This window comes from Lentzea tibetensis (assembly GCF_007845675.1).
GTDB classification, from domain to species: domain Bacteria; phylum Actinomycetota; class Actinomycetes; order Mycobacteriales; family Pseudonocardiaceae; genus Lentzea; species Lentzea tibetensis.
Window position 1 is genome coordinate 1 of the sequence record NZ_VOBR01000028.1, and the last position, 113,990, is coordinate 113,990.

Consider the following 113,990-nt stretch of genomic DNA (forward strand, 5'->3'; position numbering starts at 1 on the left):
ACGATCGACGGGATGTCCGCGTACGCCTCGGTCGTCACCTCACCCGCGACGTGGACCTGGCCCGTCGTCACCAGCGTCTCGACCGCCACCCGCGAACGCGGATCCTTCGCCAGCAACGCGTCCAGGACGGAGTCGCTGATCGCGTCACAGATCTTGTCAGGGTGCCCCTCGGTCACCGACTCACTGGTGAACAGCCTCGAAGCAGTCACGATGTTCTCGCTTCCCTCGCAACGGAATTCTCCTGAGTGAAGCGAAAACTACTCGGCTATGTGAATAGCCCCCATCCCCTAAGGTTCCCCTACACACCCCTACGTGCGCCGACGTGTTCTGGATCTCATCTCCGCGGCACGTTAACTTCGATCCAGAATTCCCCCGGAAGAAACTCATTCGCATCTGGAGGACGTCGATGAACCCCATCAAGGTCGCACTCGCCGACGGAGTGAACGGACAGCCTTCCACCGAAACTCTCTACGAGGTGCACGACCTCGCCGACAAGGTCAAGCTGCAGTGCGGCAACGGCTACCGTCACTTCACCTATTCGGGGGACTCCGTCGCGGTCGGCGACATCCCGGTTCCGCTCTTCCACGAGTGCGGGCGCACGAAGATCGCCGAGTGACCGCAGCTCCGGAGCAGCGACGAGGAGTCGCGGCGAGCACCCCACGTGGCTGGTGAGCCCCCTGGCTCACCAGCCAGTTCGGTTTTCGCGAGGTCGGCGTCGCACCGGTCCGGACAATCCAGCGTCTCAATACGCAATTGGGTGACGCACCGGTCGGGAACCGCGTTGAAAGAGGCATGAAAACCGGGACAAGTAGCTTTGCATCAACACAACGACGAGTGATGGAGATGCATCGACATGGTTTACCGGGCGCTCACCTTCACCTTCCTCCCGCTGCTCATGCTGTTCGGCTCGACCGGTCTCGAGGAAATGACCGCTTCTGACACACCCTGGGACCCGAACTCGACGGTCACCGTCGTGTCGACAACGCTCTGAGCATCGAGCGAACCGCCGCCGGAGGAGGTACAGGCAGCCTTATCGGCCGCCTCCTCCCTGGCAGGCGCGCAACTGGCGTTCCGCGGCCAGCGCCCATTTCGGGATCTTGTACTCGACGAAGATCGTGTGCGCCTGCTCGGCCAGCATTCGCGCCTGTTTGGGCGCGCCTCTCGTCAACTCCACGTCTGCCAGCTCCAGCTGAGCACGGGCAACTCCGACGTGGTCGAGGTTGCGCGCACACAGGTCGATCGCCTTCTCCAGGAGCTCAGCCGCACGAGCGAGGCGGCCGCGTTTCCGCTCGATCACGCCGAGCATGTGGACGGCGTAGCTCTCGCCCTGCACGTCGTTCGCGTTCTTCACGAGGTCCAGCACTTCGGCCATCACCTGGCCGGCCGACTCGTACTCCCCCAGCGCCAGAAGCGCTTTCCCCAGCTTGTACCGCACCTGGGACTCGATCCGCGGGCTCCGCACCTCCCCGCATATCCCGGCCGCACGCTCGAGTTTGACCAACGCCGCCCCGTGGTCGCCTTCGTCGAGGTCGATCTGCGCCACCTGGCTCAACACCGACGCCTCACCGACGAGGTCCCCCAGCACCACGAACCCTTCCAGGGACTGGACGTAGTACGCACGGGCGCTGTCGGCGACTCCCCTCATCCGTTCGAGCAGCCCCAGGTTGCGTCGTGTCAGCGCCAGTCCGCGGGCGTCGTCCAACCCGGCGAACAACTCGAGCGCGGGCATCAAGGCCGACCGCGCGCGTTCCAGCCGGCTCTGGTTGAGGTACAACGATCCCAGCGAACACAGGAGCGCGGCGCTGCCCCGATCGTTGCCCGCGGCTCTGGTCGCGGCGAGAGAATGCTCGTGCGTGGCCAGCCAGTCGTCGAAGTAGCTCCGCACCTCGAACAGCGACACCATGCTCACCGACAGGTCCCAGCACAGCTCGTCGAGGCCGAAGTCGATTCCCTGCCTGATCGCCGAGCAGATGTTGGCTCGCTCCGACTCCAGCCAGCGCAACGGGTCGTCGACCACGTCGTCCGTGTACGCGGCAGGCACCGGCCAGCGCGCGCCGTCGCCGTGCAGGGTCACGAACTCCCCGCCGTACAGACGGCGATGGGCGAGTCCGGTGAGCTGCAGCCAGCCGCCCAGCACTCGGCCGATGCTCTCGGACTCGGCGGACGGCTCGTTCTGCCGCAGCCGCTCCCTGGCGAAGATCCGCACGAGGTCGTGGAACCGGTAGCGGGACGAGGTGATCGCCTCACCGGCCGTGGTGTCCACCAGGTGCGCGTCGACCAGCCGGTCGAGGCGGTTCAGCGAGTCACCCTCCGCGTCGTCCAGCACCGCCGCGGCGGTCCACGCGGGCAGGTCGTCGGCATCGAGACCTCCCAACCTGTTCATCAGGTCGGCCGCTCCGACGTCCAGCACCTCGCAGGTCATCTCGAGACTGCTGCGCACCACCATGTCGCCGTGTCGCAGCTCGTCCAGGCGCCTCGTCTCGTCGGCCAGTCTGTCCACCATGGACTGCAGCGTCCAATGTGGATGGGCCGCCAACCTGGCGCCCACGACGCGCAACGCCAGCGGCAGACCGCCGACCGCGGCCACGATGGCACCGGCCGCATCGCGCTCGCGCTCCACTCGCTCGCGCCCGATCGCTCCTTCCAGCATGGCCAGCGACGAGCGCGGCGAGAGCACGTCGATCGGCACGATGCGACTCCCGAACAGCCCGGTGAGGCGAGCGCGGCTGGTCACCAGCACGGCGCACGTCGGGGAACCCGGCACCACCGGTCGCACCTGCGCCTCGTTCGCGGCATCCTCGAGCACCACGAGCACCCGCCGGTCCGCGAGCAGTCCGCGGTACATCTCGCCGCGTTCGTCCTCGCTGTCGGGTATCGACGCGCCGTTGACCCCCATGGCGCGCAGGAACCTGCCGAGCGCTTCCCTGGCTGTCACCGGGTTTCCCGCGTTGGAGTGCAGGTTGATGTACAGCTGCCCGTCGGGAAAGTGTTCCGTCGCAACCTGATGAGCCACGTGCACGGCCAGTGCGCTCTTGCCCACCCCGGCCCGGCCGGTGAGGCTCACGATCGGCACGGCGTTGCGCGCGGGTCCCGGCTCGGGTTCGGACGCCAGCAGTCGCCCCACCATGTCGACGAGCTCGTCACGCCCGGCGAAGTCACCGATGGTCGTCGGCAGTTGCCTGGGGCGCCCCCAGCTCGTCCGGGAGTCCGCGGTCGAAGTCCGGGGCGCTTGCACCAGGAGCGTCTCGTCGTCGGCGAGAATGGCCTCCGAGAGGCGCTGCAGCTTGACGCCGGGATCAAGCCCGAGCTCCTCGACCATGAGAGCGCGACCGTCGCGGTAAACGCTCAACGCGTCGTTCTGGCGGCCCGAACGATAGAGCGCGAGCATCAGGAGATAGCGAAACTGCTCCTTCAGCGGGTGTTCGGCGACCAGCGTTTTGAGCTCGCCGACGAGCTCTCGATGCCGCCCCAGCTCGAGCTCATGCCCGAGACATTCCTCGATGACTTCGAGGTGCAGCTCATCCAACCAGGCGACATGATCTCGGACAACCCGAGAGTCACAATCCAGCGATGCCCCCCGCCACAGCCGGAGAGCACGACGCATCGACGACGAAGCCTCGTCAACCATTCCATTTCGAGCGAGGTCACGAGCCTCGTGCACCATGTTTTCGAACAGGAGGCTGTCGACGTCCTCGTCGGCAACGTCGAGCCGATAACCCGGCGATTGCGTCACAATCTTGGCCGGCAGGTCCATGCGATCGAACTCGGCGCGCAGGGCATGAATGCAGAACTGAATCTGCGCACGTGCCGTCGATGGCGGCGCTTCATTCCAGCTCGCATCGACCAATTGGTCCACGCTAACGACTTGTCGCGCCCTGACCAACAACAGCGAAAGCACAGCGAGCTGCCTCCCGGACACGGTGCGCACCTCGCCGTCAGCCGCGCTGAGCTGCACCGCGCCCAGAATTCGGAACGCGATGTCGCCATCCGCCGCCACCGACCGGTCCGAGCCCACCCAGCACCTCACAGCTTCGCAACATCCGACGAAACGCAAGCCGGCCATCTACGCTCGGACAGCTTGTCCACACCTCCGAACAGATCAGCGTCGAGGAGGCGGTAACCAAGCGCGACAACTCGGTCACAAGCCGATCTCAAAGTACCTTTTGTTACAACAATCGTCAATGGACATGACACGCGGTAGCTATACGGAAGGGCTCTTTACCTGGACAGACTTCCGACAGACTCTTGTCTCAATTGGCCACTCGTCACGCCATGAGACCGAAGTACAAGACATAGGAAGTCTATGCAAATACTGGGGCAATACCAGAACATCGACCGCACACAACCCGCCGCTTGCCTGATCTCGACAAAACAGCCACTCGTAGTCGGACATCCAGCCCATGATCACCGCCTGTTCAGTCGAAACGGCGTTGCATCCACCCCAGCGAGCAGGTGGCCGAGGCCGAGCAGTCCGCGACGGTCGGTCCGAGCCGATCAAAAGGCGGTTGAAATTCACCTGGAATGCAGACGATAGCTCCAACACTAAAATAGGTGTCGACACCTGTGCCAAGGTGACGACAGGAGGCATCCCGGTGGATTTGGTGGAACGGGACGCACATCTCACACACCTCATGCAGTGGCTCACCGACGAACACGGCCGGTCTTCCGGGTTCGTGTCCGTCGACGGCCCTGTCGGTGCGGGCAAAACCTCCCTGATCCGCACCTTCAGCCGCCGCGCCGCCGATGCCGGATCCCACGTGATGAGCACGGTGTGCACGTCACTGGACCGGGCACTCCCCTTCGGCACCCTGCACCAACTCTTCTGCGGCTCCACACTGCCCGCCTGGTTCGTCGACAGGTGCGCGACAGCACTGGAGCAGGCGATGCAGACGGGCGGTGACCTGGCGGTCGCACAGGTGTTGAGCCGGCTGTGCACCGCGGTCACGGATCTCGCGGAACAGCGACCCGTGCTCATCGCGATCGACGACGTGAAGCACGCGGACGAGTGCTCGACCCGGATCCTGGTGCAGCTGGTGCGGCGGCTCGGTGCGACGCGGGTGCTGCTCGTGACGACCGAGCGGACCGAGTTCCCCCAGGCCGCGTCGCCGACGTCCGACCTGACCAGTCCGTCCCACGTGCGGCAGCTGAGCCTCCCGCTCCTCTCCCGTGCCGGCGTGGCCGAGGTGCTCCGCCGCGGTGGAGGTGCCCGGCACGCCGACCACGTCGTGGAGGAGTTCCTCGCCGCCACCGGCGGAAGTCCGTTGCTGGTCCACGCGTACCTGGAAGGACCGCAGGCACTCGGACGCACCGCTGTCGCCTGCCTGCGCGACAGCGGCGCCCCGGTGCTCGAGGTGGCGCGGGCGCTCGCGGTGAACGAGGCCGAGTTCTCCGCACCGGTGCTCGCCGAGCTGCTGGACGTCGCCCCCGTGACGGTCGAACAGGCCCTGCGGACCATGACCGCGGCCGGGTTGCTGGCCGAGCACGGCTTTCGCCACCCCGCCGTCAGAGACTGCCTGCTCGACGACATGGCGCCGCACGAGCGCCAGTCGCTGCACCGGCGCAGCGCCCGGTTGCTCCACGAGCGCGGCGCTCCCGCCACCCTCGTCAGCGACCACCTCCTGCGTGCCGCACATGCCGACGAACCGTGGGCACCGGAGGTTCTGCTGGAGGCGGCGGAACAGGCGGTCATGGACCAGCACGCGGAACGCGCGGTCGACTTCCTCCTGCTCGCTCAGACCTGCGAGGTGAACGACGACCTCGGTGCGACGATCCGCGCGCGCCTCGCCCGCGCCGAGTGGCTGCTCAACCCGGCGGTCGCCGCCCGCCACCTCCCCGATCTCTCCACCATCGCGGCATCCGACGCGCTGCGGTCGACGGACGCGGTTCAGGTGATCCGTCAGCTCATGTGGCTCGGCAGGCAGACCGACGCACGCCGGTTGCTGGACAAGACCATGCGCAGGGACGGGTTCGGGCACCTGGCGTGCGACGTCCACCGCTGGCTCCAGGTCTGCTACCCGGCGCTCGCACTCGAGATGCCCGCGCCGAGGGCGGAGAAGTCACCCCCGCGCGCGGTGCCCATGTCGCAGATCGCAGCGGCTTTGATCCGGGGCGATGTCGACAGCGTGCCCGCTCGGGCGAGCACGTTGCTGGCGCAGCCCTTCAGCCAGTCCGACGCGACCTGGTCGGTCGAGCCGGTCCTGCTCGCGCTGCTGAGCCTCCTGTACGTCGACCAGGTCGCCGATGCGAGCGCGTGGTGCGATCACCTCGCGGCCGGGGTGGCCGCGGATCGCTCACCGACCTGGCGCGCGGTGGTGGACGCGGTCCGCGCGGAGATCAACTGCCGGCGTGGCGACTTCCCCTCCGCGATCCACTACGCGCACAGCTCGCTGACCACGTTGACGCCGCGTGCCTGGGGAGTCGCCGCCGCCCTGCCGATCAGCGCACTCGTGCAGGCGCACACGAGAACGGGCGACCACGACCAAGCCGCCAAGCTGTTGTCGCAGATCGTGCCGGAGGCCGTGTTCGACACCCGCTACGGACTGCACTACCTGCACGCTCGGGGGCACCACCAACTCGCGACCGGACGCACGCACGCCGGCCTGGCCGATTTCCTCTCCTGCGGCGAGCTCATGCGCAAGTGGGCGCTCGACCTCTCGGGAATCGTTCCCTGGCGCACGAGTGCGGCCGAGGCGTGGTTGCGGCACGACAATCCCGACCAGGCACGCCGCCTGATCTACGACGAGCTCGCCAAACCGGGTGGCGAACGATCGCGGAGCCGGGGCATCTCGTTGCGGCTGCTCGCGAGCATCACCGAGCCCCGCCAGCGACCGCATCTGCTCACCGAGGCGATGGAACTGCTGGAGGCGAACGGGGATCAGTACGAGCTGGCCATGGTGCTCGGCGAGCTCGGACGCGCCCACCAGGCGCTCGGAGATCGGAAACGCGCCAGGATGGTCATGCACCGCGCGTGGCACGTCGCCCGCGCGTGCTCCGCGACGCCTCTGTCCCACGAGCTGTTGCCCGAATCGGGAGACGCCGACGCGGTGACCGCGGTTCCGGCCGCTCCCACCGCGATCTCCGAGCTCACGAAGTCGGAGCTCCGGGTCGCCTCACTGGCCGCGATGGGGTACACGAACCGCGAGATCGCCGCGAAGCTCTTCATCACGCCCAGCACCGTCGAGCAGCACCTGACGAGGGTGTTCCGCAAGCTGAACGTCCGACAGCGCAGCGACCTCCCGCCCGATCTCTGCGCGGCGACCTCCAAGATCGCGTGAGACCCGCCGCCGGAACGGCGGCGGGTGTGCCCGTCAGTCGAGCCGGGCGAGGAGAACCGCTCCCTGCAACGAGGACAGTCCTCCGCAGGCGGCCGGCCTGATGTCGATCGTGCCCATGCCCGGCCTGGTCCAGGCCGCGGCGTGCTCGACCACCCGGTGCACGAAGTCGTCGACGGCCGCGGCGAACCCGCCACCGATCACCACGACGGCCGGGTGCAACAGCTCCATCAGGTTGACGGTGGCGACCGCGATCGCCGCGCAACTGTCGTCCACGGCGGACACGGCCCACGACTCCTCCCGCCGCAGGCCCGCGCGGAGCTCGGCCATGCCGACCTCACCGCCGCGGCGCCGGGCGGCCCGGTTCAACGTGGCCGGACCGGACGCGACGGCCTGCAGGCAGCCCCGGCGGCCGCACACGCACGGTTCGCCGTACCGATCGATGATCATGTGCCCGACCTCGCACGCCCCCGTCGCGGAACAGGCCGCGAGCCGGCCGCCGATGACGAGGCCGCCGCCGATTCCCGTCCCCACTCCCAGGTAGGCGAGATCGAGGCAGTCCGCGCTGGCGGCCTCGGCGAGCGCGGCCAGCTCGCCGTCGTCACCGTGCCGGACGAGCACGCCGGGGAAGAGCTGGTCCATCAGCGCACCGAAGTTCAGCGCGGTCCAATGGGATCGGCTCGGCCAGGTGACGACGTGCCCCGAGTCGTCGATCGTCGCGGGCATCGCGATGCCGACGCGGGTGATCGGCTCCGGCCACTCCGCCCGTGCGGTCGCGAGGTGATCTGCCAGTGCGCTCAGATCGTCGCTGACATCGCGGGTGTTCGGCCAGCGGAAGGAGCTCTCGTGCGTCACGCCGCCGCTGAACTCGCCCCGAAGCGCGACCTTGGTTCCTCCGACGTCGATCCCGACGTAGGCCATGCGTTCTCCTCCATGCGGTTCCGTCCAACGCGTCAGGGCGCTGTCAGCCGACCCCCTCGACCAGTTCCAGCAACCCTCGCATCCTGGCTCCGACGCTCGACCGCGCCACGTGATCGAGATCGGGCACCATCCGGTTCAGCTCGTGCATCAGCCGCTCGACCTCGCCCCGGACCGACTCCGCTGCCATCGCGCGTTCGCCGTGCTGCAGCGCCTTTCCGGTCGCGATCGCGTCGTCGACGGACATCGCGCCGTCGATCCGCACGAGCCTGGTGAACGCCAGGCTGTCCTCACGGGACCAAGCGTCCTCAACGGACTGATCGCCCGCCTGAACCACGATCGTGGACGGCACGGGCGCACCGGCTTCGGCGAACTCGGCGAGGCACCGCACGTCCTCCGCGGAGGCCGCCCGGATCCAGTCGTGCGGACAGGGCGGCTCCTGCGCGGCACCCGAGGACGAGTCGACGAGGTCGCGCAACAACGGCGGCACCTCACCGCTCCAGCACCCACCGTCGAGCCGCGTCGCCGCGAAGTGACCGCGGTCGAAGCTCAGCGCCGCGTCGAACGTCGCCAACGCCTCCCGCACCGGCAGGTCCGCCCACGCGATCAGCACCGCCCGGCCGGCGTCGACGAGGTCGTCGAACGGCGTCGTGCCCGCGGTCGCGTCGAACTCGGTGAAGATCACCAGACGGGCGTTCCCCGCGAGTGCGGCGAGGTCGCGCGCACCGTCCGCGCCTGCCTCGTCGCCGAGGCACTCGCCGTGCACCACCAGTGAGACGTCACGAGGCGGCGGCGCATCGCCTGCTGCCGTCGCGACCCTGGCCCCCTCCTCGCGAAGGTCGGCGACCAGGCGGGACCACGCTCGTCCGGCGTGTCGCGCGGACCCGATCAACAGGAGATCGCGCACCCCGTGTGCGGCCACGAGGTGACGGGTCACCGCGGCGACGAGCGGGTGTTCCGCACCGGTCACGACCACCGTTCCGCTCGCCGCGTCCAGCGCGGGCGCCGAGCCGAGGCGCGTGCGGCCGAGCCGGGGCACCAGCAACACCGATGAGCGCACTGAAACCCGAGGCTCACCGGCGGCCACCGCACGGGGCAGCACGACACCGGGATCCGAATCGTCGTCCAGGTCGACCACCGTTCGACGACCACCGGCGGTGATCTCGGCGAGCGGTCCTCGTTGCCGGACAACGACATCCGCGAGCGCGGGCGCCACCACGCGCACACCGGCGACCTTCAGGCTCGCGGCCCACCGCTCGTCCTCGACGCTCCACCGGCCGGTCACCGGGGCGTGCTCGGGCACCGAGGGAAGCGGCACCCAGTCCCTGCGGAACAACGTGTCGCAGCTCCCGGTCGACGCCGCGCGGAGTCGTGCGGGCACGTCCAGGAGCACGTGCCGCGTCGTCTTGCCGAGAGGTGTGCGCGGAATTGAGCCGATCTCGTACAACTCCACGGGCTGTTTGAAGTACGGCAGCCGATCGCGGCACGCGGCGTAGACCCGTTCCGGATCGAACCCGTCGGGGCCCGGTACGACGAACGCCACCGGCACCTCACCGAGCACGCTGTGGGGTTTGCCCACCACCGCGACACCGGCGACGCCCGGCACGTCCCGGACCACCGCTTCGATCTCCCCCGGATGGATCCTCTCTCCTGCCCTGATGATCTGCTCCTTCATCCTGCCGACGACCGTGATGCATCCGGTCGCGTCTTTGCGGGCGAGATCACCGGTGTGGTACCAGCCGTCGCGGAGCACCGCGGCGGTCGACTCCGGCTGGTTGTGGTAGCCGAGCATCACGCCGGGGCCGCTCACGAGCACCTCGCCCTCCTGGTCGGTTCCCGCTTCCAGCCCGGTCTCCTGGTCCACGAGACGCACGTTGAGCCCTGGCACCGGAAGCGCGCCCGCCCGGTCGCTGGTCGGCCAGTTCACCGTGATCGAGCCGCAGGTCTCGGTGCTGCCGTACACGTCGAGCAGCGGAACGCCGAACACGTCGGCGAAGTCGCGGCGCAGCGCGCCGGTGGTGATCGCACCGCCGACGAGGCCGATGCGGAGCTCCGGCAACCGGACCGTCCGCCGCCGGGCCGCCCGCACGAGTTGGTGGTAGGTGCTCGGCAGACCCGCGAGCACCGTCGCGCCGTCCTCGAACGCCAGTCTCAGCACCTCTTCCGGAGCGAACCGCTCGACGATCCGCGCGGTCCCGCCCGTTGAGGTCACCCCCAGCACGCAGGCGATGTGCGACAGGCTGTGCGAGAGCGGCAACGGCCACAGCACGCGGTCGGTGTCGCAGAGGCCGGCGATCGGGACGTAGCACGCCGCGACCGACCACAGGCAGTTGCGCTGACTCGACAGCACGCCCTTCGGCAGCCCGGTCGTGCCCGCGGTGTAGAGCATCCACGCGGGCAGGTCGAGGGACAGGTCGTCGCGCGCGCCCGCCGAGCTGTCGGTGCAGGCGCGTGCCTCGTAGGACAACGTCGACCCCGCGGACGTGCGCACGTGATCGTCACCGACGACCAGCACGACCAGGCGGCGGGTGCTCGCCCGAGCCACCCGCTCGGCGTTGCCCGCATCGGTGATCACCACCCTGGCCCCGCTGTCGTGCAGGACGTGAGCGAGCTCCTCGTCGGTCGACTCCACGGTCAGCGGAACCGCGATGCCGCTGGCCCTGGTGATCGCGAAGTAGCTCTCGACCATCTCGACGCGGTTGCGCATGAGGATGGCCGCGCGGTCTCCCGGCTGCAGCCGGAGCTCGGCGAGGTGTCCGGCCAACCGGCGCGTCCGCAGTTCGAGATCCGCGTAGCTGACGGCACGCGAGCCGTCGTGGAACGCGACTCTCTCGCCGTGACGCTCGGCCTTCTCCTCGAGCACCTCCGGCACCGGACGGATGAGTTCTGTCCGCAGCACGCCGTCACCCCTTCACTCGGAGACCAACCGGGTCGTCCACGTTCGTCGATCCAGTGTCCGCCGCCACACTGGAAACGGGCCCCCCAGCGAACCCCCCTACGGCCACCTAGTCCTCGGTTCAGCCCACCGGGGAGACGCGGCCCATCGCTAGCGTTCCCTGTGCAGTCAGGGTGAAACGACACCGAACCGAGGTGAGAAGGTATGGCTCGCAAGTGGTCGTGTGTCCGCCTGTCCGCCCCGAAACACGTCGACTCGCAACAACACGTCACCAATCTGCTGTCCACCGTCGTCCCGCGCCTGCGCGCCTGTCTGCGCAACGCGGACCGGACAGCGCGCTGGTCGTTCGAACGGCGTCACGACCGGGACGGCGAACACCTCCTGCTGTGCTTCCTGACCGGGCCCCGTGCGCACGACGCGCTCAGCTGGCTGCTGCCCGACCAGGACGTGTCGCAGGTGGCCGAACCGCACCAGGAGCACGAACACGGCTGCGAGCAGCTCGCGCACGCCTCCAGCGATCTGGCGGTCGACATCGGGGCGATGAACGACTGGCTGCCGTTCGCGTACTTCCACCTCTGCGAGCTCGTCGAACTGGTGCACCCGGCCGACCGCGGCCAGTTCCTCTTCCTGTGCTGGCAACGGTGGACGGCGGCGTTCCTGCCCGAACACCGGGTGAAGCTGCTCGGCGCCGCGGACGCGTGGGTACCTCCCGCCACCGACCAGCGGCACCTCACCGGTGCGGCCGGGGAGTCGTGGACCGCCTACCTCCACGCGGTTCGACGTGCGTGCGCGGACTCGGTTCACCCGCACTACCTGCTCTACGAGCACCTGCACAGCACCCACGCCCGGCTCGGCATCGACCTCGCGAGCCAGGCGCTCGCCGCCAGGTCCACCCGGACCTGGCTCGACTCCGAAGCCAGCCAGCGGCTGCGCTCCGCATGACGCGAGGAGAACGGGTGATCAGCGAGGTTCCCGTCGAGCTCGGCGACCGGTCCTACACCGTCCACATCGGATCCGGTGTGCGACACGACCTGCCCGGCATCGTCGCCGCTGCCGGTGCCGCCAGGGCCGTCGTGGTGACCGCGCGGCCACCGGAGTGGACACCGGACCCCGGTGTGCCGTCCGTGGTGATCCCCGCGCAGGACGGTGAGGCGGGCAAGACGCTCGCCGCGGTCGAGCGCCTGTGCGGTGAGTTCGCCCGGTTCGGGCTGCACCGCTCCGACGTCGTGATCTCCTGCGGCGGCGGGACGACGACCGACACCGTGGGGCTCGCCGCGGCCCTCTACCACCGCGGCACTCCGGTGGTGCACCTCCCGACCTCCCTGCTCGCCCAGGTCGACGCCAGTGTCGGCGGCAAGACCGCGGTCAACCTGCCCGCGGGCAAGAACCTGGCCGGGGCCTACTGGCAGCCCCGCGCCGTGCTGTGCGACACCGACTACCTCGGCACGCTCCCGGAGCGGGAGCGGATCAACGGACTCGGTGAGATCGCCCGCTGCCACTTCATCGGTGCGGGCGATCTGCGTCCGCTCTCCACGCACGAGCAGATCGTGGCGAGTGTCGCGCGCAAGGCCGAGATCGTGGCCGCGGACGAGTGCGACGGCGGCCTTCGGCACCTCCTCAACTACGGCCACACGCTGGGCCATGCTCTCGAGCGCGCAACGGACTTCTCGTTGCGCCACGGGGAGTGCGTCGCGATCGGCACCGTCTTCGCCGGTCGCCTGGCCCACGCACTCGGCCGGATCACTCCCCACCGCGCTGCCGAGCACCACGACGTGGTGCGCCACTACGGGCTTCCGGCAGCACTTCCTCCCGACGCCGACGTGGCATCACTGGTCCGGCTCATGCGCCTGGACAAGAAGGCGACCACCGGTCTGACCTTCGTGCTCGACGGCCCGCACGGTGCCGAGCTGGTCGGGGACGTCCCCGAGGCCGCTGTGGTCACCGCGCTCGCGGGCATGCCGCGGGAGCTCACTCACCGATCGGAGAACCGTTGTGTCCCAAGCAGTGCAGCTGATCACGCCTGAGCAGATGGTGCTCCGCTACCAGAAGGCGGTGGAGGAGAACTCTGCTGACGCGTTCGCCGGCCTCTTCGCGGACGACGCGGTCATGGAGTTCCCCTTCGTTCCTCCCGGCTGGCCGAACCGGTTCGTCGGGAGCGACGAGATCCGCGCGGTCATCAACGCCCACGCCGAGGGCAGTCCGCTCACGTCAGGGCGCTTCCACAACTTCGAGTGGCATCAGACGACGAACCCGGACCGGATCATCGTCGAGTTCCACCTGCCGCAGCGCGATCCCGATGCCGACCAGTGGCAGCAGACGGGGTTGCTCATCCTCGAGGTGCGGGACAACCAGATCGTCCTGTTCCGCCAGTACCTCAATCCCGCGGCCGAAGCGTGACGACATGGGGCTGCGCCCGCCGGTTCTCGGCGGGCGCAGCCCCATGTGCTCGAGCTCAGGCGACTGAGGTCTCGACGTCGACGGCGTGTTCCTCGACGGCTCGCAACGCCGCGTCGAGCGACTCCGCCGCGGCGCCGCGGAACGCGGCCATCTGGGGCATGACCGCGGCCATCGTCAGCTCCGCGTGGACGAACGACAGGTCGGCGTCCAGTCCGATCAGGCTCAGCACGGCACGCAGGTACGGCTCCTGGAAGTCGAACGGCGCGCGGGGCGTGCCGGGCGCGTAGCTGCCGCCACGCGCACAGGCGACCACCACTTTCTTACCGCTCAACACACCGCGGCCGGTCGAGGGGTCCACCATGTGCGCTGGGATGATGACGCGGTCGAGCCACGCCTTGAGGGTCGACGGGATCGAGAAGTTGTACATCGGCACGCCCAGCAGCAGCGTGCTCGCCGCCCTCAGCTCGTCGACCAGCGGGGCGCTGATCGTCCACTGCGCACGCTGCTCGGGAGTGCGCGCCTCGTCGGACACCGCCGCAGCCGCCTGGGTGGCGCCGGTGATGTGCGGTACCGGATCCACCGCGAGGTCGCGGTGGACGTATGCGCCACGCGGGTGCGCGGCCTGCCAGCGAGCGGCGAACGCGGCGGACAGCCGGCGGGACACCGACCCCGTTCCCGACACGCTGGCGTCGATGTGCAGCAGACTAGACATGTGCGTTTCTCCTGACCGGCCTCGATCTGGGAGGGTTCGGAGGCGAAGCTAGGCCGACCGGCTTTCGAATCCTTTCCGCTTCGTTTTCACGTCGCCACGACGGGCAGCGGCAGGACCTGGAGCAGCTCGACCGGACTGCGCAGCACGAACTCGGGCCGTGCGACCATCAGGTCGTCGGCGTCGAGTGCGCCCCACAGCGCCCCGATCGCGGTGACTCCGGCCTGCCTGGCGGCGATGACGTCGTTGGCCGCGTCACCGACCATCACGGCCGAGTCCGGTGCGGTGCCGAGCAGGGCGAGTGCGCGCTGGACGATGTCGGGGGCGGGCTTGGGACGCGCCACCTCGTCCGAACCGAGCACGTGGTCGAACGACGAGAGCAAGCCGAGACACCTCAGCAACGACCGCGCCCGCACCCCTGACTTCCCGGTGGCGATCGCGAGACCGAACCCCAGCGTCCGCAGCTCTGCCAGCAGCTCGCGAACGCCGTCGTGCACGGCGACCTCGCCTTCCAGCCGATAGCTCTCGCGGACGAACGGGCCCTCCATCTCCAGCGGTAGCCCCATGATCGTCATGATGTCCGTGAAGTACCGGCCCTGGTGGCGCTCGTACTCGGCGAACGGCGCCTCTCCCGCACCGACGACCTCGGCGTGCGCCGTGACGAATGCCCGGCGCATGACGTCGTGGCTGTCGACGATCACGCCGTCGAGGTCGAAGATCACTGCGCGCTCGTACATCGGTGGTCCCTTCGTCGATCAGGCGGCAACAGCCCGCGTTCGAGCGGACTCGTAGAGGCGTTCGATCACGGCGATCGTTCCGCGCACGTCGTCGATCGCGCGGCCGCGGCTGCCGGGATCGGCCAGCAGGGCGGGAATCTCGTCCAGCTGCCTGCGGTACTCGATGCCGATCGGCTCGCCGGCCAGCTCGATCTCCTCGGTCTCGCCGTCGCGCGTCACGGTCAGGGTCGGGCGCGCGATCCTGTTGGGACTGAACCCGAAGGTGCAGCGCAGCTCGGCCGTGCCTCCGCTGCTCTCCACGACGACGCTGGTGACGTCGTTGGCCTCGTGCGACGCCCAGCTCGCTCGCAGCGACACCGACACGCCCGTCGTCGACACGAGGAACCCCCGAGCGGTGTCCTCGACATCGCTCTCGGCCTCCTGCGGCTGGTCGTAGCGCCACGTGGCCCTGCTGGTGCGCTGCTTGACGAAGTCGTCCGACACGGCGCCGACGACCTGGGTGAAACCGACCGGCCCGACGAGATGCCCGAACGTGTCCAGCAGGTGCCAGCCGAGATCCACCAGCGCACCACCTCCGGACAACGAACGCCGGACGAACCAGCCGTCCCCGACGGGAACACCGCTGGCGCGCACCCACGCGAGGTCGACGTGACGCACGCTCCCCTGCGCCGAGATGAGCTCGCGCAGTGCTCGCACGTCGCCGCGGTACCGCGCCGCGCTTCCGGCGAGCAGCACGGCGCCGCCGGCCCGTTCGGCGTTCGCGAGGTCGTCGGCCTCCGCGGCGGTGAGACAGACCGGCTTCTCGACGAAGACGGGGATGCCCGCGTGCAGCAACCCGCAGGCGACCGAGCTGTGCATGTGGTTCGGCACCGCCACGATCGCCAGGTCGACCCCCGCGGGCGTGAGCTCCGCCGTGCTCGCGAGCACCGGTGTACCGGGCGCCTCGCGTTGCGCGGTCGCCCGTGCGATCGGCGCGGGGTCCACCGCCGCCACGACCTCGTACTCGGGGTGCTCTCGCAACGCGGACAACCAGATCGACCGGCCCGCCCAGCCGAGCCCGACCACCGCGACCCGGATCGTCATGACTTCGCGAGCGTGTCGGCGACGATCTCCGCGATCTCGTGCATCTGCTCCTCCGTGCCGAGCAGCGTGCGGTGGTGCAGCCAGATGCAGTCCCGCATGATCGCCTCCGTGTTCGGGCAGCGGCGCGCGATCTCCCCAACGGTCTCGTCGGGCGCGCCGACCTCCCAGAACCCGTTGCAGCGGTACACGGCCCGGAACGCCGCGAAGGCGGGCACGCCGCGTTCGACCAACCGGTCGACGAGCGCGTTGCGCCGGTTCTCGTCGAGACCGGGGACGCGGAACATCGCCATGTAGTGGGGATTCCGGTCGCAGCGCTCGTCGCGTCCCTGCGGCACGACACCGGGGATCTGGCGCAGCAGTTCGCTCAGCACGGGCCACCGCTGTTCGCGGGTGTCGATCTGACTGTCCAAACGCGACAGCTGGGCGCGGAGCACGCTCGCGGAGAACTCGTTGAGCCTGAAGTTCGACCCCGAGGTCTGGTGCAGGTAGTGGCGGTCCGTCGGCGGACGCCCGCAGCTGTGCCGCAGGAACGCGGCGTCGTAGAGCCCCTCGTCGGGGAACGTGACGGCGCCGCCTTCCCCGGCGGTCATGAGCTTTCCGTTCTGGAAGCTGAACGCGGCGACCGACCCGAGCTCGCCCGCCCTCTTGCCGTGCCACTGCGCGCCGTGAGCGTGTGCGGCGTCCTGGAGGAGGGGAACCCCTGCGTCCGCCGAGAGCTTCGCCAACGCGTCCATGTCCGCGAAGTGGCCGGCCATGTGCACGGGCATGATCGCGCGGGTCCTCGGCGTGATCGCGGCGGCCGCTGCCTCGACGTCGATGCAGTAGGTGACGTCGTCCACGTCGACGGGCACGGCGACGGCGCCGAGGCGCTGGGCAGCCTGCGACGACGAGATGAACGTGAAGGCGGGGACGATCACCTCCGCGCCGGGGCCGACTCCGAGCACCTGCAAAGCGAGTTCCAGGGCATGCGTGCCATTGGTGACGGCGAGCGTTTTCGAAGCGCCGTGATACTCGGAGAACTCGCGCTCGAACGACACCACCTCGTTGCCGCCCATGCGCCACCATTGTCCTTGCTCGAGCGCACGGACGAGATTGGCACGCTCCTCGTCGTCGAACTGCGGCCACGCTGGAAATTGCGACATAACCAACTCCTACGATGACGGGTACGGCCGTAGTGGGTGCCGAATTCACGCTACCGCCGCCCTGTCACGTCGACGTACCCCCTACGTCCACCCCAGCACACCCCTCACCCGTCTGACTCGGCGAACAACTGCTGATATAACGGATTTCGAACTGGGAGGTGGTCATGCACGACGTACTCCTCTTGAACGGCCCCAATCTGGGCATCCTCGGACGTCGAAAGCCCGAGATATACGGCAGCCAGACGCTCGCCGACATCACGGACGCGGTCGCCGACGAGTTGGCATCCGCGGGATTCAAAGTGGTCTCGATCCAGCACGAGTCCGAAGGCGACCTGATCAAGTCCATTCAGGAGAACTACGACACCGCGGGAGCCATCGTCAATCCCGGTGCGTTGATGGTCGCGGGCTGGAGTTTGCGCGACGCATTGGAGAACTACCCGCGCCCGTGGATCGAGGTGCACCTGTCGAACATCTGGGCGCGGGAGAACTTCCGACACCAGTCGGTGCTCGCACCGGTCGCCCACGGCGTGATCGTCGGCATGGGCGCTCTCGGTTATCGCTTGGCGGCGCGTGCTCTGCTCGACCTGATGGAAGGATTCCCATGTCCCGAGCCGGTGTGAGCACGTCCGCGCTCAGCAGCGTGGTCAGCGGTACGAGTGGGCCTCCGCTGCTGCTGGTGCACGGCGCAGGTGGCAGCATCCAGGCGAACTACGGCCCGGTGCTGGCCCCGCTGGCGAAGAGGTTCAGGGTGATCGCACCGGATCTCCCCGGATCCGGCGCGACCCCGGCCTCACCGGTTCCGCTCGACCTGGACGACCTGGCCGACCGCGTCGTCCAGACCGCGGCCGACGCGGGCTTCGAGACCTTCTCGATCGCCGGCTTCTCGATGGGGACCGCGATCGCCGTCCGCGCGGCGACCAGGCACCCGGACCGAGTCGCCCGGCTCGTGCTGACCGCACCGTTCGCGAGGCTCGACGAGGCGACGTTCAAGCGCACCCAGCGATGGCTCGAGCTGCTCGACATTTCCCGCGACGAGCTGGCGCACTACGTGCTGAAGCTGATGGTGAGCCCCGAGTTCCTGGGACGCCTGGCACCGCGCCAGATCGCCGGGCTCGTCGAGCTGACCGGCCTGAGCGTGCCGCGCGGCGCCCCCGATCAGATCAAGTTGCTCCAGCGGATCGACGTGCGGGACGACCTGCCGAAGATCGCGGCACCGACCCTGGTCGTTGGCCCGACGAAGGACCGGCTGCTGTCGCCCACCCTGCCGCGCGAGGTGGCGGAGGAGATCCCGGGAGCCGAGTTCGCAGACATCCCGTGCGGTCACGCGGTGGCGCTGGAGAAGCCGGCGCGGTGGACGGAGCTCATGGCTGATTTTCTGGAACGGCAGCTTTCGTCCGCGCCCTGAACATCCGGCTCACCTGCGTGGTGACGACGACGAGGAACAGCGCCCAGCACCCCCAGAAGACGGCGTTCCCCACCAGGGCCACCCAGTCGACGCGGTGGTTCACCACGTCCGGGTTGGCGGCCATGATCTCGTGCGCACGCTGCAGGGTTGGCATGTCGGCGTCGACGAACGAGGCCTCGAGCCCGGAGTACGGGTATCCCCGCGTCTCGTGGTAGCAGTACATGCACGCGATCTTCTCGGTCGAGACCAGCAGGCTTCCGAAGACGCCCGCGAGCACGAGGACGCCCCACGCGACCAAGCCGGCCCAGCCGACTCGGCGGTCCCTGACCCCGAGCCACACCAGCACGGAGCCCGCCGCCATCAGCGCCGCGGGCAACGCCCAGTCGGAGCTCAGCGGCCGGCCCATCACCAGCCCCATCACGCCGATGGTCCAGCCGAGCGAACCCACGACGGTGCTTGCAACACGACGCATCCCGACAGGATGCCACGAACGCCGGCCGTTGATCGCTGGTGAGCCAGTGGAGTCCTGCAGGGAGGACTCCACTGGCTGGAACTCTACGAGCAGTACTGCCCTTCCTTGCCGATCGCCTCGTACGGGCAGTCGGCGCGGTCGAGCAGCTGCAGCACGGCCTCCTTGTTGCGAGAGGTCTGCGCCGGGATCACCTCGTCGGGCGGGTAGAAACCACCCCCACCGCCGGAGGAGCCGGGATACATCTCGAACGTGTAGGAGAACACGCCCTGCGCGCCCCACAGCCAGTCGCGGATCGAGCCGTCCGTGATGTAGAGGTCGCTGGCCTGCTGGGGCGTGTACCCGTTGGTGCGGGCCATGGACTGCCCGATGGTGGCGAACGTGTCCCGCTGATCCTTCGTCAGGCCGGGCGCGATGTCGTCGTAGGTCCAGCCGAACGGCCACATCACGAGCTCGCTGAAGGTGTGGAAGTCGATCGACGCCTTGATCTGCTGCTTCCCGCCGACGACACGGGTCCGGACGAAGTCGGCGACGACCTTCACCTCCGGCGTCGACTCGGGCCGCGCGCCGCGGTAGGTGTCGCTGCTCGGGCTGCCGGAGGAACCGCCGCAGCAGCCCCACTTGTAGGCCCAGTTGCGGTTCAGGTCCGTGCCGACGGACGTGGATCCGGCGTTGGGCTGCCGGTTCTTGCGCCAGCTGCGGTAGTTGCCGGTCGCGATGTCGTACTCGCCGCCATCAGGGTTGACGTCGGGCACGATCCAGATCTCGCGCGAGTCGACCAACGCCTTGACCCGCGGCTCGGTCTGCTCGGTGAACAGCTTGACCAGGTACAGCGCCATCTCGACGGTCAGGTGCTCGCGCGCGTGCTGGTGCGCGGTGAACAGCACCTCGGGCTCGTTCTCGTCGGTCGCGACGTTGTCGCTGATCTTCAGCGCGATGATGTCGCGGTTCTCGTAGGACTTCCCGATGACCTTCTTGCTGATCAGGTTCGGGTACTTGGCGACCGCCTGGTTGATCTCGGCGGTCATCTCCGCGTGGTTGTGGTAGTTCGCGTCCTTCGGCGGGAAGTCGAACGGCCCGACCGCCGCGCCCTCCGCGGTCCGGCCGGGTACCTCCTGCACACCGAAGCCTTGCGCTTTCATGGCACGGACTTCGGCCGCGGTCGCGGTGACCACGACTGTTCCGTGCTCCTCGACGTTGTCGATGGCAGCACCGATCCGGGCGATCTGGCTGCGTTGCTCGACGGTCCGCACGCCGCTCACGGCGTACGCGGACGTCTCGGTCTCGGCGGGTGCCGCTACCGACGGGGTGGCGAGTGCCACCAGGGCGATGGTGAAGACCAGGACTCTTCCGTTACCCACGCTCAAGCACGTTCCCACGGTTGATCGGCGGCGGGCAGAGCCGATCGGTGGGCAACGTCCGCTCTGTCAGGGAGACCAGGTGTAGTAGAGCAAGCCGGCGCGTTCGTCGTCCTCGTCCAGCAGCTCGATGCTCGACACGCCGGCGTCGCGGACCGGGAACACCATCACGTTCACCCCGGAGCCGGGCTCGACGACCTCGTCGAGCCACGGGCCCCGCCGGGAGAGGCTCTCCGCCGACAGCACCGCTTCCTTGAACCGGCCGAGGTCCTCGGGCCCGACGTGCCGCTCCGCGGTCTCGCTCCACAGGCACGTGTAGTCCTCGATCTGCAGGAAACCGTCCTCATCCCCGTGCCAGGTCGCCGCGGCGAGCCTGTCGGACGTGGTGAACGCGATGAACACCATCCGCACGAAGTACCGGTCGGCGTAGCTGTCACTACCCACGAAGACCGGGTACGTCCCCGGCGGGACGTCGAAGCTGTCCACCCCGAGGTTCGCGCACTCCGGGGTGGACCAGTTGATCTCACCGTCCACCACCAGGTCGCCTGCTCGTTCGATCCACGTGGGCGCGGGGCCGCACAGCGAGTCGATCTCGAACTCGGGCCAGCTCGTCCTGATGAAGCCGGGCACGAACACGTCCACGTCCATCTCGGAGCCCCTCAGTCATCGCTCTCGCACGGCGAGGTACACCGCTCGCACCGCCAGAGTCCGTTCTACCCGTTCGATCATCGGGGCGAAGAACTGGCGCCGGTGGTCGGCGTCGCTCATCGAGATGACCGCGAAGTACATGCTGCCGAACGCGGCGAACAGGGTGGCGTTGCGCAGCAAGGCCGCGGGCACGGCGGGCACGAGCACCGAGGGGTTCGGCGGGGCGCCGATCCACTGTTCGGCCACCGCGGGCGTGACCACGATCAGACCCAGCACCACGAAGAACGCGAAGAGCGCGAGACCGACCACCGCCGCCTGCACCAGTTGGCGCAGCGCGAGCATCACCAACAGGTTGCGCATCTGGCGGCCGTTCAGCCGCGTCGCCTGGAGCGGTCCGTCCGGCGCCAGCTCGTCGACCGGCGCGCCTGCCAGGGGCGTGCCCTGGCACGCCGCCGCCAGCACGGGTGGGCTGAGGTCCTGCTCCACCCGGCCGATCTCGTCGCGCAGGCGGGCGGCCGCGGCGAGGACGGTGATCGCCGCGAACAGCGCGACGATCAGGCTGACCCGCAGCCACGAGAGCTGGTTCATGGCCTGCCACAGCTCACCGGTGAAGAACAGGAACAGGGTCACGAACAGCATCGGCGGCAACGCCCGGCCCAGCAGGTGCACGCTGTTGCCCAGGTCCTGCACCGTGTGCCGGATCGCGCCGCGCAGCAGCGCACCCAGACCGTAGGTGGTGGCCAGCTCCGTGGCCGCGAACGCGGCGGCGAAGAAGATGACGAACCCCAGCAACCCGACCGCGTCGCCTCCGGGCGCGGTGACCGTGTCGTCGACCGCCAGCTGCAGCAACGGCACCGCCACCGGCATCACCGCGTAGCCGGCCAGCACCGCGATGGTCGCGCGCCTCGAGAAGGCAGGCAGTCGCCGCACGAACAGCGACAGCGCCTTCCACACGACCAGGGTCACCACGACGACCACGCCGAGCAGCACCCAGCGCTTCGAGCCTGCCGTCTTCAGCGGGACGAGCCACGCCAGGCTGGCGAACGTCACCAACGCCAGTGCGGGCAGCATCCGCGGCAGCACGTGGGACACGAAGCCGTATCCCTCGATCATCGTCGGCGCGCCCTCCCGCACGAACCAGCGTTCGGTCCGGCGCACCAGGTCACGCGAAGCCGCAGTCGACATGGCGTGATCATCCCCCAGGCCGTGCTGTCCGGCGCGAACAGCTCGCCGGAACGCGCTGACGTTTGTATGCACCCCTCGGGTAACCTGCGCCCCTCGTCGACCCCATCCGTCCACACCGGACACCCAGCTGCCAGATGAGGACATGCATGATCAAGTCGTTCAACGAGGACGTCGTCACCATTCGCGTGCCCGCTCCTCCACTGGGCGTCGACCTGACGAACGACGGGACCCTGGCGGCGGTGGCGATGTTCGCGGCACCGGGTGTTCCGTCCGTGTGCGTCTACGACACGACCACGGGCGAGCTGGTGACGAAGGTCGCCGAGACGGCGGGCTTCGGCAGGAGCGCGGTGTTCGGCAAGGACGGACGATCCCTGTACGGCCTCGTCGAGGACGCCTCGTGTCTCACGGTCGAGCTGCGCGAGTACCCGCTCGGCGAGGACGACGGCGTCCTGCTCGCGACGTACGCGCGCAGCGAGGACTGCTACGCGCTCGTCCGCAACCGGGCCGCCGACGCACTCGCCGTGCTGGGGCGTGATGTGCGAGTCCTCCGCGCCAACGGCGCCGGGTCACCGCCCGAGGTCGTGCGGATCATCCCCGGCGGCGCCCCGTCGCGTCGCGCGCACGCCCGGCTTTCCGCCGACAGCGCCCACGTGTACTACTCCACCCACGCGGCGGACCACGTGGTCCGCTGGGATCTCGAGCGCGACCGCGAGGACCGTCGCTGGCCGACACCCGGCGTCAACGGCCGGATCGCGATCTCGCGCTCGGGCCGGCACCTCATCGTCCGGAATCACGGTGTGCAGGGAGTGGTCGTCCTGGACACCGAGACCGGCGAGCGGTTCATGCCCGACGACTTCAACGAGGAGTCCTACACGGGCGAGTACGCCTTCGCACCGGACGAGCGCGGATTCGCGTACCAGGCAGGCGGGCGCGCCGGTTTCCGCGAGTGGTCGCAGGAGCGGACCAGGGGCCCGAAGCTGCACGACGGGCGAATCCTGGGCCTCCACGGAGCCTGGGACGCGGATGTCTACGTGTACGAGTACGCCGAGTTCCGCCTGTGCGTGGCCAGGATGTCCTGACCGCAGGCCCGCTCAGAGGGTGATGAACGCCTGGACCGGCAGGTGGTCGGAGGGGAACTGGCCACCGGCGGAGTACGTGTTGATCCCCGCGGCGTCGACGGTCAGGTCGCCTCGGGTGAGGATCCAGTCGATGCGCGGACCGTTCGGAACCAACGGGCGGTAGCCGTGATAGGTGGCGTACAACGGGGTGCGCCGTTCGGCCGCGGCGGGCCAGGTGTCGGTCATGTGCGCGCCGGTCATCAGGACGTCGTAGGTGGGACCGGCCTGGGCCGCGACGTTGAAGTCGCCGGTGAGCACGACCGGGAGTCCGGCGGGGAGCGCGTTGATCCGGTCTCGCACCAGCTCCGCGCTGCGCAGGCGGGAGTTCTCCGACTCGTGGTCGAGGTGGGTGTTGACGACCACGAACTCGGTGCCGGCGAGCGCGTCGGCGAACCGGACCGACGTGACCATGCGGATCACGTTGTTGCCCCACGACCTCGACCCGATCACGTTCGGCGTCGCGGACAGCCAGTAGTGGTCGAACTCCAGCGGCGTGAGGCGCCGGGTGTCGTAGTAGATCGCCGTGAACTCGTCCCTGCTGCCGCCCGCCCGGCCGGCGCCGATCCAGTCGTAGTGGGCGGGCAGGTCGCGCCGGATGTCCTTCAGCTGCCCGTACAGCCCCTCCTGCGTGCCGAGCACGGTCGGTTGCTCCTGGCGCAGGAGCTGCGCCAGGACCGGGCGCCGCACCGCCCACGAGTTCGGCTCGGCGTCCGAGGCGTAGCGCAGGTTGAACGACATGACGTGCAGCGAGTCGCCGCGGGGCGGGGTTCCGAATGCGGACAGCACAGGGAGATCATCCACCCCCGGTGTCCCGATTCGTTGTCAGGGCGCGATCTGCGGCGCTACTGTCCTCTGCACATTCGACCTGGGGGAGGTTGCGGTGCGTGCTGGCAGATGGTTGACCGCGGTTGCGGCGGTCGCAGTGGTGATCTCGGGATCTGCGAGCCAGAGTTCCGCGGAGTCCGGTCCGTCGCCCGCGTGGCGCCTGGCGACGCTGCCCGACAACAAGCCGACGAGCAACCTGTGGGACGTGGCGGCCGCCGACGCCACCCACGCCTGGGCGGTGGGTTTCGACGGGTACCACCCGTCCGACCAGTACAACACCGGCGTGCCGATGATCCTGCGGTGGAACGGTGCCGAGTGGTCCCGCGCCGAAGTCCCGCCCGTGCCGTGGAAGGGATCGTGGCGGCACGTGGCGGCCGGATCGGCGACCGACGTCTGGGTGCTGGGCGGGCCGATGTCCCACGGCATCGACGACAGCGTCACCGTCGTGCTGCACCACGACGGGAACACCTGGAGCGAGGTGCCGTTCCCGGCAGGCTCCACACCGAGCGCGTTGTCGATCACCGACATGTCCGTTGTGGACGGTCACGTGTGGCTCGTCGGCCGCCGCGGCAGCACGCCGGTCACCATCGAGTGGACCGGCGCGGCCTGGGTGGAGCACCAGCCCCCGGCCGACTGCGTGCGGGGCAGCTGGCCGAGGTTCTGCACCATGGCCGGGATCAAGGCGTTCGCCGCCGACGACGTCTGGGCGGTGGGCAACGGCTTCTGGACCGGCTTCCAAGGACCGCTGCTGTACCACTGGAACGGCTCCGCGTGGCGAACCGTCGACATCGGCCTCAACGGGAAAATGCTCACCCTGCAGGCGATCGACGGCAGTTCGTCCAAGAACGTCTGGGCTGTCGGTGACACTCTCAACCAGGGCGGAGGCACCCTCGCCGTGCACGGCGACGGCACCACCTGGCAGGTGGTCAGCGGCATTCCTCGCAAGGCCACGCCCGGCGTCGCGGTCGGCGCGGCCGGAGCACCGTGGGTGATCGGGAACAACACGACGGGACGCACCACCCTCATCACCCACACCTCGGGTGCGTGGACCGAAACCCCGGCACCCACTCCCGCGGTCCCCGTCGGCCCGGCCTTCAACGCCATCACCGCGGTTCCGGGCACCGACCGCTTCATCGCGGTGGGATCGGCCGACCTGCCGGGCACCAGCCCGCTCCGGGTGCAGGCGGTCGTCATCGAGTACGCCCCGGCTTAGCGGTGCACCGCCTCCGCGACCCCCTGGATCGCGGAGGCGGTCCGCCGCTACTTGCCGACCTGGACGAGCACGGTGCACCAGATCTCGTTGCCGTCGCCGATCCCGCAGTCGGCGATCTCGCCGTCGCGGATCTTCGTCCAGATGCCGGCCGTCCGCCAGTGCCAGGTGCCCACGCGCGTGAACCGCTCGTGGTAGCCGGAGTTGGCGAACGTGAACGCGTCGACGTCCACGCCGGTACCGTTGCCGCCCACCACGCCGTTGCCCATCGTCCGCTGGACGCACGGAGCGTGCCAGAAGTTGCTCCCCGTGCCCCCGTCCCGGTTCCACACGTCGCAGAAGTGCGCTCCGCTGCCGAGGCTCGTCGTGAAGTGCTCCGTTCGGCCGGTCCGGTTCTTCACAGCACCGCAGAAGCGGCCGGTGCAGTTGCCCGCGTTGGCGGCGGGCGCCTCGACGACCGCGATGCCGGTCGCCACCAGTAGTGCGGTGCCGATCGTCGCGGCCGCACGGCCAAGGCGTTTCCTCATGCTGCGCATCCCCTCGATGGTGTCGACTCCGGACGCAGATCATGCGTCCGGATGCAGGCCGCGAAGCACCTCGTGATGCCCCCAGTCGGCGGCCTGCGCGGGCTAGCCTCAGCCGGTTCCCCAAGTGGGTCAAGGTAATCAGCCGTTTCTGGGACGATGGGACGCGGACCTGCCCCTGAGCTGGACGTTCACCGGCCGCTGGGACGAGTCCGTTCGTGTAGACGATGCCCGACCGGGAGGACGCATCGTGGCGCCCACAGGTGACCGCGCTCGGTTCAGCGACTGCCTCGACACCCTGAAGCGGCGAAGTGGCCTGAGCTACCAGGCGTTGGCGGCCAAGACGCACATCAGCCGATCGTCGGTTCATCGGTTCTGCAGCGGGTTGGCGGTGCCGCAGGAGTTCGGGACCGTCGAGGCGATCGCACTGGCGTGCGGCGCCACCCGCGCGGAGATCGACACCCTGTACCGCCTCTGGTGCCGGGCACTCGATCCCGAGGTGCCGTGCGAAACCCCGCCGCCGCCGACGACGGTGCCGCCCGCGCGCCGGCCGGTTCGGTGGGTGGCGATCAGCGCCGGGGTCGTGCTGGTCGCCGCGCTCCTGGTCGTCCTGCGCGGTGGCAGTCCGCCCGAACAGGCCGCCGCACGGGTCGCGGGCGCGTGGTCGCAGGCGCCGCTGGCCGTACCGCCGAGCTTCTTCGGGGTCACCGTCGGCAACTCGTCCGGCGCCATGCCGACGTTCCGGATCGGCGCGGCCCGGTTCTGGGACAGTCACACGAGGTGGGCCAACGTCGAACCCCGCCGCGGCGAGTTCGACTGGTCGGTGCTGGACCGCCTGGTCGCGGGCGCCGAGGCGCGCGGCATGCCCGTGCTCTACACCTTCGGCGGCACACCGGAGTGGGCGAGCCCCGCCGGTCCGCGCGCCGTGTACGACGACGGTTCCCGCACCACACCGCCGGACGACCTCGGCGACTGGGACGGGTACGTGCGCGCCGTCGCCGAGAGGTACCGCGGCCGCATCCAGGCCTACGAGCTCTGGGTCTTCGGCAACGACACCCGGTACTACAGCGGTGACGTGGAAACCCTCGCGGAGATGACCCGCCGCGCCAACCGGATCATCAAGGAGGTCTCGCGCGACGCGACCGTCGTGTGCCCCGGCATGGGGCGGCTGTGGCAGGAGGACGCGCGGGCCGTGCTCGAACGGTTCGCCGCGACGCGCGCGTACGACCACTGCGACGCGGCGGGAATCAAGCTGCACCAGAAGAAGGCGAGCGACCCGCCCGAGTCGATGCTCGAACTGACCGACTTCGTCGAAAGCACGTTCCACCGCGCGGGAGTCCACCCACCGCTGTGGAGCACCGGCACGACGTACGAGCTGCCGCTGAACGATCCGCTCGATCCCGACATCGGCGCGGACTACGCCGTGCGCTTCTACCTGGTGGGCCTCTACGCCCGCATCGCGCGGATGTACTTCTACAACTGGGGCGGCACGAAACTACCGGTCGTGCTGCAACCCGTCGGCGGTGATCCGACCCGCGCCGCACTCCAGGTCGAGGAGCTGCAACGCTGGCTGAACCGCGCGGCCATCGAGTCGTGCGCGCAGGGCACGCCCGCGGGCCTGCCGTCCGGCGTCTACCAGTGCCGGTTCCGTTCCGGTGACGGCAAACCGCTCGCGGTGCTGTGGACCGATCACGGCACGGCGAGCATGCCGACACCACCCGCCGCGGTGGACGTCCGCCGCCTCGACGGCTCGAGCACACCGGCCGACGCGGCGTCCGACCTGACCATCACGACCCGCCCGATCCTGGTCACGTTCCGCCAGACAGATTAGGCCAGCCTTACCTAATGTGTACGCTGCACCCGTGCCCCACTACTCAGCTCTGGAACGGTTGCAGGTCAAGGTCGTCACCAAGGCGGCGTCACTGGTGATGGCGGGCGCGAACACCCGCGCGGTGTACGACCAGTTCGAGATGACCGTCACCGCGGTCGCCGACCTGAGCGCCCACCTGCGCCGCGTGACGTTCCAGGCGCCCGAGTTCGCGGGCTTCGGGCTCACCGGCCCGGACGAGTGCTTCGGCATGCTCATGCCACCGCCCGGTGCCGCGCTGACCATGCCCGGTGAGGACCGCATCAACGTGCGTGCGGCGATCCGCGCCATGCCGTCCGAGCAACAGCCGGACGTGCGGTGGTACACGGTTCGCGCCCACCGGCCGGAAGCCGCGGAGATCGACGTCGACTTCGTGCTGCACGGCGACGCGGGCCCCGGCACGCGATGGGCGAGCAACGCGGCCGCCGGTGATCGCGTCGGCTTCCGGGCGGGCACCTCCGGCTACCGCGCACCCGACGGCGGCCGGGTCCTGCTCGCCGCCGACGAGACCGCGCTGCCCGCGCTGGGCGCGATCCTCGAGCAGCAGCCGGAACAGCGGCGGCACGTGTTCGCGGAAGTGCCGGACGAGTCGTACCGGGTCCCGCTCGACGCCGACGTGACCTGGACGTTCCGCGGCACGAACGTCCCCGGTGCCGCGCTGACAGCCGCGATCCAGGGCGCAAACCTGTCCACTGTGGACTACGCATGGGTGTGCGGTGAGTCGGGACTCGCCACCGGCGTCCGGCGGCACCTGGTGAAGGATCGCGGGATCGACCGCAGGGCAGTGATGTTCAGCGGCTACTGGAAGGTCGGCTCCGCGCGGGTCTAGTGGCGCGGCTCGAACGTTGCCGTGCGAATTCGCGGTCAGACGGGCGCATCGTGGTGCCGCCCCCGCGTCCTCGTACTGGTTGTCCGTGGGCCGGGGGGCGGTGCCGCGAGGCGCCCTGCTGAGCGTGAATTCACCGCCAACGTTTCGGGTCGCGCCACTAGCTCACGCGCCCGCCGCGTCCCGCTTGGCGATCGCGGCCAGGTCGGCGACCCGGACGATCCTGCCCGCCGCACCCCACGTTCCCTCGGGCTGCTCGCGGAAGAGCACCCACACGCGGGCCACGTCCTGCGCGGGCAGCCCGGCCGCCTCCAGCACGATGCCGGTCGCCTCCTGGACGAGGCCGGCCTTGCGCTCGTCGGACAACGCGCCCTCCGGCACGGTCACGTTCACCCGGAACCGCGGCGCGTCGTCCTCCAGGGTCGTCTGCGCACCCGCGGGCAGCTCGTGCAGGTAGGTCCACGCGTTGGCGCGGAAGAACTCGGAATCGGGCGCACCCTCCCAGCGCAGCAGCGCGGAGGCGAGGTCGCGCTGGATCGTCTTGCGACCGGCGGGCGTGAGTGCGTCGACGGGCGCGGTCAACTCGATCATCGGCATGGCTGGTGGCTCCCTGAGTTATGACGACTGTTATAACAGCCCGTACGCTACTCTATGACGAGCGTTATAGACAACCGAGGACATCCATGAACCCGAAGTCCCGCGAGCAGCTCGTCACCGGAGCGGCCGACATGATCCGCCGCAGGGGCCTCAACGCCACGAGCATCCGCGACGTCGCCAAGCACGCGCAGGCGCCGCTGGGCTCGACCTACCACTACTTCCCCGGCGGCAAGCAGCAGCTCGCCACCGAGGCGGTGCGCTGGGCGAGCGACACGGTCGCCGACATCCTGCGCGCGAAGCTCGTCGCGGGCCCGGTCGACGGCCTGCGGGCGTTCCTGACGCTCTGGCGCAGCATCATCACCGACAACGACTTCTCGGCGGGGTGCCCGGTGGTCGCGGTGTCGATCGAGTCGGACAGCACGGCGCTCGCCGCGGCGGCCGACGCGTTCAGCACCTGGGAGTCGATGCTCGCGGACTCGCTGCGCGACCACGGCGCCGATGCCCCGGAACAGCTCGCCACGTTGATCGTCGCGGCCGTCGAGGGTGCCGTCATCCTCTGCCGCGCCCAGCGCAGCGCGCTCCCCCTCGACCACGTCGCGGCCCAGCTCGAGCAACTGGTCGCCACGGCGATGCGGCAGCACGCCTGACCCACCGGCACCGGTGGCTGATCGGCTGTGTGAACGAAAGTCGCACAGTGGCCGATCGGCCACACTTCGCCGCGCACACCGTCCGTTCGCGGCGCTGCTCCCTATGGTCCGAATGGTGAGGTCGCCCCCGAGCCTCACGCGGAGGGGATCAATGGGCAGCGGCTGGGACCGGCGCGACGATCACGCCGTGGACGATCTGGTGACCCGTGTGGCGGGTGACCCGTTCGGTCAGGTGTCGCCTTCGGTGTACGAGACCGCGCGGCTGGTGGCGCTCGCACCGTGGCTCGAAGGACATGCCACACGGGTGCGGTTCCTGGTCTCCGCGCAGAACCCGGACGGCACCTGGGGCGCACCCGACGGCTACGGCCTCGTTCCCACGCTCAGCGCCACCGAGGCGCTGCTCGACCTCGAACCGCGGGTCGCCGAACGCGGTCTCGCCGCACTGCACAGGTCCACCCCGGTGCCCGACACCATCGCGCACGAGCTGATCATCCCGTGGCTCGTCGGCGAGCTGAACGCCCGGATCGGGTCGCGACTGCACTGCCCCGTCGACGATCGCGTGCACACGATCCTGCGCGACATGGTCCGAAGTGGACGGTCCATCCCGGAGAAGGTGTGGCACTCGCTGGAGGCGTTCGGGGCCGATGCCCGCCGGGCCGCCTCGGTCACGCCGAGCGGTGGTCTCGTGTGCGGCTCCCCCGCCGCCACCGCCGCCTGGCTGGGCGAACCCGGCGGCCACGAGGTGCTGCACCAGCTGCAGAAGCGCAACGGCGGGCCCGTTCCCGGCGTCGCGCCCATCACCGTCTTCGAACCCGCCTGGGTCGCCGTGATGCTGGCGGACGCGGGCATGGCGGACCGGGTGCCCGCGAGCCTGGTCGCGGCCGTGCGGCGCGGGTTCACCGCGCACGGCGCGCCCGCGGGTCCCGGCCTGCCCGCCGACTCCGACGACACAGCGGCCGCGCTGTCGGCGCTGGCCCGCCTCGGGCAGCCCGGTGATCCGTCGGCGCTGTGGAACTACGAGCAGGACGACTACTTCGTGTGCTTCCCGCAGGAACTGACGCCGTCGATCAGCACGAACGCGCACATCCTCGACGCGCTGGGCGAGTACGCGCACGGGCAGCCCCGGTTCCACGCCGCCATCGACAAGATCACCCGGTACCTGGTCGCGACGCAGGCGGCCGACGGCAGCTGGCTCGACAAGTGGCACGCCTCGCCGTACTACGCGACGACGTGCTGCGCGCAGGCGCTCGCGCGCGTCAGTGGTGCGGCCGCGCAGCCGATGGTGCGCCGCGCCGTCGACTGGGTGCTCGACACGCAACGCGACGACGGATCGTGGGGCCGGTGGACGGGCACGGTCGAGGAGACCGCGTACGCCGTGCAGCTGCTGCTCCTCTGCGGCGGGCCCGAGATGGCTGGCGCGGCGGAGCGGGCGGGCGAGTTCCTGCGCGAGACCGACGACGCGTTCCCGCCGCTGTGGCACGACAAGGACCTCTACACGCCGATCGACGTCGTGCGCGCGGCCCGGCTCGCCGCGCGGCGGCTCATCGCGACCAGTGCGCACCGCACGAGCATGGTCGGCTGATGGTCAGCGCGGCACTGCGGTTCAAGCTCGACACGCTGCCGTTCCTCGACGCGCAGGACGCCAACACCGACAAGCTGGTCGAGCTGCGGAGCAAGCCCAGCAGGCAGCTCCTGGTGTGGCAGCCGGACGCGGTCGCCGACATCTTCCGGTCGGAGCACGCGATGCGGCTCGACGGGTCCGAGACTCTCGGGCCGCTGGGCGGGCGTCACTCGCTGCTCTTCGCCAACGGGGAACGCCACACCAGCTACCGCCGGGTGATCGGCGCGCGGCTGCGCGGCAAGCAGCTCGCGACGCAGCACGAGACGATCCGGGAGGTCACGGCCGAGGCGGTCGACGCGCTGCGGCCCGGCTCGGTGATCGACCTGCCGAGCTGGACCAGGGCGCTCACGCTGCGGATCGTCTCGCGGATCCTGTTCGGGCACACCGACTCCGCGTTCCTGGGCGCGTTCACGGAGTGGCTCGACGCCGCTCTCGGCACGCGGCGCAGGACCATGGTCTACCGCTACCTGCGGCCGCCCGGCGCGGTGCCGTCGCCGTGGCGGACGTTCCAGCAGCGGCGGGAAGCGTTGTGCCAGGCCGTTCTGCGTGACGCCCGGCACCCAGAGGACGGCTCGTTGCTCGCCGAGCTGAGCCGGCCGGAGGCGCCGCTGGGACGGCTCACCGACGCCGAGCTGACCGACCAGGTGCTGTCGCTGCTGTTCGCGGGCCACGAGACCACGGCGTCCGCGATCACCTCGGCGCTGTACTGGCTCGGCCGCGACGACTGCCTCACCGCCAAGATCCGGGCGGAGGTGGGCGACGGCGACGCGTCCGACGCCGACGAGGTGCCGTTGCTGGAGGCCACCTGCCGCGAGGTGCTGCGCATCTCGCCACCCGCGATGGTCGCGGGCAACCGGGTGCTCACCGAGGACAGGGACCTGTTCGGCACGCGCCTCGCCGCAGGCACGCGGCTCACGCCGTGCATCTACTCGGCCCACCGCCAGCCCGACGTCTACCCCGACCCGCACCGGTTCGACCCCGGCAGGTTCCTCGGGCAACGCCACTCCGCGCAGAAGTACCTGCCGTTCGGCGGCGGCACCCGCCGGTGTCTCGGCGCCGACCTCGCGACGCTCGAGATGCGGATGATCGTGGCGGCCGTGCTGCGGGCCCGAGACGTGCGGGTGCTCGCGCCGGAGCAGGCCACGTTCGCCTTGCGGGGACAGGCGTTGTGCTTCGGCCCCAGTCTGCTCGCGTCCGTCGGAGGAGCACCATGCGGCTGACCGCGGACTGTCCTGTCGGTGCGATATGGGATGGTGACGAGTGACCGACGTCCTCGCCAGGCTGTTCGAGCCCGACGTCATGGCCGACCCCGGCCCGTTCTACCGCTGGGTGCGCGAGAACCACCCGATCCAGCTGCACCCCGCGGGTTTCTACCTCGTCAGCACGCACGCCCACGCGAGCTGGATGTTCCGCGGCAACGACCTGCGCGCGCCCGAGACCGACGAGCTGCCACTGTGGTACCCCCGTGCGGTGAAGTACCGCTCCGTGGCGCTGCTGCTCGGCTCGATCGCGATGACGAACCCGCCGACCCACACCCGGTTGCGGCGCCTGGTGATCAGGGACTTCACCGCGAAGCGGGTGGAGGCGTTGCGCCCCGGCATGACCGCGCTCTGCGACGAACTGCTCGACGCCGCCGAGGAGCGCCTGCGCGACGGTGACACCGCCGACCTGCACGGCGGGCTGGCGCGTGAGCTGAGCATGCAGGTGATCGCGGACCTGCTGGGCGTGCCCGCCGAGGACCGCCACCACCTGGCACCGCTGGTGTTGCGGGTGCTGCAGTCGACGAGTCCGATCTCGACGGACGACATGCTCGCCGACGCGGACGCGGCGACGCACGAAGTCGAGAGCTACTTCACCGACCTGATCGCCCGGTTGCGCGTCACCCCCGGCGACAACCTCTTCTCCGACCTGGTCTCGGCGCACTACAACGACCCCGACCAGCTGACCGACGACGAGCTGATGAGCATGGTGTGGGGCCTGTGGGCGGGCGGGTTCGAGACGTCCGCCGCGGGCATCGACAACGCGATCATCGCGCTGCTGCGCCATCCTGAGCAGTCGCACTGGCTGCGGCGAGGGCAGGCCGAGGTGCGGGCGTTCACCCGCGAGGCACTGCGGTTCGACCCGCCGAACCTGCTCACCGGCGTCGTGCGCGTCGCCGCCCACGACACCGAGGTCGGCGGGATGGCGATCCCCGAGGGAGCCACCGTCCGCGCGCTGCCCGCGTGCGCGAACCGCGACCCGGCCGCGTTCACCGACCCGGACAGCTTCCTGCCCGAACGCGACGGGTCCGCGTCGCTGACGTTCGGTCAAGGCATGCACTACTGCCTGGGTGCGAGCCTGGCCCGCGCGGAGGTCGAGGTCGTGCTCCCCCGGCTGCACGCGCGGTTCCCCGAGCTCCAGCTCGCGGGTGAGCCGGAGCGCCGCCGGTCGCTGCCGCTGCGGACCTGCGACCGCCTGCTCGTCACGTTGCAGGCGCGACCAGGGGAACCACGACCAGCAGCACGTCCGCCGCGATGACCATCGTCAGGCTGGTCCGGCGCATCCGGCGTTCGTGCGGCAGGTTCGTGTCGCTGATCCACCGCAACGTGCGCAGCTTGTCCACGAGGAACAGCGCGCACACCGCCACAGTCGGCAGCGCCCACCACGGCCCGTAGCGCGCCCACAGCCCCCAGCCGAGCGACAGGAGTCCCAGCACCGTCACACCGCAGGCGATCACCATCGCGCGGTGGGCGCCGTACCGCACCGCGAGCGGCCGGTCGCCCGCCTCCGCGTCGCCGCGCAGGTCCGGAATGGACCACCACAGCGTGCGGCCGATCAGCAGCAGCCCGACGCCGGCGAACACCGCCCAGACCCACGCCGGGAAGTCGTCGCGCAGCGCGGCGTACGTACCCACGCAGGGGATGAACGACATGTGCAGCCCGAGCGACAGCGGGTTGAGCACGCCCCTTCGCTTGAGCCGCACGGGTTCCAGGTTGTAGGCCAGCTCGATCAGCACGCCGGCCACCACCGCGACCGCCACCAGCGGACGGCCCAGCAGCACCGAGCAGATCACGCCCAGCACGATCGCGACCGTCATCTCGGCCAGCGCCCACCGGATCACCCGCACGCGGCCCAGCCGCGACGTGGCGACCGCGATGCCGCCCTTGCCGGGGTTGCGACTGTCCGCCTGGACGTCGAACGCGCCGTTGAGCAGGTTCTGCGCCACGATCGGGATCAGGTTCGCGACGATCACCAGCAGCACCAGCGGCTTCAGCAGATCGGACGGGGCGCTCGCGGCGTACGCGGCGCCCCACAGCACGTGGCAGAGGTAGGCGACCGGGAACGGGTACTCCAGCCGATGAACCCGCACCACGTCACGCACCACGACCATGTACCGCAACGTAACGCAGACGGCTCGTGCGCGGGCACACCGCGCGCACGGGGTAGCCGATCAGACACCCCTGCCCGGCCGTGAGGTTCGCCGTTGGGTGAGGAGCGCCCTCAGCCGACGGCCACCATCGGCGCTTCGCCGGTCGGCTCCACGTCCTCGGCGAGACGCATGGACTCTTCGACGAGGGTCTCCACGAAGCGGCACCTCCATGTCCTCCAGACCAGCGGTGACCTGCTCAGCCAACGTGTACACGTCCACCTGAGCCCGGCCGCACGACGGGCACGACACGATCTCCAGCTTCGCGCGGTGAGGGTGGTCGCCATGGACTGCACGGACACCGGGCAATCGCTGCCGACGCCCACCGAGCCCACCTTCAGCTGCCTCGTCCGGCGTCGCGGTGCCAGCACCGGGACCGATGCCGCGGGCATGCCAGCTCGACCGTCGTCACGCCACCACCTCCACGTCCTGCCACTCGGCGCGGGACACCAGTTCCGCGGCCACGCGTTCGGCCAGGCTCTCGCCGTCGATGCCCGCGGCCGACAGCAGATCGGCGCGTTTGCCCGCGCCCAGGAACTCCGGCAGCAGGCCCACCGAGCACACCGGCGTGGCGATCGCCCGGTCGTGCAGCAGCTGCGCCACACCCGCACCCACGCCACCCGCCCTGGTGTTGTCCTCGACCGTCACCACCAACTCGTGCGACGCCGCGAGGTCCGCCAGCACCGGGTTCACCGGCAGCACCCAGCGCGGGTCGACGACCGTGACGCCGATGCCTTGCGCGGCGAGGATTCCCGCCGCCTCCAGGCACGTCGACGCCAGCGCGCCCACCGATACCATCAGGACGTCCTCGCCGGCGCACTCGGACAGGACGTCCACACCGTCCACCTGGCGCACGGCCGGGAGCTCGCGGCCGACGGCGGACTTCGGGAACCGCAGCAGCGTCGGGCCGGTGTCGTCGCCCACCGCCTCGCGGAGCTCGGCGCGCAACGTGGTCGCGTCGCGAGGGGCAGCGATCCGCAGGCCGGGCACGAGGTTCAGCAGCGACAGGTCCCACATGCCGTGGTGGCTCGCGCCGTCCTCGCCGGTCACCCCCGCTCGGTCCAGCACGAACGTGACGGGCAGGCGGTGCAGCGCCACGTCCATCAGCGCCTGGTCGAACGCACGGTTGAAGAACGTCGCGTAGATCGCCACCACCGGGTGCATGCCACCCATCGCGAGGCCGGCCGCGGACGTCACCGCGTGCTGCTCGGCCATGCCGACGTCGAAGACGCGGCCGGGGAACTCGGTCGCGAACCGGTGCAGGCCCACCGGGCGCAGCATGGCGGCGGTGATCGCGACGACGTCCTCGCGCTCGGCCGCGATCCGGGCGATCTCGTCGCCGAAGGTGGCCGTCCACGTCGGTGCGCTCGGCCGCGACGTGCGGCCGGTCGCCGGGTCGACGACGCCGACGGCGTGCATGCGGTCCGCGTCGTCGGACTCGGCGGGCGGGTAGCCGCGGCCCTTGACCGTCACGGCGTGCACCAGCACGGGCCTGCCTCGTTCCAGCGCGAGGCCGCGCGCCTGCCGCAGCGCAGTCTCGAGCGCTTCCAGGTCGTGCCCGTCGACGGGCCGCGTGCAGACCAGGCCCAGCTCGCCGAAGACCGATGTCGCCGTCCCCGCGCGCAGGCGCGCCAGGTGGTCGGCGACGCCACCGACGGTCGGCGCGTAGGAGCGGGTGTTGTCGTTCAGCACGATCACCAGCGGGCGGTCGTGTGCCGCCGAGCCGATGTTGTTCAGCGCCTCCCAGGCCAGGCCGCCCGTCATGGCACCGTCACCGATGACCGCGACCGGGATCCGATCCCGCTCACCCCGCAAGGCGAACGCCTTCGCCAGACCATCCACATAGGACAGCGCTGTCGACGCGTGCGAGTTCTCGGCCACGTCGTGCACCGACTCGGCCCTGCTCGGATAGCCGCTGAGGCCACCCGGCCCGCGCAGGTCGCCGAACTCGGCACGCCGACCGGTGAAGAGCTTGTGCACGTAGGACTGATGGCCGGTGTCCCACACGATCGGGTCGCGCGGTGAGTCGAACACGCGGTGCAACGCGATCGTCAGCTCCACCACCCCCAGGTTCGGGCCGAGGTGCCCGCCCGAACGGCAGACCGCGTCCACCAGGAACTCCCGCACCTCGGCGGCCAGCGCGACCAGCTCGTCCGCGTCGAGCAGCCGAAGGTCGGCCGGGCAGCACACCTTCTCCAGCAGTGTCGTCACCGAGTCACCTCACGTTCCTGGGCAGTCCGAAGTGGATGGTCTCCACCGCCACCTGACGCTCCTCCACGGTGACCGCGCCGAGCCCGCGCAGCGCGTCGATCACCTCGGTCACGAGTCGCGGCGGCGCGGAGGCTCCGGCGGTCAGCCCCACGGTCCGCACGCCGACGAGCCAGGCGGGGTCGAGGTCGGTCACGTCATCGATCAGGTGCGCGGCGCAGCCCGACCGGCGAGCCAGTTCGACCAGGCGGAGGGAGTTCGACGAGTTGACCGAGCCGACCACCAGCACGAGTTCCGCGTCCGCCGCCACGGCGCGCAGCGAGTCCTGCCGGTTCGTGGTCGCGTAGCAGATGTCGTCCGAGTGCGGCCCGGTGAGCTGCGGGAACCGGGTGCGCAGCGCGTCGACGACACCGGCGGCCTCGTCGACCGCCAGCGTCGTCTGCATCAGGAAGGACACCGGGCCGTCGAGGTCCAGTTCGCGGACGTCGTCGGGCTTCTCGACGAGCAGCATGCCGGGCACCTCGCCCAGCGTGCCCTCGCTCTCCTCGTGGCCGGCGTGCCCGATCAGCACGATCGTGTCGCCGCGCTGGGCGAACCGCTTGGCCTCGCTGTGGACCTTGGTCACCAGTGGACAGGTCGCGTCGACGACGCGCAGATCCCGGCGCGCGGCCTCCTCGCGCACCGCCGGGGAGACGCCGTGCGCGGAGAAGATCACCGTCGCGGACGGCGGCACCTCGTCCAGCTCGTCGACGAACACCGCGCCGCGTTCTTCCAGCTCCCGCACGACGTGCACGTTGTGGACGATCTGCTTGCGCACGTAGACCGGAGCGCCGCACTGGCCGAGTACCCGCTCGACGATCTCGATCGCGCGTTCCACGCCAGCGCAGAACGACCTGGGGCCCGCCAGCAGCACGTGCCGGTCACCCGCCGCCGCGGCCCACGCGCGCAACGCGTCCAGCACCGCGGGCTGAGTCTCCGAGCACTCGAACACCACGCGGGGATCTGCGGTGAACCGCTCCAGCAGCTCCGCCGTCCGCTCGTCGACGTCGAGAGCGTCCACAACGGACGCCTCGACACCACGCCTGCGCAGCTCGCCGAGCAGGATCGGCGCGGACGGGCAGGCCGCCGCCACGCGCACTGCCGGGCTGTCGGTCCCGATCCGCACCGCGAGAACGTCGCCGTCCAGGGCAACAACAGAAGGAAACCCCACAGTTACCCCTTGATCGGCGAAAATGAGCGCGAAATGCGCGAGCGGCCAATGATTGCAGGGGGCCGGAAGGTGTCGCGAGCATCTTGTGGCCAGGACCGGTGTCCCATCACACGCGACTTTCGTCCAGCTCGCGGAAAACGCCCGACTCGTGAGCCTTGATCGCGGCCTGCACCCGGTTCGTGCAACGCAGTTTCGCCAGCAGGTGACTGACGTGAGCCTTCACCGCGCCCTCGCTGACGTACAACGCGCGGGCGATCTCCGCGTTGCCCACGCCCTTGACCACGTACGCCAGCACCTCGCGTTCGCGCGCGGTCAGGCTCTCGACCTGCTGTCTGGCCCTGCCGACGCGGTCGCGGTCGAACCGCAGGAACTGGTTGATCACGCCGCGGGTGATCGCGGGCGACAGGACCGACTCGCCGGACGCGACGGTGAGCACCGCGTCGACGAGCTCCTGCGGCCCGACGTCCTTCACCAGAAATCCCGACGCACCAGCGCGAAAAGACCGGTAGACGCACTCCTCTACGGCGATCGCGGTGAGGATGATGACCTTCGTCGCGGGCAGTTCGCGCTGCACGACCTGCGTCGCCCTGATGCCGTCCATCCCGCCGACGCGGACGTCCATCACCATGACGTCGGGACGATGCCTGCGCGCGAGCTCGACCGCACGGCGTCCGTCGTCGGTCTCCGACACCACGTCGATCCGCTCCGATGTGCGCAACATGCTGCAGATGCCCGCCCTGACGAGCCGCTCGCCGTCCACCACCGCAACTTTGATCATCTGGTGTTTCCTCGTTCCGCCGCCGCGTGCAGGACCTGTCGCCCCCACTTACGGCTGGAACGGCTCCATCATTCGAACTCTCCAAGAGTTTCACGCGACCGCAGGAACACAGCGGTGAAACAACCGTATCGAGACATCAGAAATGGCCACGGACAACGCCGAAACGTCTTGATTCGCGCCACCCCGAGCGACAGTCGCTCGAACGGCCCACCACAACGGCTACAACCAGTCAGCTACGCCACCGAAGCCGGCCTGATCCAGCGCGAATGCTCCCGCGCGACCTTCGTCTCCACGGCCCGCAGCGCGTAAACCCGCGGCATCGCAACCAACCGCGCCCGCGCAGGCGAGTCCGGCACCACCTCGAGCACCCGCTCGGCCAGCGCGACGTACTCGTCGATCAACTCCAGCACGAACGGGACACCGTCGCGGCGAGCGCACTCGTGCGCCCGCTCGACGTCGGCCGCCGACATCTCCGGCCGGAGCAGGGCGCTGAGCTCGGACGCCGGGTTGGCCAGCGACACGAGCACGGCCGCCGTGTAGACGCCGTTGGAGAGGTCGAGCCCGACGGGCTTGGTCCACAACTGTTCGGTGGACACCAGGTCCATCAGGTCGTCGACCAGCTGGAAGACCATGCCGAAGGCGTCGCCGAACGTTGCGAGCGCCGCCACCTGCACCTCGCTGAGACCCGCGCACAGCGCGCCCAGCCGGCAGGCGGTCCGCATCAGCGCGCCGGTCTTGCCGCTCACCGCCGCCAGGTACTCGTCCATCCTGGTGTCGAGGCGATACCGGTTCGCGGTCTCGTGGATCTGCCCGGCGCACAGATCCGAATACCCCTGGTGCCACGCCAGCGCGGCAGCCGCGGACACCCGCGCCGCCAGTTGCCCGCCCGCGGCCAGCAGGTGGTCACCGCCGAGGATCGCGGCATCCCGGCCGCGCGTGACGTGCAACGTCGCCAGCCCGCCGCGCGACGCCGCGTCGTCCATCAGGTCGTCGTGGACGAGCGAGCTCAGGTGCATGAGCTCGACCGACGCCGCGCAGGCGATCGCGTCGCACTCGCTGAACCGCGGCCCGCACGCCGCGGCCGCGAACACGAGAGCGGGACGCAGTCTCTTGCCCGGCCGGGTGAGCAGCGGGCGCATTCCGGTGTCGAGCCACGGCTGACCGCAACTGCCGTTGGCGAGAATCGTTTTTTCGACCCGCCGCCGCAGTTCGTCATCGACTGCGGCGAGGCCGAGTTCGACAGGAGTCAGCATGCGGCCAACGTAAGGCGGCTCGACTTCGCCCCCACATCATTGCGCGACCTATGGCGACCAAACCCGGCCGGGCACCTGGCCGATGGTCAACGGTCGAGCCGCAGGCTCTCCGGCCGCGCCGAGGCGGTCCGGACGAATGCCGGCACTACACCGGCGTCGCGTCCGCCCGGCCAAATGGCCACATCTCATCGGCCGCGGCTAATCCTTCGGCCATGATCGGCCGAGTGCCGGGCGGGGACCGGGCCTGCTCTGCCGGAGTGAAGCGCTGGGCCGTCGGCCATCCACTGTGGTTCTTCCAACGAGCTCTCGGGCTGAGGGCCGGCCAGTCATGTCCACTGTGGACTCGATGCTCGCCGGTGTGCCACGGCGCGGCTAGCGAGGCGGGCGGGACGCGGCCGCCAGACCGAGCCGCCCTCGCGCCTCGGCGGGCATCCCCAGCCCGTAGGCGATTCGTTCGATCGTGTCGAGCGTCGGGTGCCGCAACCCGCGCATGTACTCGCTGATCCGGCCCTGCGCGATCCCGGTGGCGCACGCCAGGTCGTTCTGGCTGTGCCCGGTGTACTGGCGGATCAGCACCAGCAACGCGGCCACGTCCCTGTTGTCCAGTGCCAGCACGACAGACGCGCGGCCCCACAGGTCATCCGGCACGTTCAGCACCCACGACGGTCGGTCCACGTCTCCCCCAACGACAACGCATCCCCGGCGATGAGGTCGCGCACAGCCGACGGGCGTTACACGCCGTTCCGCTATTCCACGGTGATATCTCACGCTGGGCTGTCGAGGCGTGCGCAGCGCGTGCGAGTTTCTCCCGGCTACACCAACGAGCAAGGGGGAGATTCATGCGAGTGATACTCGCGGTGCTGGCGGTGGTGCTGTCGAGCCTGTTCGTCACGACGACAGCTCAGGCAGAGCCCATCGGCACGCTCACCGCGCACAGCCCGTTCTACAGCAGGCACGACTGGCGGTGTCTGGACTCGGACGTGTCGTCGCCGACGCACAACGGCACCAAGGTGCAGATCTGGGACTGCAACGGCTGGAACAACCAGAAGTGGACGTACTACAGCGACCACACCATCCGCAGCACCCACGACGGCCGGTGCCTCGACTCCGACGTCTCGTCGCCGACCCACAACGGCACCAAGGTCCAGATGTGGGACTGCAACGGCTGGGCGAACCAGAAGTGGACCGTCTACACCAACGGCCAGGTCATCAGCCACCACGACGGCCGGTGCCTCGACCTCGACGTGGCGTCGCCGACCCGCAACGGCAGCAAGATCCAGGTCTGGGACTGCAACGGCTGGGCCAACCAGAGCTGGTACCACCCGTGAGATGAGCAGGGACCGCGGGGCGCTCAGGCCATGAGCGCCCCGCGGGGTGCCGAACCCGGGATCCGACTGCGGCATTGCTTCGGATAGGCCACCAATGATTCCATCTCATATGGACATGGGGATCATCACACCACTCGTCGCGTACTCGGTGTCGTGCGTCGGTTCCGCTCTCGGGCTGCTGTCCACGGAGCGCGCGAGGAACTCGACCGGTGCTCAAAGCCACTGGTGGCTGGTCGTCGCCGCGGTGGCGATCGGCGGCATGGGCATCTGGGTCATGCACTTCACCGCGATGCTGGGCACCTGGATGGGCACGAACGTCGCCTACGACGTCCCGCTCACGCTGCTCAGCATGGTCGTGGCCATCGTCGTCGTGGGCGTCGGGCTGTTCGTGGTCAGCAGGAGCGACCCCAACAGACTCGGCCCGCTGGCGGCGGGCGGCGTGTTCACCGGAGTCGGGGTCGCGGCGATGCACTACACCGGGATGTCCGCCGTGACGATCGGTGCCAGGGTTTCCTACGACATCCCGATCGTGCTGTTGTCCGTCCTGATCGCCGTGGTCGCCGCGACCGCCGCGCTGTGGGCGACCATGAACATCCGCGGTCCGCTGGCAGTCGTGGGTGCCGCGCTGGTCATGGGCTTGGCGGTCACCGGGATGCACTACACCGGCATGGCGGCCATGAAGGTCGTGGTCGACCAGCGCGCGCCGCTGATCGTCGGCAACTCCCAGGAGCTGATCACGTCGCTGATCATCGGCGTCATCGCGGTCTGCGTGATCATCATCTTCCTGCTGGTCCTCACCGCGTCCTCGAAGGAATTCGAGGACGACGCCGAGCTGCTCGACCGCGTGATCCGGCGCTCCGGGTGGCGCGAGAGCTGAGCAACGCACTGGGGCGTTAGACCGCTTGGGGGAACCGGAAGAACCGGTCCGGGGTCGTACCGCCGCTTCACCTCGGCCAGCCGCGCGAGGTTCGGCCCGTGGTAGGCGTGCCGCCGGCCGGCGAGGTCCGGGTCGGTGAAGTTCAGGTACGACGCGTCGTCGGCGTACTCCCCCAGCTCCTCGTGCAGCGCCGTCAGCCACGCCAGGTTGTCGTGCACTACCTGCGGGCTGTCGGCGCTGATCCACGAGGTGTCCAGCGACACCAGGAACAACGCGTCGCGGTGCGGGAACGCCGTCTCGGTCGCGCCGAGCCGGTTGATCGCGCCACCCCAGCCGAACAGCGCCGCTCCCCCGCCATCGGGGTTGCCGCTGCCCAGCCACTTCTCCACGGCGGCGACGAGCGTGCGCACGCCGGCTTCCGGCAGCGGAACCGGTGTGGTGCGCGTGCGTCCGGCGAACGCGCCGCCCGCCTTCTCGTGGTGCACGTACTCCTTCGCCTCCCAGAAGGTCCGGTCGGCGATGTCGGTCCGGAACGGACACGTCCTGGTCAGCACCGGTTCGAGGTGCGACCGCAGCTCGGCGGCGGGCCCGAGGTGCCACCCGACCACGGACACGAGCGGGCCGTCCGGGGTCTGGGCGAGTCCGATGCGCACGGACAGCTCGGCAGGGGCGTCGCGCTGGATCTCCTGCATCAGCAGCACGACGTCGAACGCCTGGTCCCAGTCCCACAGCAGCAGGCACGTCGAGCTCTCGACCACGGGACGGGCCTGGAACGCCATCCGCCGGGGTTCCATCGCGGGCACGCGTTCCCCGGACGGCACCCTCCACATGGGATACACGATGGTCCTCGAGACCGGCGAGGTCATCTGCGGCCACACGGTCAACACTCCCGAGTTCACCCCGGCGGGAACCCTGCGGCTGCGCGAGGAATGGGAGCGCTACGGCCCGCACGCGGCGACCGGCACGTCCTACATCGACGAGGTCGTCTGACGCGCTAGGCGCAGCCCGCGGCGTTCATGTCGTCCATGTTGTCCTCGACCCAGGTGCGCAGGAGGCGCAGCGGGACGGCGACGCCGCGCCCGAGGTCGGTGAGCGAGTACTCGACGTGCAACGGCACGGCCGGGTAGATGGTCCGGTCGACGATGCCGGCCTCCTCGAGTCGTCGCAGGGTCTGGGTGAGCACCTTGGGGCTGACCCCCTGCAGGAAGCGCTGGAGTTCGCCGAACCTGAGCGGACCGTCCTCGAGCGCTCCGATGGCCAGCGCGGACCACTTGTTGGCGAGCAGGTCCAGCATGGCGCGGCAGGGGCACTGGGCGGCGTACACGTCGTGGTCGCTGTGCTGGCCCGTCGAGCATTCCGTCGTCATCACACACTCCTCACCAGGTAACTTCCCGATGGGAAGTAGTCTCCCTTGCGGGTAACTATATCCCCGCGGATACGGTCGTCCTCGTCAGCCGGAAGATCGAACTCGAGGAGACGTGATGTCCGCATCCCTGATGCGCGCGGTGGTACAGGACGGTGTCGGCGGGCCGGAGGTCATGCGAGTGGCCGAGGTGCCACGACCCGCACCGCTGCCGACCGAGGTGCTCGTCCGGGTGCACGCCGCCGGGATCAACCCGGTGGACTGGAAGACCCGCTCCGGCGGAGGCGTGGCCGGGGTGCTGGGCGAGCCGCCGTTCACCCTGGGCTGGGACGTCTCGGGCGTGGTCGAGGAGACCGGCTTCGGGGTGACCAGGTTCAGCCCCGGTGACGAGGTGTACGGGATGCCGTGGTTCCCCCGCGCCGCCGGGGCCTACGCCGAGTACGTCACCGCACCGGCCCGCCAGTTCGCCCGCAAGCCGGCGAGCATCACCCACGAGCAGGCGGCCGCCGTGCCGCTGGCGGCTCTCACCGCCTGGCAGGCGCTGATCGACACCGCCGACGTCCAGCCGGGTCAGCGGGTGCTGGTGCACGCGGCGGCGGGCGGTGTCGGGCACTTCACCGTCCAGTTCGCGAAACTCCTCGGCGCACACGTCATCGGCACCGCCAGCAGCGCGCGTCACGACTGGCTCACGAGTCTCGGCGCCGACGAGGTCGTCGACTACACGACTGTCCGGTTCGAAGAGGCGGTCCACGACGTCGACGTCGTCATCGACCTCGTCGGGGACGACACCAGCACCCGGTCGCTGGAGGTGCTGCGCCCCGGCGGCCTGATCGTCGCGATCCCCGGCATCTCCCCCGCTCTGCCCGGTGCCGCGGCGGCGAAGGGCCTGCGCGCCACCGCTTTCCTGGTGGAGCCCGACGGCCCGGCACTCGCCCGCATCGCCGGACTCATCGACGCGGGCGAGGTGACCGTGGAGGTCGAGGAGATCTTCCCGCTGAAGGAGGCCGCACTGGCGCACACCCGCGGCGAGACCGGCCGCACCCGCGGCAAGCTCGTGCTGCAACTCGCCCCCTGACCCTGCCCCTCCCACCACCGGAGAAGACAACGATGAGCACCGAAACGCGAGCGAAGTCGGTGTCCACAGCGGACATCAGCCGCCACGCGGCCGCCGCACTGGTCGACGCGGTGCGCGCCCGCGCAGCGGAGATCGGCTTCACCGTCGCCACCGTCGTCACCGATGCCGGCGGGCACCTCAAGGCGTTCGAACGCGATGACGACGCCCCGTTCCTCGCCGCCGAGGTCGCGGTCGACAAGGCGTGGACAGCGGCCTCCTTCCGGATCGCCACCCACGTGTGGAACGACTACCTGGCCGATCCCCGCATCTCCCCGCTCGCGGGGCATCCGCGGCTGATGGCCGTCGGGGGCGGCTACCCGATCATCGAGGACGACAGGGTCATCGGCGGGCTCGGCATCTCGGGCGGCACCTTCGAACAGGACCAGCGTGCCGCGGAGGCCGCCCTGACCTCCCTCGGCTTCCAGACCCCCGCGTGAGAAGCCGCCTGAGGCCGTGCGTTCTCTTCGGAGTGCAACGGCCTCAGGCGGTTTCCGGGACCGGTCCGAGCAACTCGATGCCGTGCTGCTCGACGATGGCGAGCACGGCGCCGGACTCGTTGCGGATGGTGTGCGGCGCGTTCCCCGCGAGCGGGACGACCTCCAACGGATCCGCCGAGCTCTCAGCCAGGAGCAAGCGTCACCGAACGGCTGCTTGCCGCCGCGTCGCCCGCACCGGTAGGAAGACGCCGAGCACCCCGGCCGTACCGCCGCACCGCAGGGGCACCGAATGCGGAGGCGTGACGTGAGGAAACTGTTCGCACTGGTGCTGGCACTCGTACTGGCAGGCGCGCCACCGGCACAGGCCGCCGAAGCCACCATCACGCCGGGTGTCGCGTGGAAGGACACCAGCGGCAACCCGATCCAGGCCCACGGCGGCGGCATGATCAAGGTCGGGGCCACCTACTACTGGTTCGGCGAGGACAAGACCGGGGAGAACCAGAACAACGCGTTCTTCCGCAACGTGACCTGCTACTCGTCGACCGACCTGCAGCACTGGAAGTTCGAGTCCAACGCGCTCACCCGGCAGGCGAGCGGCGACCTCGGGCCCAAGCGCGTGATCGAACGCCCCAAGGTGATCTTCAACCAGGCCACCGGGCTGTACGTCATGTGGATGCACGTCGACGACAAGGAGCACACGGTCACGAAGGTCGGCGTGGCGACCAGCCCGACCGTCTGCGGCCCGTACACCTACCGCGGCAGCATCAAGCCGCAGGGCAACATCAGCCTCGACATCCAGCTGTTCGTGGACGACGACGGCAGCGGCTACCTGTTCGGCGAGGCCCGCGCGGCAGGCGGCCTGCGCCTCTACAAGCTCTCCGCCGACTACACCAAGATCGACAGCCTGGTCGCGGTGCTGGAGGACTTCGAGTCGCCCGCGATCTTCAAGCAGAACGGGCGCTACTACGTGCTCGGCTCGCACCGGACCGGGTGGCGGACCAACGACAACATGTACACCTCGTCCACGTCGCTCTCGAAGGGCTGGGCGACCTGGAAGTTGTTCGCCCCCAAGGGGAGCAAGACGTTCAACTCGCAGACGACGTTCGTGTTGCCGGTGGTCGGCACCAAGGGGACGACGTTCATGTTCATGGGCGACCGGTGGCAGCCGGACAGCCTCGGCACGTCGCCCTACGTGTGGCTGCCACTGGCGGTGAACGGCACGAGCGTGTCGCTCGCCTGGTACGACAAGTGGTTCATCGACACCACGACCGGCCTGTGGCACAAGTGACAGCCGGCTCTCAGCCCTCGAGCGGCTCGTGGAGCTCAGCCACCTTCGCTCGACCGTACTTGACGGTGAGCACCCGTAGGCGGCGATCCGCTGGGTGATCGGCGCGCCGGCGACCGCCGCGCCGTCCTTGCCGAGCGCCGCCTTCGTGTAGCCCGTGAAGGCGGCGCGGACTACTTCGGGACGGCGGCCCAGAACGCGTAGTCGGCGGTGTACGGGATCGACGCGGTCGTGCCGTCCTTGCAGGCACCTGTCGGTGAAAGGCCACCGGTGGTGTTCAGCCGCTGGACGAACGTGACCTCGCCGAGCAGTCCGGGACCCCGGTTGCCGGTGGACTTCAGCAGCAGCTGGGGAACGGCGAGCGGCACCGGTGAGCTGGCGACGGTCGCCGCGGTGACCGAGCTGCCGTCGTCGACCGACGTCCACACAGGACCCCTGCTGTGCAGCACCAGCGCCCTCCCGTAGCTCGACAGGATCGCGTCGGGCTGCAGGAAGCCCCACGCACCGCTGGTGCACTGGTAGGTCTGGACACCGCGCGCCTGCAACAAAGCGATCTGTCTGTTGCCGGCGGGCACCTTGATCACGTCCGGTACCCGCACCGCGGAGGCGACCTGCGCTGCTCCCGCGGGGACAGCGGCGGCTCCGAGGCCGACGGCCGCCAGCGCCGCGACCCCCAGCGTGGCCGCGATTCGGTTGATGCGCTTCATGTTCTCACTCATTTCGTCTCGATCCGTCCCTGCACCGTGACATCGAGTGCTGCAACGGCGCTGACGCGGCGAGGTCAGCGCCGTTGCAGCGCACACGGAGAGGATTCGGCCGTTCACAACTCCGGCAACGCATCGGGAGACGCGAGATGGACGCAAGACGCACATCGGCATGGTGATGGCGGGACTGACGGCCATGGCGATGGCGGTCGGGTTCGGTCCGTCCGCCCAGGCGGCGGACGGCTTCTACGAGATCGTCAACTTCGGCAGCGGCGTCTACCGGTTCATCAACAGGGCCACTGGCAAGTGCATGGATCTGAAGTACGGGCGCGACGCCGACGGCACCATCATCCACGTGCGCGGCGGCTCGACGTCAGCCGGCGCACAGATCCAGAGCGTCCATTGCACCGGGTTCGGCAACGCGGCCCAGGTCTGGTCGTTCAGGCCGTAGAGCGGAGTTTGGCGCGCAGCCGGTCGGCGTCGGGGTGGGCGAGGTCGTCGAGGATCGAGAGCGATTCTCGCCACGCCCCGAGCGCCCCGGCCACGTCACCGGCGGAGTGCTTGCTGTCGCCGAGGTTGCGCAGGGTCGCGGCGACCTCGTAGCGGTCGCCGAGATCCCGGTACAGGTCGAGCGCGTGCTGGTAGCCGTGGATGGCGCCGGCGTGGTCGCCCAGGTGGTGGTAGGCGTAGCCGACGCTGTCCCAGGCGCCTGCCTCGCCATCGCGGTTGCCGACTTCCTTGTGCAGGGCGAGCGACTCGCGGCAGCAGGCGAGTCCGCGCTCGTGGTCGCCGAGCTCGATGTGCGCCATGCCGACGTTGTTGAGCGCGAAGGCCAGCCCGCCCCGGTGGTCCACCGACTCGTACAGCTCGAGTGCCTGGCGGGCGTGGTGCCGCGCCTCGGCGAACCGGCCCTGGAGCGCCATTCCCCTACCCAGGTCCAGGTGCACGTCGGCCTGACCGAGCAGGTCGCCCACCTCGGCCCACAGCTCGAGTGCGTGCAGCAGCTGGACGGTCGCCTCATCGAAGCGGGTGAGCAGGACGTGCGCCCAGCTGAGTCCGCGATGAGCGATGGCCCGTGCACGCGGATCCGCCAGCCGCGTGGCCGCCTCCACCCCGACCTGCCAGACGGCGGCCCAGTCGTGCCAGTGCCCCCGGCGGTTGAAGTAGGTGTGCAACGTCCACGCCAGCGCCCAGGTGTGGCGGTCGAAACCGTGGCGGGCGGCCTGATGCAACGCGGCGATCAGGACGGCGTGCTCCTTGCTGAACCACACGACGGCCAGGTGGTGGTTGTCGAGGCTTTCGGGGGTCACGCGGGGGTCGAGCGGAGGCAGCTCGATCGGGTCCCGGTGCGGGTGCAGCACCACGGCGGCGCGGTGCGCGGTGTGCAGGTAGTGGTCGAGCGTGCGGCGCAGCGCGGCGGTGCGCTGCACGGTGGAGTCGGTGTGCTGGGCGAGTTCCGCGGCGTAGGCGCGGAGCAGGTCGTGGAACGCGTACCGGGCGGGCACGTGCTCGACGATCAGGTGTGCGCGGGCCAGCTCACCCAGCAGGTGCCGCGCCTCGCGCACCGGCAGGCCGGCGAGACTGGCCGCCGCGGCGAGCGAGACGTCCGGCCCCTGGTGCAGTCCGAGCAACCGGAAGACCCGCGCCGCCTCGGGAGTGAGCGTGCGGTAGGACCAGGAGAACACCGCGCGGACGTCCGCGGCCGGGTCACCGCCCGCGAGCGCGTCCAGCCGCTCCCGGCTGTCGCCCAGCTCGGCGGCCAGCTCCCGCAGGCTGAACAGCGGGTGGGTGGCGGCGCGGGCGGCCACGACGACGAGCGCGAGCGGAAGCCGTGCGCATCGGGTGCCGATCTCGTCGGCGGCGCGCGGTTCGGCCGCGATCCGGTCGGCACCGAGGCGGAACGCCAGCAGCTGCCGGGTCTCGTCGTCGGTGAGCACGCCGAGGGTCAGCGGGTACGCGCCCTCGACGCCGACCAGGCTGGACAGCTGGTCCCGGCTGGTGACGACGACCAGGCAACCGGGCGCGCCGGGCAGCAGGGGCCGGACCTGCCCGGCGTCACGGGCGTTGTCCACCACGATCAGCATCCGCCGTTCGGCCAGCAGGCTGCGGAACAGGGCGGCCTGCGCGTCCGCTCCGACCGGGATCCCCTGCGGTGGTACTCCGAGCGCGTCCAGGAACCCTCGCACGGCGTCGGCGGAGCTCGTCACCAGGCCGCTCGGGTCGTAGCCGCGCAGGTTCACGTACAACTGCCCGTCCGGGAACTCGCCGGCCACGCGACGCGCCCAGTGCACGGCGAGCGCGGTCTTGCCCACCCCCGCGGATCCGGACAGCACCGCGACGAGCGCGGTGGGAGACGGGCCGTTCACCTGTGCCAGCAACGCGTCGAGGTCTTTCAGCTGAGGCTCGCGCCCGGCGAAACCGCGCACCTCCAGCGGCAGCTGCGCCGGGGCCGACACCGGCGGCGGCTGGGGAGTCACCGTGAGCGGCGCGGTCCGCGGGGCCGGAGAGAGGCCGGGATCCTGCCGCAGCACGCGGGCTTCGAGCTCGCGCAGCGCCAGGGTCGGGTCGATGCCGAGGTTGTCGGCGAGCGTGCACCGCAGCCTGCGGTAGACGTCCAGTGCGTCGGCCTGCCTGCCGCTGCGGTACAGCGCGAGCATGAGCTGGGCGTGGACCTGTTCGTCGAGCGGGTGTTCCGCGGCGAGCCGTTCCAGGTCCCGCACGAGCGCCGCGTGCTCTCCGAGTTCCAGCCGGACCCCGAGCAGAGCCCGGACCGCCTGCGACCGCAACTGGTTCAGCCGCTCGGCCTGCCCGTCCAGCCAGGCCAGTCCGGCGACGTCCTCCAGTGGCGAGCCGCGCCACAGCTCCAGCGCGCTCCGCAGCTGCCGCGCCGCCGCGGCGCTGTCGTCCGACCGCATCCCTTGCCGGATCAGGCGTTCGGCGTCCTCGACGTCGGTGTCACCGGAACCGAGGTCGAGGACGTAGCCCGGCGGCCGCGCCACGATCGACGTCTTGTGCCCCAGCACCTGACGCAGGTGCGACACGTGGCTCTGCAGCGTGTTCACCGCCGCCGCCTGCCCGTTGTCGCTCCACACGCAGTCAGCGAGTCGTGGGACGCTGACGATGTGTCCGTGTTGCAGCGCCAGCACGGCCAGCACCGCCTTGCGCCGCAACCCCCGCACCGGACGGGGCGCGCCGTCCACCACGACGTCGATCGGTCCGAGCAGCCGAATTCGCATGTGGTGCTCTCCCCTCACCACTGAGAACAACCAGGCTGTTTCGGTGTGTAGCCAACACCTTCGCGGCCCGTGGCGCGAGCGTAGCCCGTCGGCCTGGTGGCGCAGACGGATTTTCCGGAAGGAGGGCGCACGCCGTGGCACACGCCCTCCTCCCCGTCCATCAGGGACGGCTGGAGACGAAGACGTCCCAGACGCCGTTGGTGTCGGTGTCCACCAGGTCGGTGGCGCCCGAGTCGTACGCGAAGTACTGCCCGTCAGCGCTCATCGCCACCCTGGACGACCACGAGAAGTACCGGGACCAGTTGGCAGCCTGTGCTCCGGTGGCGGTGCGCGACACCCGCTTCGTGACTCCGGTCGCCACGTCGTGCACGAAGACGTCGACCGACCTGTTGGTGTCATCCGGAACGATGTCGAGCGCGTCCGACGAGTAGGCGACGTGCCGGCCGTCGCGGCTGATCGCCGAGAGCTTCGCGCCGTCCGGCAGGTCGTGCTCGAAGGTGGCCGCGGCCGGCGAGATGCGGATCGTGGTGCCGGTGAGCCGGTCGTAGCGGAAGATGTCGGCCGCGTGGTTGCCGTCACCGGGGACCAGGTTGGACGCGCCCGATCCGTAGGCGACGTAACGGCCGTCCGCGCTGATCGACGGTTCGTAGGAGAGCTCGTTCGCCTCCGTGCCGTCGCTCGCGACCGAGATCCTGGTGGTGGTCCCCTGCTGGGTGTCGCGCAGGAACACGTCCGAGACCTGGTTGGTGTCACCGGGAACGAGGTTGGTGGCCCACGAGCGGAACGCGACGAAGCGTCCGTCGGCGCTCATCACCGGCTCCGAGTAGTCGGAGGAACCGTTGGACTGCCCGCCCGCGGTCGAGACCGAGATCCTGGTGGTGAGGCCGGTCTCCCGGTCGTGCCGGAAGACGTCGCGCCGCTGGTTGGTGTCACCGGGAACCAGGTCCGCGGCATCCGAAACGAACGTCACGTACCGGCCGTCCGCGCTGATCGACGCGTAGAAACCGCCGCCCCGGACCTGACCGCCGCCGGTCGCGACCGAGACCCTGCTCGTGGTGCCGGTCTGCCGGTCGTGCACGAAGACGTCGGCCGCGGTGTTCGTGTCGCCGGGCACCAGGTTCGTCGCGTTGGACGTGAACGCCACGTACCGGCCGTCCGCGCTGATCGACGGGCTCGACGAGTACGGGTGGGGAAACTCCTCGCCGACAGCCGTGCCCTGGGAACCGTCGCTGGCGACCGAGACACGAGTCGTCGTCCCGGTCAGCCGGTCCCGCACGAACACGTCGTAGTCGTCATTGGTGTCACCGGGAACGAGGGTGGCCTCCGAGTCGAAGGCGACGTACCGGCCGTCCGCGCTGAGCGCGGGGTTCTGGCTCTTCTTGTCGCCCTGACCGCCGTCCGTGGCGACCGAGACCCGACTGGTCACCGCGGCATCCGGCTCGGCGTGCGCGGGCCCCGCCGTGCTCAGCACCACGATCGGCGCCAAGCCGACTGCTAACAACCGTCTCATCTTCGTCCCTCTGTCCGGCCGCCTCACTGGCGGCGCTGCGGCGCAAAGTAACCAGAACACGAGGAATGTTCACGTCAGGACGGCGATCTGTTCCACTTTCGGCACGACCAATTGTGCGGAGGGCGCCCGTCTTGACGTGCTCGAGCGCCCTCCGGTCCGTCAACGACGGCTGGAGACGAAGATGTCCCCGACGCCGTTGGTGTCACCGGACACCAGGTCGGTGGCGGACGAGTTGTAGCTGACGTACTGCGCGTCGGCGCTCATCGCCACCGTGACGCTGGACAGGAAGTCGAAGGGCCAGCTGCCCGTCTGCGCTCCGGTGGCCGTGAGCGACACCCGCTGGGTGGCTCCCGTCGTCACGTCGTGCACGAAGACGTCGATCGACTTGTTCGTGTCATCCGGGACGATGCCCTCCCCGTCCGACCAGTAGGCGACGTACCGGCCGTCGCCGCTGATCGCCGGGTACTGCGCGCCGTTCGGCAGGAAGTGCGCGTAGACGGCCGTGGCCGACGAGATCCGGATCGTGGTGCCGGTGAGCCGGTCGTAGCGGAACACGTCGTGGGCGTTGTTGACGTCGCCGGGGATCAGGTTGGACCCGGCGGAGACGTAGGCGACGTACCGGCCGTCCGCGCTGATCGACGGCTCGTAGGAGAGCTCGTTCGCCTCGGTGCCGTCGCTCGCGACCGAGATCCTGGTGGTGGTCTCCCGCTCGGTGTCGCGCAGGAACACGTCGGAGGCGTTGTTCGTGTCACCGGAAACGAGGTTGGTGGCCCACGAGCGGAACGCGACGAAGCGTCCGTCGGCGCTCATCACCGGCTCCGAGTAGTCGGAGGATCCGTTGGACTGCCCGCCGGTGGACGAGACCGAGACTCGGGTGGTGAGCCCGGTCTCCCGGTCGTGCCGGAAGATGTCGCGCTGCTGGTTGGTGTCACCGGGAACCAGGTCCGCACCGCTGGACACGAACGTCACGTACCGGCCGTTCCCGCTGATCGCCGCGTAGAAGCCGCCTGCCCAGCTCTCCCGGCCGCCGCTCGCCACGGAGGCCCTGGTCGTGGCACCCGTCTGGATGTCGTGCACGAAGACGTCGGTCGTGCGGTTGGTGTCGCCCTCCACCAGGTTCGTCGCGTTGGACGAGAACGCGACGAACCTGCCGTCCGCGCTGATCGACGGGTTCGACGAGTACGGGTAGGGATACCGGCTGTCGTCCGCGGCCTGGGAACCGTCGCTGGCGACCGAGACGCGAGTCGTCGTCCCGGTCAGCCGGTCCCGCACGAACACGTCGCTGACCTCGTTGGTGTCACCGGGAACGAGGGTGGTGGCCTCCGAGTCGAACGCCACGTACCTGCCGTCCGCGCTGAGCTCGGAGTTCTCGCTCTTCTTGTCGCCCTGACCGCCGTCGGTGGCGACCGAGACCCGACTGGTCACCGCGGCATCCGGTTCGGCGTGCGCGAGCCCCGCCAACACCCCCGCCGTGCTCAGCACCACGACCGGTGCCAAGCCGACTGCTAACAACCGTCTCATCTTCGTCCCTCTGTCCGGCCGCCTCGATGGCGGCATCGCGGGGCGGACCGTAGCTGGGATGCGAGACATGTTCACGTCAGAACGTCGATCTGTTCCACTTTCGGCACGATCAATCTCGGAGCCGGGGAGTGCAACAGGGCACCTGGGCTCTGCGACTTCGCACGAGCTCCGGGTCTGTGTCAGGGAAAAACCCTGATGGACGCGATGATCACGATGGATAGCGTGCTGGTGTGCGCAGACCTCTGGTGCTCGCGGTGCTAGCCGGTGCCGCGGTGATCCTCGTGCCCTGGACGATCCACCTGGCGGGCACGCTGCCCGATCGCCACGGCAGCAGCCAGTGGCGACTCGCGTGGGTTGGTTTCGACGTCGCGCTGCTGTGCTGTTTCGCGGCTGCGGCGTGGCTGGGCCTGCGGCGCCGGCGCAATGCCGTCCCGGTGCTGGCGGCCACCGCCGCGCTGCTGTGCTGCGATGCGTGGTTCGACGTGCTGCTCGGGTGGGGCGGCCCGGATCAGTGGATCAGCCTCGCACTGGCCGCGGTGGTGGAGCTGCCCCTGGCGATGTTCCTGCTGGCGCAGGCCAAGACGTTGCTGATCAGCAACCAGCCCCGCCGACCGTGGTCGGTGCAGGACGTCGAGCTGCACACCGACGAGGAGTACCAACAGCTGCTCAACAGGCTGGGCGAGCGGGCATGGACCACGTCGGCCCTCGCCACCGCACTCGCCCTGCCCGAGGACCGGGTGACCACGATGCTCAGCCGGCTCGCCGATGCCGACTACGCACGGCGGCGGTGGGACGGCCGCTGGCAATCCGTCGGCATGACCCTGCTCAAACCCGACCTCGACATCCTGCCCGACGCCGACCGGCATCGACTCCAGGCACATCTCGACGGGAAGATCGACGCCGACGTACAGCTGCTGAACTGGGCCGCTCGGCACCACGAGCAGTTCGGCCCCTGGGCCAAAGGCATGCGTTCCCGCATCCACCTCACCGAGGCCGAACTCGCCGACTTCAACGACGAGTACCTCGAACTGACCGACCGGTACGGGGCGAGACACCCGCGACCGACCGACGACACCCGCCTCGTCGCGATCCGCTGGTACGCCTTCCCCCAGCCGGACGACTCGGCACCCGACCAGGCCGACCGGCACGGGGACAGCGTCCGCGCCGCGATCACTCGGGCGGCCACGGGACCTCGATGAACCTCGGCCGGTAGATCCGCGCGTCGGCCAGCGCGTCGCGCGGGTCGAGGCTGTTGACGTTGTAGGACACGGTGAGCTCGCCGGGTCTGCTCAGCTGCGGGTGCGCGGACGCGTCGTACACGATGATCGAGCTGCCCGCCTCGGGCGCGTGGTAGAGCACCCGAGGGTCGCCGAACGGGCCGGCGGGCGAGGACGCCGTGTAGGCGACCACGTTGCGGTTGAAGGGAACGTTGCTGTCCACGGTGACGAGCACGTGCTCGTCGCCGACCTTCGTGACCGAGAACGCCGTGCCGACACCGGTGAGCACGCGCACCGAGTCCTCCTCGAACCGCGACCACCCCTGTCCGGTCCAGAACTCCCACGGACCGGTCAGGTCGCCGCCCGGCACGCGGGCGAGCCGGAGGTGCTTGCCGAACGGGCCGTCGTGCTCGGCGCCGTAGACGTAGGTGTGGTCGCCGTCCTGAAGGATCTCCGAACCCCACGCGATGTTCCGGCCGACCGGGATCGTGATCAGGGACGTCAGTGCCAGCGCGGGCAGGGCGAACGTGGCCAGCGAGGTACCCGCGCCCCGCACGTCCAGCGGGCCGTTTCCCGTTGTCTGGTAACGGTTGTACAGCACGCGCAGCACGCCGTTCTGCACGATGCCGTCGCCGACCCAGAGGTGCTCGTCGGCCCCCGGCAGGTCGACCAGCGCCCTCGGCCGGTCCGGCGTGCCGCCGTGCAACGTCGCGCCGAGGCTGCCGTCCGCCTCCTGCACCACAAGCGTGTTGCGCGGCATCGGCGTGCCGGCGGGCCTGCTGTGGTCGGTGTTCACCTTGCCGAGGAACGTGTCGGAGAACAGCCAGGCCGTGCGGCCGTCCGGCAGCGGCACCGACGCGGTGCGGTCGGCGCCCGTCCAGCGGCCGCCCGCGTTGCCATATTCGGTCCACAGCGCGTTCAACGCCTCATCAGGGCTCGCTGCCTGCGGCGGGGTGGGTGTGCTCGAAGCCATCATCGCGAGCGCCAGCAGCGGCATCAGCCGCAGAACTGGCATCCGGCCTCCCCGTCGTCGCTGTGGGGCCAGATCTAACCGACGATCGTCTTTCCACACAACCAGGCATGCGGATCATCTGACGGCATCGGCGACGTAGGCGGCCGTGAGCACCTGCATGCCGCGCCCGCTGGTCGGGTCGCACCCGGTGATGTGCGCGATGCGCTGCAGCCGGTAGTCCAGCGTGCTGCGGTGGATGAACAGGTTCTTCGCCGCCCTGTTGCGGCTGAAGTCGGCGTCGATCAACGCGGTGAGCGCGTCCCACAGCAGCGCGTGCGCCCGCAGCGGCTCGATGACCGCGACCAGCGAGTCGGTCACCTCCTTGTGGCTGGTCACCGCGTACTCGACCAGCACGTCCGATAACGCGTACGCGCCGCTCGGCCGCCTGCCCGCCGTGACCAGCCTCAGCACGTCGGTGGCCTCGCGGAACCCGTCGGCGATGTCCTCCCTCGGCCGGGTGGCCGTCGCGAGCAAGCCCTGCCCGCCGAGGCTCTGGGTGAGCCGCCCGGTGACCCGGTCGGCGTCCTCCGCGGGCACGAGCAGGACCAGGTCTCCGTCGTGGCGGGTCGTCAGCACGGCCTCGTGCAGCGCGGGCCTGCCGTCCGCATCGGGGGAACGGACGACCACGACCAGGTACCTGGCGGCGAGCCGGTCGAACACCTCGGGCGGGACGGGCCGTCCGGCGATCAGGTCGGCGGCGAGGTCGCGCGGCGCCGCCTGCTGCCGGAGGCCGTCGAGGAAGTCCGCCAGCAGCGCACCGCCGCTCCGCACCAGCTCGACGAGCTCGGGATCGTCCCCGGCCGCTCGGGCGAGCGCGTCGACCAGCTCACCCGGCGCACCGCCCGTCCAGTGCTCCCCCGCCGCCCGCACCGCCGCGCGGAACTCCTCCAGCCGAACGTGAATGCCGGCCACCGGACGCAGGTTCGTGCGCCCGCGGCCGACGGTGTCGTCCCATTTGGCAACGGTTTCTGTCACGTCGAACCCCCAGCAAAGTTTTCGGATGACAGAGTGCAGACAGATACCCCGCCACTGGAGAGCGACTGAATTCCCACTGCAGCGGTCTCAATTCGTTGCGTTTTATTCCACAACAGGCGCGGCAATGATGGCGGTCGTCTCAACTGGAAGGCCCGCGACGCGTTCCACCGCGAATCCGGCACGGCTCAGCAGTTCGGTGTAGCACTCCAGCGTCCGGTGCTTCCCGCCGTTCGTCATCAACAGGTGCAGGTCCCACAACGCGGGCAGGACGCTGGGCGCGGACTCGACCACGACCCGTTCCAGGATCACCAGCCTCGCCGACGGGTCCGCCATCGCGGCCCGGCAGTTCGCGAACACACCGACGACGTCGTCATCGCTCCAGCCTGCGAGCACCCTGCACAGGAAGTAGACGTCGCCACCAGCAGGAACGGCCTCGGTCATGTCACCGTCGACCAGCTCGACCCGGTCGAGCCCGACCGTCGCAGCCAGGTTCTGCCTGGCCACCGGGATCACGTGCGGACGGTCCATCACCTTCGCGCGCGCGTCCGGAACGGCAGCGAGTATCGCGGCCGTGAGCTGGCCGGGACCGGCGCCCACGTCGACGAACGTCTTGGCGGACAGGTCGATCGCCTCGGGCACGTGGTCGAAGAAGAGGTTGCCCGCCTTCATCGCCAGCTGGAAGCGCTCGCCGAGGTCGCCGTCGCGGCCGAGGCGCTGGTAGAGGGGTTCACCGAACGCCGCCTCGAAGCCGGCGGTGAGCGTGCTGATGGACGTCTCGACGTGCGCCCAGGCGGTGTAGAACTCCTCGCCGTAGAGCAGGCACATGTGCCGCAGCGAGTCCGGTGTGTCCGTCAACAGCGCGCTGACCTGCGTGTTCCGGTACCCCTCGACGCCGTCGCCGTCGAACAGCCCCATGGCCACCAGCAGCCGCATCAGCCGGTGGACGCCCTCTGCCGACGCACCGGTCGCCGCGGCCAGGTCCTCGTCGGTGTTCCGCCCGGCGTCGACCAGGTCCGGAATTCCGAGTTTCACCGCAGCGTAGACGCATTGTGCGCGCCATCCGCCGGTGACCAGATCGACCACTTCCTCAGCGGCCTTCAAGTCGACCTTCACAGTTAGGGCCTTTCTGCCGACGACTCACCACCTGCCGTTTTAGCTGCCAGATGAAAACGTTGTCAACAACTGTCGGAACAGCGCGGTGTCATCTGTGTGACAACTCCGAAGAACTCGGATCATCCCGAACAAATCGGAACCGCTTCTCAGCGACTTGAGGAGGTTCCTCATTGCTCGGCGGATTGCGCCGCCGGTGAACCGCTCTCGATCATGGATCGGCGTTCCCCGACCGGAACGCGGCGAAGGACGGAGCCCGTGCACCAGCCACCTCTCCCCGACCGCAAGGCCGCGGCAGCGCGCGTTCTGCTCGAGTGTCCGCAGTGGTCGGACCGGATGATCGGCGACGCGACCGGCCTGTCGACCAAGACCGTCGCCGCCGTGCGGAACCGGCTCGGCCGCCACACCCCGGCGCGGGTCGGGCGCGACGGCCGCGTCCGGCCGACCGACGGCGCCGAGCGGCGGCTGCGGGCCCGTGAGCTGATGACGGACCAACCGCACCTGTCGCTGCGCCAGGTCGCCGCCGCCGTCGGGATCTCGCCGGAGACCGCCCGCGCCGTGCGCCGCGAGCTGCATGACCGCGACCGGACCGAGCCCGCACCCCACCGCGTCCCGCCGGGGCGAACCGACCTCGCGGCGCTGCTGGACCAGCTGCGCCACGACCCAGCGGTCCTGTTGAGCCACCACGGCCGCGTTCTGCTGCGGCTGCTGCACCTGCAGCTGCACGCGCGGACGTCGTGGATCGACCTGGCCGACCACGTCCCCGTCCACCGCCGTGACGAGCTGGCCGAGTTCGCCAGGCAGAACGCGGCGGTGTGGCGGGTGTTCGCGGACCGTCTCGACCGTGACCCGGAAGGTGCTGCATGCCCGGTATCCCGCCCATCCACCCCTACCGGTTGCCCGCCCCCGGCGACCTGCCACCCTCGGTCGCCTCGTGGACTCCCGACCCGGCGCGCGCGGTGCTCCTGATCCACGACATGCAGCGGTTCTTCTTGCGCCCGTTGCCTTCCCCGATGGCCGAGGAGCTGGTGCGGAACGTGACGGCGCTGCGCGACCGCTGCCGCGCCGACGGCGTCCCGATCGCGTACACCGCGCAGCCCGGTGGCATGTCCGACGCCGAACGGGGGCTGTTGAAGGACATCTGGGGTTCGGGCATGCGGGTCGACCCGGTGGACCGCGAGATCGTCGAGCCGCTCGCGCCCGAGGACGGCGACTGGCTGCTCACCAAGTGGCGCTACAGCGCGTTCCACCGCTCCGACCTGCTCGCGCGGATGCGCGCGGCCGGTCGCGACCAGCTGGTGATCTGCGGCGTGTACGCGCACGTCGGCGTGCTGATGACGGCCGTCGACGCGTTCACCAACGACATCGAGACCTTCGTGGTGGCCGACGCCGTCGCCGACTTCTCCGCCGAGCACCACCAGCTGGCGCTGCGGTACGCGGCCTCGTGCTGCGCCGTGGTGCTCAGCGTCAAGGAAGTGCTCACATGACCGACCTGCTGGACCAGGTGCTCGGCTCGCCCGAGCGTCCCTTCGCGGTGCTGCACCGGCCGGTGGCGACAGGCCCGGCACGGCTGGAGGTCCTCGTCGGCGACGTGTCGACCGCGGCCGCGCTCGCCGACATCGCGGTGCCCGACGAGCCCGGATCGCAGGCGTTGGTGGTGGTTCCGCACCGGCAGGTCGCGGAACGAGGACTCGCGTGCGTCGACGACGGAGCACCGCTGCTGGTGATGCGAGTGCGCGAGCACGAGATCCTGCCGAAGGCGAGTGCGCTCGAGCGGTTGCCCGACCACCCGGTCCACCTGTCCGGCGCCCGGTTCGACGTCGACGACACCACCTACGCGGGCATCGTCCGCCGCGTCGTCACCGACGAGATCGGTGCGGGCGAGGGCGCGAACTTCGTCATCAGACGGTCGTTCGTCGCGGAGATCGACGACTACCACCCGCGGCGCGCGCTGGCGTTCTTCCGGCGGCTGTGCGAGCAGGAGTCCGGCGTCTACTGGTGCTTCGTGGTGCACACCGGTGACCGGACGTTCGTCGGCGCCACCCCGGAACGGCACGTGAGCCTGCGCGGCGGCATCGCGACGATGAACCCGATCAGCGGCACCTACCGGTACCCGGCCGACGGGCCGACGCTGTCCGGCGTGCTGGACTTCCTCGCCGACGGCAAGGAGATCGACGAGCTCTACATGGTCGTCGACGAGGAACTGAAGATGATGTCCCGCATCTGCGACGACGGCGTCCGGGTGGTCGGCCCGCGGCTGAAGGAGATGACCCGGCTCGCGCACACCGAGTACCTCATCGAGGGCCGCACCGGCCGGGACGTGCGGGAGATCCTGCGCGAGACGGCGTTCGCTCCCACGGTGACGGGCAGTCCCGTCGAGAACGCGTGCCGCGTGATCGCCCGGCACGAGCGGCGCGGCCGCGGCTACTACGGCGGCGCCGTGGCGCTCATCGGCCGCGACGACGCCGGGCAGCAGACCATGGACTCCGCCATCCTGATCCGCACGGCCGTGATCGACCGGGCGGGCCGCCTGGAGATCGGCGTCGGCGCGACCCTCGTGCGCCACTCCGACCCCGTGTCGGAGGCGGCGGAGACGCGGGTCAAGCTCGCCGCGCTGTTGTCGGCGTTGCAGGAGCGCGCGGTCCGCTGGCGGGAGCACCCCGACGTGCAGGCGGCGCTGGACCGGCGCAACACCCGGCTCGGCTCGTTCTGGTTCGCCCGGCGCGACGGGCACGCGGGCGGCCCGCTGTCCGGCAGGCGCGCGCTCGTCGTCGACGCCGAGGACACGTTCACGTCGATGATCGCGCACCAGCTGCGGTCGCTGGGGCTGCACGTGGTGGTCCACCGCTTCGACGAGCGGTACGCGGTGGACGGTCACGACGTCGTGGTGCTCGGGCCCGGCCCCGGCAACCCGACGGACTCCGGCCACCCCAAGATCGCGCACCTCGACGCCGTGCTGCGGTCGTCGCTGCGGCTGCGTCAGCCGTTCCTCGCCGTCTGCCTGAGCCACCAGGTGCTCTGCGCCGCGCTCGGCATCGACCTGGTCCAGCGGGACGTGCCGAACCAGGGCGTGCAACGCGAGGTCGACCTGTTCGGGGCGCACGAGGTGGTGGGCTTCTACAACACCTTCGCGGGGCACGTCGCGCACGACCGCGTCGACCACCCGCTAGCAGGCCCGATCGACGTCAGCCGCGACCCGCTCACCAGCGAGGTGCACGCGCTGCGCGGCGACCGGTTCGCCTCGGTGCAGTTCCACCCCGAGTCCGTGCTGACGCTCAACGGGCCGAACATCCTGCGCGGGCTGCTGGAGTCCGTCATGCCGGTGCGCGAGGCGCAGGTCCCGTGAAGGCCGTGATCGCCTGGTGGGACCCGCCGTGCGACGTCGCGGCGCTGCGCGCGTCCCTCGACGAGGAGGCGTGGGCGGCGGTGCCCGGACTGGTCGCGAAGTTCTGGATCTCCTCCCCCGACGGGAAGTGGGGCGCGGTCATGGTGTTCGAGTCCGCGGACGCCGCACGGCAGGCCCTGCCGCCGAACCGGTCGGCGGAGCTGATCGGCCGCCCGGCTTCCGTGCGCCACGCCTTCGACGTCGAGGCGCTCGTCACAGCGACAGCAGGAGAACGAGCACGGCTGTGAACGCACCGGCGAACAGCGTGTCCAACCGCGGAGCATCCCGGTTGGACACTTCCTTGACCTCGAGCGGAGCGCTGCAAGAACGTGTCCGGCATGACGAACACCGAGCTGCGTGACCAGAACCGCGCCGTCGTCGAGGACTACCTCGGCCGCTACGGCGAGAACCGGCTGACCCGGTACCTGTTGTTCACCGAGGACGGCAGCGCGGGCCTGTACACGGCGGACACCGCGGAACCGATCGTGTCGACCGGGCACGAGAAGCTGCGGGCGCACGGCGAGTGGTCGCTGCGGATGTTCCCGGACTGGAAGTGGTTCAACATCGAGGTCTTCGACACGCAGGACCCGAACCGGTTCTGGGCGGAGTGCGACGGTGAGGGCCAGATCCTCTACCCCGGCTACGAGCCGGGGCACTACCGCAACCACTTCCTCCACCAGTTCGACTTCCGGGACGGGCTGATCGTCCGGCAGCGCGAGTTCATGAACCCGTTCAACCAGCTCCGCGCGCTCGGCATCGACGTGCCGACCATCAACAGGGGCGGCATCCCCACCTGACGGTAACCAACCAAGCGTCCGCTTGGGTGAAAGACGCGAGAAGTTCTCGCCTCTGGACCGATCAGGTGCGTAACCTTCGCCCACATGCGTTGCAGGACTGCCCTTGTCGCGCTAGTCGCCGCTGTGCTGATCGCAGGCTGCGGAAGCAGGCTGACGGACGAACAGCGCGCGGCACTCGCCGCACCACGAGGAGCAGGAGCCGAGGCACAACCGGGCACCCCCGTCGAGGACGGCGCGGCGCCCGGCCTCGACGGGGTCCCCGGCTCGACGGGTGCCGCCAACCCCACCGGTCCCGCCGGCCAGGCACCGCCGGGCAGCATCGCGTCCGGGTGCACCGGAACCGGTGGTGCCACGGACAAAGGCGTCACGGCCGGCGACATCACGATCGCCAACATCTCCGACGTCAGCGGGCCGGTTCCCGGCCTCTTCCAGTCCGCGCAGCAGGCGACCAAGGCGTTCGTCGAGTACTTCAACGCCACCCAGGGCGCGATCTGCGGCCGCAAGCTCAAGCTCGTCTCGTACGACTCGCGCACGGACAGCGGCGGCGACCAGCAGGCCACCGCACAGGCGTGCGAGCAGGCGTTCGCACTCGTCGGTTCGATGTCCGCGTTCGACCAGGGCGGCGGTCCGGCCGCGGCCGGGTGCGGCATCCCCGACCTGAGGGCGTCTTCCGTCACCGCGCAACGGCAACGCACCGCGGTGAGCTTCGGCGTCGCGTCCAACCAGGTCAATCTGGTGTCGTCGGCGGGGCCGGACCTGGTGAAAGCGAGTTATCCCGACACAGTCGGCAAAGCGGCGTTCCTGTACCTCAACGCGGACGCCAGCGCGCAGAACGCGCGCAGCATGCAGAAGGCCGCCGAACAGCGCGGGTTCACGTTCGTCTACACGCAGGCCATCGACATCGCGGACGTGAACTACGCGCCGTACGTCGCGCAGCTCAAGGAGAAGGGCGCGCGGGTCGTGTACTGGATCGGCTCGGCGCAGTACGCGGTGCGGTTGCAGCAGGCGATGCGGCAGCAGGGTTACACGCCGGACGCCTTCGTCACCGATCCCACGGCGTACGACCCGCAGTACGTGCGGCAGGGCGGCGCGGCCGTCGACGGCACGGTGGTGTTCACGAACGCCACGCTGTTCGAGGAGGCCAACGCGCAGCAGAAGCTGTACCGGGACTGGCTCGCGCGCGTCGCACCCGGCGCGGCACCCAGCTACTTCGGCATGTTCGCCTGGGCCGCCGCGGCGCTGTTCGTGAAGACGGCCGTCAAGGTCGGCCCCCAGTTGACGCGCAAGGCGATGCTCGACGCGCTCCGCGGCGTGCACGACTACACGGCAGACGGGCTGGTCGCCCCGCAGGACGTCGGCGGGAAGCGCACCTCGGCGTGCATGGCGCTGGTCCGGCTGAAGGGCGGGACGTGGAGCAGGCTGGGCCCGGCGTCCGGGTTCTCCTGCGGCTCGCTGATCGACACGGGCGTGGGCGGATGACGGCGCTCCTCGCGTACACGATCTTCGGCCTGGTGACCGGCGGCGCGTACGCCGTCGTCGCGAGCGGGCTCGTGCTGACCTACAGCACCTCCAAGGTGTTCAACGTCGGGCACGGTGCGATCGGCATGGTGATGGCGTTCCTGTACTGGGAGCTCGCCGAGAACCGCGGCCTGCCGCAGTGGCTCGCCCTGCTGGTCGTGGTCGGCGGGTGCGCGCCCGCGTTCGGGCTGTTGATCGAGCGGTTCGTCATGCGCAGGCTCGCCGGTGCGCCGGTCGGCGTCACGCTGGTCGCCGGCGTGGGTGTGCTGGTCGGGCTGATCGGCGCGGCACAGGTGATCTGGCCGCCGCAGGCCCGCCCGGTGCGACCGTTTCTCGACGCGTTCGGCGTCCACATCGGACAGTCGTTCGTCAGCGGGCACGACCTGGTGACGCTCGCCTGCGCGGTGCTGGTCGCGACCGGTCTGTACCTGCTGCTGAACCGCACCCGCACGGGTCTCGCGATGCGCGCGTGCGTGGACGACCCCGCACTGGCGGGCCTCTACGGCATCAGGCCGACGCGGCTGTCCGCACTCAGCTGGGCCATCGGCTCGGCGCTCGCCGCGCTGGGCGGCATCCTGCTCACCCCGGTGGTGCAGCTGGACTACGTGACGATGACGCTGCTCGTGATCACCGCGTACACGGCCGCGCTCGTCGGCCGGTTGCGCAGCCTGCCGTGGACGTTCGCCGGCGCGCTGGGACTCGGGCTCGTGCAGTCCTACGCGGTCGCCTACCTGCCGTCGTCGCAGTTCTGGATCGCCTTCCGGGCGGCGATTCCCGCGTTGCTGCTGTTCGTCGTGCTGCTCGCGCTGCCGCAGTCGCCGCTGCGGATCGGTGGCGTGAAGGGCTCCCGCGGGGTGGCGGTGCCCAACGCCCGGCTGACCGCGGTCACGGCCGCGGTGTTCCTGGCCGTGGTGCTGACGCTCGCGCTGGTCGTCGACGCACCGGTGGCCGGGCAGCTCGCGCTCGGCGTGGTGTTCGGCACGGTGCTGCTGTCGATGGTGCTGCTGACCGGGTACGGCGGTGTGGTGTCGCTCGGGCAGTTCACGTTCGTCGGGGTGGGCGCGGTGACCGTGGCGCGGCTCGGCACCTCGTCGCCGTGGGCGTTGCTGGCCGGTGCGGCGGTGGCCGGTGCCGTCGGCGCGCTGGTGGCACTGCCCGCGTTGCGCGTGCGCGGGCTGTACCTCGCGCTGGCCACGCTGGGCTTCGCGCAGCTGATGGACAAGCTCGTGCTGCAGTCGCCCATCGCGTTCGGCGTCCGCGGCAGCCTCCAGGTGCCGCGGCTCGCGGGCGTCGGCTCGGCGCAGGCACAGCTCGTTCTCGCCGGGATCGTCTTCGCACTGGTCGGCGCGGGTGTGCTGGCCGTGCGGCGCGGGCGGCTCGGCCGCAGGCTGATCGCGGTCAGGGACAGCCCGGCGGCGTGCGCGACGCTGGGCGTGAACGTGCGGTGGATCAGGGTGGGCGTGTTCGCGCTGTCCGCCGCGATCGCTGGGCTGGCGGGCGGGCTCTTCGCGCAACTGCGGGAAACCGTGGCGGCGAGCGACTTCCAGCTGTTCAACAACCTGCCGCTGCTGCTGTTCGCGGTGATCGCCGGGGTGACGTCGGTGACCGGCGCCGCCCTCGGCGGCCTGCTGCTCATGCTGCTTCCCCTGCTGCAGAGCGGGTTCCCCGCGCTGGCCGGGGTGCTGGTCGTCCTGCTCGGAGTCGCGGCCGCTGGACTGGCCCGCGACCCGAACGGACTGGTGAGCTGGATCTTCCGCGCCTGGCGGCCGTCGTGATGCGGGTGGACGGCGTCACCGTGCGCTTCGGTGACGTGGTCGCCGTGAACGACGTGACGCTGTCCGCCGATGCGGGCGCGGTGACCGGGCTGATCGGCCCCAACGGCGCGGGCAAGACGACGCTGTTCGACGTCATCACCGGGTTGCGCAGGCCGTCGGCCGGACGGGTGCTGCTCGACGGCGCGGACGTGACGGCCAAGGGGCCGCACCAGCGGTCACGGCTCGGTGTGGCGCGGACGTTCCAGCGGCTCGAGGTCTTCGGCTCGCTGACCGTGTGGGAGAACGTGGTGGTGGCGCTGGACAGCCGCCGCAGGCCGGCCAGGCTGGCCACCGAGTTGCTCGACCGGGTGGGGCTCGGTGAGTTCGCTTCGCGGCAAGCCGACACCGTGCCGACCGGCGCGGCGCGGCTGCTGGAGCTGGCTCGGGCGCTGGCCACCGACCCGCGGCTGCTGTTGCTCGACGAGCCGTCGTCGGGGCTGGACCGGCAGGAGACCGACGCGTTCGGGGCGTTGTTGCGCGAGCTCACGGCGGAGGGGCGCGCGGTCGTGCTGGTCGAGCACGACATGGACCTCGTGATGGGCTGCTGCGACCGCGTCCACGTGCTGAACCTCGGTCAGCTGCTCACGTCCGGCACACCGGACGAGGTCCGTTCGCACGACGGCGTGCGGGAGGCGTACCTCGGATGATCGAGCTCACCGACGTGCACGCGGGATACGGCCGGATCGAGGTGCTGCGCGGAGTCTCGTTGTCCGTGCCGCGCGGCACGGTGACCGCTCTGCTCGGCCCGAACGGCGCGGGCAAGTCGACGCTGGTGAAGGTCCTCAGTGGACAGTTGAGGGCGACCAGCGGCCACGTGCACCTCGGCGGCGTGCACGTGAACGACGCCTCGCCGGACGACCTCGCGCGGGCGGGGCTGTGCACGATCCCGGAAGGCCGCGCGATCTTCCCCAACCTCACGGTCGCGGAGAACCTCCGGCTCATGCGGGGAGACCCGGAGATCGTCTACGACCGGTTCCCCAAGCTGGGACAACGCCGCAGGCAGCTGGCGGGCTCGATGTCCGGTGGCGAGCAGCAGATGCTCGCGTTCTCCCGCGCGCTGGTCACCGATCCGGCGGTGCTCGTCATCGACGAGCTGTCGATGGGCCTCGCGCCGATCATCGTCGCGGAGCTGTACGACGTCGTGCGCGAGCTGGCCGAGGACGGCGTCACGATGCTGATCGTCGAGCAGTTCGCCGAGACCGCAACAGCCGTCGCCGACCAGGTCGTCGTGATGGCGGACGCCGACGACCTGGCAGCCGAAGATCTCACGACCGTCTACTTCGGAGGGACGCGATGAGGTGCGTGCTCGCGCTGCTGCTGGTCCTGCTCTCCCCCGCGCCCGCGCACGCCGACGTGGGCGGGTTCACGCTGACCGCGCGGGCGACGCCGGTGTCCGTCCTGCTGCACACCGACCTGCTCCCGGTGCCCGCTGAGCCGCAGGGCGAGGTGCACCTGTCGTACACGCAGACCGAGCTCGGTTCCGGACCGATCGGGCGATCGCTGGCGAGCTCGCTGTGGCCGGGCGCGGCCATCGGCACCGGGTTGCCGCAGATGCTGGGTTTCGCCTACCCGGTGCAGGTCAACGCGGCGCACCCCGGCGGCCCCGGCGACGAGACGAAGTCCGGGATGCGCGCCCGCGCCGACGCCACGAAGGTCGAGTCGACCGCCGGTGCGCCGCAGGAGGTTCCACTCCTGCTCACTATGGACGGCCTCGCGTCGAGCAGCACCAGCGCGATCTCGGCTGCCGAGGCGCGGTCCACCGCCGTGACGTCCGCGCAGACGATCACCTTGCTGTCCGGTCTGATCCGGTTGTCCGGCGTGCGCTTCGAGTCCGTCGCGGTCAGCGACGGCGCGCGGGGCACGGGCACCAGCTCGTTCTCGATCGCCGCGATCACCGTGGCGGGCAAGGACTACCCGGTCAAGGCGCCGGGCCAGGTGCCGGACGGCCTGCTGAAGGCACTGGAGCCGCTGGGTGTCACGCTGACGTGGCCGAAGTCGGAGACGAAGATCGAGAGCACCTCCGCGACGTCCACCAGCCAGGGCCTGAGGCTCACCGTGGACGTGCTGGCGCTGCGCAAGAAGCTCGGCCTCGGCGGACTGCTCGACGGCGTCGTCGCCCCGTTGCTGCCGAAGGAGCTGGCGCCGCTGCTGAACCCGTTGCGCAAGATGGAGTTCATCATCGGCGACACCACGGCCACCGCGAACGCCTCCCCCGCCGCGCCTGCCGTGAACGCCCCGCCCCCGGCCGCTCCGGAAGTCCCCGCGGCAGCGCCACCGGCCGTGGCACCCGGCTCGCCCGACATTCCTCCCGTCGCCGGGATCGCACCGCCTCGCACGACACCACCCGCACGGGCCGCGGCCAGGAAACCCCAGTCGCTGCTCGACTTCCCCGGCGTGCCCGCACTGATCGTGCTGGCCGGCCTCGGCGTCGCGGCGGCGGGCGCGCACGGCATGCGCTCGCTCGGCGGCTTCCTGCTCGGCGGCGCGCCCTGTCCCTCCGGACATCCCACCGGTGTCCCCGACCTGCGCAACGGGTGAACCCATGACCATGCACGACCGCGGGCGCGCACGCCTGCGCGCCGGACTCGGCGTCGTCGGCACGCTGTTGATGACGTGCGGGATCGCCGCGATCCTCTTCGCCTGGTGGGGCACCGCCCACACCGGGTACGTGTTCGAGCAGATCCCCTACTTGGTCTCGGGCGGGCTGCTCGGCCTCGGCCTGATCGGCGTCGGCGGCTTCCTGTACTTCGGCTCCTGGCTGACGAAGCTCATGGAGGAGCAACGACAGACCGCGCAGGCGTTGCGAACGCTGCTCGAGGAGCGTTCAGCCGACTGATCCGGCGGTCCAGCAGCTGATCTCCATGCCGTCCTCGACGGGGAACGCGACGGTGACGTAACCGTTCGCCGGGTCGCGGACGTAGGCCAGGTAGTCGGCCATCGTGGGGAAGGTGATGTCGTCCGCCACCACCAGCGCGCCGGGCTCCAGCCTGGACTCCAGCTGTCGCAGCACCGGCAGGCAGAGGTTCTTCCACCCGTCCAGCAGCACGAGCCCGATCGGACCGGGCAGCTCCGTCAGCGTCTCCAGCGCGTCGCCCTCCAGGATCGTCACGTTCTCGCCGACACCGGCGCCGTCGAGGTTGGCGCGCGCGTGGGCGATCTTGGCCGCGTTCATCTCGGTGCCGTACACGTGGCCCGTGCCGTTGTCCGCGACCGCGGCGGCCAGGTACATCGTGGAGATGCCGAACGAGGTGCCGAACTCGACGATGGTGTCCGGCCGTGCAGCCCGGACGAGTGAGTAGAGCAGGTTGCCTCCCTCCGGGGAGATCGGCAGGTAGAGGTCTTCCAGCAGATCCGCGCGCTCCTGCGCGGACGCGGACTCGGAGACGGGCTTGCGGATGCTCTCGTCGAGCTCGGCGGCGGCGAACATGCGCTCGAGCGCCTCGCGAACGCCAGGACTGTGCAAAGTGTTGGTCACCTGAGCTAGAGTAGACGCAACGTTGCGTCTTGCCTAGGGAGAACTCCGATGCACCACGGAAACCGTCACGGGCGCAGCGAGCAGGCCCGGCAGGCCGTGCTCCAGGCAGTCGACGGCCTGCTCGTCGAACGCGGGTTCGCCGGCGTGACCATGGAGGGCATCGCCGCACGCGCGGGCGTGGCCAAGCAGACCGTCTACCGCTGGTGGCCGTCCAAAGTGGACGTTCTGATGGACGCCTTCATCGACGACATGGAGCAGCACCTCACGCCACCCGACCACGGCGACCTCGGCCGCGACCTGCGTGCACACCTGGCCGACCTCGCCGAGTTCCTGACGACGTCCGACTCCGGCGCGGTGTTCCGCGCGCTCGCCGGGCAGGCGCAGCACGATCCCGCTGTCGCCGCCCGGCTGCGCACCGACTACCTGGGGCAGCAGCGCGCCAGGGACGAGCTGCCGCTGCGGCGCGCCACCGAGCGCGGCGAACTGCCCGCCGACATCGACCTCGAGTTCGCCGTCGACCAGCTCGTCGGGCCCGTCTACTACCGCGTCCTGGTCACCGGCGGGTCCGTGTCGCGCGGGTTCACCGACGAGCTGGTGGCTCGCTTCCTCGCGCAGCACTGATCCCGCAGACGCGAGGCCTCCTAGGCGCCTGACTGACATGTCGCGATTGCGCCTGGCTACGACTGCACGATGCCGCGCTCGATCGCCGCGGTGGCGAACTCGATCAGATGAGCAGGCCGGACGCGGTTGGTCCGCGATCCCTGGAGCAGCAGGTCGTCGGCGACGCCGATCAGCGAGTCCCACACCCAGTGCGGCAGGGCGGGATCGTCGATCAGGGTCTGACCGCAGGCTTGTGCGGTCTCAGTCAGCGTCCGCGCCAGTGCGTTGATCGTCTTGCGGTACACCTTCGCCGAACCTGCCGCGTCCTTGCCGCGGCGGCCGCCCGCGAGCACCTTGGCTTCCCACTGCGCGGCGGACCGGCCGAAACGCCGCCACAGCTCGGTGACCTGAGGCTCGATCTCGCGGAGCACACCGGCGATGCCGAGGCCGCGGTCCACGTCCGCGAGCGTGCGCTGGAGGTCGTCCAGCCGCCGGGTCATGAGCGCCGCGAACACGTCCTCCTTGCCGTCGAAGTACTGGTAGACGGTCCCCGAGCTGACGCCCGCGCCCACGGCGATCGCGCGCATGGTCAGCCCCGCGTACCCGGCCTGCTCGAGGATCAGCTCGGCGGACGCCAGGATGTCGCGCCGCCTGCCCTCCGCGTCGCCCCACGCCGTCGCCTGCTGCTCGGTGCTCACCGGCGCAGCTTACATTGAACAACGTTCAGAACCATATTGAACGTTGTTCGGTTTGGGCGCTACGGTGGCGGCATGACGGAGACCGATGGTGCTCTGGCGACTCGACTGGCCACCGAAGCGGGCCGGTTGCTGATGAAGGTTCGCGGATCGGGTGACGGCCCGGCGGGTGACCAGGCGGCGCAGGTTTTCCTGGCGGCGCAACTGAATGCTCACCGTGCCGACGACGCGGTGCTGTCCGAGGAGGCGCCCGACGACCCGCGCAGGCTGGCGGCCGAGCGGGTGTGGATCATCGATCCGCTCGACGGCACCAGGGAGTTCGCCGAACGCGGTCGCGTCGACTGGGCGGTGCACGTGGCGCTGTGGCAGCGCGGAGTGCTCACCGCCGGAGCTGTGGCGTTGCCCGCGCTGGGCCGCACCTTCGACGCCGAGGCACCGGAACAGGTGTCACCGCGGGGCAAGGTCAGACTCGTGGTCAGCCGCACCCGGCCACCGGCGTTCGCCGAGCGGCTCGCCGCCGCGGTGCACGGTGAGCTGGTGCCGATGGGCAGTGCCGGGGCCAAGGCGATGGCGGTGGTCCGCGGCACGGCGGACGCCTACGTGCACGCGGGCGGGATGTACGAGTGGGACTCGGCGGCGCCGGTGGCCGTGGCGCGAGCGGCCGGGTTGCACACCTCCCGGATCGACGGGAGCCCGCTGGTCTACAACCGGCCCGATCCGTGGTTGCCCGACCTGCTGATCTGCCGGCCGGAGCTCGCCAGGGTGCTGCTCGCCGAGCTCGAGGGGGTGGCCGCGTGAGCCTCGACCACCTCGACCGGCTCGAGGCGGACAGCATCGACATCTTCCGCGAGGCGGTCGCGGAGAGCGAGCGACCGGTGCTGCTGTACTCGATCGGCAAGGACAGCTCGGTGCTGCTCCACCTGGCGCGCAAGGCGTTCTACCCGTCGCGGCCGCCATTTCCGCTGCTGCACGTGGACACCACGTGGAAGTTCCGGGAGATGATCGCGTTCCGGGACGAGACGGTAGCGCGGCTCGGGCTGGAGCTGATCGTGCACCGCAACCCCGAGTGCGTGGCGCTGGGCATCAACCCGTTCGAGCACGGGTCCGCGCGGCACACCGACCTGTGGAAGACCCAGGGACTGCGCCAGGCGCTGGACAAGCACCGGTTCGACCTGGCCTTCGGCGGCGCGCGGCGCGACGAGGAGGCCTCCCGCGCCAAGGAACGGGTGTTCTCGTTCCGCACCGCGCAGCACCGCTGGGACCCGAAGAACCAGCGCCCTGAGCTGTGGCGGCTCTACAACACGAGGGTCGCGCCCGGCGAGAGCATCCGGGTGTTCCCGCTGTCGAACTGGACCGAGCTGGACGTCTGGCGCTACGTCGAGCGCGAGCGGATTCCCGTGGTGCCGCTGTACTTCGCCGCACCACGCCCGGTGGTCGACCGCGACGGCACGCTGATCATGGTCGACGACGAGCGCATGCCGTTGCGCGACGGCGAAAGGCCGACGAACGAGCTGGTCCGGTTCCGCACGCTGGGGTGCTACCCGCTGACGGGCGCGGTGCGCAGCGCCGCCGCCACGGTCCCCGACATCGTCGAGGAGATGGTCGTCGCGACCACCTCCGAGCGGCAGGGCCGGGTGATCGACCACGACCAGAGCGGGTCGATGGAGCGCAAGAAGCAGGAGGGGTACTTCTGATGGCCGAACTGCTTCGCTTCATCACCTGCGGCAGCGTGGACGACGGCAAGAGCACGCTGATCGGCAGGCTGCTCTACGAGTCGAAGCTGCTCTACGCCGACCACCTCGCCGCGCTGGCCGCCGACTCGAAACGCGTCGGCACCCGCGGTGACGACCTGGACTTCGCGCTGCTGGTGGACGGCCTGGCCGCGGAACGCGAGCAGGGCATCACCATCGATGTCGCTTACCGGTTCTTCGCCACCGAGGCACGCCGGTTCATCGTCGCGGACACCCCTGGGCACGAGCAGTACACCCGCAACATGGTCACCGGCGCGTCAACGGCGGACGCCGCGGTGATCCTGCTCGACGCGCGCCGCGGCATGCTCAGCCAGACCCGCAGGCACGCGCACCTGGTGTCGTTGCTGGGAATCCGGCACGTCGCGCTCGCCGTGAACAAGCTCGACCTGGTCGACTACTCGCCCGAGGTGTTCGCGTCGATCTGCGCCGAGTTCCGCGCCTTCGCCGCCGAGCTGGACTTCGACGAGGTGACCTGCGTGCCGATGTCCGCGGTCGACGGCGCCAACGTGGTCGCCCACAGCGAGCTGACCCCGTGGTACGACGGGAAGACGCTGCTGCAGTGGCTGGAGTCGGTCGAGGTCGGCGATAATGCGACCGACGGTCCGTGCCGGTTCCTGGTGCAGTGGGTCAACCGGCCGGACGCAGATTTCCGGGGCTTCTCCGGACGGGTGCTGCGCGGCACGCTGCGCCAGGGCGACAAGATCCGCGTGCTCCCAGGCGACCGGATGTCCACTGTGGACCGCATCGTCACCATGGATGGCGACCGCACCGACGCGCCGACCGGGTCGTCGGTGACCGTGGTGCTCGCCGACGAGGTGGACGTGAGCCGCGGCGACGTGCTGGCGATGGCGGACGACCCGCCCGGCGCGGCGGACGCGTTCCAGGCGCACCTGGTCTGGCTGAACGAGGCCGACCTGCTCCCCGGCAGGCCCTACCTGGCCAAGATCGGTGCCCGCACGGTCGGTTTCACCGCCGACCTGCCGAAGTACCGCATCGAGATCGACTCACGACGGCGCGCACCCGCGAAGGTGCTGCGGCTCAACGAGATCGGCGTCGCCAACGTGCACTTCGACGCGCCCGTGCCGTACGAGAGCTACCGCGACAGCAGGGACCTCGGCTCGTTCGTGGTGCTCGACCGGCTGACCAACGCCACCGTCGGGGCCGGCATGATCGACTTCGCGTTGCGCCGCTCGGCGAACGTGCGCTGGCAACAGGTGACCGTGGACAAACATGCGCGCGCCGAGCGCAACGGGCACCGGCCGTGCGTCGTCTGGCTCACCGGACTGTCCGGCGCGGGCAAGTCCACCATCGCCGACCTGGTGGAGAAGGCGCTGCACGCCGACGGCAGGCACACCTTCCTGCTGGACGGCGACAACGTGCGCCACGGCCTGAACAAGGACCTCGGGTTCACCGACGCGGACCGGGTGGAGAACATCCGCCGCATCGCCGAGGTCGCCGCGTTGATGGCCGACGCCGGACTGATCGTGCTGGTCTCCTTCATCTCGCCGTTCCGGGCCGAGCGGGCACTGGCCAGGGACCTCGTCGCCGACGGCGAGTTCTGCGAGGTGTACGTCGACACCCCTCTTTCCGTCGCTGAGCAGCGCGACCCGAAAGGCCTGTACGCCAAGGCGAGGCGCGGCGAGCTGGCCAACTTCACCGGCATCGACTCCCCCTACGAGCCACCCGAGAACCCCGAGCTGCGGGTGGACACCACGACGCTGAGCCCGGAGCGTGCGGCGGGCGCCGTGGTCACCAAACTTCGCGAGCTCGGCGTCTATTGAACGTTGTCCGGAATCCGGTATGTTCAACTAGAACACGTTCTAACTTGGAGGTCGGCGTGCCGGATCAGGCGTGGTCGCGGTTCTGCCAGGCGCTGGAACAGGCCGGCCAGGTGATCCTGTCCGAGAAGGCACCGGACACTCCACTGGATCGCGCGGAGGGCTTCCGCTACCTCTCCCGGCTGACCCGCGAGATGCTCTACTCCTGCGTGGACAACGCCGATCCGGACTTCCCCCGGTTCCACGAGCTCGACCTGGTCAAGATCGGCGCGGACAACCCGGACAACGTCTACCTGTCGGCGAACATCCGCGGCGACCGCACGTATCGGATCACCGGAACCCGCGGCAGCATCGCGTACTTCAGCATCGGCTCCAAGGCCAACCGCTACGCCAAGGACGGCACGATGGCGTCCACCGGCGAGCTGTCCGACACCGACCTGGTCGTCGCGCCGGACGGCACGGTGGAGATCATCGCGAGCGCGGAGGAGCAGAGCGGCAACTGGCTGCCGCTCGCCCCGGACTCGACCGGTCTGGTGGTGCGCCAGACGTTCCTGGACCGCGAGACGGAGACTCCCGGTGAGTGGCACATCGAGCAGATCGGCGGTCCCGCCGAGCCCGCGCCGGTCACCCCTGAGTTCCTGGCCAAGGCGCTGCAACGGGCGGCGCTGTCGGTGCACGGCACCGCGGCCACCTTCGCGCACTGGACCGGAACGTTCATGACGAGGCCGAACGAGCTGCCGGACTTCGGGCAGGACATGTTCCAGCGCGCGGGCGGCGACCCGGAGATCTTCTACCTGCACGGGTACTGGTCGCTGGCACCGGGCGAGGCGTGGGTGATCGAGACCGACGTGCCGGACTGCCCGTACTGGAACTTCCAGCTGGACAACTGGTGGATGGAGTCGCTCGACCACCGCCGGAAGATCACCGTCAACAAGCACACCGCGGCACTCGACGCGGACGGCAGGCTGACCATCGTGGTCGCCGAGCGCGACCCCGGCGTCGGCAACTGGATCGACACCTGCGGGCACAGCTCCGGCACGGCGTTGTTGCGCTGGCTCGGCGCGGCGACCCATCCGATCCCGAAGTGCCGCGTCGTGGGGCTGGAGGACATCCGATGACGCTCGACGTCGACGACCTGCTCGGGAAGGCCGCGGCCAAGACCGGGCTCACCGAGTTCGGCGACGACTGGTTCCGCGAGCCGCTGGAGGTGCTCGTCGCGAGCCTGAACACCGAAGCGGACCTGTCGGCGTTCGGCCTGGAACTGACGAGGCGCAGGCTGATCGCGCTGCTGGAGAACCGGCTGCGGCTGCGTGCGCTGCAACGCGAGCACCCGGAGATGCTCGACCTCGACGTGCGGGTCGCGGCCGAGATCTGCGGCCTGCCCCGCACCGGCTCGACTCTGCTGCACCGGCTGCTGGCCAGCTCGCCCCAGGTCACCTCCACGCTGTCGTGGGAGGTCGCGTACCCGATCCCCTTCCCCGGCGAGGGCCAGGACGCAGCCGAGCGCAAGCGCCGCGCCCAGGAGCGGATGCGGATGCTGTCCGGGCTCCCTGCCGATTTCGGCGACATCCACACGGTGGTGTGGGACGGTCCGGAAGAGGACGTGATCCTGCTGGACCGGACGTTCGTGTCGATGAGCTTCGACACCTTCTACTGGGTGCCCGGCTACGGCGACTGGCTGCGCGCGGCCGACCAGAGCAAGGCTTACAACGAGCTGCGCCAGTGGCTGCAGGTGTTGCAGTGGCAGGACCCGTCGCGCGCGAACCGCCCGTGGGTGCTGAAGTCGCCGCACCACCTGACCGCGGCGGACACCGTGCTGGACACCTTCGGCGACTGCAAGATCGTCATGACGCACCGCTCGCCGGTGAACGCGGTCCCCTCGTTCGCCTCGATGGTGCGAGCGATGTCCTCGCAGTACAGCGAAAGCATCGATCCAGTCCAGATCGGACAGTACTGGTCCCGCCGATTCGCCGCGACGCTGCGCGGATTCGGGGCGGCGCGCGCGGCACGCCCGGAGCGGTTCGTCGACGTGCAGTTCGCGGACACGGTCAGCTCGCCGATCGCGGTCGCCCGCCGGGTGCTCGGCGAGCTCGGCCTGCACCCGGACGCGGCCGACGACGCGGCGTTCGAGGCCTACCTGGAACGCAACCGCGCGGAACGGCACGGTTCGCATTCCTACGCACCGCAAGACTTCGGGCTGTCCGAAGAACAACTGACCCGTGACTTCGCGTTCTACACGGAGGCGTACCTGTGATGCTCACCGACGAGGTCGTGGTGATCACCGGAGTCGGCCCCGGCCTGGGCTCGAAGCTGGCCGTCCGCGCGGCCGCCGAGGGCGCGAAGGTCGTCATGGCCGCGCGATCCACCGACGTGATGACCCAGGTGGAGAAGGACGTCGCGGCAGCGGGCGGCGAGGCTGTCGGCGTCTCCTGCGACGTGCGCAGACCCGAGGACGTCGCCCGGCTCGTGCAGACCGCCGTCGACCGGTTCGGCACCATCACCGGCCTGGTCAACTCGGCGTTCGGACACCCCGGTTTCGCCGACCTGCTGGACACCCCGGAGAAGGCCATCCGCAGGTCGATGGACATCATCCTGCACGGCGCGCTGGGCGTCACCCGCGAAGTCGTGCCGCACATGAAGGCGGCGGGCCGAGGCTCGATCGTCAACGTCGGCACGATGGCCGTCCGCAAACCGCACCGCGGCGAGGGCGGGTACGCGGTGGCGAAGGCGGCCATGGCGGCCGCAACCCAGTACCTCGCACTGGAGCTCGGCGAGCACGGCATCCGCGCGAACCAGGCGGTCATGGGCTGGCTGGACGGACCGGGCGTGCGCTTCTACCTCCAGCTGACCGCCGACGCGCGCGGCGTCACCGAGCAGGACGTCTACGACGAGATCGCCGCGCACAACCCGCTCGGCCGGATCCCGACCGACGACGCGTGCGCGGGCGCGGTGCTGTTCCTGTTGTCCCGCAACGCCTCCGAGATCACCGGCGCGACGCTGGACGTCAACGGCGGGGAGTACATGCCGGGATGAGCCACGTCATCGAGTCCGTGATCGTCGAGATTCCCGTGCCCGCCCCGTTCGTCTGGGACGTGCTGATCGACTACGCCGGCTACCCGCACTGGAACCCCTACACGCTCAAGGTGGACACCACCCTGGCCGTCGGCGACCCCATCGACCTCACCTTGCCGCGGCCGGACGGCAGCGACGGCACCTTCATCAGCCGCGAGTACATCCGCGTCGTCGACCCGCCCCGGCTGCTGCGCTACGACACCGGTGACACGTTTCCCGGTCTGTCCGGCGTGCGCGACCAGTGGATCACCGCGCTCGGGGCGGACCGGTGCAGCTACCACACGTGCGAGACGTTCACCGGCAAGTACGCCGGCGCCGTCATGGCCGCGCAGGGGGCCTGGGTCAAGGCCGGATTCGACGCTGTCGCGCACGCACTGCGCGATCGCGCCACCGCGTTGTTCGCCGGCCGCCAGGCCACGATGTTGAGCTCACCAGAAGAAGGCCGGTGAGACGACGCTGGCACGGCGCCGTCCGGCACTGTTGAAGAGCCACCACCGGTCGACCACGACGGACACGCTGACCTCGACCGCGCCAACCCTCGCAAAACGGGCAAAACCGTTGCCATGCAACGGTTTTCATCCTTGACGACAGCATTCGAACGCTCCTAGCCTGACCGAACGGCCGCCGCCGCGAAAAGGTTTTCAGCCCCCGCTGGAGCCTCGCGAAGGGAGAACAGGCCGTGTTTCGCTCAACCTCAGTGGCCGCACTCGCCAGCCTCGCGGTAGTACTCGGCGGAGGCACAGCTGTTGCCGCGCCACCGGGAATCTTCCACGTCAGCAGCTTCGGCGCGGTCGCGGACGGCGTGACCAACGCGGCGCCGGCGATCAACGACGCCGTCACGGCCGCGCACGCGGCGGGCGGTGGCGTCGTCACGTTCGACGCCGGCAACTACCTGCTGGCAGGCACGGTCAAGCTGAAGAGCGACGTGACGATCGAACTCAAGGCCGGGTCGACGATCACCGGCTCCGCGGGCGGCTACGACCCGCCGGAGTCCAACCCGTACGACAAGTACCAGGACTACGGCCACAGCCACTTCCGCAACGCCATGTTCTTCGGCGACAAGGTCGACAACGTCAAGTTCATCGGCGCGGGCACGATCGACGGCGGCGGCCACCTGATCACCGGCAACCCGAAGAGCGGGCAGGCCGACAAGATCATCTCGATCACGCGGTGCACGAACTTCACGCTGAGCGGCATCAAACTGCGCCGCGGCGGGCACTTCGCGGCGCTGATCAACGGGTGCACCGGCGTGACGTCCGAGAGCCTGGTGATCGACACCGCCAGCGACCGCGACGGGTGGAACATCATCAGCACCCGCAACGTGAAGATCAACAACATCAAGGCGGCCGCGAACGACGACGCGCTCGCGTTCAAGAGCGACTACGCGCTCGGGCAGAAGCTGCCCAACGGCAACGTGACGGTCACCAACGCCCAGCTGTCAGCGGGGTGTTGCAACGCGTTGATGTTCGGCTCCGAGACGTGCGGTGACTTCACCGGGTACGACTTCTCGAACATCACGATCACCGGTGCGGGCAAGTCGGGGCTCGGCCTGGTGTCGATGGACGGAGCCGTCATCTCCGACGTGCACTACCGCGACATCAAGATGTCCGGCACCAAGTCGCCGATCATGATCAAGGTGGGCACGCGCAAGCGCTGCGGCAACAACCCCGGCGTCGGCAAGGTCCACCACATCACCTACGACAACATCACCGGCACCAGCGCGGGTTCGTTCAGCCCGACGATGTGGGGCGAGCCGGGCAGCATCTCGGACATCACGATGAACAACGTCAACCTGAACCTGCCCGGCGGCAGCGGCACGATGTCGACCAACCCGCCGTCGAACGACCCCAAGAACTACAACCCCAACAGCATCGGCACGCGTCCGGCGTTCGGCTGGTACCTGCACAACGTGACCAACCTGAAGTTCACCAACTCGTCGGTGAAGTTCGGCAAGGACGACGGCCGTCCCGCGGTGATCGTGAACAACGGCAGCAAGGTGACGTTCGACCACTTCACCGCGCAGCGCGGCGGCAAGAGCCCGTCGGACGTGCTGGTCCAGAACGTGTCCGGCTACTGCGTGCGCGACAGCGCCAACACCTCGGGTGGTGCGCTGCGGATCGGCAACAGCGGCTCCGCGGAAGGATGCGCGTCGAACTGATCCAAGGGTCGCCGTCGGATGGCCGGACCGGAACTCCGCCGAATGCTGGTCATCCGGCGTCTCTCCCTGTCCAATTGGCGGCGTCCTGGACGCCGCCAACGTCGACAGGTAGGAGACCTGATGGTGAGGCGGCGCACGTTCCTGCTCGGGGCTTCGGCCCTTCCACTGCTCGGGGCCGCCGCGGCGACCCCGCTCGACGTCGGCCGAGCCGCCGCGGACCACTGGATCCGCACGGCGAGTCTCGGCGACAACAACTGGCAGAACGCGACGCTGCACAGCGGTGTGATGGCGCTCTACGAGGCGACCAGCGCCACCAAGTACCGCGACTACACGCTCAGCTGGGCGAACAAGCACGACTTCAAGCTGAGGACGTCGTCGAGCAACCCGCACTTCGCGGACTACCAGGCGGCCGGGCAGGCGTACCTCGACCTGTACGAGGACAAGCGCGAGCCGCAGCGGATCGCCGCGCTGGTCAAGGAGATCGACGCGACGGTCGCGTCCGGGCGCGTCGACTACTGGTGGTGGGTGGACGCGCTGCACATGGCGATGCCGATCTTCGCCCGGCTCGGCAAGGCCGACTACGGCGACAAGCTGTACCGCTGGACGCGCACCCGGTTGTGGGACAACGGACTGTGGTGGCGGGACAAGAAGTACGTGGGCCGCAACGTCTACTGGTCGCGCGGCAACGGCTGGGCCATCGCGGCGCTCGCGAAGACGCTCGACGCGCTGCCCGCATCCTCGCCGTTCCGCGCCGGATACGTCGCCGACTTCCGGGCGATGGCGGCGTCGCTGGCTCGGGTGCAGCGCTCCGACGGGTTCTGGAACGTCAACCTGGGTGACCCGAAGGACCACCCAGGACCGGAGACGAGCGGCACCGCGTTCTTCACCTACGGACTGGCCTGGGGCGTCCGCGCCGGTGTGCTGGACGCGAGCGTCTACCGGCCGATCGCACTGCGCGGGTGGGACGGCATGGTGTCCGCGGCACTGCACTCGACCGGCAAGGTCGGGTACGTGCAGGGACAGGGCCAGCAGCCGTCCGACCACCAGCCGGTCAAACGGGACGACACCGCCAACTTCGGCGTGGGCGCGTTCCTGCTGGCCTCCACCCAGGTGGCGCGGCTCTAACTCTGAGCGCGTTCCTCCTGACGCGCGCGCAGCGCGGCGCCAAGACGGGACATCACCGCGAAGTAGTGGGTCGGGGTGATCCGGGCGAGTGCGTCGAACACGTACGCGTCCGGTCCCACGAGTATCCGCGACTTCCCCCGCTCGACGCCGCGGTGGATGATCTCGGCCGCTTTGTCCGGTGTGGTCAGGGTGATGGCGTCGAAGTCCGCCGCCATGTCCTCGTGCGTCCGCCCGCGGCCCTCCGGGTCGTGGCGGATGCGCGCGTTGCGGATGATGTTCGTCCGGATGCCGCCCGGATGCACGGTCACCGCGCGCACGCCGGTGCCGAGCAGCTCCTGGCGCAGCGAGTCGGTGAAGCCGCGGATGGCGAACTTCGAGGCGCAGTAAGCACTCTGGTGCGGCATGCCGACCAGGCCGTACACGCTCGAGGTGTTCACGATCACGCCGTCGTCCTGCGCGGTGAGGATCGGCAGGAACGCGCGGGTCCCGTTGACCACGCCCCAGAAGTTGATCTCGAACAGCCAGGCGTCGTCCTCGGGCACGGCGTCCTGGACGGCCGAGGCCGTCGCGACGCCCGCGTTGTTGAACACCGCCGCCAGCGGTGCGGGCAGCCATTCGCGAACCTCGTCGGCGAACCGGTGCTGGTCGGCCGCGTCACGGACGTCCAGCACCCTGGTGAGCACCGGACCGCGCAACGACGCGGCGGTCTCGCTCAGGCCCGCCTCGTCCACGTCGGCCATGGCCACCGGGGATCCCAGGCCGGACAACCGTTGCGCCAGCGCGCGGCCGATGCCCGACGCGGCGCCGGTGATCATCACCGGGCGGCCTGCGATCCTGCGAGGTGGTCGGGGCATCAGTGCTCCTTGCCGTTGGGGGACTTCCGGTCGTGCACGATCGCCCGGCCACCGTGCGCCGGGGCGTTGGCGACGCCGCGCGAACGCCAGCGCTCGCCGGGTTCGCTCGTGGGCACCAGCGTGAGGTCGCGCAGCACGGTGCGGAGCACGACGTTCATCTCCATGGTCGCGAACGCGGCGCCGAGGCAGCGGCGCGTGCCACCGCCGAACGGGATCCACTGGTACAGGTCCGGTCGCGCGCCGAGGAACCGGGACGGATCGAACGCCCGCGCGTTCGGGAACACCGACTCGTCCTCGTGGATCAGGGAGATGCTGACCAGCACGATGTAGCCCTTCGGCACGGTCCACCGCCCGAGCTGGAAGCCGTCGGTCTTCACCTGCCGTCCCACGAGGTCGATGACCGGACGGGTGCGCTGCACCTCGAGGATCGTCGCGTCGCGCAACGCGCTGCCGCCCGCGTCGACCTCGTGCGCGAGCGCCGCCAGCACATCGGGGTGGCGGCGCAGCCGTTCGACGGCCCAGGCCAGCGTCGTCGCCGTGGTCTCGTGCCCGGCCGCGAGCAGCGTGAGCAACTGGTCCGCGATGTCGCCGGTGCTCATCGCCGACCCGTCGTCGTAACGGCTCTGCAGCATCAGCGTGAGCACGTCGTCGCCGCCCTCCGCCTTGCTGATCAACCGGGCGACGATCGCGTCGTACTCACGCCGCAGCGCGGCGAACCGGCCCCACGGCCCGCGCTCGCTCCTGGCCAGCGGCAGCACGGCCAGCCACGAGCCGAGCGAGATGAGCCGGGGCAGCAGGTCCCGCAGCTGCGCGAACTCCGCGCCCTCCGCGCCGAACACCGCGCGCAGGATGATGTTCAGCGTGATCCGGGTCATCGACGGCAGCGTGGCGAAGACCTGGCCGCGCGGCCACGTCGCGAGCTCGCGCTCCGTCTCGTCCTCGACGATCCGCTCGTACGCCGCCAGCCTGCGGCCGTGGAACGGCGGGGTGAGCAGCTTGCGCTGCCTGCGGTGCTCCTCCCCCACGAGCGAGAACAGCGAGCCGGGACCGAGCACGCGCCCGAGGTTCCGGTCGATCTTGTCCGTCGCGTCCGAGCCGGACAGGAACAGCTGCTTGATCTCGCCCGGATCGCTGATGACCAGTGCGCGGCCGAACGTCGGCAGGTTGACGGTGAACGCGTCCCCGTAGCGGTCGCGCATCCTCGGCATCCCGCGCCGCGGCACCGTCAGCGCGTAGGCGGCCTGCAGCAACCGCGGAGTGGCCGGGCCAGGAGGAAGCATCGCTGTCTTCATCGGGCCCCACCTTTCCGCGTCACCAGCACCGTGCCAAGACCGCGACTGGCCCCACCCTCACCCGGCACGGTTCGCCGAGACGGCCTCCCCCGTGCAGACTTGCCCCGTGACTGATCACACTGCCGTGAAGGCCCGCTGACATGCACGCGGTCGGCCTCGTGCTGCACCCCCGGCGCAACTCCGAAGCCGCGGTGACGGCCGTGCTCGACTGGGCGTCGAACCGCGGCACCGAGATCCTCGGCATCGGCAACGAGATCGAACGGCTCAACTGCGCCGCGACCGCGGTGACCGCCGCGGAGCTGGCCCGGCGGTCCGATCTGGTGGTCAGCCTCGGCGGCGACGGCACCATGCTGCGCGCGATGCGGCTGGCCGACGGGCAGGACGCCCCGGTGCTCGGCGTGAACCTGGGCAAGCTGGGCTTCCTGGCCGAGATCGACGTACCGGACCTCCCCGGCGCGCTCTCCGCCATCGACGGCCACGAGTTCCGCATCGAGCCCCGGCTCGCGGTGGACGCCGTGCTCGCCGGCCGCACGGTCACCGCGTTCAACGACGTGGCGGTGGTGCGGGTACCGGGCGACGGCACGGCGGCGGTCGCGGTGTGCGTCTCCGGGCAGCCGTTCGTCAGCTACGCGGCCGACGCGGTCATCGTCGCCACCCCGACCGGGTCGACGGCCTACAGCTTCTCCGCTGGCGGGCCGATCACCAGCCCGGCCGTCGAGGCGCTGCTCGTCACGCCCGCCGCGCCGCACTCCGCGTACAGCCGCGGCGTGGTCCTGTCCGTGCACGACGAGCTGACGCTGGACATCCTGCCGTCCAGCGGACGACTCGCCGTCGAGGTGGACGGGGAGGTCGCCGGCTACGTCGAGCCGGGCGACCGGATCGAGCTGCGGGCACGCCCCGGTGCCGCGCGCGTGATCCGGCTCGGGATGACGACGTTCTACCAGCGCGCCCGGCGCAAGCTCCGGCTCACCGACTCGGCGGAGCTGCCGCCGAGCTGGCCCGACCCCAGCTCCTGAACCCGCCCCGGCAGAGCGTCCAGGACGTCGTCCACCACGTGCCTCGCCCACCCGTTCCCGTTGCCGCTCATGTGCGTCACCAGCGCACCGTCGACCGCGCTGCGGAACCGCAGGCCGAGGTTCTCGGTGCGCACGCTGTCCGGTGGTCCAGCGGCGTCCACCACGGTCGCGGACACCGGTCCAAAAGAGACGGTGCCGGGCCGCAACTGGGGAACGAGCTCGACGAACGGCGGGAACCCGCCCGGCTGCGCGTAGTGGGGGTTCATCCGCATCGTCTCCCACCACGGGAACCGGGAGTACCGCTGCGCGCCGATGACGTGCTCGTTGACCAGCCGCAGGTCCGCGCACGCGTCGAGTGGCACGGCGAGGTTCACCGGTACCAGGCACGGCCCGATCATCGTGCGCCAGCGCGGGTGGTCGCGGCGCAGGAACACGGTGGCGAACGGCAGGTGGTCCCCCGCCGACACGTGGCCGGCCATCGCATCGGTCAGCAACGCCAGCAGCAAGGCGAACGGGCTGCTCCGCTGGGCACGGGCGCGCGACTCCAGCAGGGTCGCGTCCGGCAGCACCACGCGCCTCGAAGCGAACGGTTCGCTCGACTGCGCGGGTGAGGCGAACCGCACGTCACCCAGCGCCCGGCACCACCACGCCTGGGCTTCCGCGTAACCGGAGCGCATGAGATCCGCTTCGTACACGGCGAACTCGCCGTACTGGCCGGTCGGGGCGGCGGGTGCCGCGGCTCCGCACCGCGCCGAGTAGAGCGCCGCCAGGTCGTCCAGGACGCGCCACAACGTCGACGCGTCGCTCAGCAGGTGGTGCACGTGCAGCGAGAGAAGCCGCTCTCGCGGGGAGAACCGGAGCTTCAGCGGGGTGTGCGCCGATGACGAGACCGGGGTGTGCAGCCACTCGGCCGGGCCGAGGACGTCGTCGACCACCGAGAAGTCGGGTTCGACGACGTCCTCCACCACCTGCACCGGCCCGTCCAGGCGCGTGCGCAACAGCTCGTGCCTGGCCAGCAGATCCTCAGCCGCGGCGCGCAGCAGCTGGAGGTCTAGAGCACCGTCGAACCGCACCACCGCGTTCATCGTGAACCACGGGCCGGTGAGGAGCCCCGGCCTGCTCCGGTCCAGCCAGAGGACGGAACGCTGCAACAGCGATGCGGGCCACGTCCTGCCCATCAGGACTCCCCCGAGGTCAAGATCGAGCTGAGGTCGGGCACCGTCCGCGCGACGCCGAGCAACGCCTCGTGCAGCGACGCGAGCACGTCGGACGAACATCCCTGCGCGCGCCATGCGTCGAGCGTGATCCCGAAGCCGAGTCGTTGCCACAGCTCGGAGTTGCGCTGCTCGTGCGCGCCGAACGGTTCGAGGAACGCCAGCGGCGTCGCGGACCACAGCGAGTCCAGCAGCGTGCCACCGCCCGGTTTGCTCACCGCGGCCATCGACACCCGCATGAGGTCGAACGAGCTGTGGTGGCCGGTCCCGCGTGCGAAGGACGTGCGTGAACCGTGGCGCAGCCTGCCGAACGGCGGGTAGCCGTCGTCGATCCACGGGTGCCACGACGGGTCGATCAGGTGGTAGCGGACGCCGGGGTCGTCCAGCACGGCGTCGGACTCCTCGTGCGCGACGACGTCGAGTTCGAAGCCGGCGGTCAGCAGCTCGCTCGCGTGCGAGAGGTACGTGCCCATCCCCCAGCCACCACCGTGCAGCAGCAACGCGTGCGAGCGTTCTGACCACGGCACCGGTGGCTCGTGCGACACCGGGATCGTCAGCGGCAGCGTGCCCTGATCCGCGTCGGCCAGCCACACGCTCCCCGGTGGGCTCACGCCGCGGAAGGACGGCGATGCGGTCGAGTCCACGTGGCACACGTGCACCTGCACGTCATCGCGCGAGGACGCATAACGCTCCACAATGGACAACCAGTACCCGGAGAACACGACGAACCGCCGCGCGCCGCGCGCGGCCCACTCCGCGAACAACGAGTCCACCCGCGAGTCCGAAACCGCGTCACCGGGGTTCGAAGCGACCCGCTGGCCGACGAGCGCCGCCCGGAAGTCGCGGTGGAACGCGGCCTTCATCGCCCGTGTCGTGGCCAGCTTCTCCTCCGGCAGCAACCGTTCCAGCACGGTCACCCGCGCCGGAACCCCTCGCTCGCGGAGGCGGTCGGCGAGCAGCAGGCCGGGCACGTGCACGCCGAGCGCCACCCCCGAGGTGAGGATCTCGATCACCGTTCCAGCCGTTCGACGGCGTCCCGCAGGTGGGCGTGCACCAGCTGGTTCAGCGGCCCGCCCGTGGTGCCGCGCGGCGTCGCCTCGACGGTCATGATCAGGTACAGGTACGCGCGGTACAGGTCCAGCCGGATCCGCGCCGACGAGGTGAGATCCAGGTGGTAGCCGGCGAGGAAGTCCGCGTCGTCCTCGATCAACCCGAAGAGCCCCAGCGACGGCATGTCCGCCAGCGGATCGCCCCAGAACGACCGCTCGCCGTCGACGATCCCGGTGATGCGGTCACCGTCGACGAGCACGTTGCCCGGCCACAGGTCGAAGTGGACCAGCACCGGTTCCCGCACCTCGGCCAGCGTCTCGCGCGCCGCGGTCAGCACACCCCGCACGCGGTCGGCGGACACCGGCAGGTCGACGCCGTAGAAGGCCGCGTCGTCGAGCACCGCGGTCATCATGGACGTGAACGCCGTCGGCCAGTCCGGTGCCCGTTCTCCCTGCGGGTAGCCGAAAGCGGTACCGGTCACCCGGTGCAGCCGGGCCACGGTCGCACCGAGCTGCGAGCGAAGCGCGCCGCGGTGCGGTGCGAGCTGTTCCGCGTGCTCGAACCAGTTCACGCCGGGGCACTCGGTCATCAGCAACCAGTCCGACGGCACGATCTCCTTGGCGGTGTCCAGGTGCACCACCTCAGGCACCGGCAGGACGCCGGCCGCGGCGCGGTAGAACGCGGCCTCGGTCGACAACAGGTCGTGCTCGTACGACAGGCCTCCGGCCTTCGGCGCGACCTTGAGCACCCACCGGCGGTCGCCCGCCGCGACCCGGTAGGTGGAGTTGAAGGTGCCGCCGCCGATCTCGTGCACCTCGACGGGGCCGGGAACGCCAGCGGCGCGCAGCAGTTCGATCAGCTTCCAGGCGTCGGTCACCGGGCCTCCTCGGCGTTCTCGTGGATCTCGGCCATCAGCGCGATGCGCTCGGCGGCGTCGCCGAGGTCGGGACGTGCCCCACCGGACACGAGCGCGTGGAACCGGCGCAGCTGCTCGGTGTAGTAGGCCATCGCGGGGAAGGACTCGATCTCGGTGCGGCCGTCGGCCCACCGGACGGCCAGGTTGAGCGGCAGCGCTCCCGCGGTCGGGCGGAGGAAGTTCCGGACGCGGACGCTCGCGTGCTCGAACCAGTACTCGTGCTCCGCGACGTGCGTGGCGTCCCACGAGCATTCGAGCACCGCGGACACCTCGCCCGGCAGGTCCAGGCTCGCGGTGAACGCCACGTCGACGCCGCCGATGCTGGACTTCCTGCCGTTGCCGCGCGCACCACCCAGTCCGACGGTGGCCTGCACGGCCTGGAGCCAGTAGCAGGCGGCGTCGAGGAAGATGCCGCCGCCGAGCTCGGGACGCAGCCGGTAACCGCCTGCGGGAAGGCCGAACCGGATCCGCGTCCGCATCGCGCGCAACCGGCCCCACCGCGAGCCGGCCCGCACGGCCTCCTGCCACGGATGTCCCGCGGTGGGCAGGGCCTCCACCACGTGCACACCCGAGGCGGCCTCCGCCAGCGAAGCCACCTCGTCCGCGTTGAGACACAAGGGTTTCTCGACCAGCACGTGCTTGCCAGCCGACGCGGCGGCGACCGCCCAGCGGTGGTGGGCCGAGTTGTGCAGCGACACGTAGACGGTGTTCACCGCCGGGTCCTCGACCAGTGCTGCGTAGTCCTGGTGCACGTGCGGCACACCGTGCTTCTCCGCGAACACCCGCGCGCGATCGGGGTCGCTCGCCGCCACCGCGACCACACCGACGTCCGGGTTGTCGCGGCTCGGTGCGACGACGGCGCGTTCCGCGATGCCCGTCGCACCGATGAGCCCGACCTCAAGCCGCATGGATCGTTCCTCGCGGCAGCACGCCCGCACCCGCGAACGACGAGAGCACGAGGTCGCGCAGTCCCAGCACGTCGCGCGGCCGGCAGCGGAGCGCGCAGTGGACCCGTCCGGACGGCGATGCGACGACACCACCCCCGAGCACGACGCACCCCGCACCGGGTCCGCCCCGGTAGAGCAGGCCGTCGGAAGCGAGCGCCCGCACGAGGTCGGCCACGCCGGTTCCGGGTGGCACGCCGAGCTCGACCTGCCACAGGTGCGACCGCAGGTCACCGTCACCGAAGCGCCGGTCGAGCTCGAGCGACAGCCGGCCGAGCGAGTACCGCGCGTTGATCTCCAGCACGGGTACCAGCGTGTCGTCCGCGAGCAGCATCGCGTCGATCGACAGCGGTCCGAAGTAGCCGGCCTCCGCCACGCACTCGGCCACCGCGAGCACCGCCTGCCGCCAGCCCTGCTCCTCGGCCACCGCCATGAGCCCGTCGCTCAGCGGTCCCGAGCCCGCGTACCGGAAGCCGCGGTTGCGCACCACCTGCGCGCCGAGCCACCGCCAGGCACCGTCCTGGGTCACCTCACCGTGCGCCGACAGGTCGTGCCGCTTGGCGAACAGCGGCTGGACGACCAGCTCCACCCGCTTGCTCTGGCGGGCGAGAACCCGAGTGACCGCCCGCAGCACGCCCGGTGAGGAGACCTCGACCGACCCGCGCCCGGACACCCCGTACGGATCCTTGACCACCGCCGGACCGTCCAGGTCGGACACGAGCTGCTCCACCGCGGCCGCGGAGCGGGCGACGACCCCGGCACCCGGCAGCCCCAGTTCGACGACCAGCTCGTTCGACCACGTCTTGGAGTTGACCCGCGCGACGGCGTCCACCGCGGGCAACCGCGTCGTCGACAGCGCGGCGACCTCAGTGGTGACCGCGTACGGCACGATCTCCTTGTCGAGCAAGAACCCCACGTGAGAACCGGAGTGGTGGCGGAACCGCAGCCCCGCCTCGTCCCACGACTCCAGCAGCACCGGATCCAGCGGGTTGCGCGTGACCAGCGTGTCGTCCGGCGAGCAGAACCCGGCCAGCAGCTCGTCCATCGCGGAGACGTCGCCGGAGCCGGGTACGGCGGGCAGGTTCGCGAGATCAGCCGGCCGCCACGCGCGCTCGGCGTCGAACGATCCCAGCCAGTACCTCATCGGGCCACCGCGGCGCCGAGGCCGGAGAGCCAGGTGGCGAAGTGGCGGACCGACCGCACGTGGCTCAGGTCCAGCGACTCGTAGTCCAGATCGACGTCGAACACGTCCTCGACCCCGAGCAGGAACGAGATCATCTGCAACGAGTCGAGTCCGTACTCCTCGACGAGGTCGGCGTCGTCGCCGATCTCGTCGGCGGTGGTGCCGTTCGCCAGCACCCCGGCGAGCACGGTCCTGATCTTCCGATGGACGGCGTCCACGCTCACACTCCGTTCAGGTAGAGGAGGATGCACTTCGAGCAGACCGGCATCATGCCGCTCGCGGACAGGATCTCCCGCACGGAGCGGAACGCACTGCTCTGCCACAGTTCATCCACAGCGGACTCGTACAGGTTGCCGACGACGAACTCCGGGAAGAACTTGCACGAGCTGACGTTGCCGTCGGCGTGCACCTCGAGCCGGTTGGACACCGCGAGGCACTTGTTGCGGTGCTGGGCGGGCCGTGACGTGCCGAGGATGAAGTCCTCCACCTCGTCGGCCTCGAGCTGCGGCTGGTAGCGCACCCGCACGTGCCACGGCCTGCTCGCCAGCCTGGCCATCGACTCCCGCAGCACGGGCAGCTGCTCCGGCGGGAGCTGGTAGGTGTAGGAGTGCCACGTCGGCTTGCGCGTGCCGGTGTCGTTGTCGAGCCAGGCGAACGAGCGCTCGTACAGCTCGTCCATCGCGCCCGCGACCTCAGGGCTGATGTACCACGGGAACTGGAAGTACACCGTGTTGACGCCCAGTTCCTCTGCCCACTCCATGAACTCGTACATCTTGCCGACGGTGACGTGGGAGACCATGCAGGACAACGAGACTTCGCCACCGAACGAACCGTCGCGCTTGAGGTCGAGCATCCGCTGGATGTTCTCGGTCGTCCTGCGGAAGGTCCCCTTGCCGCGCAACGCCTCGTGGTCGTCACCGAGCCCGTCGAGGCTGACCAGCAGATTGAGGTTCTCCCCGATCCGCAGCAAGTCGTCGAGCTTCCGCTTGAACAGCAACCCGTTCGTGCACATGTTGACCGTGCGCGGGTAGCGCTCCAGCAGGTCGACGACCTCGTTGAACCTGGTGTGCATGAGGGGTTCACCACCCCAGAGGAACAGCTTCGACCGGCGCGGGGCGGTCGCCCGCAGCACGTCCTCGACGACCTCCATCGCCAGCTCGGTGCGCTGCTTGACGGGGCTGAAGTCGCGGAAGAAGCCCTGTTCGTTCCACTGGTAGCAGTGCGTGCAGCGCAGGTTGCAGCGGTAGGTGAGCTGCAGGCTCACCTCCTGCGGCAGCGGCGCGGCGTAGCCGGGGTCGGCGAGCAGGTTCTTGCGGGCCGAGGAGCGGATGGACACCGTGTGCTTGATGTCCGCGAACTCCTTGACGTTCAGCGTCCGAGTGGTCCTCGGGTGCATCAGTCCTCCTCAGCGTCGTTCGGAATCCCCTGCGGGAGCAGCAGAACAGCGACGGCGATGCACACCCCGCCCACCGCGATCACCGAGACCAGCGTGCGCGAGCCACCGACCACGTCCCGGAGGACGTCGGTGACGATTCCGGCGGTCAACGCCCCCAGCGGGACGGCCGACGAGGCCAGCACCCGCGCGGTGGCGAGGACCGTGCTCTGCCGGTCAGCAGGCGCCAGCCGCTGCCGGACGCTCAGGTTGATCACGGCCCACGCCGGGATCCACACGGCCGACAACGCCCTGATCGTGAACAGCACCGCGACCGGCGCCGGGACGACCAGGCACAACGGAACCGCGCACCACACCAGGCCTTCCAGCGCCGTGCAACGAAGCGCGCCGCGCAGTCCCAGTGCACGAACCGCGGGCCCGACGAACACCACGCCCGCCAACGCGCACGCCGCGCCCACCGCGAGCAGCAGGCCGGTCGCGGTGCTGCTCATGCGGAGCTCGCGGTAGGCGTACAACAGCAACGCCGTGTCCACCACACCGGTGCCGAACATCCGCACGGCCGAGCTGAGCGCCAACCGGCCGAGCACGGGATGCTCACTGGTGTAACGGAATCCCTCGCGCACCCGCTGGAACACCGGCTCACGGGAGCGAACCGGTTCCGGGTCGGCGGAGATCCGGCTGCGCCCGAAGGCCGACACCAGGAACGGCAGTGCTCCCAGCGCCAGCGCCACGACCGGACCGAAGGCGCCGATGACCGCGCCCGCCGCCGCGGGTCCGGCGAGCTTCGACGCGCTGTCCGTGCTCTGCAGCCGGGAGTTGGCCCCCAGCAACCGTTCCGGTCCGACGAGTGCGGGCAGGTACATCTGGCCGGAGATGTCGGTGAACACCGTGGCGACCCCGGCGACGGCCACCGCGGCCACGAGCACGCCCGCCGAGTGGACCCACCCGGCGGCCACCGCCAGCGCGACCCCCGCGAACACGCAGAACCGCACCAGCTCCGTGCCCACCATCACCCGCCGCACCCGCGCGTGCGCGAGCAACGCCCCCGCGAACAGGCCGAACAGCGGATAGGCCAGCCATCCCGCGGCGGCCACCGCGCCCACCTGCGCGTCCGAGGCGTCCAGCAGCAGGATGGCGGTCGTCGGCATGATGAAGCCGGTGAGCCGGTCGCCGACGGCACCCGCCGTCTGGCTCGACCAGAACAGCGGGAAGTCCCGGTCGGACCCCGCTGTTCGGTCTCGTCGGCCCATCTCGGCTTCGACAGCCAACACAATCCCTCTCGGAGAACGACGGCGAACAACGCGCGGCCCGCGAAAACGCTAAGCGCTCTCCAGCTAATAAATGCACTAGAGCGACGCGGGCACGACGATCGTCGGCGACCAGGGGGTGCAGGTGGAGCGACCGAGGAACCGCTTGGCGCAGGCCTCGATCGTGAACCCGTACATGCGCGCGGGATCGGCGCCCCGCAACGTGAAGCGGCGGGCCGCGACCTCGACGCCCTTGGTCGGAGGTGAGCGTTCCTCCCACCACTGGATGTTGAACGCGTCGGCGTCCGGAAAGCTCCACACGACCGTGACGGTGTCCGCTGTGCGTTCGACGGACACGACGCACGGCCGGTCCGCGGTCGGGCAGTCGCCGACCCGGCTGACGGGTGCGTAGCGTTCGCCGAGGACGATCCGCCGCAGGTGGACACCGGTCGACGTGATGGGCCCGCCGACGAGGTGACCGCCCTGGAAGTTCAGGAACCGGAGCTCTCCGTCGGGGCGCACGTAGTCGACCGGTGGCTCCAGCGCCGCGAGGTCGGCGTGCCACGCCAGCGCGAGCTCGTGCGGGATGATCACCAAGCCCAGTCCCGGAATCCGGTACGAGTCCTCCCAGATGACGCCCCTGTCACCAACGGGCGTGTGCGAGTAGCCGGTCACGTCGGTCGCCGTGTCCCCCAGGGGACAGTGGCCGTGCGTCGTGGCCAGCTCGCGCACCTCGGGGTCGACCGCGAACGCGGGACACCGCAACCGGGACCGCGCGTCGACCACCGCCGACTCCGCGACCATCCCGCTCACCGCGCCGAGCGCCACGACCAGCGCGATCGCCTGCGCCGCCGGCCACGCCCTCGACCGCCGCGGCAGGTGGCCAGCGCCTTCCGCCTGCTGGGCAGGCCCGGTTTCGACGTGTGCGGCGCCGCCGACGCGTCCGCCGCGCTCGGGGCGTGCGTCATGGAGGTCGAGGCCGCGCTGGACCACTTGGTCGGCCTCGGTCTCGCCGAATGGGCCGAGTGCGACACCTACCGGCTGCCGCCGCTGATGCGCCTGTTCGCCGCGGAGCTCACACCGCGCGCCCCAGCACTGTCCCGGTGATCTCGGGCCGCCACGCCGCGGCCAGGTCGTCCAGCCGGATGCACAGCGCGTCGCTGAGGGCGACGATCGTGGCGAACGCGGGGGTGGGCAGCCGGCCGGTCTCGATCTTGCGGAGCGTCTCGGGCGAGATGCCCGCCGCCACGGCCACGTCGCAGAGGCCGCGCCCGCCGCGCGCCCGTCTCAGCGCGGCACCGAGGCGCCTGCCTGCGTCGATCTGCGCGGAGGTGAGTGGACGGCGAACCATGGGTTCAGGCTACGGTAGACGGTATAGTTATACCACCCACCGCCGCACGGAGGACCTCTTGATCGAGCTCAAGTCACCCGAGGAGATCGGGCGCATGCACACCACCGGCCAGTTCGTCGGCGAGGTGCTCGACGAGCTCACCACCGTCGCCGCCGTCGGCGTCAACCTGCTCGACCTCGAACGCCACGCCCGCCGCCTGATCGAGGAGCGCGGGGCCGAGTCCTGCTACTGGGACTACGCGCCGTCGTTCGGCCGCGGCCCGTTCCGCAACGTCATCTGCCTGTCGGTCAACGACGCGGTCCTGCACGGACTCCCCCACGACTACGTCCTGCGCGACGGCGACCTGCTGACCATGGACATGGCGGTGAGCATCGACGGCTGGGTCGCGGACTCGGCGTGCTCGATCATCGTCGGCACCCCCGCGGAGGAAGATCTCCACCTGATCCACGCCACCGAGGTGGCGCTGGAGGCCGCGATCGAGGCAGCCCAGCCGGGCAACCGCCTCGGTGACGTCTCGGCGTCGATCGGCGAGGTCGCCACGGAGTTCGGCTACGCGGTCAACCTCGAGTTCGGCGGACACGGCATCGGCCGCACCATGCACGAGTCCCCGCACGTGCCCAACGACGGCCGCCGCGGCCGCGGGCTGACGCTGCACCCCGGCCTGACCATCGCGATCGAGCCCTGGCTGGCCCGCACCACCAACGAGATCGCGTTCGATCCGGACGGCTGGACCATCCGCTCCGCCGACGGGTCGCGCACCGCCCACTCCGAGCACACCGTCGCGATCACCGAGGACGGTCCGCTGGTCCTCACGCGCCGTCCCAGGCAAGGCGAGCAACACGGGGAGTCCGCGGCCACCGGGTGATGCCGGCGAACGGCGCAGTCGCACCGAACTCACCGCCGCGCACGAGGTGATCAGATAGGTTCTCGGCGCAATGCGAGGCTTGCTCGCGGTTGCGGAGGGAGCGGGGATGTCGGAGCTGCTGGCCGGTTTGCTGCGAGGTCCGGCAGCCGAGCTCTACCAGCGGTTGCTGTCCACGGGCCCGTTGCGCATCGCCGAGCACCCCGAGCTGGCCGACTCACCCGAGGTCGAGGAGCTCGTCGACGCCGGGTTCGCACGCAGGAGGTTCGTCGGCGAGCCGGTGATCGTGCCCGTCGAGCCGTCGCGGGCGGTCGACCAGGCGCTGATCAGCATGCAGCGCAAGCTGTTGGACCAGCACCGGACGATCGTGCGCGTCCGCGAGCAGATGGACGTGCTGCAACGGTCTTACGTCGCGAACGCGGACGAGCACGACACCGCGATCCGGGTGTACACCGATCCGGCCGAGATCGGGGCGCTGTCGGTGGAGCTGTGCCTGTCCGCCGAACGCGAGTTCTCGAACCTCGAGACCGAGCACTACCGCAACCCGCCCGACGGGCGGTCGGCCAAGGTGCCGCCCGCCGAGGTGCTCGAACGCGGGGTGCGGTTCCGCAACATCTACGCGCGGCCCGTGCTGGACATGCCGTTCGCCGGCGAGATGATCCGGCGGTGCGCGGAAGGCGGCTGGCAGCTGCGGGTGCTGCCTTCACTGCCGATGAAGATGGTGCTGGTCGACGACCGCGCGGCGTTGCTCCCCGTCGACCGGACCGGCATGGAGGGTGCCGTGCTGGTCCGCGCGCCGGTGATCGTGTCCGCGCTGCGCATGTACTTCGAGCTGTTGTGGGGCCGGGCGCTGCCGTTGAACGACACGGGTGTGGAGAGCAAGTTCTCCGCGCACCAGCGCGGCGTGCTGCGGCTCATGATCAGCGGCATGACGGACGCGGCGATCGCGCGGCACCTCGACGTGAGCGAACGGACCGTGCGCAGGCACATCTCCGCCGCGCTCGAGTTCGTCGGCGTGGACAACCGGATCACCGCGACCGCCATCATCGTGCGCGACGGCTGGCTCGACTATCACTGAGGTCCGGGGCCAGGTGCGACGCACTGCCACTCGACCGGGCCCTGGCCGTTCGCGACGTAGCCACCGGTGAAGACCTTGCGGTAGCCGGAACCCTTCTCCTCGTCGACCCGCCAGACGCGGTTGTTGCTCTCGCAGCTGGTGGGCATCAGCACGGCCAGCCTGCCCGTGGTGGTGATCGCGAAGGCCGACGTCGGGTACTTCGGGCTGAGGTCGAACGCGACGATCTGCTCCGGCGCAACGATGTCCGGCACGGTGATCCGCAGCTTGGTCCTGCCGACGACGCGACCCGTCGCCGTCCACGCCGTCACCGTCCCGTCGCCGGTGAGGCCGATGATCCCCTCGCGGGTGTCGCCGATCAGCCTGCTCGCGCCGGACAGCGCGACGATCCTCTCGCCGTCCCACGTGTCCGCGCCGTCCTGCCAGCCCGAGTGGACCCAGCGGTGCACCGCGCCGGCCTTGTCCGTGCCGTAGATGACACCGGGCTCCGTGGAGATCAGCGACGTGAACCCGCGCCAGTCGGACGCGCCAACCTGTTGCCACGACAAGAGATCAGCTGACCAGTACAGCCCGCCGGTCGTGGCCGAGACCCGGTAGTACACGCCGGTGCCGTGCCGCACCCCCGACCAGAACACCGCGGCGACGTCCGCCCAGCCCTCTCTCGCGACGACCTGTTCGCCAGCCCAGCGCGACGCGTCCCGGTTCGTCTCGAGGCAGAACCTGTGCTCGACGAGACCGCCCGCCGTCGTGATCGCGTAGACCTGGCGCTCCCACAGCGCGCACGGATCCGGCGGCGGATCAGCAAGCGCGGGCGTGACCACCGTCGCGCTCATCGCGATGACAGCGACGGAAATGCAGCGGTGGAGCCAGAAACGCAACGATCTCATCATCTTCCTTCGAACCAGGCGAACACCTACCGGCGGCCGAGACTACGCACCGCACGCCGTTGGAGAACCCGTGATCGACGACCGGATCTGGACAGTGACCGAATCCGGTCACGCGCGCTTGGCCGGTACTGGCCATTGGCCGCTCGTGCCCTTACCCGGACCCGAATCGGCTGCCTAGCTTTGCGTCGCCCCGCACACAGCTGGGTATACGCAGAGGGAGACCGAACCATGAGCAAGAGACTCGTTGTCCGCGGACTCGCCGTAGCCGCCGGGCTGGCGATCGCGGCGGCGCTGGGAGCCGCCGCACCCGCCACCGCGGCCACGGGCGCCGCCGCCGTCATCAAGCCCGCGAGCCTCCCCGGCGCGTTCTACGCCGAAGCGATCAACCGCAACAGCGGCAAGTGCATCAACGTCGCGGGCGGCTCCGGCTCCAACGGCGCGTGGATCCAGCAGTACCGCTGCGACAACACGCCCGCGGCGAAGTTCCTGTTCCTGCAGAACACCGACGGCTACTACGAGGTCCAGAACCAGAGCAGCCGCAAGTGCGTCGACATCGAGTACGGCGGCAGCTGGCTCGGCGCGCGCACCCAGCAGTTCAACTGCAACGGCAGCCAGACCCAGCAGTTCCGGCTGACCGAGCTCGGCAACGGGTACGTCAAGTTCGTCAACCGGTTCAGCGGCCGCTGCATCGACGTGCCGAACTACAGCCACGACGACCGCGTGGTCCTGCAGCTGTGGAACTGCGTGGCTGGTGCGGAGAACCAGGAGTTCCGGCTGAACATCGGCTGACAGCCGCGATGTCGGTCCGCCGGGGGTGCACGCCGTCCCCCGGTGGACCGTCAGCGGTGGAGTGTCAGCGGTGGAGTGTCAGCGGTCGAGTGTCAGCGGTCGAGTGTCAGCGGTCGAGTGTCAGCGGTCGAGTGTCAGCGGTCGAGTGTCAGCGGTCGAGTGTCAGCGGTCGAGTGTCAGCGGTCGAGTGTCAGCGGTCGAGTGTCAGCGGTGGAGTGTCAGCGGTGGAGTGTCAGCTCCAGCCGGATCCGCGGTGACGGCACGGTGGCGGTCCAGTGCTCGGCGAGCGCGGCCTCGACCTCCGCGAGCTTCGTTACGGCTTCTTTGCGGTGTGGGTGGGGAGGGGCTCGCGGATCACCAGAGGTGGCCATATTTTCAGGTGGGGGTCAAGACAAAAAGACGTCTTGACCCCCACCTGAAAATATGGCAAGGCTGCGCCTGATCCGCGAGCCCCTCCCCACCCCGGCCCTTCGGATGCTTGGGATTGTTCGGCTGTCGGTTTGTGCTCGGGGGCCGCGCCCGGTTGGCAGTGCGGGGGTTGGGAGTGCGGCGGGCGCTCTTTTCTCTTGGTATCTGCCGGTTTCGGCGGTGCTCGCTTGGTGCCTGCCGGTTTTGCTGGGCTCTCTTGGTACCCGCCGGTTCGCCCGTGCTCGCTGTGCGACCGCTGGTTTCGTTGTGTCCGCTCTGCGCGTGCCTGTGTCGTCGTGGTCGCTGGGGTGTGCTGGCTTCGCTTCGCTCGCGGGGTCTGCGCCACACCGCTCTAGTTGCGTGTTCGCGCGCCCCTGATTCGTGCGGCTGCGTGGCCGGGGATTGTCGGTGCTGGCTGAGAGCATCGATTCGGGGGGTTCTCACACACGGGGGACGCCTGCGTGAGCGTGGCGGCAACCGATGCCCGCCACGCTCACGTGGTTGCGCTGCCGGTCACAACGGCAGTTCGGTCCCCGCCTGCTCAGCCACCATGTACTCCGCGTACCAGTCGGGCCAGTTCACATCGGCCTCACCGGTGCGCTTCTCGTGCTCGCCGTGCGCGGCCGCCGCGCGGCGCATCGCGTTCGCCAGATCGCTCGAGGAGCCGTATGTGGTCTCGGCCTCCACGCGTCCGGGGAGGCGCGTCGTGACCTCCTGCAGCAACCACTCGTTGCCGTCGGGGTCGTTGAACACGGCGCGCGAGCGGTAGGTGCGGCGTTCGGGATCCAGGCCGGGGGCCGGGCCGTCCGGTCCGCTGTGGAAGATCTCGCCCACCTCGACGCCCGCGGCGACGATCGCGTCCCTGGCGGCCACGATGTCGGAGACGATCAGGTAGCCCTTGCCGGAACCGGGTGTGGCCGTCGTGAGCGTCGTTCCGAACTGGACTGACGACGCTGAACCGTGGGGCGTCAACTGGACGACGCCGGGCGGTGTGACGTCCACCCGCCAGCCCAGGCGGCCGTAGAACTCCTTCGCCCGGTCGACGTCCGACACGGGAATGACCACTACCTCGAGCTTCATGTCGATGTTCTTGACGTCCGCGCCCTCGGCGAGGTCGTTGCTCCGGACTTCCGTGGTGCTCATCTCAGCCTCTCATCTGTGTTCAGCCGGCGGCGAGCTGTTGCCCGCCGTCGATGTCGTAGGTCGCGCCGGTGAGTGCCGTGTTCGCCATGAGGTGCACGGCGAGTGCGGCGACGTCGCTCGCTTCGACGACGCGTCGAATCGGGAGCGTGGCGCGGAGTTGGTCGCGGCGGTGGTCGAGCTGGTCGCCCAGCAGTGCCGCGGACAGCGGGGTGTCGACGAAACCGGCGGCGATCAGGTTCACCCGGATCGGCGCCAGTTCTAGTGCGAGGTTGGCGGTCATCGCGGGCAGTGCCGCGGTGAGCGCCGACATGACCGCCAGGCCCGCCTGCGGACGGCGGGCGTTGGTGCCGCCCACGAACAGCAGCGTGCCCGACGGCCGGACCTTGCCGACCGCGTTGCGCGCGATGTGCAGCGGTAGCAACAGGTGTTGGTCGACGATGTGCTGCGCCTGCTTGAAGTCGATGTCGGCCAGCGGTGCGTAGTACGGGCCTCCGGCGGTGACCAGCACGTGGTCGACGGGTGTCGGCAGGTCCGCGAAGAACTCGTCGAGGCGGGCGAAGTCGGTGGCGTCGAAAGCCTTGTGGCTCAACGCGTCCAACTCGCGCGCGGCTCGCTCGAGGCGGTCGGGATCGCGGCCGGTCAGGATGACGTCGGCTCCTTCCGCGCGAGCCAGCCTGGCCGTGGCGAGGCCGATGCCCGCGCTGCCGCCGATCAGGACCACCCTCTGTCCGAGCAGTTGAGGTTCACGCATCGGTTTCTCCTGATGTCTTGCGGGTCAACGCCCGCAGCAGCGACCGGAGCTCACGCCAGGCGTTCGGCGTCGGGACTTGATCTGGGTAGAACATCGCCTCTCCTCTCAGGAGGCGGCCCGCACCTGGGTGTCGAGGTCGCGCAGGCCGTGCATGAAGGCCTCGGAGAACGTCGGGAACGGCTGAATCACGTCGAGCAGCACGGACAGCGGCACCTGGGCGCGGATCGCGACCGTTGCCTGCTGGAGCCATTCGCCAGCCTCGGGCCCGACGGCGTGCGCGCCGGTGAGCCGTTCGCCGTCGGAGACCAGGGTGAGGAAGCCGGGCCGCTTGTCGTAGTCACGGGTGTAGGTCGCCGTGCGAGCGACGCCGGACAGCTGAACGGTCGCGGTGAAGCGTCCGTCGGCGGCACCGACGGCGGCCGCCTGCGGTTCGGTGAACACCACGCGCGGGACGGCGTCGTAGTTGATGGTTCGCTGCTGGCCCAGGATGTTCGCGGCCACCACCCGGCCGTGGTACTCGCCGACGTGGGTCAGGTTCCACTGCCCGGTGACGTCGCCGACGGCCCACAACCCCTCGCCCGCGGCCATGCGGTCGTCGACGTGGATGCCGCGCGAGTCGGCCTCGATGCCGACGGTCTCGAGCCCGATCCCGGCAACCCGCGGACGCCTGCCGGTGGCGACGAGGAGCTTGTCGCCGCGCAGCCGCGTGCCGTCCGGGAAGTCGAGCACGTACTCACCGGCGTCCAGTCCGGCCGAACTGGCGTGCTGTCCCAGCCGAAGCTCGATCCCGTCCGCACTCAACGCTTCGCCCAGCGCCTCGCCGACCGCGCGGGGTTCGCGGGGCAGCACGTGCTCGGCACCGTCCACGAGCGTGACGGTGGCACCGAGACGCGTGAACGCCTGTGCCATCTCAACGCCGGTGGGCCCGGCCCCGAGAACGAGCAGCCGCCGCGGAATCTCCTCGACACCGGTAGCTTCCCGGTTGGTCCACACCCCAGGCAGGTCACGCAACCCGGGAACCGGCGGAACAACCGGGTCCGACCCGGTGGCGATCACGACGTGCTCGGCCGAGTAACTCCGCTCGCCCACCGCGACGGTGCGCGGCCCCGCGAGACGACCTTCGCCGCGCAACACCTCGATCCCCGCGTCGCGCGCCCACGTCTCCTGGCCAGCGTCGGAGTACTTCGAGACCATGAAGTCACGCCAGGCCAGCACAGCGGACGCGTCGACGGGCCCGGTGACCGCTTCACTCGCGCCAGGCACGGTGCGAGCAGCGGCGACCGCCTCACCAGGACGCAGCAGCGTCTTAGACGGGATGCACGCCCAGTACGAGCACTCGCCCCCGAGCAGCTCCCGTTCCACGATCGCGACCCGGAGGCCGCCGGCGGCGATGGCGGCCGCGGTGTGCTCACCGGGCGCGCCACCACCGATGACGATGACGTCGAAGTCAGCCACGATCTTCACCGCCCAGGCAGACGCGTGGTGATCTCCTGCAGCACCCAGCCGTTGCCGTCCGGGTCGCTGAAAGAGGCGTACGACGAGTAGCTGCGGCGCTCAGGGTCCGGCCCCGCGACCCGGCCTTCGGTGCCGGCGCGGTGGAAGATGCCGTTCGCGTCGTGGAAGACCTCGCTGACTTGCACGCCGTGCCCGACGAGCTCGGCCCTGGCAGCCTCGACGTCGGTGACGACGAGGTGCAGGCCCTGCACGGATCCGGGCACGGCCGAGGTGACCCGGTTGCCGAAGATGATCGACGCCTGCGAGCCGGGCGGGGTCAACTGCACGACGCGGAAGCCGTCGTCACCAACGAAATCAGCGTCCAGCCGCCATCCCAGCGTCTTGTAGAAGTGCTCGGCCCGGTCGACGTCGGAGACGGGCAGGACCGCGACCTCGAACTTCATGTCCATGATCGGAACTCCTTCGCTGCTGTCCTTGTGGCTTGTTCGAGCGCCACATGGCAACAGTGGTCCTCCGGCCGGTCCCATCGCCCCTGGGAAACACCCTGGCCTCGCACCACCAGGGTGCTGGCACGGGTGCGGGTGTCCCCGGTCGATGCCGGGCGGGGGGCCACGGAACCCCACCAGGCAACCGCCTGTTGCGCGTGGGATGCAGCCACGCTCACGCAGGCGTCCCCGCACGTGAGAACCCCCCGAATCGATGCTCTCAGCCAGCACCGACAATCCCCGGCCACGCAGCCGCACTCACCCACGAATCAAGGGTGCGGGAACACGCAACTGGTGCGGCGTGGCGCAGACCCCCGCGAGCGAAGCGAAGCCAGCACACCCCAACGACCACGACGACACAGGCACGCGCAGAGCGGACACAACGAAACCAGCGGTCGCACAGCGAGCACGGGCGCACCGGCGGGTACCAAGGGAGCTTCGCGAAAACCGGCACGAACCAAGAGAGCCCAGCCAAACCGGCGCGAGCCAAACGAGCACCTACCCAACCGGCAGGTACCAGGGAGCACCACTCAAACCGGCGGGTACCAAAGGAGCACCACGAAACCGGCGGGAACCAAGCGAGCACCGCCCTAACCGGCAGATACCAAAAGAAAGAGCGCCCGCCGCACTCCCAACCCCCGCACTGCCCAACGGGCGCGGCCCCACAACAAAACCGGCAGCCGAATAATCCCAAGCATCCGAACGGGCCAGGGGTGGGGAGGTCCTCGCTGATCAGGCAAAGCCTTGCCACATCGACAATGCCCTGTCAAGGCAGCTTTTCCGCCTTGACAGGGCATTGTCGATGTGGCGACCTCTGGTGATCAGCGAGACCCTCCCCACCCCCCCCCCGCGCTACTGTTCCAAAGCCCCCACAACCGCCCGCACCGCGAAGCAGGACGGTCCGATGCCGAGTCCAGGTCACCCCCACCCGCTACTAGGTCGCAAGATCGAGTGCGAAACCCTGGACGCCCTACTGACAGCCGCACGAGCAGGCCACGGCCAGTCGCTAGTACTGCGCGGCGAGCCAGGAATAGGCAAGACCGCACTACTGGACTACGTGCGAGACCAGGCTTCGGACTACCAGCTGGCACGCGCAACGGGCGTCGAGTCGGAACGCGAACTCCCCTACGCAGGACTCCACCAGCTGTGCGCACCGTTCCTCACCCGCCTCCCCCACCTCCCCGCCCCGCAGCGCGACGCACTGGGCACGGCGTTCGGCCTGTCCGCAGGCGACCCACCGGACCGCTTCCTGGTGGGCCTGGCGGTGTTGACCCTGCTGGCCGAGGTGGCCGACAAGAATCCACTGCTGTGCCTCGTAGACGACGCCCAATGGCTGGACAGGGTGTCCGCACAAGCACTCGCGTTCGTCGCACGCCGCCTGCTGGCGGAACGGATCGCACTGGTGCTGGCAGTACGCGACGCCAGCGGCGAGCGAGAGCTGACGGGCCTGCCAGAGCTCATTGTCCGCGGCCTCAGCGACCCGGAGGCGCAGGCGCTGCTCGACTCACGACTCAAGGTTCCGCTGGACGGCCGGGTCCGCGACCGGATGGTCGCCGAGGCGCGCGGCAACCCGCTGGCGCTGCTGGAGCTGCCGTCGACGCGGGTGGACGGGTTCACCCAGCCCGGTGCGCTGCCGCTGGCCGGACGCATCGAGCAGAGCTTCATCCGCCAGCTGGAACCGCTCCCCGCGGACACCCGGCAACTGCTGCTGACAGCCGCCGCCGAGCCGCTCGGTGACGCCACCCTGCTGTGGCGCGCGGCCGGGCTGCTCGGGCTCGGCGCCGACCCGGCGGCCGCGGCCGAGGCGACCGGGCTGATCGAGTTCGGGGCGCGGATCCGGTTCCGGCACCCGCTGGTGCGCTCGGCGGTCTACCGGTCCGCCTCCGCGCGGGAACGGCAGCAGGTGCACCGGACGCTGGCGGAGGTGACGGATCCGGCTGTCGACCCCGACCGCCGGGCGTGGCACCGCGCGCAGGCCACCACGGTCCCCGACGAGGACGTCGCGGCCGACCTCGAACGCTCGGCGAGCCGGGCGCAGGCGCGCGGCGGGCTGGTCGCCGCCGCCGAGTTCCTCGAGCAAGCGGCCGTGCACACCCCCGACCCCGCGTGCCGGGCGCAACGCGAGCTCGCGGCGGCCAGAGCGAAGCGCGACGCGGGGGCGCTCGACGCGGCACTGCGCCTGCTCGCCGCCGCCGAGGCGGGACCACCCGACCCGATGCGCACAGCCGAGGTGGAGCACCTGCGCGGCCACATCGCGTTCGACCAGCGGCGCGTCCGCGAGGCGGCTCCGTTGCTGCTCAGCGCGGCACGGCGGCTCTGTCCACTCGACGCAGACCAGGCGCGCCAGACGCACCTGGAGGCGCTTTCGGCCGCGATCTGGGCGGCCCGTGATGCCGGGCCGGAGATCACGGACGCGGCGCAGGCCGCACGGGCCGCTCCCCCGGCACGCACCACGCCGCGCGCGGTCGACCTGGTGCTGGACGCGCTCGCCACCAGGCTCACCGAAGGCCACGCGGCCGCGGCGCCGGTCATGACCCGAGCGCTCGACGCGGTGCGCGCACTCGACGTCGGCGCCGAGGACATCGGCAGGCTGCCGTGGCTGCTCGGCAACCGGGCCGCGGGCATGATCGCCACCGAGCTGTGGGACTTCGACACCAGGCGCGCGCTCGCCGCGCGGCAGGTCGAGCTCGCCCGTGCCACGGGTGCGCTCGTGCAGCTGCAGTTCGCGCTGAACTTCCTCGCCGACACCGAACTGCTCGCGGGCGAACTGGTCGCGGCCGAGGCACTGATCGAAGAAGACCGCCTGATCGCCGAGGTGACCGGCACCCCGCCGGTCGGGTACGCGGCGCCCCTGCTCGCCGCACTCCGCGGCCGGGAGGCGCAGGCCGTCGAGCTGATCACGACCAGCGCACGCGAGGCGACGGCGCGCGGCCAGGGCCGTGTCCTCGTGTTCGCGGACTACGCGAGCGCGATCCTCCACAACGGACTCGGCCGCCACGACGCCGCGCGTGACGCCGCGAACAGGGTGTTCTCCCAGGACATCCTGGTGTACCGCGGACTCGTCACCGCCGAACTGGCCGAAGCGGCGTCGCGCACCGGCGACGACGAGCTGCTGGCGGCCGCGGTCGCGCGGATGTCCTCGTACGCCGAAGCGGCCCCGACCGACTGGGCCCTGGGTCTCGAAGCCCGGCTACGAGCCTTGCAGAGCGACGGCGACGAAGCGGACGGTCTCCACCGCCAGTCGATCGAACGGCTGGGCCGCACCGGTGTGCGGGTCGAGCTCGCTCGCGGTCACCTGCTGTTCGGCGAGTGGCTGCGCCGCGAAGGTCACCGCGTCGACGGCCGCGACCACCTCCGCACCGCCCACGAAGCGTTCGAGGCGATGGGGCTGGAGGCGTTCGCCGAACGCGCGCGCCGCGAGCTGCTCGCCACCGGTGAGACCGCGCGCAAGCGGACGATCGAGGCCGCCGAAGAGCTGACCGCGCAGGAGTTCCAGATCGCCCGGCTCGCCCGTGACGGGCTCTCGAACCCGGAGATCGGCACCCGGCTGTTCATCAGCCCGCGCACCGTCGAATGGCACCTGCGCAAGATCTTCACCAAGCTCGGCATCAGCTCGCGCAGGCAGCTGCGCGACACCGCGCTCACCACCGCGTCCTGATCGGCGAACATCTCGTCTGAGGGATCACACGACCGGGCGGACCTGCGGCGATTCGTCGTTTCGCGCCTCGGCGACGCACTAGCGTCCGTCCCGTGTCCCTGGCGACCGATGTCCTCAACGCCCCCCGTTCGGCGCACGACGTGCTGGAGTGGAGCAGGCAGACCGTCACCCCGCGGCTCCAGTCGGCCGTCGCCACGCTGCCGACGACCACGCGCCGCATCGCCGGCTACCAGTTCGGCTGGTCGGACGCGCGCGAACGCACCTCGGCACTCCGCTCGGCACTGACGATGCTGTCCGCGTCGGCCGTCGGCGGCACGCCGGAGCAGGCACTCGCCGCCGCGGCCGCGGTCGAACTGGCGCACCAGCATTGTCAGCTGCACGACGACGTGACCGACGGCGTCCGCACCCGGCGCGACCGGGCGACGGCGTGGACCGTGTTCGGCGCCGAGCCGGCGCTCGAGGCGGCGGACGCGTTGCTGGCACAGGCTTTCACCGTCCTCGCGGGCAGCGGCCACCCGAGCGCCGTGCTGGGCGTGCGGATGCTCAACACCGCCATGCTGGCGGTGGTCGACGGCCAGATCGAGGACCTCGCACTCGACGCACCCCGCCCGCCGGACCTGGCCACGTCCGTGCGGAACGCCGCGTCCACGGCGGGCGCACTGATGGGGTGCGCGTGCGCGATGGGTGCGGTGTTCGGCGGCGGGAGCCAGGCGCAGATCGAGCACCTGCGGGTGTTCGGCGCGCACGTGGGCCTGGTGTTCCAGCACGTCGAGGACCTGATCGGCATCTGGGGCTCGCCGCTGCACGCCGACCTGCACCGGCGCCGGATGTCGCTGCCCGTGGTGGCGGCCATGACGTCGGGCACCGCCGAAGGCCGCGAGCTCGCCGAGCTGTACTCCGGTGACGAACCGCTGTCGGACGCCGAGGCCCATCGCGCGGCCGAGTTGGTCGACCTCGCAGGCGGGCGCACGTGGAGCCTGCGCGAGGTCGACTCCCTGCTGGTGCAGGCCCTGCGCCGGTTGCGGTCCGCGCAGCCGGGGGCCACCGCGGCCGACGAGCTGTTCGCGCTCGCCCAGCAGGCGGCGCGGCACGATCACTGAGGTGGCGGCTGCTCTTTCGAAAAGCGTGTGCTGAGCGTGTGGTGGCGATCGGCAGGATGCCGTCGACAACTCAGTCATTCGTTCCAGAAGAGGTTAGCTGTGCGTGTTGCATACGCCTGTGCCGTCGTGCTCGGGCTCGCTCTGACCACCACCGCCTGCTCGGGCTCCGAGAGCGGCAGCCCGGTCGCCGGTTCCACATCGACGTCGACCAGCAGCAGTGCGGCCAAGAAGGACGCCAAGGCCGACGACGGCGGCGGTGACAAGAAGGCCGCCGCTGGCAAGTCGGTCACGTTGTCCGACGAGACCATGGGCTACTCCGCCGAGGTCACCCTCAACTCGGTCACCACGGCCACCAAGGGCGGCCCGCCGATCGACATCAAGCCCGAGAGCGGCACGTTCGTGATCCTCGAGATCACCTACGTCGGCAAGAAGGGCAAGTACCCGGTCAACCCGATGTACTGGCACCTCATCACGCCCGACGGCAAGGACATCGACCAGATCAAGGGCAACGCGATGCTCGCGTCACCCGCGGACGACCTGGAGGCGGGCGACGTCGAGGCCGGCAAGACGCTCAAGGGCCGGGTCGCTCTCGACGCGAAGCTCGACCCCGGCACCAAGATCGTGGTCACCGACGTGCTGGACAAGCCCATCGGCGAGTGGGTGCTGTGACGGACGTGGCCGGCCAGCACCTGGCCGGCCACCTTCCGGAAGCCGAACGTCCGCAACCGGGTCTACCGTGCCGGCCATGACCGATTCCCCGTGGGAGCCACCACTCGCCGGCACCGAGGTCGAGCACCTCGTCGGTGCACTCGACCGGCTGCGCGCGACGTTCCGCTGGAAGGCCGACGACCTCGACGCGGCCGGGCTGGCGACGCGCGTCGGCGCCTCGACGCTGACGCTCGGCGGGCTGCTCAAGCACCTCGCCGCCTGCGAGGACTTCATGTTCACCACGAAGCTGCGCGGGGAACCGGTCGGTGCCCCGTGGGACGCGCTCGGGTGGGACGGCATGGGCAGCTGGGAGTTCACGTTCGACGCCACCGAGCCGCCCGAGCAGCTGTACGCGCTGTGGGACGGCGCGGTCGAACGGTCCCGTGCCCGGCTCGACGCGGCGCTCGCGGACGGCGGGCTCGACCAGCTCGCCCACCTCGCCTGGTCCGACGGGCGCCGGGTCAGCCTGCGGCGGTGCGTCTGCGACCTGATCGAGGAGTACGGACGGCACACCGGGCACGCAGATCTGCTCCGCGAAGCCGTCGACGGGCGAGTCGGTGAGGACCCGCCCGCCGGATGGCAGCCCAGGAGCTGACTCTCGTCAGTCGTTGCCCGCCTCGAACGCGGCGCGGTCGAGCAGCTCGTCGTCGGCGACCTCGCCGCGAGACGCGATCACCTCGGCACCGCCGTCGGGCACGGCGCCGATCAGCTTGGTCGGCTCCACCTGCGGTTCGGTGATCAGCGCCGAGTGCCGGTTGCCGACCATGCCGAGGCCGGCGAACAGCTCGAGCTTCGCGCGGGAGTCGGCGATGTCCAGGTTGCGCATGGTCAGCTGGCCGATGCGGTCGACCGGGCCGAACGCCGAGTCCTCGGTGCGCTCCATGGACAGCTTGTCCGGGTGGTAGCTGAACGCGGGGCCGGTGGTGTCCAGGATCGAGTAGTCGTCGCCGCGCCGCAGGCGCAGCGTCACCTCGCCGGTGACGGCGGCGCCGACCCAGCGCTGCAGCGCCTCGCGCAGCATCAGCGACTGCGGGTCGAGCCAGCGGCCCTCGTACATCAACCGGCCGAGACGCCGGCCGTCGTTGTGGTACGCGGCCAGCGTGTCCTCGTTGTGGATCGCGTTGACCAGCCGCTCGTAGGCGATGTGCAGCAACGCCATGCCCGGCGCCTCGTAGATGCCGCGGCTCTTGGCCTCGATCACCCGGTTCTCGATCTGGTCGGACATGCCGAGTCCGTGCCTGCCACCGATCGCGTTCGCCTCCAGCACCAGGTCGACGGCGGAGGCGAACTCCTTGCCGTTGATGGTGATCGGGCGGCCCTGCTCGAAGCCGATCGTGACGTCCTCGGTGGCGATCTCGACGGCGGGGTCCCAGAACCGCACGCCCATGATCGGCTCGACGAGCTCGATGCCCGCGTCCAGCTGCTCCAGCGCCTTGGCCTCGTGCGTCGCGCCCCAGATGTTCGCGTCGGTCGAGTACGCCTTCTCGGTCGACGCCCGGTACGGCAGGTCACGCGCGAGCAGCCACTCGGACATCTCCTTGCGGCCGCCGAGCTCGTTGACGAACGCCGCGTCGAGCCACGGCTTGTAGATCCGCAGCGACGGGTTCGCGAGCAGGCCGTAGCGGTAGAACCGCTCGATGTCGTTGCCCTTGTAGGTCGAGCCGTCGCCCCAGATCTGGACGTCGTCCTCGTACATGGCGCGCACGAGCATGGTGCCCGTCACGGCGCGGCCCAGCGGCGTGGTGTTGAAGTACCCGCGGCCGCCGGAACGGATGTGGAACGCGCCGCAGGCCAGCGCCGCGAGGCCTTCCTCGACGAGTGCGGCCCGGCAGTCGACCAGCCGCGCGATCTCCGCGCCGTAGGCCTCCGCACGACCGGGCACCGACTCGATGTCGGGCTCGTCGTACTGGCCGATGTCAGCCGTGTACGTGCACGGCACCGCGCCCTTCTCGCGCATCCACGCGACGGCGACCGAGGTGTCGAGGCCGCCGGAGAAGGCGATGCCGACGCGTTCGCCGGCGGGGAGGGAAGTGAGCACTTTGGACACGACAGGAATTATGCACGATGATGTATGGACATGCACATCGGGGGGGTCCGCAGATCCGACTCCTGTCGGTTGTCCAGGGCAGATGACGCGACGTACGTTCAGCGTCACTACTGGTAGACGCTGGGGAGACACAGTGCGCAGACGTGATTTTCTCGCCGCGGCGGCCGGGGTCGTCGCCGTCGGCGTGAACCCTGGTGGCGCGCTCGCGGCGACCAAGCAGAAGCCCGGCGCCTCCGGGCTCCCCGATCTGGACCTGGGCGACTTCCCCGTGGTGGCTCGGGTCCGCGCGCGCCGGGCCCTGGAGCACCTGAAGGTGCTGAGCGACCGGATCGGGCCGCGCATCGGCGGCACCGAGTCCGAGCACCGGGCGCGGGACTACCTGGTCAAGGTGCTGCGCGAGCTGCGCTACGAGGTCACGACGCAGCCGTTCACGGTGCCGGACAAGTTCCTCGGCGAGATCACCGCGCGGGGCGGGAAGCGCTGGCAGTCCGGCGCGTCCAGGTTCGGCGCGCTCGGGGTCACCGTGCGCGCGCCGTTCGTCGACCTCGGCGACGGCTCGCAGCTGCCCGACGACCTGACCGGCAAGATCGCGCTGTTCGTCAACTCGCCCGCCGGGTCCGTGCCGACGCTCCAGGCCGTCGAACGCGGTGCGGTGGCTGTGCTGCTCGGCCGCGCGTCGGTGCCACCGGCGACCAAGTCGCCCGCGTTCTCGCCGGTGCTGACGCAGACGGTCGCCGTGCCGGTCCTCGGGGTCGCCCAGGTGCACGTGGAACGGCTGCGCGCGCAGGGTCCCGGCGAGCTGACCGTGGCAACGACGCACCACCCGAACCTGACGTCCTACAACGTGATCGCCGACCGGCGGGCCACCTTCCCCGGACCGGACAACGGGGTCGTGATGGTCAGCGCCCACTACGACAGCGTGCCCGGCTCGCCCGGCGCCAACGACGACGGCAGCGGCACCGTGCTGTGCCTCGAGCTCGCGCGGGTGCTGCGATATCTGCCGACGCACAAGGCGCTCCGGTTCGCACTGTGGGGATCGGAGGAACAGGGCCTGCTCGGTTCCCGCTACCACGTCGCGCAGCTCACCCCGCCGGACATCGCGCGCATCGCCGGGGTGTTCCAGAACGACATGGTCGCCACCAGCCACGATCCCGCGACGGCCTACTGGCTGCTGTCGCTCAACGGCGCGGACAACGCCACCACGCGCGAGGTCGCGGCCGCCGCGAAGCGACTCGGCTACGACCCGCGGGTGCACGGCCCGGTGGCGCGCGGCTCGAGCGACCACGTGCCGTTCCACGAGAAGGGCATCGCGGCCGCGAACTTCAGCTGGCGCGGCGAGGAAGGTCCGCACCTGCTGGAGCCGATCTACCACACGCCGGAGGACACGATCGCGGACAACATCAGCCTGGAGCGCCTCCAGGTGTCGCTGGAGCTGATCGGCTCGGCGGCCTACCGGCTGGCCTGCACGCGCTGACCGGCTCGGCGTCCATGCCGTCCCTACGATGACGGCATGGACGTCGATCTGTTCGCGGGCATCCCGGTCAGCAACTACGTCGCGGCGCTCACCTGGTACGAGCGCCTGCTCGGACGGCCACCGGCGTTCTTCCCCAACGACGTCGAGGCCGTGTGGGAGCTCGGCGAGCACCGGTACGTCTACATCGAACTCCGGCCCCAGCACGCGGGCCACGCCAAGCACACGCTCTTCTTCAGCGACTTCGACACCGTCATCGACCAGATCACCGCGCGCGGGCTGGAACCGAAGCTCCGCGAGGTCTACGACAACGGCGTGCGCAAGACGACCTACCTCGACCCCGACGGCAACGAGATCGGCTTCGGCGGCGCCCCGGTCGAACCGAGCTAGCGCGCTCACAGTCCGGGAGCCGCCCGCACCAGGCCGCGCACGTCGCCCGCTTTCAGGTCGATCGACAGCAGGACGTCGCCACCCCGGCTGGGTGAGGCGCACCCCTCACGCCGGGCCGCTACCGTGCTTGCCCGTGACGACACCACGTGGCACCAAGGAGAAAAGGCGCGCCGCGCTGTCGCTGCTGCGGACGGCCGCGCTGGCGTTCGCGGTCGTGTTCGTCTACTACGTCGCGCCGCTCGACCGGGCGCTCGACGCCGGCTCGTGGCTCAGGTTCGCGCTCGGCCTCGTGCTGCTGGGTGCCGTGATCCCGTGGCAGGTGCGCGCCATTCTCGGCTCCGAGGCACCGTGGCTGCGGGCGGTGACCACGGTCGGCGTCGGCCTGCCGATGCTGCTGGTGCTCTTCGCCACGGCCTACACCGTCATCGCCGACAACGTGCCGGGCGCGTTCACCGAGCCGCTCAACCGGACCGACGCCCTGTACTTCACCCTGACCGTCTTCAGCACGGTCGGGTTCGGCGACATCGCCCCCAGGGCCGAGGTCGCGCGGATCGTCGTGATGGTCCAGATGGTCGTGGGACTGGTCGCCGTCGGCTTGATCGCGAAGGTGCTGTTCGGCGCCGCGCGGATGGCCGCCGAGCACCGCGACTGACCTTCTCACCCGCTCCGGAGGAGGCGGGCGCCACGCCCCGGCGTGGACGGTGTGGTCGGAGTTCCGATCCCGAGGAGGCCTGGATGGCAACCCTGACCGTGTGGCGATTCGACGACCCGGCCGGCGCCGAGGACGCGGCCGAGACCTTGCGAGCACTCGCCAAGGAGGAACTGATCACCGTGCACGACGCCGCGACCGTCTCCTGGCCGGGCAACGCGAAGAAGCCGAAGACGCGGCAGATGCACAACCTCGCGGGCGCGGGCGCGCTGGGCGGAGCGTTCTGGGGCACGTTGTTCGGCCTGATCTTCCTGATGCCCCTGCTCGGCCTGGCACTCGGCGCCGCCACCGGCGCGGTGGCCGGATCGATGGGCGACGTCGGCATCGACGACGACTTCATCAAGCGGGTGCGCGACGAGGTCACCCCGGGAACCTCGGCCCTGTTCGCACTCACGTCGAACGCGGTCGTCGACAAGGTGCACGAGGCCTTCGAGCACAGCACCGGCGAGCTCCTGTTCACCAACCTGAGCAGTGAACAGGAGAACGCGCTGCGCGAGGTCTTCGCCGACTGAGCCTCCGGGTCACGCGCGGCGGACGAGGTCACCGGACGGGTCCGCGCTCGGCACCGTCCTCGTCGGGCGCGTGCCCGTCACCTGGTCGGGCCAGCCGCGCTGGTCGCGGCGGAACACCGGCACGACGAACGAACCCACCACCACGAACGCGACCACGACGACGTCCAGCCCCACCCGCCACGACACGTCGAACAACGGCGACAGCCCGACCGCCCAGATGAGCGCACCGGTGGCACCCAGCAGCTCACGCGACAGCAACATCAACGGATGCGGAGCCCGAATGCGGTAGCGCAGCAACCAGTTCCCGATCGTGTGACCGTCCACAACGGACGGCAGCACCACGCGGATCACCACGGCCAGCGCGATCGCCCACCACGGTCCGGCGACCTGGGCGAGCAGCAGCACCGGCAGGAAGTCCACCACCGCCGCGCACAGCCTGCGCGGCACGCTCGCCGCGTCGGGCAACGCCACCACCCGGTCCCGCGACAGGACCTCCGGCACGACCACGGCGACCGGCGCGAGCATCCAGCCGAGCACCGCGCCGAGTGAGTTGGAGATCAGGTCGTCGACGTCGGCGATCCGGTACGGGCACGGGTAGTAGCCGAAGTTCCCGCTCTGCTGCACGATCTCGACGGCCAGCGAGATGCCGAGCCCGATGGCGAGCACGGAGATCGGGCCGCGGCCGTAAGCCTTGCGCAGCACCATGCCCAGCGGCACGAACAGCGCGACGTTGAACGCCTGCTGGAGGAACGCCGACGACCGGAGCACCGCGCCGATTCCGGAACGGCCGTAGAACGCCATGTTGTGCCGCATGTCCGTGACCCACTGGAACGGCGTCGTCTGCACCATCAGCTCGCCCCGGCACACCGTCGCGGGGTCCGGGAACGGCAGGAAGATCAGCGCCAGCGCCACGATCCCGTACGCCAGCAACGCGTAGAGCACGTACGCCCGCCGCGGCTCGACGCGGCCGAAGCGGAGGTAGTGGATCACCACCAGCGGTGCCACCACGAGCGCGCCGACCCCGACGAAAACAGCAAACCCGGCCCTCATGGACTCCAGGTACGACGCCACCATGGGGCCTCAATATCCCCGCTCTGACCTCGCCAAACCCGAATCGCCGAAGTGCGGCGGAACGGACGTGGCGGCCGGGGCCGAACGCCACGCCGGCAAGCAAGAACATCCCAACGGCACATTGTGTCGGAAGCTCACCTGTGCGTACCTTCGCCTCCTGGGGCTTTACCGGGGGTGTCTAGCAAGGGGGACGCATGACGTTGAGTCGTGCACGTTTTTGGGCTGCCCGCGTCACGGGCATTTCACTGGTGGCGCTGGCCGCCATCTCATCCGCGAGCGGTCCGGCCGCCGCGGATCCGCCGAGACCGTCAGCCAGCAGCACCGTCGCCTGGGGAGCCAGAGCCGAGGGCGCACTGGGCAACCGGACGACGCTCAGGCGGACGACGCCGGTGACCGTGTGCGCGGTCGGCACCACCGACTGCGAGGCGACCAGCCTCAGCAAGGTCGTCTCGGTGTCCGCGGGTGCGCACCACAACCTGGCGCTGCTGTCGAACGGGACGGTCGTGTCCTGGGGCGAGAACGACCACGGGCAGCTCGGCGACGGCACCAGGACGAACCGGCCGGGGCCGGTTCCGGTGTGCGCCGTCGTGTCCACGAACTGCGCCACCGGCCGCCTCCAGGGGGTTGTCGCGATCGCGGCCGGTGATTCCCACAACCTGGCGCTGCTCAACGACGGCACGGTCGTGGCGTGGGGGAACAGCAACTCCGGACGGCTCGGCATCGGGTACGCGAACGAGGACCGCACCACGCCCACGCCGGTGTGCGACGTGGACTGCGCGGCGGGCCCGCTGACCGGAGTCACCTCGATCGCCGCCGGCGGTGGGCACAGCCTCGCGCTGCGCACCGGTGGTGCCGTCGTGAGCTGGGGCTGGAACGGCTCGGGCCAGCTGGGCAACCCCGTGCCGAACAACAGCGACCGGCCGGTGGTCACCTGCGCCGTCGGCGCGACCGACTGCACGGCGAACCCGCTGACCGGCGTGACCGCGATCGCCGCGGGAGGCCAGCACAGTCTCGGTGTGCTCACGGACGGCGGCGCCATCGCGTGGGGCGACAACCAGCTGGGGCAGCTCGGCGACGACAGCACGTCGTCGCGCACCACCCCGGCGCGGGTGTGCGCGGTCGGCGCGACCGACTGCGCGGCCCAGCCGCTGACCGACATCGCGACGGTCGACGCCGGCGGCTACGTGAGCTTGGCCTTGCGCACCAACGGAACCGCCGTGGGCTGGGGACTCAACGTCCGCGGCCAGCTCGGTGACGGCACCACGAACAACCGGCGCACTCCCGCACCCGTGTGCGCGGCGGGCGCGACCGACTGCGCCGCCCAGCCGCTGAGCGGGATCGCCTCGATCTCCACGAGCGGTGGGCACGGCCTGGCCGTGTCCACGACCGGTGCCGCTTTCGCCTGGGGCCTCGGCGTGAACGGCCAGCTCGGCGATCGCTCGACCGCGGACCGGACCACCCCGGTGCCGGTGTGCGCGGTGAAGGCGGACGACTGCGCCACCAGCCCGCTGACGGGTGCGCGGGCCGCGAGCGCGGGCAGCGGTCACAGCGCGACCGTGCTGGCGGACGGCACCGTGCGGACGTGGGGCGACCACCAGTACGGGCAGATCGGTGACGGCGCGATCAGCGGCGTGCTCCGGCCGGACGTCGTCTGCGCGCCGGGGAGCACCGACTGCGCGACCGACCGGCTGACCGGCGTGACCGCGGTGTCGGCCAACGGCGCGTACTACGGCGGTGGCGGCCACAGCCTGGCGCTGCAGCCGGACGGCGTCGTGCTTTCCTGGGGTGGCAACGGTTTGGGCCAGCTCGGCGACGGCACGTACAACAGCAGGGACCTCCCCGGC

111 protein-coding genes and 2 pseudogenes (1 of these 113 running past the window's edge) are annotated in these 113,990 nt (G+C 70.2%); 59 read left to right on the plus strand and 54 right to left on the minus strand.

The window, feature by feature from the left end; all coding sequences use genetic code 11:
- A partial coding sequence (locus tag FKR81_RS33300; RefSeq protein ID WP_268891592.1) for an S-adenosylmethionine synthetase N-terminal domain-containing protein occupies positions 1–209 on the minus strand: 209 nt, incomplete at its 3' end.
- Positions 210–406: 197 nt separating this feature from the next.
- Here FKR81_RS33300 and FKR81_RS33305 point away from each other — a divergent pair.
- Together FKR81_RS33305 and FKR81_RS43915 are read left to right on the plus strand one after the other, a co-directional pair.
- On the plus strand, positions 407–616 hold the full coding sequence (locus tag FKR81_RS33305) for a DUF5988 family protein (RefSeq protein WP_146358209.1): 210 nt from the start codon (positions 407–409) through the stop codon (positions 614–616).
- A gap of 237 nt (positions 617–853) precedes the next feature.
- Positions 854–991: a hypothetical protein gene (locus FKR81_RS43915; protein ID WP_186763318.1), complete on the plus strand. Its 138-nt coding sequence runs from the start codon at positions 854–856 to the stop codon at positions 989–991.
- A 39-nt stretch (positions 992–1,030) separates the two neighbouring features.
- Here FKR81_RS43915 and FKR81_RS33310 read toward each other — a convergent pair whose 3' ends face one another.
- Positions 1,031–4,063 (minus strand): AfsR/SARP family transcriptional regulator, encoded by a 3,033-nt coding sequence (locus tag FKR81_RS33310; protein ID WP_146358210.1) that lies wholly within the window; start codon positions 4,061–4,063, stop codon positions 1,031–1,033.
- A 529-nt stretch (positions 4,064–4,592) separates the two neighbouring features.
- Here FKR81_RS33310 and FKR81_RS33315 point away from each other — a divergent pair.
- A complete protein-coding gene (locus tag FKR81_RS33315) occupies positions 4,593–7,274 on the plus strand; it encodes a helix-turn-helix transcriptional regulator (protein WP_186763320.1) in 2,682 nt (893 codons plus the stop codon).
- A 33-nt stretch (positions 7,275–7,307) separates the two neighbouring features.
- Here FKR81_RS33315 and FKR81_RS33320 read toward each other — a convergent pair whose 3' ends face one another.
- Entirely contained in the window at positions 7,308–8,192 is an 885-nt protein-coding gene (locus FKR81_RS33320; RefSeq protein WP_146358212.1) for an ROK family protein, read from the minus strand.
- A gap of 43 nt (positions 8,193–8,235) precedes the next feature.
- The gene (locus tag FKR81_RS33325) at positions 8,236–11,088 is read right to left on the minus strand and encodes an AMP-binding protein (protein ID WP_222598485.1); all 2,853 of its coding nucleotides are present in this window, start codon (positions 11,086–11,088) and stop codon (positions 8,236–8,238) included.
- A 201-nt stretch (positions 11,089–11,289) separates the two neighbouring features.
- Between FKR81_RS33325 and FKR81_RS33330 the strand changes: the two genes are divergently transcribed.
- The 3 genes from FKR81_RS33330 to FKR81_RS33340 are packed head-to-tail and all read left to right on the plus strand — an operon-like array spanning position 11,290 to position 13,482.
- Positions 11,290–12,027: a hypothetical protein gene (locus tag FKR81_RS33330; protein ID WP_146358213.1), complete on the plus strand. Its 738-nt coding sequence runs from the start codon at positions 11,290–11,292 to the stop codon at positions 12,025–12,027.
- Positions 12,028–12,041: 14 nt separating this feature from the next.
- Positions 12,042–13,109, plus strand: a complete 1,068-nt coding sequence (locus tag FKR81_RS33335) for a 3-dehydroquinate synthase family protein (RefSeq protein WP_186763321.1) — start codon at positions 12,042–12,044, stop codon at positions 13,107–13,109.
- On the plus strand, positions 13,078–13,482 hold the full coding sequence (locus tag FKR81_RS33340; protein WP_146358215.1) for a nuclear transport factor 2 family protein: 405 nt from the start codon (positions 13,078–13,080) through the stop codon (positions 13,480–13,482). The genes FKR81_RS33335 and FKR81_RS33340 overlap by 32 nt, the downstream gene beginning before the upstream one ends.
- A 55-nt stretch (positions 13,483–13,537) precedes the next feature.
- Here FKR81_RS33340 and FKR81_RS33345 read toward each other — a convergent pair whose 3' ends face one another.
- The 4 genes from FKR81_RS33345 to FKR81_RS33360 all read right to left on the minus strand — a co-directional run bounded on the left by FKR81_RS33345 (position 13,538) and on the right by FKR81_RS33360 (position 17,153).
- A complete protein-coding gene (locus tag FKR81_RS33345) occupies positions 13,538–14,194 on the minus strand; it encodes an FMN-dependent NADH-azoreductase (protein WP_146358216.1) in 657 nt (218 codons plus the stop codon).
- Positions 14,195–14,280: 86 nt separating this feature from the next.
- On the minus strand, positions 14,281–14,928 hold the full coding sequence (locus FKR81_RS33350) for an HAD-IA family hydrolase (RefSeq protein ID WP_146358217.1): 648 nt from the start codon (positions 14,926–14,928) through the stop codon (positions 14,281–14,283).
- Between the two features lie 18 nt (positions 14,929–14,946).
- Positions 14,947–16,011: a Gfo/Idh/MocA family protein gene (locus FKR81_RS33355; protein WP_146358218.1), complete on the minus strand. Its 1,065-nt coding sequence runs from the start codon at positions 16,009–16,011 to the stop codon at positions 14,947–14,949.
- A complete protein-coding gene (locus FKR81_RS33360; protein WP_146358219.1) occupies positions 16,008–17,153 on the minus strand; it encodes a DegT/DnrJ/EryC1/StrS family aminotransferase in 1,146 nt (381 codons plus the stop codon). Before FKR81_RS33360 ends, FKR81_RS33355 begins: the two co-directional genes overlap by 4 nt.
- Positions 17,154–17,317: 164 nt before the next feature.
- Here FKR81_RS33360 and FKR81_RS33365 point away from each other — a divergent pair, with 164 nt between their 5' ends.
- Positions 17,318–17,773, plus strand: a complete 456-nt coding sequence (locus tag FKR81_RS33365; RefSeq protein WP_146358220.1) for a type II 3-dehydroquinate dehydratase — start codon at positions 17,318–17,320, stop codon at positions 17,771–17,773.
- A complete protein-coding gene (locus tag FKR81_RS33370; RefSeq protein WP_146358221.1) occupies positions 17,755–18,558 on the plus strand; it encodes an alpha/beta fold hydrolase in 804 nt (267 codons plus the stop codon). Before FKR81_RS33365 ends, FKR81_RS33370 begins: the two co-directional genes overlap by 19 nt.
- On the opposite strand, the gene FKR81_RS33375 is transcribed toward FKR81_RS33370, so the two are convergent.
- The 4 genes from FKR81_RS33375 to FKR81_RS33390 all read right to left on the minus strand — a co-directional run bounded on the left by FKR81_RS33375 (position 18,515) and on the right by FKR81_RS33390 (position 22,218).
- Positions 18,515–19,030, minus strand: a complete 516-nt coding sequence (locus tag FKR81_RS33375; protein WP_146358222.1) for a hypothetical protein — start codon at positions 19,028–19,030, stop codon at positions 18,515–18,517. The genes FKR81_RS33370 and FKR81_RS33375 overlap by 44 nt on opposite strands.
- An 83-nt stretch (positions 19,031–19,113) precedes the next feature.
- The gene (locus FKR81_RS33380) at positions 19,114–20,388 is read right to left on the minus strand and encodes a M14 family metallopeptidase (protein WP_235921930.1); all 1,275 of its coding nucleotides are present in this window, start codon (positions 20,386–20,388) and stop codon (positions 19,114–19,116) included.
- A 66-nt stretch (positions 20,389–20,454) separates the two neighbouring features.
- Complete coding sequence (locus FKR81_RS33385; protein ID WP_146358224.1) at positions 20,455–21,033, minus strand: hypothetical protein; 579 nt, start codon at positions 21,031–21,033, stop codon at positions 20,455–20,457.
- Between the two features lie 15 nt (positions 21,034–21,048).
- Positions 21,049–22,218 carry a hypothetical protein gene (locus FKR81_RS33390; protein WP_146358225.1) on the minus strand — a complete coding sequence of 390 codons (1,170 nt, stop codon included), beginning with the start codon at positions 22,216–22,218 and terminating at the stop codon, positions 21,049–21,051.
- Between the two features lie 146 nt (positions 22,219–22,364).
- Here FKR81_RS33390 and FKR81_RS33395 point away from each other — a divergent pair, with 146 nt between their 5' ends.
- Positions 22,365–23,297, plus strand: coding sequence for a hypothetical protein (locus FKR81_RS33395; protein WP_146358226.1), 933 nt, complete (start codon positions 22,365–22,367; stop codon positions 23,295–23,297).
- A 12-nt stretch (positions 23,298–23,309) separates the two neighbouring features.
- Here the strand turns inward: FKR81_RS33395 and FKR81_RS33400 are convergent, their stop codons facing one another.
- Positions 23,310–24,122, minus strand: a complete 813-nt coding sequence (locus FKR81_RS33400) for an endonuclease/exonuclease/phosphatase family protein (protein WP_235921932.1) — start codon at positions 24,120–24,122, stop codon at positions 23,310–23,312.
- A 94-nt stretch (positions 24,123–24,216) separates the two neighbouring features.
- Between FKR81_RS33400 and FKR81_RS33405 the strand changes: the two genes are divergently transcribed.
- Positions 24,217–25,374 carry a hypothetical protein gene (locus tag FKR81_RS33405; RefSeq protein ID WP_146358227.1) on the plus strand — a complete coding sequence of 386 codons (1,158 nt, stop codon included), beginning with the start codon at positions 24,217–24,219 and terminating at the stop codon, positions 25,372–25,374.
- Positions 25,375–25,421: 47 nt separating this feature from the next.
- Here FKR81_RS33405 and FKR81_RS33410 read toward each other — a convergent pair whose 3' ends face one another.
- Positions 25,422–25,898 (minus strand): hypothetical protein, encoded by a 477-nt coding sequence (locus FKR81_RS33410; protein ID WP_146358228.1) that lies wholly within the window; start codon positions 25,896–25,898, stop codon positions 25,422–25,424.
- Between the two features lie 247 nt (positions 25,899–26,145).
- Here FKR81_RS33410 and FKR81_RS33415 point away from each other — a divergent pair, with 247 nt between their 5' ends.
- Positions 26,146–27,726: a helix-turn-helix domain-containing protein gene (locus FKR81_RS33415; RefSeq protein ID WP_146358229.1), complete on the plus strand. Its 1,581-nt coding sequence runs from the start codon at positions 26,146–26,148 to the stop codon at positions 27,724–27,726.
- A gap of 31 nt (positions 27,727–27,757) precedes the next feature.
- Positions 27,758–28,591, plus strand: a complete 834-nt coding sequence (locus FKR81_RS33420) for a siderophore-interacting protein (RefSeq protein ID WP_222598486.1) — start codon at positions 27,758–27,760, stop codon at positions 28,589–28,591.
- A 162-nt stretch (positions 28,592–28,753) separates the two neighbouring features.
- Here the strand turns inward: FKR81_RS33420 and FKR81_RS33425 are convergent, their stop codons facing one another.
- Positions 28,754–29,185: a tautomerase family protein gene (locus FKR81_RS33425; protein ID WP_146358230.1), complete on the minus strand. Its 432-nt coding sequence runs from the start codon at positions 29,183–29,185 to the stop codon at positions 28,754–28,756.
- Between the two features lie 86 nt (positions 29,186–29,271).
- On the opposite strand from FKR81_RS33425, the gene FKR81_RS33430 reads away from it, so the two are divergent.
- The 4 genes from FKR81_RS33430 (at position 29,272) to FKR81_RS33445 (ending at position 33,970) form a co-directional block, all read left to right on the plus strand.
- A complete protein-coding gene (locus tag FKR81_RS33430; RefSeq protein WP_146358231.1) occupies positions 29,272–29,832 on the plus strand; it encodes a TetR/AcrR family transcriptional regulator in 561 nt (186 codons plus the stop codon).
- Between the two features lie 187 nt (positions 29,833–30,019).
- On the plus strand, positions 30,020–31,414 hold the full coding sequence (locus FKR81_RS33435) for a prenyltransferase/squalene oxidase repeat-containing protein (RefSeq protein ID WP_186763322.1): 1,395 nt from the start codon (positions 30,020–30,022) through the stop codon (positions 31,412–31,414).
- Positions 31,414–32,673, plus strand: coding sequence for a cytochrome P450 (locus FKR81_RS33440; protein ID WP_146358233.1), 1,260 nt, complete (start codon positions 31,414–31,416; stop codon positions 32,671–32,673). The genes FKR81_RS33435 and FKR81_RS33440 overlap by 1 nt, the downstream gene beginning before the upstream one ends.
- Before the next feature lie 40 nt (positions 32,674–32,713).
- The gene (locus FKR81_RS33445; protein ID WP_146358234.1) at positions 32,714–33,970 is read left to right on the plus strand and encodes a cytochrome P450; all 1,257 of its coding nucleotides are present in this window, start codon (positions 32,714–32,716) and stop codon (positions 33,968–33,970) included.
- On the opposite strand, the gene FKR81_RS33450 is transcribed toward FKR81_RS33445, so the two are convergent.
- The 7 genes and pseudogenes from FKR81_RS33450 to FKR81_RS33485 form a co-directional block, all read right to left on the minus strand.
- Positions 33,915–34,823 carry a UbiA family prenyltransferase gene (locus FKR81_RS33450; protein WP_146358235.1) on the minus strand — a complete coding sequence of 303 codons (909 nt, stop codon included), beginning with the start codon at positions 34,821–34,823 and terminating at the stop codon, positions 33,915–33,917. The genes FKR81_RS33445 and FKR81_RS33450 overlap by 56 nt on opposite strands.
- A 192-nt stretch (positions 34,824–35,015) precedes the next feature.
- A pseudogene (locus FKR81_RS46075) lies at positions 35,016–35,123 on the minus strand (flavodoxin-dependent (E)-4-hydroxy-3-methylbut-2-enyl-diphosphate synthase); the annotation flags it as partial.
- Between the two features lie 144 nt (positions 35,124–35,267).
- On the minus strand, positions 35,268–37,070 hold the full coding sequence (locus FKR81_RS33465) for a 1-deoxy-D-xylulose-5-phosphate synthase (RefSeq protein ID WP_146358236.1): 1,803 nt from the start codon (positions 37,068–37,070) through the stop codon (positions 35,268–35,270).
- Between the two features lie 4 nt (positions 37,071–37,074).
- The gene (ispH, locus tag FKR81_RS33470; protein ID WP_235921934.1) at positions 37,075–38,277 is read right to left on the minus strand and encodes a 4-hydroxy-3-methylbut-2-enyl diphosphate reductase; all 1,203 of its coding nucleotides are present in this window, start codon (positions 38,275–38,277) and stop codon (positions 37,075–37,077) included.
- A 106-nt stretch (positions 38,278–38,383) separates the two neighbouring features.
- Positions 38,384–39,055, minus strand: a complete 672-nt coding sequence (locus FKR81_RS33475; protein WP_146358238.1) for a response regulator — start codon at positions 39,053–39,055, stop codon at positions 38,384–38,386.
- Between the two features lie 233 nt (positions 39,056–39,288).
- Positions 39,289–40,308, minus strand: a complete 1,020-nt coding sequence (locus tag FKR81_RS33480) for a polyprenyl synthetase family protein (protein WP_146358239.1) — start codon at positions 40,306–40,308, stop codon at positions 39,289–39,291.
- A 372-nt stretch (positions 40,309–40,680) separates the two neighbouring features.
- The gene (locus FKR81_RS33485) at positions 40,681–40,983 is read right to left on the minus strand and encodes a helix-turn-helix domain-containing protein (protein WP_186763323.1); all 303 of its coding nucleotides are present in this window, start codon (positions 40,981–40,983) and stop codon (positions 40,681–40,683) included.
- Positions 40,984–41,147: 164 nt separating this feature from the next.
- Here FKR81_RS33485 and FKR81_RS33490 point away from each other — a divergent pair, with 164 nt between their 5' ends.
- Together FKR81_RS33490 and FKR81_RS33495 are read left to right on the plus strand one after the other, a co-directional pair.
- Positions 41,148–41,636 carry an RICIN domain-containing protein gene (locus FKR81_RS33490; protein WP_146358241.1) on the plus strand — a complete coding sequence of 163 codons (489 nt, stop codon included), beginning with the start codon at positions 41,148–41,150 and terminating at the stop codon, positions 41,634–41,636.
- A 115-nt stretch (positions 41,637–41,751) separates the two neighbouring features.
- Positions 41,752–42,513: an MHYT domain-containing protein gene (locus FKR81_RS33495; protein ID WP_186763324.1), complete on the plus strand. Its 762-nt coding sequence runs from the start codon at positions 41,752–41,754 to the stop codon at positions 42,511–42,513.
- A 95-nt stretch (positions 42,514–42,608) separates the two neighbouring features.
- Here the strand turns inward: FKR81_RS33495 and FKR81_RS46080 are convergent.
- Positions 42,609–43,379: pseudogene (locus FKR81_RS46080) on the minus strand (hypothetical protein); the annotation flags it as partial.
- On the opposite strand from FKR81_RS46080, the gene FKR81_RS33505 reads away from it, so the two are divergent.
- Positions 43,354–43,503 carry a hypothetical protein gene (locus FKR81_RS33505; RefSeq protein ID WP_235921936.1) on the plus strand — a complete coding sequence of 50 codons (150 nt, stop codon included), beginning with the start codon at positions 43,354–43,356 and terminating at the stop codon, positions 43,501–43,503. The pseudogene FKR81_RS46080 and the gene FKR81_RS33505 overlap by 26 nt on opposite strands.
- Before the next feature lie 4 nt (positions 43,504–43,507).
- On the opposite strand, the gene FKR81_RS33510 is transcribed toward FKR81_RS33505, so the two are convergent.
- A complete protein-coding gene (locus tag FKR81_RS33510) occupies positions 43,508–43,879 on the minus strand; it encodes a winged helix-turn-helix transcriptional regulator (protein ID WP_146358243.1) in 372 nt (123 codons plus the stop codon).
- A gap of 130 nt (positions 43,880–44,009) precedes the next feature.
- Here FKR81_RS33510 and FKR81_RS33515 point away from each other — a divergent pair, with 130 nt between their 5' ends.
- Positions 44,010–44,951, plus strand: a complete 942-nt coding sequence (locus FKR81_RS33515; protein WP_222598492.1) for an NADP-dependent oxidoreductase — start codon at positions 44,010–44,012, stop codon at positions 44,949–44,951.
- A gap of 32 nt (positions 44,952–44,983) precedes the next feature.
- The gene (locus FKR81_RS33520) at positions 44,984–45,427 is read left to right on the plus strand and encodes a GlcG/HbpS family heme-binding protein (protein WP_146358245.1); all 444 of its coding nucleotides are present in this window, start codon (positions 44,984–44,986) and stop codon (positions 45,425–45,427) included.
- A gap of 43 nt (positions 45,428–45,470) precedes the next feature.
- On the opposite strand, the gene FKR81_RS43920 is transcribed toward FKR81_RS33520, so the two are convergent.
- Complete coding sequence (locus tag FKR81_RS43920) at positions 45,471–45,623, minus strand: hypothetical protein (RefSeq protein WP_186763325.1); 153 nt, start codon at positions 45,621–45,623, stop codon at positions 45,471–45,473.
- A gap of 108 nt (positions 45,624–45,731) precedes the next feature.
- Between FKR81_RS43920 and FKR81_RS33525 the strand changes: the two genes are divergently transcribed.
- Positions 45,732–46,715: a family 43 glycosylhydrolase gene (locus FKR81_RS33525; RefSeq protein WP_186763326.1), complete on the plus strand. Its 984-nt coding sequence runs from the start codon at positions 45,732–45,734 to the stop codon at positions 46,713–46,715.
- Between the two features lie 170 nt (positions 46,716–46,885).
- On the opposite strand, the gene FKR81_RS33530 is transcribed toward FKR81_RS33525, so the two are convergent.
- Entirely contained in the window at positions 46,886–47,431 is a 546-nt protein-coding gene (locus tag FKR81_RS33530; protein ID WP_222598487.1) for a DUF3455 domain-containing protein, read from the minus strand.
- 157 nt (positions 47,432–47,588) lie between these two features.
- Here FKR81_RS33530 and FKR81_RS33535 point away from each other — a divergent pair, with 157 nt between their 5' ends.
- Entirely contained in the window at positions 47,589–47,867 is a 279-nt protein-coding gene (locus FKR81_RS33535) for an RICIN domain-containing protein (protein WP_146358247.1), read from the plus strand.
- Here FKR81_RS33535 and FKR81_RS33540 read toward each other — a convergent pair.
- From FKR81_RS33540 to FKR81_RS33550, 3 genes are all read right to left on the minus strand, one after another.
- On the minus strand, positions 47,857–50,652 hold the full coding sequence (locus FKR81_RS33540) for an AfsR/SARP family transcriptional regulator (RefSeq protein ID WP_146358248.1): 2,796 nt from the start codon (positions 50,650–50,652) through the stop codon (positions 47,857–47,859). The genes FKR81_RS33535 and FKR81_RS33540 overlap by 11 nt on opposite strands.
- 160 nt (positions 50,653–50,812) lie before the next feature.
- Positions 50,813–52,138, minus strand: a complete 1,326-nt coding sequence (locus tag FKR81_RS33545; RefSeq protein ID WP_186763327.1) for a TolB family protein — start codon at positions 52,136–52,138, stop codon at positions 50,813–50,815.
- A gap of 183 nt (positions 52,139–52,321) precedes the next feature.
- On the minus strand, positions 52,322–53,659 hold the full coding sequence (locus FKR81_RS33550; protein WP_222598488.1) for a TolB family protein: 1,338 nt from the start codon (positions 53,657–53,659) through the stop codon (positions 52,322–52,324).
- 254 nt (positions 53,660–53,913) lie between these two features.
- Between FKR81_RS33550 and FKR81_RS33555 the strand changes: the two genes are divergently transcribed.
- A complete protein-coding gene (locus FKR81_RS33555; RefSeq protein ID WP_186763329.1) occupies positions 53,914–54,882 on the plus strand; it encodes a hypothetical protein in 969 nt (322 codons plus the stop codon).
- Here FKR81_RS33555 and FKR81_RS33560 read toward each other — a convergent pair.
- The 3 genes from FKR81_RS33560 to FKR81_RS33570 form a co-directional block, all read right to left on the minus strand.
- A complete protein-coding gene (locus FKR81_RS33560; protein WP_146358251.1) occupies positions 54,854–55,915 on the minus strand; it encodes a DUF5005 domain-containing protein in 1,062 nt (353 codons plus the stop codon). The two genes, FKR81_RS33555 and FKR81_RS33560, sit on opposite strands and share 29 nt — an antisense overlap.
- A 72-nt stretch (positions 55,916–55,987) precedes the next feature.
- Positions 55,988–56,887 carry a PucR family transcriptional regulator gene (locus tag FKR81_RS33565; protein WP_146358252.1) on the minus strand — a complete coding sequence of 300 codons (900 nt, stop codon included), beginning with the start codon at positions 56,885–56,887 and terminating at the stop codon, positions 55,988–55,990.
- Between the two features lie 102 nt (positions 56,888–56,989).
- Positions 56,990–58,000, minus strand: coding sequence for a methyltransferase (locus tag FKR81_RS33570; protein ID WP_146358253.1), 1,011 nt, complete (start codon positions 57,998–58,000; stop codon positions 56,990–56,992).
- A gap of 255 nt (positions 58,001–58,255) precedes the next feature.
- On the opposite strand from FKR81_RS33570, the gene FKR81_RS33575 reads away from it, so the two are divergent.
- The 11 genes from FKR81_RS33575 (at position 58,256) to FKR81_RS33625 (ending at position 68,347) form a co-directional block, all read left to right on the plus strand.
- A complete protein-coding gene (locus FKR81_RS33575) occupies positions 58,256–58,966 on the plus strand; it encodes a streptomycin biosynthesis protein (protein WP_146358254.1) in 711 nt (236 codons plus the stop codon).
- Between the two features lie 8 nt (positions 58,967–58,974).
- Positions 58,975–59,484, plus strand: coding sequence for an isochorismatase family protein (locus tag FKR81_RS33580; RefSeq protein ID WP_328593175.1), 510 nt, complete (start codon positions 58,975–58,977; stop codon positions 59,482–59,484).
- Entirely contained in the window at positions 59,481–61,343 is a 1,863-nt protein-coding gene (locus tag FKR81_RS33585; protein WP_146358256.1) for a chorismate-binding protein, read from the plus strand. The genes FKR81_RS33580 and FKR81_RS33585 overlap by 4 nt, the downstream gene beginning before the upstream one ends.
- A complete protein-coding gene (locus FKR81_RS33590; protein ID WP_146358257.1) occupies positions 61,340–61,630 on the plus strand; it encodes a hypothetical protein in 291 nt (96 codons plus the stop codon). The genes FKR81_RS33585 and FKR81_RS33590 overlap by 4 nt, the downstream gene beginning before the upstream one ends.
- Before the next feature lie 90 nt (positions 61,631–61,720).
- On the plus strand, positions 61,721–62,179 hold the full coding sequence (locus tag FKR81_RS33595) for a PhzA/PhzB family protein (RefSeq protein WP_146358258.1): 459 nt from the start codon (positions 61,721–61,723) through the stop codon (positions 62,177–62,179).
- Positions 62,180–62,263: 84 nt separating this feature from the next.
- On the plus strand, positions 62,264–63,658 hold the full coding sequence (locus FKR81_RS33600; protein ID WP_146358259.1) for an ABC transporter substrate-binding protein: 1,395 nt from the start codon (positions 62,264–62,266) through the stop codon (positions 63,656–63,658).
- On the plus strand, positions 63,655–65,472 hold the full coding sequence (locus FKR81_RS33605; protein WP_146358260.1) for an ABC transporter permease: 1,818 nt from the start codon (positions 63,655–63,657) through the stop codon (positions 65,470–65,472). Before FKR81_RS33600 ends, FKR81_RS33605 begins: the two co-directional genes overlap by 4 nt.
- Positions 65,472–66,158: an ABC transporter ATP-binding protein gene (locus FKR81_RS33610; RefSeq protein ID WP_146358326.1), complete on the plus strand. Its 687-nt coding sequence runs from the start codon at positions 65,472–65,474 to the stop codon at positions 66,156–66,158. The genes FKR81_RS33605 and FKR81_RS33610 overlap by 1 nt, the downstream gene beginning before the upstream one ends.
- Positions 66,155–66,808 carry an ABC transporter ATP-binding protein gene (locus FKR81_RS33615; RefSeq protein WP_146358261.1) on the plus strand — a complete coding sequence of 218 codons (654 nt, stop codon included), beginning with the start codon at positions 66,155–66,157 and terminating at the stop codon, positions 66,806–66,808. The genes FKR81_RS33610 and FKR81_RS33615 overlap by 4 nt, the downstream gene beginning before the upstream one ends.
- Positions 66,805–68,049: a choice-of-anchor P family protein gene (locus FKR81_RS33620; RefSeq protein ID WP_146358262.1), complete on the plus strand. Its 1,245-nt coding sequence runs from the start codon at positions 66,805–66,807 to the stop codon at positions 68,047–68,049. Before FKR81_RS33615 ends, FKR81_RS33620 begins: the two co-directional genes overlap by 4 nt.
- Before the next feature lie 4 nt (positions 68,050–68,053).
- On the plus strand, positions 68,054–68,347 hold the full coding sequence (locus tag FKR81_RS33625; protein WP_146358263.1) for a hypothetical protein: 294 nt from the start codon (positions 68,054–68,056) through the stop codon (positions 68,345–68,347).
- Here the strand turns inward: FKR81_RS33625 and FKR81_RS33630 are convergent.
- The gene (locus tag FKR81_RS33630) at positions 68,336–68,986 is read right to left on the minus strand and encodes an O-methyltransferase (protein ID WP_222598489.1); all 651 of its coding nucleotides are present in this window, start codon (positions 68,984–68,986) and stop codon (positions 68,336–68,338) included. The two genes, FKR81_RS33625 and FKR81_RS33630, sit on opposite strands and share 12 nt — an antisense overlap.
- 48 nt (positions 68,987–69,034) lie before the next feature.
- On the opposite strand from FKR81_RS33630, the gene FKR81_RS33635 reads away from it, so the two are divergent.
- Positions 69,035–69,607, plus strand: coding sequence for a TetR/AcrR family transcriptional regulator (locus tag FKR81_RS33635; protein ID WP_146358264.1), 573 nt, complete (start codon positions 69,035–69,037; stop codon positions 69,605–69,607).
- A gap of 56 nt (positions 69,608–69,663) precedes the next feature.
- On the opposite strand, the gene FKR81_RS33640 is transcribed toward FKR81_RS33635, so the two are convergent.
- Positions 69,664–70,284 (minus strand): TetR/AcrR family transcriptional regulator, encoded by a 621-nt coding sequence (locus FKR81_RS33640; protein ID WP_146358265.1) that lies wholly within the window; start codon positions 70,282–70,284, stop codon positions 69,664–69,666.
- 72 nt (positions 70,285–70,356) lie between these two features.
- On the opposite strand from FKR81_RS33640, the gene FKR81_RS33645 reads away from it, so the two are divergent.
- From FKR81_RS33645 to FKR81_RS33685, 9 genes are all read left to right on the plus strand, one after another.
- Positions 70,357–71,079, plus strand: coding sequence for a 3'(2'),5'-bisphosphate nucleotidase CysQ (locus tag FKR81_RS33645; RefSeq protein ID WP_146358266.1), 723 nt, complete (start codon positions 70,357–70,359; stop codon positions 71,077–71,079).
- A complete protein-coding gene (cysD, locus tag FKR81_RS33650; protein ID WP_146358267.1) occupies positions 71,076–71,975 on the plus strand; it encodes a sulfate adenylyltransferase subunit CysD in 900 nt (299 codons plus the stop codon). The genes FKR81_RS33645 and cysD overlap by 4 nt, the downstream gene beginning before the upstream one ends.
- Positions 71,975–73,813 carry an adenylyl-sulfate kinase gene (gene cysC / locus FKR81_RS33655; RefSeq protein WP_146358268.1) on the plus strand — a complete coding sequence of 613 codons (1,839 nt, stop codon included), beginning with the start codon at positions 71,975–71,977 and terminating at the stop codon, positions 73,811–73,813. The genes cysD and cysC overlap by 1 nt, the downstream gene beginning before the upstream one ends.
- Before the next feature lie 56 nt (positions 73,814–73,869).
- Positions 73,870–74,928, plus strand: coding sequence for a DUF1214 domain-containing protein (locus FKR81_RS33660; protein ID WP_222598490.1), 1,059 nt, complete (start codon positions 73,870–73,872; stop codon positions 74,926–74,928).
- Positions 74,925–76,064 carry a sulfotransferase family protein gene (locus tag FKR81_RS33665; RefSeq protein WP_146358270.1) on the plus strand — a complete coding sequence of 380 codons (1,140 nt, stop codon included), beginning with the start codon at positions 74,925–74,927 and terminating at the stop codon, positions 76,062–76,064. Before FKR81_RS33660 ends, FKR81_RS33665 begins: the two co-directional genes overlap by 4 nt.
- Positions 76,064–76,843, plus strand: coding sequence for an SDR family oxidoreductase (locus FKR81_RS33670; protein WP_222598493.1), 780 nt, complete (start codon positions 76,064–76,066; stop codon positions 76,841–76,843). Before FKR81_RS33665 ends, FKR81_RS33670 begins: the two co-directional genes overlap by 1 nt.
- Positions 76,840–77,331, plus strand: a complete 492-nt coding sequence (locus tag FKR81_RS33675; RefSeq protein ID WP_146358272.1) for an SRPBCC domain-containing protein — start codon at positions 76,840–76,842, stop codon at positions 77,329–77,331. Before FKR81_RS33670 ends, FKR81_RS33675 begins: the two co-directional genes overlap by 4 nt.
- Before the next feature lie 248 nt (positions 77,332–77,579).
- Complete coding sequence (locus tag FKR81_RS33680; protein WP_235921941.1) at positions 77,580–79,040, plus strand: glycoside hydrolase family 28 protein; 1,461 nt, start codon at positions 77,580–77,582, stop codon at positions 79,038–79,040.
- 120 nt (positions 79,041–79,160) lie between these two features.
- Positions 79,161–80,165: a glycoside hydrolase family 88/105 protein gene (locus FKR81_RS33685; RefSeq protein WP_186763330.1), complete on the plus strand. Its 1,005-nt coding sequence runs from the start codon at positions 79,161–79,163 to the stop codon at positions 80,163–80,165.
- Here the strand turns inward: FKR81_RS33685 and FKR81_RS33690 are convergent.
- Positions 80,162–81,019 (minus strand): SDR family NAD(P)-dependent oxidoreductase, encoded by an 858-nt coding sequence (locus tag FKR81_RS33690; protein WP_146358275.1) that lies wholly within the window; start codon positions 81,017–81,019, stop codon positions 80,162–80,164. The genes FKR81_RS33685 and FKR81_RS33690 overlap by 4 nt on opposite strands.
- Positions 81,019–82,311: a cytochrome P450 gene (locus FKR81_RS33695; RefSeq protein ID WP_146358276.1), complete on the minus strand. Its 1,293-nt coding sequence runs from the start codon at positions 82,309–82,311 to the stop codon at positions 81,019–81,021. The genes FKR81_RS33690 and FKR81_RS33695 overlap by 1 nt, the downstream gene beginning before the upstream one ends.
- Before the next feature lie 140 nt (positions 82,312–82,451).
- On the opposite strand from FKR81_RS33695, the gene FKR81_RS33700 reads away from it, so the two are divergent.
- A complete protein-coding gene (locus FKR81_RS33700; protein ID WP_146358277.1) occupies positions 82,452–83,327 on the plus strand; it encodes an NAD(+)/NADH kinase in 876 nt (291 codons plus the stop codon).
- Here the strand turns inward: FKR81_RS33700 and FKR81_RS33705 are convergent.
- From FKR81_RS33705 to FKR81_RS33745, 9 genes are all read right to left on the minus strand, one after another.
- On the minus strand, positions 83,249–84,505 hold the full coding sequence (locus tag FKR81_RS33705) for a condensation domain-containing protein (protein ID WP_186763331.1): 1,257 nt from the start codon (positions 84,503–84,505) through the stop codon (positions 83,249–83,251). The genes FKR81_RS33700 and FKR81_RS33705 overlap by 79 nt on opposite strands.
- The gene (locus FKR81_RS33710; protein ID WP_146358279.1) at positions 84,505–85,554 is read right to left on the minus strand and encodes a hypothetical protein; all 1,050 of its coding nucleotides are present in this window, start codon (positions 85,552–85,554) and stop codon (positions 84,505–84,507) included. The genes FKR81_RS33705 and FKR81_RS33710 overlap by 1 nt, the downstream gene beginning before the upstream one ends.
- Positions 85,551–86,468 carry a phosphotransferase family protein gene (locus FKR81_RS33715; protein ID WP_146358280.1) on the minus strand — a complete coding sequence of 306 codons (918 nt, stop codon included), beginning with the start codon at positions 86,466–86,468 and terminating at the stop codon, positions 85,551–85,553. The genes FKR81_RS33710 and FKR81_RS33715 overlap by 4 nt, the downstream gene beginning before the upstream one ends.
- Complete coding sequence (locus FKR81_RS33720; RefSeq protein WP_146358281.1) at positions 86,465–87,415, minus strand: Gfo/Idh/MocA family protein; 951 nt, start codon at positions 87,413–87,415, stop codon at positions 86,465–86,467. The genes FKR81_RS33715 and FKR81_RS33720 overlap by 4 nt, the downstream gene beginning before the upstream one ends.
- Positions 87,405–88,595 (minus strand): hypothetical protein, encoded by a 1,191-nt coding sequence (locus FKR81_RS33725; RefSeq protein WP_146358282.1) that lies wholly within the window; start codon positions 88,593–88,595, stop codon positions 87,405–87,407. Before FKR81_RS33725 ends, FKR81_RS33720 begins: the two co-directional genes overlap by 11 nt.
- Positions 88,592–88,852: an acyl carrier protein gene (locus FKR81_RS33730; protein ID WP_146358283.1), complete on the minus strand. Its 261-nt coding sequence runs from the start codon at positions 88,850–88,852 to the stop codon at positions 88,592–88,594. Before FKR81_RS33730 ends, FKR81_RS33725 begins: the two co-directional genes overlap by 4 nt.
- 2 nt (positions 88,853–88,854) lie before the next feature.
- The gene (locus FKR81_RS33735) at positions 88,855–90,030 is read right to left on the minus strand and encodes a radical SAM protein (protein WP_186763332.1); all 1,176 of its coding nucleotides are present in this window, start codon (positions 90,028–90,030) and stop codon (positions 88,855–88,857) included.
- Positions 90,030–91,277 carry an MFS transporter gene (locus FKR81_RS33740; RefSeq protein ID WP_146358285.1) on the minus strand — a complete coding sequence of 416 codons (1,248 nt, stop codon included), beginning with the start codon at positions 91,275–91,277 and terminating at the stop codon, positions 90,030–90,032. The genes FKR81_RS33735 and FKR81_RS33740 overlap by 1 nt, the downstream gene beginning before the upstream one ends.
- A gap of 96 nt (positions 91,278–91,373) precedes the next feature.
- Positions 91,374–92,102, minus strand: coding sequence for a fibronectin type III domain-containing protein (locus FKR81_RS33745; RefSeq protein WP_146358286.1), 729 nt, complete (start codon positions 92,100–92,102; stop codon positions 91,374–91,376).
- 51 nt (positions 92,103–92,153) lie between these two features.
- On the opposite strand from FKR81_RS33745, the gene FKR81_RS33750 reads away from it, so the two are divergent.
- Positions 92,154–92,381 carry a hypothetical protein gene (locus FKR81_RS33750; RefSeq protein WP_146358287.1) on the plus strand — a complete coding sequence of 76 codons (228 nt, stop codon included), beginning with the start codon at positions 92,154–92,156 and terminating at the stop codon, positions 92,379–92,381.
- Here the strand turns inward: FKR81_RS33750 and FKR81_RS33755 are convergent.
- Positions 92,350–92,625: a helix-turn-helix domain-containing protein gene (locus FKR81_RS33755; protein WP_146358288.1), complete on the minus strand. Its 276-nt coding sequence runs from the start codon at positions 92,623–92,625 to the stop codon at positions 92,350–92,352. The two genes, FKR81_RS33750 and FKR81_RS33755, sit on opposite strands and share 32 nt — an antisense overlap.
- A 58-nt stretch (positions 92,626–92,683) precedes the next feature.
- On the opposite strand from FKR81_RS33755, the gene map reads away from it, so the two are divergent.
- Entirely contained in the window at positions 92,684–93,490 is an 807-nt protein-coding gene (gene map, locus FKR81_RS33760) for a type I methionyl aminopeptidase (RefSeq protein ID WP_146358289.1), read from the plus strand.
- A gap of 106 nt (positions 93,491–93,596) precedes the next feature.
- On the plus strand, positions 93,597–94,565 hold the full coding sequence (locus FKR81_RS33765; RefSeq protein WP_186763333.1) for a LuxR C-terminal-related transcriptional regulator: 969 nt from the start codon (positions 93,597–93,599) through the stop codon (positions 94,563–94,565).
- On the opposite strand, the gene FKR81_RS33770 is transcribed toward FKR81_RS33765, so the two are convergent.
- The gene (locus tag FKR81_RS33770) at positions 94,559–95,395 is read right to left on the minus strand and encodes a hypothetical protein (RefSeq protein WP_146358291.1); all 837 of its coding nucleotides are present in this window, start codon (positions 95,393–95,395) and stop codon (positions 94,559–94,561) included. The genes FKR81_RS33765 and FKR81_RS33770 overlap by 7 nt on opposite strands.
- A 282-nt stretch (positions 95,396–95,677) precedes the next feature.
- Between FKR81_RS33770 and FKR81_RS33775 the strand changes: the two genes are divergently transcribed.
- Complete coding sequence (locus FKR81_RS33775; protein ID WP_146358292.1) at positions 95,678–96,238, plus strand: RICIN domain-containing protein; 561 nt, start codon at positions 95,678–95,680, stop codon at positions 96,236–96,238.
- 921 nt (positions 96,239–97,159) lie between these two features.
- On the opposite strand, the gene FKR81_RS33785 is transcribed toward FKR81_RS33775, so the two are convergent.
- The 4 genes from FKR81_RS33785 to FKR81_RS33800 form a co-directional block, all read right to left on the minus strand.
- Entirely contained in the window at positions 97,160–97,789 is a 630-nt protein-coding gene (locus FKR81_RS33785; protein ID WP_146358293.1) for a VOC family protein, read from the minus strand.
- A 19-nt stretch (positions 97,790–97,808) separates the two neighbouring features.
- Positions 97,809–98,540, minus strand: a complete 732-nt coding sequence (locus tag FKR81_RS33790) for an SDR family oxidoreductase (protein ID WP_146358294.1) — start codon at positions 98,538–98,540, stop codon at positions 97,809–97,811.
- A 105-nt stretch (positions 98,541–98,645) separates the two neighbouring features.
- Positions 98,646–99,995, minus strand: coding sequence for a dihydrolipoyl dehydrogenase family protein (locus tag FKR81_RS33795; protein WP_235921943.1), 1,350 nt, complete (start codon positions 99,993–99,995; stop codon positions 98,646–98,648).
- Between the two features lie 5 nt (positions 99,996–100,000).
- Complete coding sequence (locus FKR81_RS33800) at positions 100,001–100,444, minus strand: VOC family protein (protein ID WP_146358295.1); 444 nt, start codon at positions 100,442–100,444, stop codon at positions 100,001–100,003.
- 940 nt (positions 100,445–101,384) lie between these two features.
- On the opposite strand from FKR81_RS33800, the gene FKR81_RS33805 reads away from it, so the two are divergent.
- The 4 genes from FKR81_RS33805 (at position 101,385) to FKR81_RS33820 (ending at position 106,541) form a co-directional block, all read left to right on the plus strand.
- Positions 101,385–104,138 (plus strand): helix-turn-helix transcriptional regulator, encoded by a 2,754-nt coding sequence (locus FKR81_RS33805; RefSeq protein WP_146358296.1) that lies wholly within the window; start codon positions 101,385–101,387, stop codon positions 104,136–104,138.
- A 92-nt stretch (positions 104,139–104,230) separates the two neighbouring features.
- On the plus strand, positions 104,231–105,238 hold the full coding sequence (locus tag FKR81_RS33810; RefSeq protein WP_235921945.1) for a polyprenyl synthetase family protein: 1,008 nt from the start codon (positions 104,231–104,233) through the stop codon (positions 105,236–105,238).
- A gap of 99 nt (positions 105,239–105,337) precedes the next feature.
- A complete protein-coding gene (locus FKR81_RS43925) occupies positions 105,338–105,907 on the plus strand; it encodes a DUF4352 domain-containing protein (protein ID WP_186763334.1) in 570 nt (189 codons plus the stop codon).
- Positions 105,908–105,983: 76 nt separating this feature from the next.
- Positions 105,984–106,541 carry a mycothiol transferase gene (locus FKR81_RS33820; protein ID WP_146358298.1) on the plus strand — a complete coding sequence of 186 codons (558 nt, stop codon included), beginning with the start codon at positions 105,984–105,986 and terminating at the stop codon, positions 106,539–106,541.
- A gap of 6 nt (positions 106,542–106,547) precedes the next feature.
- On the opposite strand, the gene argG is transcribed toward FKR81_RS33820, so the two are convergent.
- Positions 106,548–107,993, minus strand: a complete 1,446-nt coding sequence (gene argG / locus FKR81_RS33825) for an argininosuccinate synthase (protein WP_146358299.1) — start codon at positions 107,991–107,993, stop codon at positions 106,548–106,550.
- Positions 107,994–108,126: 133 nt separating this feature from the next.
- On the opposite strand from argG, the gene FKR81_RS33830 reads away from it, so the two are divergent.
- Both FKR81_RS33830 and FKR81_RS33835 read left to right on the plus strand, forming a co-directional pair.
- A complete protein-coding gene (locus FKR81_RS33830) occupies positions 108,127–109,467 on the plus strand; it encodes a M28 family metallopeptidase (protein ID WP_235921947.1) in 1,341 nt (446 codons plus the stop codon).
- A 36-nt stretch (positions 109,468–109,503) separates the two neighbouring features.
- A complete protein-coding gene (locus FKR81_RS33835; RefSeq protein ID WP_146358301.1) occupies positions 109,504–109,854 on the plus strand; it encodes a VOC family protein in 351 nt (116 codons plus the stop codon).
- A gap of 5 nt (positions 109,855–109,859) precedes the next feature.
- On the opposite strand, the gene FKR81_RS43930 is transcribed toward FKR81_RS33835, so the two are convergent.
- Positions 109,860–109,997, minus strand: a complete 138-nt coding sequence (locus tag FKR81_RS43930) for a hypothetical protein (protein ID WP_186763335.1) — start codon at positions 109,995–109,997, stop codon at positions 109,860–109,862.
- Here FKR81_RS43930 and FKR81_RS33840 point away from each other — a divergent pair.
- Both FKR81_RS33840 and FKR81_RS33845 read left to right on the plus strand, forming a co-directional pair.
- Positions 109,988–110,506, plus strand: coding sequence for a potassium channel family protein (locus tag FKR81_RS33840; protein ID WP_235921949.1), 519 nt, complete (start codon positions 109,988–109,990; stop codon positions 110,504–110,506). The genes FKR81_RS43930 and FKR81_RS33840 overlap by 10 nt on opposite strands.
- Before the next feature lie 83 nt (positions 110,507–110,589).
- Positions 110,590–111,075, plus strand: coding sequence for a DUF1269 domain-containing protein (locus tag FKR81_RS33845; protein ID WP_146358302.1), 486 nt, complete (start codon positions 110,590–110,592; stop codon positions 111,073–111,075).
- A gap of 9 nt (positions 111,076–111,084) precedes the next feature.
- On the opposite strand, the gene FKR81_RS33850 is transcribed toward FKR81_RS33845, so the two are convergent.
- Positions 111,085–112,149: a VanZ family protein gene (locus tag FKR81_RS33850; RefSeq protein WP_146358303.1), complete on the minus strand. Its 1,065-nt coding sequence runs from the start codon at positions 112,147–112,149 to the stop codon at positions 111,085–111,087.
- Between the two features lie 245 nt (positions 112,150–112,394).
- On the opposite strand from FKR81_RS33850, the gene FKR81_RS33855 reads away from it, so the two are divergent.
- Positions 112,395–113,990, plus strand: partial view of an RCC1 domain-containing protein gene (locus FKR81_RS33855; RefSeq protein ID WP_186763336.1) — the 5' portion only. Its footprint extends 1,035 nt past the window's final position; only the first 1,596 of its 2,631 coding nucleotides appear in the window; the start codon lies at positions 112,395–112,397; its stop codon lies off the right edge, out of view.

Bases quoted from the DNA above. Each gene is read 5' to 3' on its own strand.
- FKR81_RS33305 (WP_146358209.1), top strand. From the start codon at position 407: ATGAACCCCATCAAGGTCGCACTCGCCGACGGAGTGAACGGACAGCCT.
- FKR81_RS43915 (WP_186763318.1), top strand. From the start codon at position 854: ATGGTTTACCGGGCGCTCACCTTCACCTTCCTCCCGCTGCTCATGCTG.
- FKR81_RS33310 (WP_146358210.1), bottom strand. From the start codon at position 4,063: ATGGCCGGCTTGCGTTTCGTCGGATGTTGCGAAGCTGTGAGGTGCTGG.
- FKR81_RS33320 (WP_146358212.1), bottom strand. From the start codon at position 8,192: ATGGCCTACGTCGGGATCGACGTCGGAGGAACCAAGGTCGCGCTTCGG.
- FKR81_RS33330 (WP_146358213.1), top strand. From the start codon at position 11,290: ATGGCTCGCAAGTGGTCGTGTGTCCGCCTGTCCGCCCCGAAACACGTC.
- FKR81_RS33345 (WP_146358216.1), bottom strand. From the start codon at position 14,194: ATGTCTAGTCTGCTGCACATCGACGCCAGCGTGTCGGGAACGGGGTCG.
- FKR81_RS33350 (WP_146358217.1), bottom strand. From the start codon at position 14,928: ATGTACGAGCGCGCAGTGATCTTCGACCTCGACGGCGTGATCGTCGAC.
- FKR81_RS33355 (WP_146358218.1), bottom strand. From the start codon at position 16,011: ATGACGATCCGGGTCGCGGTGGTCGGGCTCGGCTGGGCGGGCCGGTCG.
- FKR81_RS33360 (WP_146358219.1), bottom strand. From the start codon at position 17,153: ATGTCGCAATTTCCAGCGTGGCCGCAGTTCGACGACGAGGAGCGTGCC.
- FKR81_RS33365 (WP_146358220.1), top strand. From the start codon at position 17,318: ATGCACGACGTACTCCTCTTGAACGGCCCCAATCTGGGCATCCTCGGA.
- FKR81_RS33370 (WP_146358221.1), top strand. From the start codon at position 17,755: ATGTCCCGAGCCGGTGTGAGCACGTCCGCGCTCAGCAGCGTGGTCAGC.
- FKR81_RS33375 (WP_146358222.1), bottom strand. From the start codon at position 19,030: ATGCGTCGTGTTGCAAGCACCGTCGTGGGTTCGCTCGGCTGGACCATC.
- FKR81_RS33385 (WP_146358224.1), bottom strand. From the start codon at position 21,033: ATGGACGTGGACGTGTTCGTGCCCGGCTTCATCAGGACGAGCTGGCCC.
- FKR81_RS33390 (WP_146358225.1), bottom strand. From the start codon at position 22,218: ATGTCGACTGCGGCTTCGCGTGACCTGGTGCGCCGGACCGAACGCTGG.
- FKR81_RS33395 (WP_146358226.1), top strand. From the start codon at position 22,365: ATGATCAAGTCGTTCAACGAGGACGTCGTCACCATTCGCGTGCCCGCT.
- FKR81_RS33410 (WP_146358228.1), bottom strand. From the start codon at position 25,898: ATGAGGAAACGCCTTGGCCGTGCGGCCGCGACGATCGGCACCGCACTA.
- FKR81_RS33425 (WP_146358230.1), bottom strand. From the start codon at position 29,185: ATGCCGATGATCGAGTTGACCGCGCCCGTCGACGCACTCACGCCCGCC.
- FKR81_RS33430 (WP_146358231.1), top strand. From the start codon at position 29,272: ATGAACCCGAAGTCCCGCGAGCAGCTCGTCACCGGAGCGGCCGACATG.
- FKR81_RS33440 (WP_146358233.1), top strand. From the start codon at position 31,414: ATGGTCAGCGCGGCACTGCGGTTCAAGCTCGACACGCTGCCGTTCCTC.
- FKR81_RS33450 (WP_146358235.1), bottom strand. From the start codon at position 34,823: ATGGTCGTGGTGCGTGACGTGGTGCGGGTTCATCGGCTGGAGTACCCG.
- FKR81_RS33475 (WP_146358238.1), bottom strand. From the start codon at position 39,055: ATGATCAAAGTTGCGGTGGTGGACGGCGAGCGGCTCGTCAGGGCGGGC.
- FKR81_RS33480 (WP_146358239.1), bottom strand. From the start codon at position 40,308: ATGCTGACTCCTGTCGAACTCGGCCTCGCCGCAGTCGATGACGAACTG.
- FKR81_RS33490 (WP_146358241.1), top strand. From the start codon at position 41,148: ATGCGAGTGATACTCGCGGTGCTGGCGGTGGTGCTGTCGAGCCTGTTC.
- FKR81_RS33495 (WP_186763324.1), top strand. From the start codon at position 41,752: ATGGGGATCATCACACCACTCGTCGCGTACTCGGTGTCGTGCGTCGGT.
- FKR81_RS33505 (WP_235921936.1), top strand. From the start codon at position 43,354: ATGGTCCTCGAGACCGGCGAGGTCATCTGCGGCCACACGGTCAACACT.
- FKR81_RS33510 (WP_146358243.1), bottom strand. From the start codon at position 43,879: ATGACGACGGAATGCTCGACGGGCCAGCACAGCGACCACGACGTGTAC.
- FKR81_RS33515 (WP_222598492.1), top strand. From the start codon at position 44,010: ATGCGCGCGGTGGTACAGGACGGTGTCGGCGGGCCGGAGGTCATGCGA.
- FKR81_RS33520 (WP_146358245.1), top strand. From the start codon at position 44,984: ATGAGCACCGAAACGCGAGCGAAGTCGGTGTCCACAGCGGACATCAGC.
- FKR81_RS33530 (WP_222598487.1), bottom strand. From the start codon at position 47,431: ATGAGTGAGAACATGAAGCGCATCAACCGAATCGCGGCCACGCTGGGG.
- FKR81_RS33535 (WP_146358247.1), top strand. From the start codon at position 47,589: ATGGTGATGGCGGGACTGACGGCCATGGCGATGGCGGTCGGGTTCGGT.
- FKR81_RS33540 (WP_146358248.1), bottom strand. From the start codon at position 50,652: ATGCGAATTCGGCTGCTCGGACCGATCGACGTCGTGGTGGACGGCGCG.
- FKR81_RS33560 (WP_146358251.1), bottom strand. From the start codon at position 55,915: ATGCCAGTTCTGCGGCTGATGCCGCTGCTGGCGCTCGCGATGATGGCT.
- FKR81_RS33580 (WP_328593175.1), top strand. From the start codon at position 58,975: ATGCAGCGGTTCTTCTTGCGCCCGTTGCCTTCCCCGATGGCCGAGGAG.
- FKR81_RS33585 (WP_146358256.1), top strand. From the start codon at position 59,481: ATGACCGACCTGCTGGACCAGGTGCTCGGCTCGCCCGAGCGTCCCTTC.
- FKR81_RS33595 (WP_146358258.1), top strand. From the start codon at position 61,721: ATGACGAACACCGAGCTGCGTGACCAGAACCGCGCCGTCGTCGAGGAC.
- FKR81_RS33600 (WP_146358259.1), top strand. From the start codon at position 62,264: ATGCGTTGCAGGACTGCCCTTGTCGCGCTAGTCGCCGCTGTGCTGATC.
- FKR81_RS33605 (WP_146358260.1), top strand. From the start codon at position 63,655: ATGACGGCGCTCCTCGCGTACACGATCTTCGGCCTGGTGACCGGCGGC.
- FKR81_RS33610 (WP_146358326.1), top strand. From the start codon at position 65,472: ATGCGGGTGGACGGCGTCACCGTGCGCTTCGGTGACGTGGTCGCCGTG.
- FKR81_RS33615 (WP_146358261.1), top strand. From the start codon at position 66,155: ATGATCGAGCTCACCGACGTGCACGCGGGATACGGCCGGATCGAGGTG.
- FKR81_RS33620 (WP_146358262.1), top strand. From the start codon at position 66,805: ATGAGGTGCGTGCTCGCGCTGCTGCTGGTCCTGCTCTCCCCCGCGCCC.
- FKR81_RS33625 (WP_146358263.1), top strand. From the start codon at position 68,054: ATGACCATGCACGACCGCGGGCGCGCACGCCTGCGCGCCGGACTCGGC.
- FKR81_RS33635 (WP_146358264.1), top strand. From the start codon at position 69,035: ATGCACCACGGAAACCGTCACGGGCGCAGCGAGCAGGCCCGGCAGGCC.
- FKR81_RS33645 (WP_146358266.1), top strand. From the start codon at position 70,357: ATGACGGAGACCGATGGTGCTCTGGCGACTCGACTGGCCACCGAAGCG.
- cysC (WP_146358268.1), top strand. From the start codon at position 71,975: ATGGCCGAACTGCTTCGCTTCATCACCTGCGGCAGCGTGGACGACGGC.
- FKR81_RS33665 (WP_146358270.1), top strand. From the start codon at position 74,925: ATGACGCTCGACGTCGACGACCTGCTCGGGAAGGCCGCGGCCAAGACC.
- FKR81_RS33670 (WP_222598493.1), top strand. From the start codon at position 76,064: ATGCTCACCGACGAGGTCGTGGTGATCACCGGAGTCGGCCCCGGCCTG.
- FKR81_RS33675 (WP_146358272.1), top strand. From the start codon at position 76,840: ATGAGCCACGTCATCGAGTCCGTGATCGTCGAGATTCCCGTGCCCGCC.
- FKR81_RS33685 (WP_186763330.1), top strand. From the start codon at position 79,161: ATGGTGAGGCGGCGCACGTTCCTGCTCGGGGCTTCGGCCCTTCCACTG.
- FKR81_RS33690 (WP_146358275.1), bottom strand. From the start codon at position 81,019: ATGCCCCGACCACCTCGCAGGATCGCAGGCCGCCCGGTGATGATCACC.
- FKR81_RS33695 (WP_146358276.1), bottom strand. From the start codon at position 82,311: ATGAAGACAGCGATGCTTCCTCCTGGCCCGGCCACTCCGCGGTTGCTG.
- FKR81_RS33700 (WP_146358277.1), top strand. From the start codon at position 82,452: ATGCACGCGGTCGGCCTCGTGCTGCACCCCCGGCGCAACTCCGAAGCC.
- FKR81_RS33705 (WP_186763331.1), bottom strand. From the start codon at position 84,505: ATGGGCAGGACGTGGCCCGCATCGCTGTTGCAGCGTTCCGTCCTCTGG.
- FKR81_RS33720 (WP_146358281.1), bottom strand. From the start codon at position 87,415: ATGCGGCTTGAGGTCGGGCTCATCGGTGCGACGGGCATCGCGGAACGC.
- FKR81_RS33725 (WP_146358282.1), bottom strand. From the start codon at position 88,595: ATGAGGTACTGGCTGGGATCGTTCGACGCCGAGCGCGCGTGGCGGCCG.
- FKR81_RS33735 (WP_186763332.1), bottom strand. From the start codon at position 90,030: ATGCACCCGAGGACCACTCGGACGCTGAACGTCAAGGAGTTCGCGGAC.
- FKR81_RS33740 (WP_146358285.1), bottom strand. From the start codon at position 91,277: ATGGGCCGACGAGACCGAACAGCGGGGTCCGACCGGGACTTCCCGCTG.
- FKR81_RS33755 (WP_146358288.1), bottom strand. From the start codon at position 92,625: ATGGTTCGCCGTCCACTCACCTCCGCGCAGATCGACGCAGGCAGGCGC.
- FKR81_RS33765 (WP_186763333.1), top strand. From the start codon at position 93,597: ATGTCGGAGCTGCTGGCCGGTTTGCTGCGAGGTCCGGCAGCCGAGCTC.
- FKR81_RS33770 (WP_146358291.1), bottom strand. From the start codon at position 95,395: ATGAGCGCGACGGTGGTCACGCCCGCGCTTGCTGATCCGCCGCCGGAT.
- FKR81_RS33775 (WP_146358292.1), top strand. From the start codon at position 95,678: ATGAGCAAGAGACTCGTTGTCCGCGGACTCGCCGTAGCCGCCGGGCTG.
- FKR81_RS33785 (WP_146358293.1), bottom strand. From the start codon at position 97,789: ATGAGCACCACGGAAGTCCGGAGCAACGACCTCGCCGAGGGCGCGGAC.
- FKR81_RS33790 (WP_146358294.1), bottom strand. From the start codon at position 98,540: ATGCGTGAACCTCAACTGCTCGGACAGAGGGTGGTCCTGATCGGCGGC.
- FKR81_RS33800 (WP_146358295.1), bottom strand. From the start codon at position 100,444: ATGGACATGAAGTTCGAGGTCGCGGTCCTGCCCGTCTCCGACGTCGAC.
- FKR81_RS33805 (WP_146358296.1), top strand. From the start codon at position 101,385: ATGCCGAGTCCAGGTCACCCCCACCCGCTACTAGGTCGCAAGATCGAG.
- FKR81_RS33820 (WP_146358298.1), top strand. From the start codon at position 105,984: ATGACCGATTCCCCGTGGGAGCCACCACTCGCCGGCACCGAGGTCGAG.
- FKR81_RS33835 (WP_146358301.1), top strand. From the start codon at position 109,504: ATGGACGTCGATCTGTTCGCGGGCATCCCGGTCAGCAACTACGTCGCG.
- FKR81_RS33845 (WP_146358302.1), top strand. From the start codon at position 110,590: ATGGCAACCCTGACCGTGTGGCGATTCGACGACCCGGCCGGCGCCGAG.
- FKR81_RS33850 (WP_146358303.1), bottom strand. From the start codon at position 112,149: ATGGTGGCGTCGTACCTGGAGTCCATGAGGGCCGGGTTTGCTGTTTTC.